The organism is Actinomadura litoris, assembly GCF_009733595.1.
Taxonomy (GTDB): Bacteria; Actinomycetota; Actinomycetes; order Streptosporangiales; family Streptosporangiaceae; genus Spirillospora; species Spirillospora litoris.
Window position 1 is genome coordinate 288,358 of sequence record NZ_WOFH01000008.1, and the last position, 111,315, is coordinate 399,672.

A 111,315-nucleotide genomic window follows, 5' to 3' on the forward strand; every position below is an offset into this window, starting at 1 on the left:
CGTCGCCGCTGCCGGAGTACTGCAACGTCCCGAAGTCGGTCCCGGGGGTGAACGTCTTCGGCGTCGGCGCGGTCTCGGCGAGCGTCGCCGGGGTCTTCTCCTGCCAGAAGTCGAAGGTGAAGTCCTGGACCCGCGGGGTGTAGCCGGCCCGCTTGAGCTGGTCCGCGATGTACTTCACCGTGATCTTGTTCCCGGCGAGCCCGGCGGCCCGGTTCCCGCCGTTCGCGTCCGCGATCTTCTGCAGGTTGAGCTGGTGGTGCCGGACGTCCTTGAGCGTGACCAGCCCCGGGAGCCTGGACGCGGCCTGGCCCGATGGGGCCGGTGCCGCCTGGGCCCCGGCCGCCGCCAGGGTGGTGGCGGCGAGCGTCAGGCCGAGGAGCGACGCTAGCGCGGCTTTGCGCATGACTCGGTCTCCGATGGTGAGGGGGACGAAGCATGCGAAGCCTGGCACGCACGATTTATCGCTACAAGGCGTGGTATCCGCTTCCGGTCGGCCGGTACCGGCCGACACCGCACGCCCGGGACGCACACCGGGCGGGCGCCCGCCGCGTCCGGGGCCGCGGCACCCCAGGCCCTCTGGAACGCCCCACCAGGCAGCTTGATCACAGGACCACCGGGCGACGCGCCGCTGAGTAATGGGAGAACGCTGGTATTCGCTAAATCAAACTAAGTATGCTTCCTCACCGCTTGATGGCGGTTTCGGATGAGCAGGGAGTAAATCAGTGACGCGACCCGAACAGGTCCCCGCCCCACCGCCGTCACGCCCGCGTACCCGATCGATCACACGCCGGATCTGGCTGCTGCTGGCGATCCCGCTCGTCTCGCTCATGATCCAGTGGGGCGTCCCGACCGTCGTCACGCTCTCCCAGGCGCTCCAGCGGTTCCAGTACTCGACGGTGTACGACAACGTCGCCCAGCCCGCGCGGGCCGTCACCGAGGCGATCCAGGAGGAGCGCGGCGCGGCGGTCGGCGTGCTCGCGACCGGCACCGCCGAGAACGACCGGTACTACCAGTCGCTCGCGGCGCGGACCGACGCGGCGGTCGCGGCGTTCCGCAAGAAGGCCCTCGCGTCCGGCACCCGGGACGCGATGGACGCCGCCGCCAAGCAGCGCGTGCGGCAGCTCAGCGAGACCTTCGACGGGCTGGAGGGCGTGCGCACGCAGGTGCGTGGCGCGGTCATCTCGCGGCTCGACGCCATCAACGGCTACAGCCGGATCACCGACACGACGATCCGCGTGATGACGACGCTGGTGAGCGTCGACGACGTCACCGTCTACCAGCACAGCAACGCCATCGTGTACGACTACTGGGCGCGCGAGTTCATGCTGCGGGAGAACGCGCTGCTCACCGGGCTGCGGCCGGGCCGGATGAACGCCGGGGACCGCGCGGCGTTCGCGTCCTGGGCGGGCAGCCGCGCGCAGTACGCCGACCTCGGCCGCGCGAGCGCGGGCGGCGAGATCGGCAAGATCATGACCGATCTCACCGAGACGCCCGCGTTCACCGCCTACGCCGACCTGGAGCGCACCGTCGTGCGCACCGGGTACGCGCCCGACCCGAGGCGCTGGCGCGGCGTGGTCGCGTCGGTGTCGTCGGTGTGGCTGCGCGCCGCCACCCGCGCGGGCGACGTCGTGAACCGCAAGGACGTGGAGCCCGCCGGCGACCGGATCCTGGTCGGCTTCTACACGGTCGGCGGGCTCGGCCTGCTCGGCTTCATCGCCTCGGTCGTGCTGTCGATCCTGTTCGCCCGGCGCCTCACCGAGGAGCTGCGCGCCCTCCAGCGGACCGCGCAGGTGCTCGCGCACGAGCGGCTGCCCCGGGTCGTGGCGCGGCTGCGGCGCGGCGAGAGCGTGGACGCCGAGGCCGAGGCGCCGCCCCCGCAGACGGGGCGGACGCGGGAGGTCGCGGCGGTCAGCGAGGCGTTCCACGCCGTCCAGCGGACGGCCGTCGCCACCGCGGTCGGCGAGGCCGAGCTGCGCGCGAACATCAACCGCGTCTTCATCAACCTGTCGTGGCGCAGCCAGTCGCTGCTGCACCGCCAGCTCCGCCTGCTGGACGCGATGGAGCGCCGCGCGCGCAGCCCCGAGGAGCTCGACGACCTGTTCCGGCTCGACCACCTCACCACCCGCATGCGGCGGCACGCGGAGGGCCTGGTCATCCTGTCGGGGTCGCCGACCATCCGCGCCTGGGACCACCCCGTCGCCGCCGAGGACGTGATCCGCGCCGCGATCGCCGAGGTCGAGGACTACCGGCGGGTCGAGGTGACCGGCGCCTCCAGCGCGGCGGTGACCGGGGCCGTCGTCGCCGACGTCATCCACCTGCTCGCCGAGCTGATCGAGAACGCCGCGTCGTTCTCGCCGCCCGCCACCGAGGTCACGGTGAAGGTCGAGACCGTCGCCAACGGGCTCGCGGTCGAGATCGTCGACCGGGGCGTCGGCCTGCACCCCGAGGAGATGGACGAGCTGAACCGGCGGCTGTCCACCGACCTGGAGTTCGACCTGGTCGACACCGAGCGGCTCGGGCTGTTCGTCGTCGCGCGGCTCGCCGCCCGGCACGGCGTCAAGGTCGCGCTCCAGCCCTCGCCGTACGGCGGGACGACCGCGATCGTCCTCGTCCCGCACTCGCTGGTCGTGCTGGACGAGGAGTTGCAGCTCACCCGCGGCCCCGCCGGGGCGCGGGTGCCCGAGGCCGCCCTCCCCGCGCTGGCCGGACCCGCCTCCTACTCCCCGCCGTCCTACACCCCCCAGGCCGAGCCCCCCGCCGAACCCGCACCCAGCGAGCCGCCGCTCACCGTGCCCCACCCCGCCGAACCGGTGGACGAGGGCGCGGAGGCGGTCGTCGACCCGCCCGCCCCGTCCAATGGCCGGTCCCGGCCGGGCGGCGCCGACCCGGAGCCGAACGGCACCGAGTCGAGCGAGGTCACCGGTCGGCTCCCCCGCAGGGTGCGGCAACGCAATCTCGCTCCGCAGCTGCGCAAGCGCCCCGCGCCGGGGCGCGCCGCGGAGCCGGCGGAGGAGGAGTTCGAGGAGCCCAGCCCTGAGCTCAGCCGCGACCTGATGGCCTCGCTACAGTCGGGATGGCTGCGCGGACGGGATTCAGACGACGACATCCGCGATCCCGGCGCACGCGATGAATGGGGGGAATCATGAAGCAGCAGACCCACGCCACCGGCGAGCTCGACTGGCTGCTCGACGATCTGGTGGAGCGGGTCGGCGAGGTCCGCCAGGCGGTCCTGCTGTCCCGCGACGGCCTGGTCATGGGCGCCTCGGGCGGTGTCACGCGCAAGGACGCCGAGTTCCTCGCGGCGCTGTCGTCGGGCTTCCACAGCCTGGCCAACGGCGCGCGCGAGCACTTCCAGGCCAAGCAGGTGCGGCAGACCGTCGTCGAGCTGGACGGCATGCTGTTCTTCGTCATGCCCGCGGGCGACGGAAGCTGCCTCGCGGTGCTGAGCGACGCGGGCGGCAACGCGGGCCTCGTCGCCTACGAGACGACGATGCTCATCAAGCGGGTGCGGCGGCAGCTCGGCACCGCGCCGCGCTCGGGCGAGCCCGCGGACCCGGCGCCGAGGGCCTGAGCCGGCGGTGGACGCGCCCAAGGAGCGCTGGGTGGGCCGCGACGCAGGGCCGGTCGTGCGGCCGTACGCGATGACCCGCGGCCGCACCCGGCCCCGCGGCGCGGCCATCGACCTCGTCACGATCCTGGTCGCCACCGGGCAGCAGCCCGGCGACCGGGTGTGGCTCTCGCGCGAGCAGCGGCGGCTGCTGGAGCTGTGCCGGCAGCCCTCCACCCCCGCCGACCTGGCGTCCGAGACCGACCTTCCGTTCCAGGTGGTGCAGATCCTCCTGGCCGACCTGCACCAGTACGGCCTCATCGAGGAGATGCGGCAGTCCGAGGAGCCCGACCGTCCCGACCCCCGCATACTGATGAGAGTGCTCGATGAACTCCGCCGCCTCTGACACCTTCGGCCGCGCCCGGTTCGGCGACGCCGACGACATCCCCCAGCACACCCTCAAGATCCTCGTGGCCGGCGGCTTCGGCGTCGGCAAGACGACGTTCGTCGGCGTCGTCAGCGAGGTGCGCCCGCTGCGCACCGAGGAGACGCTGACCGACGCCTCCACCGGCGTCGACGACCTCGACGGCGTCGAGGGCAAGGTGACCACGACCGTCGCCATGGACTTCGGGCGGCTGACGTTCTCCGGCGGCGTCCGCCTGTACCTGTTCGGGACGCCCGGCCAGGAGCGGTTCTGGTTCATGTGGGACCAGATCGCCTACGGCGCGGTGGGCGCGATCGTCCTGGTCGACACCCGGCGGCTGTCGACCAGCTTCGCCTCCATCGACTTCTTCGAGCAGCGCGAGATCCCGTTCGTGGTCGCCGCGAACGTCTTCGACGGCGCGCGCCGCTACACCGTCGAGGAGATCCGCGGCGCGCTGGACGTCGACCCCGAGGTGCCCGTGCTGCTGTGCGACGTGCGCCGTCCGGACGTGGCGCGCGGCGTGCTCGTCACGCTGGTCGAGCACGCCCTGCGGTCATCCGGGCCACGATGAGGGACGCGAGCGCGGCGTAGGCGGAGGAGTCGTCCAGGCCCGTCCGCGCCTTGATCTCGCCCCGGTGGATCGACTCCATCACCTGGCCCGCGACGGCGCCGACGAACGCCGCGTCGTCGGCGACCGCCTCGTCGACGAGCGCCTGCACCCGCCGGACGGCGTGGCCGGTGTTGCGCTGGTAGATCTCGCGGGCCGGGGCGAACGCGTCGAGGTCGGCGAAGAACGCGGGTGACGCCGGGGCCAGCGCGTTCGAGATGGCGCGCAGGTAGACGCCGACGCGCTCGCGCGGGTCGGCGCTCGCGTCGACCGCGGCCTCGACCTCCTCGGTCGCGCGGCGGAAGAACGCGCGGACGGCGGTGACGATGATCTGCTCGCGGCTGGCGGCGACGGTGTAGAGCGTGCTCTTGGAGCAGCGCAGCGCGGCGGCCAGCTCCGCGACGCTCAGCCCGGCGAAGCCGCGGTCCAGGAACAGCGCGATGAGCCGGTCGACAAGATCGGCGCGCCGCCGGTCCGCCCTTGCCGTCCCCGCGGAGGTGACCGTCCCGTTCATCCGATCGACAGTACCAAAAACGGTTCTGTGGTACTCGCTCTGGTACTGTGCGAGGTGCCGAAAGGAGTTGCGCATGCCCGCCAGCCGACACCTGCCGACCCCCGAGTCCGCCGACCTGATCGCGCTCGCCCGCGAGATCGCGGCCAAGGAGCTGGCCCCCCGGGCCGCCGACGCCGAGCGCGCCGGCGCCTTCCCCCGCGAGGCCTTCGCGACCCTCGGACGGGCGGGCCTGCTCACGCTGCCCTACCCGGAGCGGTACGGCGGCGGCGACCAGCCCTACGAGATCTACCTCCAGGCGCTGGAGGAGATCGGCGCGGTGTGGGCGAGCGTCGGCGTCGGCGTGAGCGTGCACGCCCTGTCGTGCTTCCCGCTGTTCGCCTACGGCACCGAGGAGCAGCGCGAGCGGTGGCTGCCCGACCTGCTGTCGGGCGACCGGCTCGGCGCGTACTGCCTGTCGGAGGCGCACGCGGGCTCCGACCCGGCCGCGATGCGCACCAAGGCCGTCCGCGACGGCGACTCCTACGTGCTGAACGGCGCCAAGGCGTGGACGACCCACGGCGGCGAGGCCGACTTCTACACGGTCATGGCCCGCACGTCCGACGAGGGCTCGCGCGGCATCTCCTGCTTCCACGTCCCGGCGGGCACCCCGGGCCTGGAGTTCGACGCCCCCGAGGACAAGATGGGCCTGATGGGCTCGACGACCGCGACCGTCCGCCTGGTGGACGCGCGGGTCCCCGCCGACCACCTCGTCGGCGCCGAGGGCCAGGGCCTGGCCATCGCGCTCGCGGGCCTGGACGCGGGGCGCCTCGGCATCGCGGCGGTCGCCACCGGCCTCTCCCAGGGCGCGCTCGACACCGCCGTCGGCTACGCCAGGGAGCGCGAGGCGTTCGGCAAGGCCATCATCGACCACCAGGGCCTCGCGTTCGTCCTCGCCGACATGGACGCCGCCGTGGAGACCTCCCGCGCCCTGTACCTGTCGGCGGCGCGGCTCAAGGACGCCGGCCGCCCCTACGGCCGCGAGGCGTCGATCGCCAAGCTCGTCGCCACCGACAACGCGATGCGGGTGACGACCGACGCCGTCCAGGTCCTCGGCGGCGCCGGCTACACCCGCGACTTCCCGGTCGAACGCTTCATGCGCGAGGCGAAGGTCATGCAGATCTTCGAGGGCACCAACCAGATCCAGCGCCTGGTCATCTCCCGCCACCTGGCACGGTAGGCGGCCCGTCCACCTGCGGCTTCTGGCCCCTCCACGAAGCCGCCCCCACTACAGGCACGGTCTCGCCCGCGCTCAGTACGCCTTCGTCCGCTTGATCGTCTCCCAAGGCCCCAGTCGGCGCCCCTGGCGGGGTCGACGGTGACCGCCACGAGGTCAAACGTGCCGCGTCGCCCTCGGCTGCGCCGCGCGCCTCGCAGGACAAGGGCGTCCAGCCTGATGCCCATGCCCCGAACACGGATCACCGGGTCCGCCCCGTCCGGGTGCGGGTAGAGCGGCGCCTGTTCGGTCGCCAACACCCCGTCGATATGGCCGAAGGTACTGATGCCGAAAACGGAGACGGTGCGGCCGTTGACCGACCAGGTGGATTTCCGATCGTCGGTCCCCGACCACCACGCCGCCGTGAACCTGGAGTCCTGGACGGCCGAACTGCCAGCCCTGGAGGATGAGGAATACGAGACAGGCCAGATCATCGAGGGGCGCGCGACCCGCTGCGGGCCTATACCACCTCCCCCGCCACTTTCGCCAGTGTGGACGGGAAGAGTGCGCCGGGGGGCGAGGGGCGCTGGTTGCCGGTTCACCCGCCGGGTGCCTGGTCGTGCTCGATCCCGTCGGACTCGCTCGCCGATGTCAGAATCCCCACCGCTGCTGATGCCGACTGACGGATAGGGCGCCAGATTGTTTCAGGACTTTGGCCACCGGCGGCCGCACCGTGCCGTCGCGGTTGACGGTGGCCAGGGTGCGGTCGTCCCGGCTGAACGCCACCGAGTAGACGGTGCCGCTGCGGAGGGGAAGAAGGGTAATGGGTGCTGACCCCCTTGGGCTCATCGGTCCGTAGGAACGACCGCCGATTCCGAACGCGCCACAGTCGACCCGATCACGAACTCCGCCGCCCCGGCCCCCTCACACCGGCCACATCAAATCGATCGTCTCAGCTTGGTCAGCGACCCAACGAGTGACCGCGGCCAACCGAGGATGATCGGCTTTAATGGTCCCCTGCGGGTTCCACCGCGCGCGTATCCATGCGGGTGACGCCCGCTCCGAAGCCATGATTCGCTGGTCGTCGGTCACGCTGATGACCTGGCGCCTGGCCCGGCTTCAAGCCCACCCGCCGACACCGGCGACCGAGCGGGGGGCCGGCCGGCAGCCGATACGCTGAAGAATTATTGAGGGTCGACCAACCTTCGCGGCGCCCTGGCTGCCCCGCTGCCGATCCTGGTCAGTGCGCAGAGTGCCGGGCCTCCAGTTCGGCCAGGTACGCCGCTGCGGACGCCGCTTCGGGGACACCGAGCCGCTCGTAGATCCCCACCGCCTCCCGTAGCGGGCCAATCGCCGCCGCCTCCTCTCCGGCACGGGCGATGGTGCGGGCGGTGCCCTCCAAGGCGTGTGCCTCATCCAACGGGCTCCCGATCTGCCGGGCCAGCCCCAACGCCTGTTCATACACCGCGCGTGCCTGGTCCAACGCGGCCGTTTCCCTCAGCAGCTCTCCCATGCTGCACAGAGTCTCCGTCTCTCCCTGCCGGTCATCTACCTCTTGGAAGACCATCAGCGCCCGCTCGAACAAGCCGGATGCCTGCGGGTGCTCCCCGGTCAGGGTGCGGATGCGGCCCAGTTCGTGGAGGGTGCAGGCTTCGCCGTTCCGGTTGCCGAGGTCGCGGTACAGCGCCAGCGCCTGCTCCTGCAGGCCGGTGGCCTGGGCGTAGTCCCCGGTTGCAGTGCGGATGCGGCCCAGGTCCCAAAGGGCGTTGGCTTCGCCGTTCCGGTCGCCGAGGTCGCGGTACAGCGTCAGCGCCTGCTCTTGAAGGCCGGTGGCCTGGGCGTAGTCCCCGGTTGCAGTGCGGATGCGGCCCAGGTCCCAAAGGGCGTTGGCTTCGCCGAGCCGGTTGCCGAGGTCGCGGTACAGCACTAGCGCCTGCCCCAGCAGGTCGGTGGCCCGGGCGTAGTCCCCGGTCACGAAGCGGATGCGGCCCAGGTCGTTGAGGGTGTTGGCTTCGCCGAGCCGGTTGCCCAGGTCGCGGTACAGCGCCCGCGCCTGCTCCTGCAGGTCGGTGGCCTGGGCGTAGTCCCCAGTCTGGGTGCGGATGCGGCCCAGGTCGTTGAGGGTGTTGGCTTCGCCGCCTCGGTTGCCCAGGTCGCGGTACAGCGCCCGCGCCTGCTCCTGCAGGTCGGTGGCCTGGGCGTAGTCCCCAGTCTGGGTGCGGATGCGGCCCAGGTCGTTGAGGGCGGTGGCTTCGCCGCGCCGGTCACCGAGGTCGCGGCACAGCGCCCGCGCCTGATCGAACAAGGCGGACGCCTGCGCATAGTCGTCGGTCATGTAGCAGATGCGGCCCAGGTCGTTGAGGGCGGTGGCTTCGCCGCGCCGGTCACCGAGGTCGCGGCACAGCGCCCGCGCCTGCTCCTGCAGGTCGGCGGCCTGGGCGTAGTCCCCGACCAGGGTGCGGACGCGGCCCAGTTCGTTGAGGGCGTTGGCAAGGGAGAGATGGTTGTGGGTGTGGCGCGCGGCAGCGATGGCGTTCTGGTGCAGCGCGCTGGCCAGCGACCAGGGGCCGTCTTGGTGAAGAACGCCGGCGAGCGCGGCGGTGAGGGTGATGGTGCGGTCGTGGAGCTGGTGGGTGGTGGCGTGGTCGATGCAGGCGAGCAGGTTGGCGCGTTCGGTGCGCATCCAGACCAGTGCCTCGGCGTGATCGCGCAAGTCCGGCCCTGCCATCGTCGAGGCGGCCGGTGCGGATACCGAGCGAAGTGATCGCGGCAGATGCCGGTCGGCGGTGTGGGCGGAGTGGGTGTAGTAGTCCAGGAGCCGGTCCAGGGCGGTGTCCCGGTCGGTGGCGGAATCGTGAGTGGCCAGGGTGCGGGCATAGTCGCGCAGCAGGTCATGCATCCGGTACCGGCCCGCGCCCAGGGGTTGCAGCAGGTACTCCTCGCGGAGCGCCTCCAACAGGTCGCGGGTGTGGGCGAGGGGGGCGGCGGTGAGGGCGGCGGCGGCGTAGGCGTCGATGTCGGGGCCGGGGTGCAGGCCCAGCAGCCGGAACAGACGCTGCCGGTCGGGGGGCAGGTCTCGGTAGGACATGTCGAAGGAGACCGTGACCGCCCGGTCGCCGGGCCGTCCCCCGGCGGTCAGCTGCGTCAGCCGGTCGGCCTCGGCGAACCGCGCCGCGAGCTCGGCCAGTCCGGGGCCCGGCCGGCGCAGATGGCGGCGGACCTTGCCGGCCAGCAGCGCGATCGCCAACGGCAGCCCCGCGCACCGCCCGACCAGCTCGGCCACCTGGCCGGCCTGTTCGCCGGTGAAGGTGTGGCGGGTCAGCCGGGTGAAAAGAGCGATCGCCTCCTCGTCCGCCAGGACGCCCAGGAGCAGGGGGTCGGCGTCGTCCAGGTCGATCGGGCGGCGGCTGGTGATCAGGACCAGGCAGCCGGGCGCCCCGGGCAGCAGCGGTTCGATCTGCCCATGGCCCGCGGCGTCGTCCAAGACCAGCAGCACGCGCTTGCCCGCCATCCGGTCGCGCCACCACCGGGCCCGCTCGTCCAGTCCGGTCGGAACCTGGCCGGGCTGCATCCCGGTGCCGACCAGCAGCCCGTACAGCACCTCAGCCGGGTCGGCGGCCGCCAGGCCGGGGGTGTGGGCGTGCAGACCGACGAACAACTGCCCATCGGGGAACCGGTCGGCCAGCCGGTGCGCCACATGCGTCACCAGCGCGGTCTTACCGACCCCCGGCATGCCCTCCACCGCGTGGATCGCCACCACCCGCTGCTGCCCGGCAGCGGCCAGCAGCCGCTCCACCTCATCGGCGCGGCCGGTGAAGGCGGCCACGTCCCGCGGCAGCGTGCGCACCGCCACCACGCTCGGCGCCCGCGGCGGTGGGGGGTGTATGTGCTGATCGCCCAGCACCTGGGTGATGCTGGACCCCTCCGAGGCCGTCGCCTTCATCGAAGCCCGACGAGGAGCCGCAGGCTCGGGGGCAGGGCCCGTCATGAGGTCGCGGGCGGAACCGGGGGACGGTCGTCCCCACCGACCTGGCGGATCCGGCTGGAGCGCCGGGCCCGCGCACGCAACCGGGCCTCCCTGGCTGCCCCGGGAGGGTGGCCGGCTTCCTCAACTGAAGGGCCGCGGGCGTTCCCGCCGATCTGCTCGATCTGGCTGTGGTCGTCGGCCCGCGCGCGCAGCCACACCCGCCGCCCCCCGCCCGGAGGCGCGGTGGCCAGCCCGTAGACCGCCACCGCCACACCGACCACCGCGACCAGCGCACCGATCACGCTGGCCAGCTTGTCGGCCTCCTCCAGCCCGACCACCGCGAAGTACCCGCCCAACCCGGCCACGGCCGCCACCGTCACCACCGCGCCGACCCCGACCAGCGCCCCGCGTCCACCCGTCATCCCCCCATCCTGAAACCCCCGCCCCCGCCCGCGCCACCCCACGGCACGACCCGGTCTGGCCACCGTCACCGCAGGTAGATCACCGCTCAGCAGGAGGGCCAGCGCCCACGGAGCGATGCATGCGGCGAAGCCGATGACCAGGCGGGAGGTCGCCCGACCTTCCGCTGGACGCCTGCCCTGGATCACTCGACACGAGATCAATGCTCTGCGGCAAAAAAGAAGACGGAGAGACTGAAGATGAGTTCGCTGTGGTCTCCTCCCCCACCGGTCGAGCAGGTGGCGCAGGCACTGGGCGACCGTCCCCGTCCCCGTCGTGTCTGGATTTGACTGCGAGGATGAACACGACGCTGCGGGTGTTCAGTGGTAGGCGGCCAAGGCGGCGAAGTACAGACCGAGTGCGGTGGCGGCCGTGCCACCGCCGGTGAGGGCCGCGTGGGCGGTGCCGGTGCCGGTGCGGCGGGCGGTGAGGGCTGCGGCGGTGGCCAGGTGCAGGGCGACCGACAGGGCAAGCAGCAGGGACAGGATCTGGACCGGGTTCATGGGGTGCTTCCTCTCGTGCGGTGCCCGACCCATTTCGGGGGGTGGGCCGCTGATGGGGATGAGGTTCGCCGTCCGGTGGGGTGTCCTGCAGCGGTCAGATAGCAGGTTGGACACCTCGCTCGATAGCGGCCGGTGACAGGCTTGGGGCGGCGCTGGACGGCGGGCGCGTCGGAGCGGGTGTCCGCACGGTGAGCGGACAGCGCCGGTGTGTGGACGACCATGCCTGGTCGGAGCCAGCACGGGTAAGAGGGGTGTGGGATGGCGGCTGCGGATCGGGAGTCGGGCCTGAAGGAGCTGCTGGGCGAGCTGGCGGCATTCCGCGCGGTCACCTTGGAAGGGGAGCCGTCGGACCGGGCCCTGGCCAAGGCCGCCGGGGTCAGCCCGACCACGGTCGGGACGTGGCTGCGCGGCGCCGCCTTCCCCCAGCAGATCGACCCGCTGGTCACGATCGTGGAAGCGGTCCGGGCCCAGGCCCACCGGGCCGGGCAGGCCGAAGTCGGCGCGAGGGCCGGGCTGTGGGATCTTCAGCGGTGGCGCGAGGCTCATTTCGCTGAGGCTCAGCGGCGCGCGGGGGCCACCGGCCAGGCTGTGCAAGGGGCGCAGGCGCGGGCGGTGCTGGAGGCGGCGCGGCCGGGCACGCCGCTGGAGCAGGTGCTGGATCCGTTCGCGGTGGAGGTGCACCGGCCGATCACCGTGAACGGCGCCAGCGGCGGGCTGCTGCTTCCTCCCTATGTGCGGCGCGAGCACGATGACCGGCTGGGACGGGCCACCGAGCAGGTCCTGGACGGTGCCAGCGCGATGGCGGTGCTGGTGGCCGGGTCGTCAGCGGGCAAGACCCGCGCCTTGTGGGAGGGTCTGGGAGCGCTGCGGCGGGCGGGCGGGTGGCGGTTGTGGCACCCCTATGACCCGACCCGGCCCGAGGCGGCGCTGCGTGAGCTGGACCGGGTCGGGCCGCGCACCGTGGTGTGGTTGAACGAGACCCAGGACTATTTGGGCGGTGAGGCCGGTGAGCGGGTCGCGGCCAAGCTGCGCGCCCTGCTGACCGATGCCTCCCGGGGGCCGGTGCTGGTGCTGGGCACCCTGTGGCCCGAGCACCACGCCGCGCTCACCGGGCGTCCCGGGTCGCAGGTCCGGCACCTGCTGGACGGCGCGGTCATCGAGGTGTCCGAGACCTTCACGGGTATCGACCTGCCCGCTCTGCGGCAGGCCGCCGACACCGACCTGCGGCTGGCCGAGGCGATCGAGCACGCTGAAGACGGGCATGTAACCCAGTACCTGGCGGGTGGGCCGGAACTGCTGGACCGGCTCGCCACCGCCGACCCGGCGGCCAAGGCGCTGATGTGGGCGGCGATGGACGCCCGCCGCCTGGGCCACCGCACCGCCCTGCCCCTGCCCATGCTGGAACAGGCCGCCCTGGCCTACCTCACCGACCTGCAGCACGACCGGCTGGGCGAGGACTGGCTGGAACAGGCGCTGGCCTACACCTCCCGGTCCTGCAAAGGCGCCCGGGGACCGCTCACCCGGATCCGTGCTTCCTCGTCGCGCGCCGACCCTTCCCGTCGCGGCCGCGGGCCCGGCCGCGGGCGCGGGCGCCCTCCGGCCCCGGCCGGCGACCACGGTGAGGTACCGGTGTACCGGCTGGCCGACTACCTCGACCAGCATGCTCGCGACACCCGCGCCGACCAGATCCCACCCATCGGCTTCTGGGTCGCCGCAGCCGCCCACGCCCACCCCGGCGACCAGCACACGCTCGGGCACGCCGCCTGGGACCGCGGCCTGTACCGCGACGCCGCCCAACTCCTCAAGAACGCCACCACCCACGGCAGCCCATGGCCGGCACGCACACTCATCGACCACCTGAACACCCTGCACCCGGCCGACCACCGCCCAGCCCACCAGGCCGCCACGCACGCCGCCGCGCACGTCACCCTCGACGACCCGGGCGACCTCGCCTTCCTGCTCGGTCACTTGCGGGATATCGGGGCACACGAGCAGGTGGCCGCGCTGCTGGCCCGCGACCCCGCCGCGCATGTCACCCTCGACGAGCCGGGCGACCTCGCCGAGTTGCTGGACCAGTTTCGAGAGGTGGGGGCGGACGAGCAGGTGGCGGCGCTGCTGGCCCGCGACCCCGCCGCCCACATCCCCCTCGACCACCCGGGCGCCCTAGCCCGCCTACTGGCAGCGCTGCGGGAGGTGGGAGCGGACGAGCAGGTGGCCGCGCTGCTGGCCCGCGACCCCGCCGCACACATCGACTTCGACAACCCGAACACCGTCGCCTACTTACTGGACCTGTTGCGGAAGATGGGGGTGGAGGATCAAGTGGCTGTGCTGGCCGACCTGGCCGCCGCGCACGTCGCCTTCGACGCCCCCTACGGCCTCGCTCGCCTGCTGCGCCAGTGGTGGAAACAGGGCGCGGAGGAGCAGGTGGCCGCGCTGCTGGCCCGCGACCCCGCCGCACACATCCCCCTCGACGACCCGAGCAACCTCGCCATCCTGTTGGGCCAGTTGCAGGAGATGGGGATGAAGGACCAGGTGGCTGCGCTGGCCGACCGCGTCGCCGCGCACGTCCCCCTCCACGACCCGGGCGCGATCGCCGAACTGCTGGGCCGACTGCGGGAGGTCGAAGCGGACGAGCAGGTGGACGCCCTGGCCGACCGCGTCGCCGCGCACGTCCCCCTCCACGACCCGGGCGCCGTCGCCAACCTGCTGGGCCGGCTGCGCGAGGTCGGAGCGGACGAGCAGGTGGCCGCGCTGCTGGCGCGCCGTCCTGCCGCGCACGTCACCCTCGACGACCCCTACGCCGTCGCCAACCTGCTGAGCCGGTTGTGGAGAGTAGGGGCGGACGGGCAGGCGGCCGCGTTAGTAGCTCGCGACCCCGCCGCGCACGTCACCCTCGACGACCCCTACGCCGTCGCCAACCTGCTGGGCCGGCTGCGGGAGGTCGGGGCGGACGAGCAGGTGGACGCCCTGGCCGACCGCGTCGCCGCGCACGTCCCCCTCCACGACCCGGGCGCGATCGCCAACCTGCTGGGCCGGCTGCGGGAGGTCGGGGCACACGAGAAGGCGGCCGCGTTAGTTGCCCGTGACCCCGCCGCGCACGTCACTCCCGACGACCAGAACGCTGTCGCCGCGCTGCTGAGCCGGTTGCGAGAAGTCGGGGCACGTGAGCAGGTGGCCACGCTGACCGACCGGGTCGCCGCGCACGTCGCGCACGCCTTCAAAGACCCGTACGCGATCGCCGACCTACTGGGCCGGTGGCGGCTACCTAAGGTGAACCAGAAGGCGGCCGCGCTGCTGGCCAGTGACCCCGCCGCGCACCTCCGGCTCTGCGACCCGGACGCCGTCGCCGCCGTGCTGGACCGGTTGCGGAAGGTGGGGGCACACGAGCAGGTGGCCGCGCTGCTGGCCCGCGACCCCGCCGCGCACGTCACCCTTACCACCCCGGTCGCCGTCGCCGACCTGCTGGACCGGTTGTTAGAGGTCGGGGCGGACGAGCAGGCGGCCGCACTGGCCGCCCGGTTACCTACCGCAGGCATGTTCGCTCAGTTCCAGCGGGTTGCTGATCACCATGTGCGGTACCGGTTCGGGCGGGACCCAGACGGGCGTCCCGCCGAGGAATGGGGTTGGGATGACCTGGAGTGACACGGCCCCGAGCACCGAGCATTCGGCCACCGCGCAGATCAGGTCGGGACCATGCCGCACACCGAGCACAGCCGGGGCGCACAACAGCCGGACGTTGCGGATGCGGCTTGCGACCGGCGGTGATCGTGACCAGGTGGCCCGGATGGCGGGGGCTCGGTGCGCCTGGCTGGAGGAGCGCGGACTGGAGAGCTGGCGGGACGCGGTGGAGGGCTTGGTCGAGGAGTGCGACAACCCGGCCGGGGATGTGTGGGTGCTGGACTGCGAGGAGCAGGGTGTGGTCGGGCGGATGCTCGTGCAGGACGTCGGTCCGCCGTGGGGCTGGACCGACGCCGAGCGCGCCCAACCGGCCGCTCACCGCGCCCCGGCTACTGGGGAAGGGAGCCGGGCACGGTGATGGCCTGGTGGGCGGTCGATCGCGCCGCCCGATTGGGGGTGCCGTGGGTGCGGCGGCACTGCCACTTCGAGGGCGTCGCCCGCTACAACCTCTCTCAGGGGTTCACGCTGGTGCGGACCGAGCAGCGCACCAACGCGCGGACGTTCATGATGGCGCGGCGGGCCGAACGCCTGGACCTGTCGGACTGGCTCGCGGGACAGGTCAGCTCAGGAACGCCCGCGCCGCCTGATCGAGCGTGATCACCTCGACCAGCTTGGAGTGCCGGTCCTCCCGGTAGAGCCCGGCCTCCATTTCGCCGAGTACGGCTCGGAGTCCGTCAGGGTCCAGGAGTTTCTCCTCGATCAGCGGTGAGCCCTGCTCCAGGAGGCGGCGCAGCAGCGGCAGGCCGTGGACGTGCAGGGACTCCTCGACCAACTCGGCGAAGCTTTCGCGGACGGCCGGGTCGCAGGCGTCGTGGGTGAGCCCTGGCTATCGAGTCGGCCCGCGAGCGACACAGCGTCGATCCGGTAGTCGACGCCTGCGTCGCGCGCGCCGGGGGCTTCATTGATGAGCAGCCCGGTCAGCCCGATGCTCGTGCCGACCACGGACATCACGGTCGCGGCAGGGCGGCACCGCCGCTTGCCCTCTTTGACCGCGCACGTCGTCCCCAGCCAGGCGATGACGCCGAACGCTCCGATGGCCGACAACAGGAACAGATAGGTGATGACCGGCCGAGTCGACACGCGTCTGGCTGTACGTGGGATAACCGGCCCGAATGTGATCGGCCAGCAGATGGGCGGTGGCACGGTCGAGGTAGGGGGTGATCGTCGCGATGAGGGTGGGCCAAGGCCCGTGTACATCGCTGTGATGGCCGATCGCTCACCAGGTGTCTTCGTCATCGCAGTGCTTCCTTTCGCCTCATACGGTGAGGGAGGCGCGGAGGAACCCGACGCGCTCATCGGTCACGCGAACCGCCAGGGCGGCCCTTTGGGATTCGCGTGCCCGGGACGGGTCGTGCGAGCCGGGCCGCGAGTTCGCGTACCTGCTCGGGGCGGGGGTTGGCGCCGGTCAGCACCGTCACCGGCCGATCGCCGGGGACCAGGCCCTCGGCGATCGCTGCCAGGCCCGCCGCCCCCGCCGGCTCCAGGAGGATCCCGAGCGTGCGGGCCGCCAGTTCCATGGCGGCGGCGATGGCCTCGTCGGTCACCAGGACGATCTCGTCCACCAAGGCGCGGGCCCGTCGCACCGAAGCATCCAACGGGGTGCGCACCGCGATGCCGTCGGCGAAGGTGCGGGCGCGTTCGACGCGGACCGCGTGGCCGGCCCGCAGGCTGTTCCGCATCGACGGGGCGCCCTCGGCGTTGACCCCCACGATCCGGGTGCTGGGCGCGTGCTCCTTCATCCAGCGCGCCACGCCGTTGATCAGCGCGCCGTCGCCGACCGGGAGCACGACGGCGTCGAAGCCCGGACCACGCGCGCCGCCTGGCGCGCCGCGGGTCAACTCGACTCCGATCGTTCCGGCACCCTCGGCGATCGCCGCCTGGAGACCGTCCCGAAGATGGACGCAGCCCGGATGGCGTTCGGCGTGGAGGGCCGCGGCCTTCCGTGCCGACGTGCCGTCCGGCCCGGCCGCAACGACCCGGGCGCCGAGGGTCTCCATCCGCTGCCGCTTGTCGGGATTGATCGTCTCGGGCACGAACACCTCGACCGGCATCCCGCGGGCCCGTCCCGCGTAGGCGACGGCCTGCCCGAAGTTGCCCGAACTGGCGCACACCACCGGCGTGCCAGCGGCGAGCGTGCTCAGCATCAGATCGGCGCCCCGGCCCTTGAAGCTGCGAACCGGATTGGCCGTCTCCAGCTTCACCGTCACCGTGCGGCCGTCCAGCGCCTGGCACAGTTGCTCATCGAGGTACTGCGGGGTGTTGAGGAACACCGGATCGATCACCTGCACGGCCTTTTCGATCCGCGCCACGTCCAGATCCATGCGCGTCGCCTTTCCTGGGGCTTCGGGACCCGGCCGACGTTAATCGAACACCCAATCGAAGCGATGGCAAATTTTCGCGCCGGAACGCAATAATGTTGCATGCCCGAACCGCCGTCACCACGCCTGGACGAGATCGACGCGCAACTCCTGGACCTCCTCCAGCGCGACGCCGGAGGCACCCTGCGCGACCTCGGCGAACGGGTCGGGCTCTCACCGAGCGCCGTCCAGCGGCGCATCGCCCGCTACCGCAAGGACGGCCTCATCACCAGGCAGATCGCCGTCCTCGACCCACACCGCTTCGGCCCCACCGTCCTGGCCACGGTCCTGGTGACCCTGAAAGAGGAATCATTCGAACACCACCGCGCCTTCGCCGAACGGATGCGCGCGAACCCGCAGGTCCAGCAGTGCTACCAGGTTGCGGGACCGTGGGACTACGTGGTCGTCCTCGCCGCGCGGAGCATGCGCGACTGCAGCCGCCTCGGCAACCGCCTGTTCAAAGCGGACGACAACATCAGGCGCTACGAAACCCTGTTCGTCTTCGACACCATCAAGACCGGCCTGGCCCTCCCGCTGCCCGCGCCACAGCCCCTGCGAGCACAAGACGGGCGCCCATAAGACGGGACTCCCCGGACCACGACCGCTGTTCAGTGGTAGGCGGCCAAGCACAGGCCCAGTGCGGCGGAACGTCGAGATCGCGGTATCGCTGCGGGCATCAATGCCGACAGGGGCGGTTCAGTCCCACCAGAAATGCCAGGCATTGAGGCCGATGAGACGCTCGGCATAGGAGGCGAGTATGGCGGGGCCGTTGTTCTGCTGGATGTTGTCCGGACAGAACGCGAAATGCTCGGCGGCGATGCGGAGCGCTTCTTGGTGTGTCGAGGGTGGAGCCGAGACGCTCAGATACAGGTCGGCGAAGCCGACACCGACGACCCGGACGCCGAAGCGATCCTCCCAGCCACGGACCACCGAGGCGATCTCTGCGGTGTCATTGGTGTGGTTCAGCGGTCCGCTCCACCCCACCGAGACCAGCGCGTCGGATCCCCGCCGCGCGGCGGCAAGTCCAAGCCGTAGGGACGAGAGCCGCCCGGTCAGCTGTTGCGCATACCCGATGGCGAACGAGCCCGGCTCTCCCTGTGAGGTCGTGTTCGGTGCCAGGCCAGGCCACCGCCGACCGTAGGGCGCGGTCACAGCGCCCCGTTCCCCACCAGGCAACTCCTGATCATCCTGGTCGGTCTCGGCGTAGGCCTGCCACCATGCCTCCAGCACATCGTTGGGATCATGATCTTCCGGAGAGGTGAACTGCTCGGGAAAGAGCTCACCCGACGCCCAGGGGCGAAATTCCTTGCCATGGGCGAGCGGTGCCAAGAGCAGCGGCCACAGCCCCGTTCGACCGCGGAGCCGGTAGAGGGCCGTCCACAACTCGACCGCGGGCGCGGTCGAGGACAGCCAAAGACTCACCTCCCCCTCACCCTCATCGGCCTTGATCAAGCGGCCGGGCGGCAAAACGGCCTCAAGATCCACGCCCTCAATGGCCTGGCCTGACAACAGCGCCAACTCCGACCCGACCGAATTCCCGGCATTCACCCGCCACACCATAGATCACCATCGCGCGCAGCTCACTGGTCCACGTGCCCGTCCTGTGGAACGCGAGCCGAGTTCAGCCCCCATGAGCGTTCTTGCCGCCACCAGCAGATCCGGCCCACCCGGTGGCGGGCGGCTGGCGACGAGGGTCACGACAGCGACTGTGACTCCTGCGGCGACCACGACAGCACCCGGGCCAGGCCGGTGAGGGCGTCGCCCGGATCCGACACCGAACAGGCCAGCGCCGTCCACCAATGCGCCACAGGCGGACGGCGCTGGTCCCCCAGCCCAGTCGCGACCACCACACCGCGGCGTGACACTGAGCGCTTTGAGTGTCCACACCCCGCATCCCGCGAGGTTCACCCTGGCCGGACTCCCTCCACCGCAACCGAGCCCATGCTTCGGGGCGGCCAGGACGTCTAGATCTTGCGCGCAGGGGTCCGCTGGCCCTTTCCGGAACCGCTCCCTCCGCGCGATGGCGAGCCGTAAAACGGCCGACATGCCGATCACCACCCCGCCAGGCGACCTCGATGAAGCAACGACCACCTGGGACGGTGCCGAGCCCGGCGCGCCCGCGCCCAGGGTGAGGGTGGTGTCCCTGCGCGACACCGACACCGAACGGCTGGTGCTGACCGACGTGGACCTGAGCCGACGTCGGTTCGCCACCGACCTGCGCGACACCCGGCAGGTACTGGCCGAGGAGCACCACTGGCGGGCGGCGAACACCCGACCGCGGACCCGGCGGACCCGGCGCGCCACCCGGTGGAGGGCCGCACCGGACGGCATGGCCGTGGTGGACGCAGCGCGGCTGGAGGTGCTGTACCGGAAGCTGCGCAAAGCGCTGGAGGACTCCAAGAACGAGCCGGGCGCGGCCGACTTCTACTACGGCGAGATGCAGATGCACCGCCACAGCGGACGCGACGGCCGCGGGTTCGCCGGGCGAGCGCTGGTGTGGACCTACTGGCTGGTGGCGGGCTACGGCCTGCGGGCCTGGCGCGCACTCGCCACCCTGGCCGTACTCGTCGCGCTGGTCGCGGTCGCGGTCGCGGTGAAGTACACCGGGTTCCCCAGCGACCTGGTCCCCTACACCGACGCGCTGCTCTACAGCCTCCGCTCGGCCTTCCTCATCAACGCCAAGACCACCACCGTGCCCGACACCATCACCCGCTGGGGCGAGGTATTCCGCATCATCTTGCGCATCGCCGTCCCGCTCCTGCTCGGCCTGGCGGGCCTGGCCATCCGCAACCGCCTCAAACGCTGACCACCTGCGCCCTTCGCGACCAGGCCAGCAGCACCGCCGGACGGCCTGATCTACACCGTGGCTCCACGGGTGGAGCGCGCCAGAGCCTCAGGCCACGCGTGTCGCAAGCGGACGGTCGGTATGCGTGTTGGCTGCTGTCGTGGGCACAGTGCAAGACCTCGCGGATGCCGCAGGTGACGTGGACCCGGCCATAGGGGCGCGGGACGCATGCCCAGCGTCGCCGGTGACGACTTCTGGTTGCTTCTCGACTCGGTCGAGGTTGCCCCGGGCGGTCTCGGCGAGGTCCTTGTCGACCTCCACCGTGACGACCTTGTCGTCGCCGACCTGCCAGGCCAGCATCGCGGCCATCCCCCCGCTCCCGGTCCCGATCTTCGGCTCCCGCTTCTTCGACGGGTGGGAGGTGCTGGAGCCGGGCGTGGTGTCCTGGTCGGAGTCCGTCGCGGTCAGCGCTTGCGCGCGATGCGCCGCCCGGCCACAATGGCGGCGCCCACGGCCGCCACCACCGGCGCTGCGCGCAGGAACCGCCTCAGCGTAAGGAGCTTCGCGAGCCCGACCGCCCTGCCCGGCAACGCGGCGACCTCGCCGCCGACCTGGGCCACGCCCTTGGCGGCGCCGCTCGCGCCCTTGCTCACGCCCTGACCCGCCGCTTCGCTCGCGTCCGTACCCGTGCGGGCGGCCTTCGTGGTTCCGGTGGCGGCCTTGCGCCCGGCGTTCGCCACGGCGGTCTTGGGGGTCGCGTCCGGCACCTCGGGGGGTTTCATGTCGCTCCTTTCATGGATTCGTGAATTGCGGTTTACCCGGCTCGGCGTGGGCAAACATGCCGCGGCCGCTCGACGGCTACGATCGGAGAGGATGGAACTGAGACCGGCGGTTCTACGAAACCAAGGGTTGGCCGGACCTACAGCGGGTCGATGCCGCACTAAAGGCTGTCCCGTAACGCCAGACCTTCGAGATCGTTGATCTTGGTGTGGAGCGGGTGATCAGGGCCGATCGGGACGAGTGGGTGCCGGTGTTCACCGGCCTGCCGGTGCGGCAGTTCCGCCGCCTGGTACGGATCGTCGCAGGTCGCGGCGGTGAGCAGACCGGCACCGGACGGCGCTGGAGTCTGCCGCCGGCCGACCGGGTGCTGCTGATCGCGGTGTACTACCGCACCAACCTCACGCTGCGGCAGGTCGCACTGCTGTTCGGGGTGTCTGAGTCCGCCGCGCACCGCGTCGTGGATCACCTGGCGCCGCTGCTCGCACTGGCCCCGGTCGCCCGCCGGCACAGTCCGGACACGGTGCTGATCGTGGACGGGACGCTGGTTCCCGTCCACGACCGGACGGTCAGCGCCTCCTCCAAGAACTACCGGTACTCGGTGAACATGCAGGTGGTCATCGACGCAGGCACCCGGCTTGCGGTCGCGGTCGGACGTCCGGTGCCGGGCAATCACAACGACTGCACCGCCTTCCGCGATTCAGGTGCCGATACCGCGTGCCGGGGCACGCACGTGATGGCCGACGGCGGCTACCAGGGAAACCGGCAGGTCATCATGCCCTACCGGCGGCCCCGCGACGGCAGCGAACTGCCCGCCTGGCAGCACGAATTCAACACCGTCCACAAACGGGTGCGCGCCCGCGTCGAGCACGTCTTCGCGCGCATGAAGTGGTGGAACATCCTGCGCAACTGCCGCCGCAAACGCGACGGCGTCCACCACGCCACCCACGGAATCGCCCTCATGCACAACCTGGCGGTAGCCGGCTGACCGGCCCGGAGGACGCCAGCTCACCGGCAGCACGCCTGGCCGCGCCTCTCGACCATTACGGGACAGCCTTTAGGTCCTGGCCGGTGGATCCTTGGTGTTTGGCGGAGGCTGATCTGCGCCCTGGGTTGTGATGGTGGGCGCGTGTTTTGCACGGTCTCCCGTTTTCCCTGTTCTTGGTGGCTACCCGGTCCAACGGACAGTCCCCGTCCCCCGAACCCGCACCGCAGCCTTCCGCCAGCTCGTCCTCCAAGCCCCCGCACCCGTCGTCGCCCATGCCCTCGGTTACAGCCCCGCCACCACCACCGCACCGCCGGCCGCCGCCACGGACGCCAGGTGATCTACACACGGACGGTCAAAGGAAATATCCTCCGCGGGCCACCGGCCATAGAAGGCAGAGCGTCCCAGCAGCCGTCTCCCCGCCACCCCCAGCAGCGGAATGATCACCCCGGCTGACTGCCCCCGGCTCAGATGACGTAGTGGCCGCCGCGATGTCCGGCGAGCTGGCGACGGTCAACGGACGTGGGAGTAAGGCGCGGTGGTTGCAGCGGTGTCGATCACGAAAGCTCAACCTAAAGGTTGACTATCGGCTGGCCTGCGCCCTATGTTCAACCTTATGGTTGAGCATTCCGCTGGGATGGACACGGTCTTCGGCGCGCTCGCGCACCCAGCGCGCCGCGCGATGCTCGACCAGCTCGCCGCCCGGGAGCGCACCGTCAGCGAGCTCGCGGCGCCGCTGTCGATGTCGCTGGCGGCGGCCTCTAAGCACGTCAAGGTCCTCGAACGGGCCGGGCTGGTCCGCCGGACCGTTGTCGGGCGCACCCACTGGTGTCGTCTGGACCCCGGGCCGCTGGCGAGCGCCCTCGCCTGGCTGCGGGTCTACGAGCAGTACTGGAACGAGCGGCTCGATGCCCTAGAGGAGCTGTTCACCCCATCGAATCGCGATCAGGAGGAGACATGACAACCCCCACCGGCACGGCGGTCCGCATCGAGCGCACGATCCCCGCGCCGCCTGCGCAGGTCTACCGCGCGTGGCTCGACCCGGAGGTTCTCCGACGTTGGTTCGCGCCGTCGGGCTGGGAGGCGGTGCGCGTCGAGGTGGACGAGCGCGTCGGCGGGCATCTGCGCGCCTGGCACCTCGACCCGCAAGAACACCTCGACCCGCAAGAACAGGCAGGCGGCCCCGAATGCCGCATCGTCGAGCTGGTGCCCGACGAGCGCATTGTGCTCGACTGGTGGTTCGTCGGCCCGACCCGGGAGATCGAGCGCGACCAGGCCTCCCGGCTGACCGTGACCCTGCGCGCGGTCGGCGACGGCACGCACCTGACGCTGGTGCATGATCGGCTCGACGGACTCGCCGCCGCACTGCCTGAGGTCGCCCGCAACGTCGAGGCCGGCTGGACCGGCACGCTCGGTCGCCTCGCCACGACGATGGCCGCGCGGGCGAGGTTGTCACCCGAGTAGATCGCCGAGGTTTGTGAACCAACCGGCCGACTGACCCGACCCCGATAGCCCCGCCACCGAGACCGGCGTTCGCTCCGCCCTCATGCCCAGGCCGGGCGCCGATCATCAAGATGACCGATATGACCCGCTGGGAGATGACCCTGATGCGCAAGCTCACCGTCTCGACGATCGCGTCCCTTGACGGTTACGTCGAGGGACCGGGCAAAGACGTCACGGCGCTGCCGTTTGACGATGGCTTCAGCGCCTACAACGTGCAGCGGCTGCGGGCGGCGGGCATCTTGCTGTCCGGACGGAGGTCTTTCGAGGATTTCCGCGACTACTGGCCCGCCGTCGCGGACGACGAGACGCAGGGTGCGACCGAGCGCGAGATCTCCCGCCTCAACAACGCGATCGAGAAGGTCGTCATCTCCGACACCTTGACCGCCGCGGAGACCGCTCCCTGGGAGGACACCACGCGCATCGTCCGGCGAGACGACGCCGCCGAGGCGGTTCGTGCGCTGAAAGCGCAAGACGGTGGCGACATCTTCGTCGCCGGCAGCCGCACCACGTGGAACGCGCTGCTGGTCGAGGGCCTGGTCGACGAGCTGCACGTCATGGTCGGGCCTGCCCTGCTCGGCGCGGGTACTCCCCTCATCGGTGACCCTGGCCCGGTCCCGCTGCAGCTACTCGAAGCCCGGCTGCTGCCCAACTCCCAGCTCGTGCTCCTGCGGTACGCACCGCACCTCGACTGAACGACCTTCGGAGCCGGGTTCTGCCGGACCTCGCCGACCACGGGTCCTGCAGCCCGTGGCGGGCCGATCCCCAGTGTCCCTGGACGGGCGTGATCGACGTGGCGCATCGGTGTTCTGCCGGGGTGCTGACCGGTAGCGGTCCGGACAGCTTGCGCCCGCAGAGCTCAGGCGCGGGCCAGCACCCGCTAGAGGACGTCTCAGCCCGTCGCCAGGACGTCACGACACCACCGTGGCCGCCGTCCTCCTCGCCCTCATGCGCGAGCCGGTGAACGGCGGCGAACTGCCGCGCCGCGTCGAGGCCGGCGTGGTCGCCGATGCTGGCTGACAACGGTCAGCGGGGGCGGGAAGGGCATCGGGGAGCGTTTCGGCCGGCGGGGCGGCGGGGTCAGGGAATGATGCACCCGTTGGGGACTTGGTGGTAGAGGCGGCCTTTCAGATCGGTGTGCACGGCCTTGAGGCTGAAGGTCCTGCCCCGGTACCGGCTTGCCGGCAGGCTTGCGTGCGGTGGGTAGGCCTGTGTTTTGCGGTCGACGCGCTGGCCGTCGATGAGGACGTCGACCTCCCAGGGGCCGGCGTCGGCGCTGGGGTCGTTCATGTAGATGCCCCAGGCGATGGTGTGGCTGGGGCTGGTGCGGACGTGGATGCGGCCGTCGGGGCCGCGGAAGGTGACGTCCCTGCAGGAGGGCGCCCGCAGGGTGGCCGCGGCGCGGGCGTTGATCGCGCCGGTCCTGGCCGCGGGCAGGCCGCGGGGGTCCTGGGGCACGGTCCGGGGAGGGGCCGGGCTCGTGGCCGCCGATGCGGCCGATGCGGCGCCGGTGAGCGCGGTCGAGGCGCCCGCGCAGGCCAGGGTGAGCGCGGCGAGGGCACGCCCGGCAATGCGCCCGGGGGTGCGTGCGTGATCGGTCGTCATGAGGTCGGCCACCCTTCATCACTAAGAGTCATAGACTAGTTACATTCTGCTCCTTGTCGCTCGTGTTCACACGGCCGCGAGGCAGACCGGCCCCTCGCCCCGGTCTCGGACCTGGGTTGCTGCTCGCGGGCCGCCGCTTGCGGGCCGGTCCCGGCGGCCCGCAGCCGGACACCCAGGGCCGCCCGGCGGCGGGGCAACAAATGCACATCGTGCACATAAGCGTGTCCCGGCCGAGCGCGGCCAGGACGACACCGCCCAGGTCAGGCGCTGCCGAGGAAGGCGACGACGGCCAACTGCACCAAGCACCCCATCGCCGCAGGCGGAACCTGGAACCACTCCCCCGCCCAACGCTGAAGGGCTGCGCAGCCTCCAGGTCGTTCAACAGCCCACTCAGACGCGCACCAAGGGCGTCCAACTGCCGAGCCCGCCGCGTCCACCCGCGCACGAACCAGCTCATCCCGCTGCCCGTCCGCGACCTTCACCAGCCGGCCACCCTAGGGCCTGCAAAAACCGCCGCATCGCCAGCAGCTCGTCCAGGACCTGCGCGTCATCGGGCGCCCTCCGAGACCTCCGACTACGCCACCGCCGAACCGCATGGATCATTGACGCTATGCCGTTCCTCGTCTGCGCTCGCTGCGCTCAGGGGCTCACCGCCGAGATCCAGCAGACAGCCGCCTCCCCCCAGGACGTCCCAGGTCAGCCCTACCTCCCACGGGGGGCCTACACGCCCATCTGGAACGGTGGTTTCGTGGTCAACTGCAACGATGTCACTGGCGCAGTCCGCCACCCTGACCCTGCCCGCTCGGCCGGCTGCTGCGGCCCCTCCGGACTTCACGGGCCGAACCTCGTCTGCTCGGGATGCGGACGGGAAGTCGGAACCGAAGAGTCAGACTGTTGGAAGCCCCACTTCGTCGTCACACTGCCCGACGCAACCGCCTTGATCCCCCCGTTGCCCGAGACATTGAAGTAGCTCGACCAATACGACACACGGCGCAGGGGGTGCGCCGACGGGTGGGGCAGATTCGCAGAGCTCACACCTCAGGACAAGGTGGGCAGCGGCCACGAGCCCCCCTGAGCCGTCCGGGATGTCGAGATGGACGGTCTGCGTGTGCGGGGTGACGCGCCAGCCCTCACACCGGCCACAAGACGGGACAGGCCGTCATCGAGACGACTTGATCGATCGCGCGCCGACGGAGCGGCCCCGGTGATGTTCGCGCAACCGGCAAAAAGCATGACACAGGGTGTCAGGTTTTTAGGTGAGCATGTTCGCTGGTCGGCGCCGATGGAGGACGCGGACCGAGCCCTACGGATAGACAAGGACCGCACATGCGCGAAACGCAAGAAGATCTCAAGGAGCTCCAGGCCCTGCTGGACGCTTCTCTCTCCCGCTCCACCTCGCATCTCCGCTCGATCATCACAACCGAGAGAACACTGACCGCAGAGGAGCTCACCGGGGTCCTCACCGGGATGTGCACCCTGGCGCTGTCCACCGTGACGGCGAAGGGCGAGCCGCGGATCAGCGGGGTGGACGGGCACTTCCTGCACGGCAAGTGGCACTTCGGCACGGCCCGCAAGGCCGCCAAGGCCCGCCATCTGGCCGCCCGCCCCGCCGCCAGCGCCGCGCACATGCGCGGTGAGGACCTGGGCGTGTTCACGCACGGGACGGTGGAGATCCTCAATCCCCCAGGCGGCGAGCAGGCCGCGGACTGGCCGGACCTGCTCGCCTACCTCAAGGACTTCTACGGCGCCGACTTCTTCGACTGGGACAACGACGTGGTCTATTACCGGCTGCATCCGCACTGGATGAGCGTCTTCGCCCCCGATATCGCCAAGCTCACCGCGGCGTCCCGTTCTTGATCAGAGCACGTACCGCATCGGGAGCGGCTGCGTACTGAAAGACCTGGCGAGGCGGTCGCTCAGCGCCATTGGGTGATGAGCCACCGCCGCGTTGTGGCGTGATCGGTTGGTTCGGCAGGGGGAGCCCGTCCGCTCATGCCCTGCCGCGTTGCGAGAGGGTGGACGAAGGTTGACGGCATTCGTACGAGACGTCGCGGGCATGGGGCGCGAGACCATCGAGGTGGTGGGGGCTCGTACCAACAATTTGCGGGACGTGTCGGTGAGTATCCCCAAGGGGCAGCTCGTCGCTTTCACCGGAGTGAGCGGTAGCGGCAAGACCTCGCTGGCCATCGACACCCTGCACAACGAGGCCCAACTGCGGTATCTGGAGGGGCTGTCGCCGTTCGTACGGCAGTACATCACCCAGCGCAATCGCCCGAAGGTCGACCGCATCCTCGGACTCGGCGCGACGCTCGCGGTCGACCAGCGCCGCCTGAACCGCAACCCCCGTTCCACGGTCGCGACGATCACTGGCATCGATGGCCACCTGGGACTGCTGTACTCGCGCCTTCCGGGAATCGGCGCGGGATCGGTGGCAGAGAGCGGAGACGGGCATCTCACGACCGCTCACTTCGATCGCAATACGCCGGAAGGAAGCTGTGCGGACTGCCACGGGGTGGGCGGACGCTGGCAGGCGCAAGAGGACCTGGTCATCACCCACCCGGAGCTTCCGCTCTTCGAGGGGGCTTCACCCTGGTACGCGAAATGGCGGTCGGGGGAGCACGCGTTCGTACCGGCGCTCGCCGAAAAGCGGAGCGTGGACCTCGCCCGGCCGTGGCAGTCGCTGCCTGAGGAGTTCCGCCACTGCGTGCTGTACGGCACGGGTGACGAGAAGATCGAGGCGACCGTCGACATGACGAACAAGAATGAGACGGCGCTGCTGACCTACACCTCAAGTCAGCCGCTGCGGGGCGCGCTCGCCGAGGTGGAGCGGGTGTTCGTGAACGCCCAGACGTCCAGCGCCAAGCAGCGTTACCTGCCATACATGCGCAAGCAGCCCTGCGCCACCTGCGGGGGCAGCGGGTACGACCAGGTGGCCAGGTCCGTGCGGATCGGCGGGCTGACGTACCCCGACCTGATCGAGGTGGAAGTACGGGAAGTGCGCAGTTGGGCGAAACGTGTGGCGAATGACCTGGGCGCCCGGCAGCGTGAGGTGGGTGAGCCGCTACTCCAGGACCTGGGCCGCAGACTCGGAATCCTTGACCGGCTCGGCCTGGCCCATCTCCAGCTATCCCGAAGCGCGGCGACGCTGTCCGGGGGTGAGTTGCAGCGGACCCGGCTTGCCGCGCAGCTCAGCACCGAGCTGAGCGGCATCATCTTCGTCCTGGACGAGCCCGGGACCGGGCTTCATCCGGCGGACAAGGCGCACTTGCTCGACATCGCCCTGGAAGTGCGTGCGGCCGGCAACACGGTGCTCCTCGTCGAGCACGACCCTGAACTGATTGCCCGGGCCGACTGGGTGATCGATATGGGGCCTGGCGCGGGCCGTCTGGGCGGTGAGGCTCTGGTGTCGGGTCCTCCGGCCGACGTGGTCGCCCATCCGACGTCGCTGACCGGGCGCTATCTTGCCGGTGAGGGCCCGCGGCTGCGCCGGACCCGCCGCCCCGCCGCGGACGACACCGGCTGGGTGGAGCTGCACGGCCTGCGTGCGCACAATGTGGTCGCGGACCTGGTGCGTTTCCCCGCCGGTCGGCTCACCTGCCTGACCGGGGTGAGCGGCAGCGGCAAGAGCAGCCTGCTCGGCGCGCTCGGGGCGAGCGCGGAGGCCGCCCTCAACGGAACGGCGACCGACACGGTGCGAAAGGTGACCGGCCTCGCGGGGTTCGGCTGGGTCGCCGTCGTGGATCAAGAACCGCTCGGGCGGACACCGCGGTCCAACCCGGCTACGTACAGCAAGGCATTCGACATTGTCCGCAGGCTGTTCGCCGAGACCGACATGGCGCGCGGGCACGGGGTCAATGCCTCCTGGTTCAGCTTCAACACCGCAGGTGGCGGCCGCTGCGAGACCTGCGCCGGTTATGGCCGCAAGCTGGTCGACATGCACTTTCTGCCGGATGTCTGGGTGGTCTGCGACGCGTGTGAGGGCAGGCGCTACAAGGCGGAGGCCCTGGAGATCAGGTATCAGGGACTGGCCATCGATCAGGTGCTGGAGCTGACCGTCGCCGAGGCCGTGGAGCAGTTCTCCGAGCCCCGGCAGCTCGCGGAGACCCTGGGAGCCTTGAACCAGGTCGGGCTTGGCTATCTCCAACTCGGCCAGAGTGCCACCGAGCTGTCCGGCGGCGAGGCGCAGCGGCTGAAGCTGGCGTCCGCGATCCAGCGCGGCGCGGCGAGCCGCAAGGCCGGGCTCGTCGTTCTCGACGAGCCCGTCTCGGGCCTGCACCCGTCTGACATCCAGCGTGTGGTGGATGCGCTCGACGTGTTGCTCGACTCGGGTAACACCGTCGTCGTGGCCGAACACGATATCCCCGTCGCCGCGTCCGCGGACTGGGTGATCGACCTGGGGCCGGGGGCCGGTCCGGACGGGGGTGCGGTGGTCGCGGAGGGCACTCCGGACACGATCGCGACGGCGGACACCCTGACGGCCGGTTTCTTCCGGCGGTACGCGGCGGGCCTGCCACTCCTGGAGGTGCGACCGCGGGCAGGGGATGGTGACCGGATGCGGTCCTCATGCGGTCCTGGGAACCATGCCCGTCCCGAGCGACCTGGACCTTAGATTGCTGGGATGGGGCGGTCTCGGGGTGAGCGGGTTGTGGAACTCGCCGCCGAGGGCCGCTTCGAGGAGGCTCTTGCTGAGGCCATCGTGCTGGCCGGGGAGTCTGAGAGTCCGGTGACGCTGGGCCAGGTCGGCTTCCTTCACGAGCAGCTCGGCCAGTGGGCGCAGGCCGAGGAGTGGCTGCGCCGGGCGCTCGCCGGTGATCCGGGCTATGTGACGCGGTATCAGCCGGTGGCCTGGTACTCCCACACTTCGGTGTCGGCGGATCTGCATCACATGCTGGGCCGCGTGCTGCAGCGGCAGGGCGAGGCGCAGGAAGCGCGATTGCACTACCACTTGGCCAAGAGGTCCGATCCGACGGTGGAACTGGACCCGATCTATCGGGACATCATGTCCACGGCCGATCTGGAGAACCATCCCGGCTACGACCGGCCCGACGCGGGGCCTCCCACCGGCGCCGCGGAGTTCGTGGAGTACCTGTTGGGGCTGCGCTCTCCCGAGGAGGTCCGGCGCGCCGCCGCCTCCGCGCCCTTCGATGAGCCGGGGCAGGTGGTCGCAGTCGCCGCCGAGCAGATGCAGCAGCGGGGGCGTTTCCTCATGGCCGCGCAGCTGCGGATCGTCTTGGACGCGATGTTCGCCGACCAGGAAACCGCCCGCCTCAGATGGGAGACGGTCGGGAGCGAGCACGTCCGACGGCTGCTCGATCTCGCGGAGATGCGGCAGGAGGGAACCGTCGGGGCCCAGGAGGCTGACGCGCTCGCCGCCGGGGTCGCCGTCCCGCCCGAGGCCGCCCCGGAGCTGATGGAGCTGGTCTGGCGTTTTGTGAGCAACGACCCCGCGACTGGGCTGGTCATCGCGGGCGTCGCCCGTCCGGCGCTGGCGGCGCTGGGCCGCGACGCCCAGGCCGCCGTGCTGGTCGGACGGGCTCAGTTCGGCGCCGGGCACCTCGGGGCGGCCGCGGCGACGATCGCGGCGGCCGCGGCGGAACTGGCCGACGACGATCCCTGGCTCGGCGAGGCGCTCGCCTCCCTCGCGGCGCTCAACCGACGGCTCGGACGGGACGGGGAGGCAACTCAGGCGGAGCGGCGACTCAAGCGCATCGCCCCCGCGCAGACCGGCGGGAGCGATCCGGACGATCTCCTGGATCACGCCGAGGCCCTGATCGAGGACGGACGCACCGATGAGGCGCTGGCCGTGCTCGGGGAGGTCTCCCTGGCCCCGGGCGGAGCGCCGATGATCCGAAGGTGGGTCCTGACCGGCAATGCGCACGCCGCTCGGGGTGAGCCTGAGCGGGTGGTCGAGGCGTGGCGCACGGCACTGGTCCTGGCCCGGGCCTCCAGCGGGCTCCTCGACCAGTGGCCGATCCTCATGGGGCTGGGCCGGGCGAGCCTGGCGACCGGCGACCGGAGTGCGGCCCGGGACTACTTCGAGGCGGCCCTGGAGCAGTCGCGGGACGATTCGGCGGGCGAGCGGGAGGCGGAGGCGCTCCTCCAGCTCGGCCTCCTGCAGGTCGAGGAGGACCCCGACGCCGCCATCGCCACGGTCGGCCGCAGCCTGGCCATGTGGCCCGAAGATGCGGGCCCCTCCAAGGAGGAGGAGCCTGCTCGACTCCCCCGGCGGCGGCGATGGCGCAGGCCGCGGCGCTCGCGCTCCACTCGGCACGCGGAGGAGGAGTCCGCGGCGGCGCTGGCGGAGATCGCCCGCGTGGGCGGGCTGCTCCCTCTCGACGAACTGGGGCTCCCGCGGACAGGCCCTGATGCTCTGGAAGCCGGGGCGATCAGGGCCGACATCTTCGACCTGCTCGACGGGATCGACGACCTCCTCGAAAAGATCCTCCCCTCGGGGAAGCGCGCCCACGCCGCTCTGGTGGCGGCGGACCTCGCTGCGCACGTCGGAGACCTGCCGCGCGGCATCGGCCTCGCGCAACGGGCCCTTAAGATCGCGACGGTGAAGGGGAGGCCCGACCTCGAAGCCGAGATGCACGCCCGGGGCACCCTCGGCAGGCTCGTCCGCCTCGACGGGGACTTCGAGACCGCCCGAACACACTTCGAGCGCGGCGTGGCCTGCGCCCGGACTCTTCACGACACCAAAGGCGAAGCCGATCTGCGCGGCCGACTGGCGATCACGCTGCGGTTCCTCGATCTGCCCGACCTGGCCGTCGAGCACTACGCGTTCGCCGTCGAGATGGCCGAGCGCCGCGGAGATGCCGCCACCGCCGCCCTCAACCGGCTCAACATGGCGCAGTCACTGATCCTCCTCGCGCGCCCGGACGCCGCCGCCGATGCGTTGCAACGCGCGGTCCGCGGTTTCGGTGAGCGGGGACTGGAGGATCTGGCCGGGTTCGCGCTGCGGGTGCTCGCGGTCCTGCTGCCCGGCCAGCACCTCGCCGAGGACGTCCGCGCCGCCCTGGAGGGCCTCGGCACCGAGGTCACCTCGGAGTTCGCGAGCAGGGAGTGGACCTTCGAACACCTGCACATTGCCCGGACGCTCACAGGACGGGGCGAGCACCAGGCCGCCAAAGACGCGCTGGAGCAGATGGCGCGGGGCCTGGACAGTGCCGGCGGCGCGGAGATCACCATCCTGGGGTATGTCGAGGCCGCCCGCATCCTGGCCGACGCGGATCCCGAGCATGCCTGGGAGCTGGCCGGGCGGGCGCTGTCCGCCGCGATGAGCCTGACCTCCCAGCCCCGGCTCGTCACCGACTGCCACATGGCGCGCCTCGCGCTCGCGCTCACCCAGGGCTGGGACGAGCGGATCGACCCGCTGCTTCCCCTGCTCCTGGCCGACTGGAGGCTTCTGCGCCGCAAGCTGTCCACCGACGCCGCGCGGATCGCCCTGGCCGACCACATGACGGCGCACCTGCGCCCCGCGGTGGCCCGCCTGCTCCAGCGCGGCCAGCCCGCCCGCGCGTTCCAGCTGTGGGAGGCGCTGCAGGCCCCGGCGTTCACCGACCTCCTCCACGCAGTGCGGGAGGTGCCGACCCCGGAGCCGGAGCCGGGCCACGACCTGGAACCAGGACTGCGCGATGCCCTGGCCGACGTCGCCGGTGTCCTGGCCTTGGCCGATATCGGCGACGGGGTCGTGGCCTTCGTGCACCGGCACCCCTACGACGGACCGCCTCTGGCGATGCGGACCGGACTCTCCGCCGAGGACGTGCACGGGCTGGTGAAGGTATTCCGGCGCGAGGTCCACCTCTTCCACGGCCAAGGGGCACGGTCATGGTCGCATCTGGCCCGGCCGCTGCTCGCGGCCGCCGCACCGCACCTGCCCTCCGGCGGCACCCTGATGCTCATGCTGGACGCCGGGTTGCAGGAGCTACCCGTTCATGCCGTCCCGCTCCCGGACGGCGCCACTCTCGTGGACCGCTTCGGCCTGGTGCACGCACCGAACCTGACCGGATTCCCGACCCTGCGCGAACGGGCGGCCGGCGCGGGCGGCCACTGGCCCAGGCTCCTCACGGTCGGCACCGCCTTCCCAGACGAGGCGCGGGCCCTGGCCATCGCCCACGGCGGGATGTGCCTGTCCGGCAACACCCTGCCCAAGGACCAGATCAGCCGGTCGATGGCGAAGGCCGACATCATCCACTTCGCCTGCCACGGCTTCTTCGACCCCGAACGCCCCCTGGATTCCGGGCTCCTGCTGACCACCCGCCCGAGCGCGTCGAGCCGGCACGAGATCCTCTCCCTCAGAGACCTCATCACCTGGCGGTCCACCGCCGCGATGGTCACCTTGAGCGCCTGCGAGACAGGGCTGGGCCGCCCCTCACCCGCCGACCACCTCGGGCTGGCCCGCAGCATCCTGGCGGCAGGCGCGGCGAGCGTCCTGGTCGCCCTCTGGAAGATCGACGACGACGCCACACAGCGCTTCATGCTCGACTTCTACCGGGAACTGTGGCGCACGGCCGGCGATGGACGCCTGGACCCCGCCGGCGCCCTCAGCCGCACCCAGCGCGCCTGGGCCGCGACGCGTCCGGCCCAGCAATGGGCGGCGTTCCGCCTGATCGGCAGCCCCACCCTGCAGAACGGAAGGGCACCATGAGCAACGAGGAGATCGTCGAACTGGAGCCGATCGACCCAGGTTCCCTCCGCTCCGGCGAGGGCACCCGGGTCTGGGAGACCGTGCGGGGCCGACGCAACCGAATCTCCATCGCCCGCCCCACCCTCCTGGACCCCGCCGAACGCCTGGACGCCGAGACCCGGGCTCGACTCGAACGTCTCCACCCGCCGGGCGCGCACGCACTCTCCGCCCTACTCCTCTCCCTCACCCTTCTCCCCGACTCTGGTTGCCGTTTCCTCTCCGCCGACCTCATCCTCACCGCGCAGGAGACCCCCGAGGAGGCGGTCTTCGCCCATCTGGACCCGGCGGAGCGCTCGTCCACGGTCGAGGTGACCAAGGCGAAAGCGGGCCTCGGCGGCTCGCTCAACGACCCGCTGGGCGCGGTCGTCGCCGTCGAGATGACGCCCCGGAAGCAGGAGACGCGGCTGACCAGGACGGAGGTGGCCCTGGAGAGCTTCGGCACCGGCACCCCCCAGGCGGGCTGGCGCCTCGCCGTGACCAGTTCCCGCGAGATCCCCCTGACCACCGACGACCTCATGGCCGTCCTCGCACGCCCGCACGCACATCCCGGGACCGTCGGCGTGAACGTCGTCGCCGAGATCGAGATCCGCACCCCCGGCGACCGCTGGCTCACCTGGGCCTTCAAACGCCGCGACCCACCCTCCGCCGCCCGCACCATCACGCTCCAATAGGCGCGACGGCCCAGCGGCCGGTCAGCCGCTCCCATTGCGGGACGCCGGGCTCCCCCGGACGGGGTGAGGAACGCTCAGCACGCCGTCAGCGCTCCGTCCGACACCTGTCCGCGTGCAGGAACGCGAGCCCGAACCGGCGGCCCATCTCGGCGTCGCCGCCTGGAACGCCGCCGGGCGCCGCATCGCATCGACGTGGGCCCCACCCGCCGGCCCGTCCACATCCCCGTACTGGTCCGCCTCACCTTTGAGGGCCTGGTCGACCACCGTCGCGAACTCCACCGGGGAACGGTCCGGGCACGGCGGTGGGAACGGCAGTTCGACCGTCTGCACGGACCCGTAGGCGCGCTTCCACTCCTCCGCGCCCGCGATAGAACGACCGCTCTGCTCCGCCCCGCGTGACGCACACGCCGTCCAGCTCGAACGACCCGTCCGGACCGATGCTGGAGATCGTCCCCTCGCAGACGATCGGACCGCGCCCCGGTGCCGTCCGCGTCACGCGGACGCGATCACCGTTCTGGATACCGAACATGGGCGCTCCTCTCGCAGGTTCGGTTTCGGAAACCAGAGTGGTGGCGGTGGCCCTCCGAGGCCCGTCCCCCGCTATGCGGGTTCACCCCGGAGGGGCGGCGGCCGCCCGTGTGTACGCGGTACTACGAGGGCCCGGACAGCCTCTCCTGCGGAACTGCGGGGAGAAAGGGAACGGTCCGCCGCGCGCTCCGGACGCAAGCGACGCGGCGGACCGTCATCGCCGCCGGAGGCTCACGGCGGCGTCGGGGTCACCGACTTGTGGGCACGCCCCCTTCGGGGGTCGCGCCTGGTGGCGACTAGTAGGTGAACCGGATCGTGGCTGCGCCGCCGGGGGTCCATCCGCGGACCTTGACGCCCGCGGCGACGTTGCCCCACGGAACGACGCAGGTTCCGCCGCCCGTGCCGCACTTGTGCCAGTACGCCTTGCCCTTCGAGTCGAACCCGCGGACGTTGAACGCGGTGTTCTGGTTCCCGTACACGTTCCAGCGGAAGGTGACCTTCCGCCCCTTGCTTCCGAAGATGGAGCAGCTGCCCACGCCCGGGCTCCACTGGGCCGGGGTGGTCACGATGTTGCCGCCGCACGAGGAAGCCTGGACGGTCTGGACGGGGGCGGTGGCGGCCTCGCCAGGCACGGAAAGACCTCCGACCACTGCCGGTACAGCGAGCGAAAGGGCGGCGACGCGGCCGAGGGAGATTCTCATATGCACACTCCTCTGATCAGAGCGGGAATCGGTCTGGGAACGAGACCGACAGGAAGCCGGCAGGGCGCTCGCCGCACTTCGGCGTGGAACGTTCCTGCCGCGGGCTACGATGCCGCACCCGTCCACCGGCCTCTAGGGCCCTAGGGCCCCATGTGGGGGATGAGCGGAGCCGCCCCCGGCGTCGTCGGGGAGCATAGGAGCGGCCACACATCCGGCACCGGATAGGAGAGCGCTGCCACAGCGCCAACCAGACCCCGAGCCCCGCCCTGATCGGCAAAGCCAGGACGCAGCCCGCATTTCGCAGCAAGTCAGGGACGTAGATGCAAGCTCAATGCCTCAGTCCTGAGCAGCCGACCGCGTCGATGTAGGAAATGATCCGCTCGGCGTCATAGCGCATGGGCGCCGCCATCTGAGAGCCCCCCACAGGGCGAGCGTGAGGGCGATCTCACGAACATCCTCCACCTCGTGGCCGACGCTGAGGTAGCGCAGATACATAGCACCGATCTCGGCCAGGCGCCCGACGTAGGTGCTCTCGGGTGGGCTGGCGGCCAGTTCCGCGGCGAGGAGCGACAGGATCTCCATCGCAGTGGGCCCGACCGGATGGGCGTGCTGCGGCGCTTGGTGCACCTGGTCCCCGAAGCCACGCAGCCAGCCACTCGCCGAGCTGCTGGATGCGGTAGACGAACAGATCGACCGCCGGCCGCTGGGTCAGCAGCAGGCCGTTCTGGGGTGCGTGCCGGCCGTCTGTCACTCCTGCGGGGTGGTCGTCACCTCCTGGTGGAGGTCTCGGTTCGCAGGCTGCGTTCCCTCGGCACCGGAAGCTCGGTGCGCGGCCTTGACGAGCGCGGCCGTCCTCAGCGTAGACATCGCGACCGCCCGCGGCATGGTCTTAACGAACACCTCTACCTCTTTAGGGGGTTGCGCCCCCGATGCCGGGGACGCCGTCGACGAGCTCTGCCCGTTGGGTGAGTAGCGCGCCCTGCGCGCGGGAAGGAGGGGCCGAGGTGGTTGAGCGTCTGCGCGCGGCCCCCGTGACGCACCTGACCGCCCCCTGACCGGGGCCCACACCGCCAGCGAGGCACAGGTCGGCTCCACCTGCTCCGCCGCGGGATGGCCAGGGACCGCTCACCGCCGAAAGCAGCATCGTGACATCACGGTCGCCGACATCGGCGTGCAGCGACGCTAGGGGACCTGCGGCCAGCACCGTCACCGAATCAGGGAAGGCGCCTTGCCGCAGCGACGCCTGATCAGTTGACCAGGCGCCGATATCAGCCCCGGGTTGTGGCCAACGAACACCCTCACGGCCGCTCCGCCGTCATGCGCGCCAGTCCAGGAGAATCACCTCCGCGGAGATCCCGCCGCCGAATGTGATCGACGACCACCCCCAGAACCGCGCCATCTAGCACTTCAGCCCAACACCAGCGCGAACAAGGCATCCCCGTGCGCCAACCCGACGAACTCTACGGCGATCGCCACTCGTGACGCTGCCTCTGCTGAGCCACGACCGACGGCGACCCAAACCGGCCCAACTGCTCCGATCCTGCAACTCCGGTGCGACCGGGCTCATAGCGTTTCCGCGTGAGCACCCCCCTCCCACAGCGGCGGTTGGTGCATCACTCCGAACGGGGGCACTGGCGCCTGCCCCTCCCCGAGGGCGGTCAGGTGAGTGATCCCGGCCGCCGCCTCGCGGCTCATGGCCTGCGGAACTGCTCCACCAGCGCCACGTACCCGCTGGCGCCGTGACCGGCGGTCGCCGCTCGCTCGGCCAATGCCCTGACCAGCCTCGGCACCTCGGCGTTGACGCCGAGCGACTCGCTCTCCTCGACCACGTGCGCCATCGCCGCCAGGTGGGTGTCGACGGTGCCGTCGTCGGCCGGGTAGATGCCGTCGTCGACCTGCGTCGCGTACCCCGGCAACCAGCCGGCCACCCATGCCGATCGCCGTCTGTGCGATGGGGAGGTACGCCGAGGCGGACACGCCGGTCGCGCCGAGGATCGCGGCTCCGTTGAGGAAGCCGTTGAGCATGCCCCACATGAGGACGAGCGTGGCCATCTCGTGCGTCGCCGACAGTCCGGGGTCCTCCCCGAAGTGGAGACCCGTGCCGAGACTGCCCAGCGTGGACGCATGGGCCTCGTACAGGGATCGCGGGCCGCTGTAGGCGAGCACGGCCTCGGCGGTGCCGACCGCCTCCGGGACGGCCATGACCCCGCCGTCGAGGTAGCCGCCGCCGCGGCGCGCCACCTCCTCGGCGAGCGCTCTGGCGCGCGAGGGGGTCCCCGAGGTCAGGTTCACCACGACCCGACCGTCGAGCGGCCCGTCGAGGGCGTCCGCCGCGGCGTCGTAGTCCGACACGCAGACCACCACGAGCGGGGCCGCCGCGATCGCGGCCGCCGGAGACCCGGCGAGCGTCGCGCCCCGGGCCACCAGGTCGTCGGCCTTGGCCGTCGTGCGGTTCCACACGGTGGTCGGGTGTCCCGCGCGCAGGAACGCCCCGGCGAGGGCGCCGCCCATCAGTCCGAGGCCCAGAACCGTGACGGGTGCGTCGGTGTGCATCATGTCCCCCTTTGATGACCAATGGCACAATCGTCAAGGTTCACACCGGTATGAAGGTCAAGGGAGTGCGCGTGCTGATCGGGGAGCTGAGTCGGCGGACCGGGGTCAACCCGCACCAACTGCGGTACTACGAGGCGCAGGGCCTGCTCGTGCCCGACCGCGGCGACAACGGCTACCGCGAGTACGGCGACGACACCGTGCTGACCGTGGCCCAGATCAGAAGACTGCTCGAAGCCGGGCTGTCGACCCAGGAGATCGGGTACCTCCAACCGTGCGTCACCGGCCCGGCCCCCGACCTGAAGCCCTGCCCGGAGACCCTGGACCTGCTACGGGCGCGCATCGCCGGACTGGACGAGCAGATCGACACGCTCGTCCAGTCTCGCCGGACGCTGCGGGAGTACCTCACGGCCACAGAAAGGCGGATGGCCGACTAGCCGACCCGGAGCAGTCAGAAGACAACCGAAAAGACCTCCGACCCCGCCGGTGCATCACCCCAGGCCAGGCCACCGAATCCCGCCCCTGGCGAACGACACGGAACCCCCTACCGAGCGCCCAGCTTCGCGGCTCGGCGTGGCTCCGGAAGGGCTGCACCGTCCAGGACCAGGGCACAGCAAGCGCGACGCCCCACGGAGTGAGCCGACCCGAGAGCGTTCTCCCGGCCGGAGCGATCGAGGGGGAGGCGGTCAGACTGCGAGACCGAGCCAGCAGCCCACGCGGATCGGTGCCATAGAGATCGGCGTTGGACCAGAACAGCGGGGACAGGTGCCGACGCCGGAGGACCCCGAGGACGATCAGTCCGGCCCAGCGCCACCAGCCCGAGAAGGCCCTCCGCGTCGCCATGGATCGCCTGCTGCGCCAGGTCATCCCCCGGGGCGCCTGCGACATCTCGACGCCGGGGATCTCCCGAGCCACACTCTTCCGCAGCTACGCACACCTGAAAGCCAGTGGACTTACGCTCTCACCCCGGAATGGTCACGGACGTGTGTCGTGCAGGCGCCACGGTGCGCGAGGAGCGGTCGAGACGTCCACCGCGACGGCGCACGTGGTAGGCGGCGGTCAGCGCGAGCAGGATCAGGCCCCATGCGGCGATCGGGGTGATGGCGGTCTTGGCCAGCGCCTCCCACCAGATGTTCTCGTAGTGGGCTCCCTCGGGCACTCCGAACCAGGTGAGGCGCATCATCACCGTCACCAAGGTCATCGCCAGCGCCCCGACCGTGGCGGGGACGATCACCAGCATCGGCGGGACGCGCCTGGCGCCAACGATCGGGGCCCAGGAGGGAGAGACCTCGCCCCACCGGCTGACCAGGCCGATCGCCGCCAGCGCGGCGACCTCGGTCAGGATGCTGAGCCCGAAGACGTACGGGATGGAGATCGCCAGACCGGGCATGTGCCTCTCGCCGACCTGCCCCATCTCGAAGTGGAACGCGAACGGCAGCCGCCACAGGCACGACGGCAGCAGCACCAACGGGAGCACGTAGGCCAGCTGCACCGCCCAGCGAGGGGCCGGCCGTTCGGTGTCACTGATGGCCGGAACCTTGATCGTCATGCGCTCAGGTTGTCTCACCTGAGAGGACCGAAGATCGCCCGCGATAGTGAACCGGCTCCGTCACGCTCAATGCCATTCCAGCGGGTTCAGGCGGCGATGCCGAGATCGGATGTGCAGCAGAAGATCGCCGCCGCCGCGCCGTCGCACCGGCCCCGCTCGCGTGGACCAACCGCCCTAACGGACTGGACGGTCAATGGCAGTTGCCTTCCCGATGACACGGGGGCACTCGGAGCTTAGCCGCGTTCACCTGCGTTGTTTGATGGCGCCCACCATGAACGTCCCATCCAGGAGGCTGGGGGTAAAAGGCGATGCTGGTGATCTGTTCGACCAGCGCGGACACACGCGCGATCCTGGTGATGGTTCCAGAGCTCCTGCCACACCGCGTCCTCCAGGCCGTCCAAGCTTTGCGTGCGCATTCCGACCTCTCGCATCGCCTGGTTGATCCGGTCCGGATCGTTGCCCCCAGCGGCGGCCCAGCGAATGTGGCGTGAAGCCGGTGATCGCTTCACCGTCGACCGCGTATACGAAGCCGTCCTCGGCATAGTCGTGACGAGAGACCGCCACCATCTCGCATCCCCTGGAGAGCGAGGGAAAGTATTTGTACAGGACGGCGTCCCGGCCCAGGAGCTCAACGGCCATGCTCCAGGCAGCGATCTGACGCGCTCCCACGTACCCGCTACCGGAGCCGCCCCGGGTCTTCATGGTGAAGTCCCCGACGGCCTCCCCCAATTCCTCGAAGGACATCTCCGCAACAGCCGCCCGCTCCGAGCCGAACCGGCCCAGGAACCTCCGCAGGCGCAGCCGGTATCGGCGAGGTGCGGTGGGTGGCCCCCAGCAGTTCCGGAAAACGTGGAGCGCCTCACGGCCACCATCCTTGTCTTCGAAGCAATCGCGCGATGAGGACAAGGATGGTGGCCGCATCATGAGGAGCGTGGACCTAAGGTCGGTCCCGCTCGCCGTGACCTGTGTGACTCACTGCGCGGGTGCCAGCACCGGGCTGTTGTGGTAGGCGGCGATCAGCCATCGGCCGTCCCGCTTCTCCATGACCCAGGTCGCGTTCACCTTGCGCGCGTCCTCGGGAATTTCGGGGTCGCCGGGGAATCGAATGGCGGCCTGGCTGATGACGATCGCGGCGTCCCTCCCCACGAAGCGGATGCTGAGCTGCTTGTTGTAGGTCGAGCTGCCCTTCAGCGGTCCCGCGAAGCCCAGGGCCATGTTCTGACGGATCACCTCACGGCTGTCGCGGAACGAGCCGGGCATGATGGCGGTCGCGTCCGCGGTGTAGTCGGCGACCATGCCCTCGGCATCGCCGGCGGCCCAGGCCTCATAGGAATCGGCCAGCACGGCCTGGATCGCGGCCTCGTCCTCCACACGACTATTCGACATCGGAATGCTCCTTTGTGATCGGCTCGTCCGGGGGGTTCCAGCGAGCTCGGCAGTACATACCGGCGGCGAGGCCCGAACTCATCGCGCCGGCAGCCAGAGCGTCACGACGCCCAGCGCGAGGCGTTCGTCTGATCTGCGTTAGAGGAGTGTGGAAGGCCGTTGCGGCCTGATCGGGGGGCTGCTGCGGCGCCGCTGAGCGAGGGCCGGGGGCTACGCGTCCGAGCGGGCATGGGCGGCAAAGCAGCGGAACGGCGGCCGGTGCGACTGGTGCCGGTGTGGGGTGGCGCTGGCGGGCACGTTCACCGTCGCCGTGGCGGTGGCCGCATGCGCGTTGTGGCTGGGCCTGGGCCTGCTGGACGTGCACGGGATCAAGCGCGAGCGGCAGCTTGATTCCAAGGTGCGACCGCTTCACCGCCGCCGTCGCCCAACTCGGCGCCCCCTCCCCCGCCGTCCGACTGGGCGGGGTGCACGCCCTGGCCGGGGACGCCCTCTCCCGCCAACTCCGCCAGACATGCATCGACGTGCTGTGCGCCTACCGCCTCCTTCCAAGGGGCCCGGTTCAAGGGCGGCATGATCACTTTCGCGCTTCCCCGGTTCGAGGGCACCGCCATCGACTTCTGACGACCCGGGGGTTTGCCGGACGACATGGCCGATCACCTGTCGTAGAACAATCGGATTTGAGGTTGCCAAGCGGGTCGGGATCGTCTTCGGACGCGAACCGGCCCGGGAGGAGGATCGGCCCGGAATTTGGCGGTGGCGAGGGTGCGGTCGGAGGGCACGGCTTAGAGGCTGCCGGTAGGAGGGACGGCGGGACCGGATGCGGCGCTCGGAGGAGCGTGTTCTGAGCGCCGCATCCGGCTTCTCGGTGCCAGAGCAGCGGCCTTCAGGCCGTCTCGGTCACCGCGCGCCGCCGGCTTGCCATGACTGCGCCGCCGGTCCCTTGGTCATGTCGGTGAAGTAGCTGTCGTGGTGGACGAAGAAGGCGAGCCGTTCCTCGTCGCTCATGCCGGCGAGATGGCCGACTCCTTCGAAGTAGCCTTCCCGCGCCGCGCCGGGGGTGAACAGCATCAGGAAGTCGACCGGCTCGCCGGACTGGTTGCCGAAGGAGTGCAGGCCGCCCGGCGGCACGTGGAAGAAGTCACCCGCTGACGCGTCGAACCATCGTCGGCCGTCGTAGACCCGCAGGGTGCCCGTCACGACGTAGAACGATTCGGTCACCGTTTTGTGGAAGTGGGTGCTCGTGCCGGCGGCCTCCGGGCCCATGCGGACCCGGTAGAGGCCGAATTCTCCGCCGGTCGATGCCTTGGTGGCGAGATAGTCGGTCCGCCCGCCGGAAGGTGTGGTGAGGTCGGCGGGGGTCTCGGCGGAGCGGAAACGTGCGCTGATCTCACCGTGGTCTCGGTTATAGCGAGTGGGCGGGTAGTCGCTGTCCAGCCAGGACAATGTCATCTCCTTGCATTCAGGGTCGATCGTGCGGGGACCTGTTCAGGCCTCGGCGCGGGATGGTCGGCTCGCCGGCGCCGGGAGGGGCGATAGGGGCGTTGCCGGGCACGACGATGTGCTCGTCGGTTTCGGTGAACCGGGCCGGTTCGTAGGTGGCAGCGGCGCGTTCGGCGAGCTTGCCGAACATCCCCCGCACGCCTGGTAAGTGCCGCGCCAGGGCACCGCCGCCGACTGCCGGGAGACGACGTCGGGGGTTGAGTGACTCGATGAACCGGTCGAGGTCGCTGTCAGTGAGTGCCTGGTGGACGGCTCGTACCGCCTCCATGTTGCGGGACATGGGCGCCTTCTCTCATATCTCTTCCTGGTAAGATACCAATAAGAGACTAGCAAGAGGGGCGCGGGATGAGTGACGCGGTGGACGCGGTGATGGACGCTTGGCGCCGGGAGCGCCCCGATGTGGACGTCTGGCCGGTCGGGGTGGTGGGCCGAGTCCAACGGCTGGCCCGGCTGCTGGAGGCGGAGCTCCAGGGCTTCTTCCGCCGGTACGGCCTGGATATCAGCGAGGCCGACGTCCTGACCACGCTCCGGCGTTCGGGCGAACCCTACGACCTGACCCCCGGCCAGCTCGTCAAGGCGTCCATGGTCACCTCGGGCGCCATCACCAAGCGCATCGACCGCATGGTGGCCAAGGACCTCGTCAAGCGGGTCCCCGACGCCGTCGACCGCCGTACGGTGCGGATCCGGCTCACCCCGCACGGCCGCCAGACCATTGATGACCTGTTCGCCCTGCACATCGCCAACGAAACACGCCTGCTCCAGGCCCTCGACCGCGACCAGGCGGACGGCCTGGCCGACGCGCTGCGCATCTTGCTGCGGTCGCTCGGCGACACCTCCCTCACCTGAGAATGCGCAGGTTCGTACTGGGGGGGTGGACAGCAGGGGCCGACTTCGTCGATGTCAATGGGCGAAGTCGCTTGCACGATTGTCGGTGTCGGCGCGCCCCGGATCGATCCGGGGTGGCGGACGCGGTTGGGCGGCATCGGGGATCTGCTGCCACAGGTCGGCTCGGGAAGCAGCGATCATGAGATGGTGGCGTGCCCTCGACAACGATCACGGAGGTTCCCGATGCGCGCATTGATCCACGACCCGGACGCACCCCAGGGCCTTCGGCTCGGCGAGGCCGCCGACCCGCGGCCGGAGCCGGGGCAGGCGGTGGTCGAGGTCCGCGCGGTGTCGTTGAACTTCGGCGAGGTCGCCGACCTGGCCCAGCGCACCGAACCGGGTGGCGTCTCGGGCTGGGACGCGGCGGGCGTCGTCGTCGAGGCGGCGGCGGACGGCTCGGGCCCGGAGGCCGGAAGGCGCGTTGTCACCTGGGGCCCGGCCGGCGCCTGGGCGCGGTTGCGCGCGGTGGACACCGCCAAGCTCGTGGCGGTGCCTGACACCGTCGACCTCGGCGTCGCGAGTGCGCTGCCGGTGGCCGGAGTGTCCGCCCTTCAGGCGTTGCGCGGTCTCGGCCCGGTCATCGGCCGGCGGATTCTGGTCACCGGCGCGTCCGGCGGTGTCGGCCGGTACGCGGTCCAGCTCGGCGCCCTGGCGGGGGCTCACGTCGTCGCCGCCGTGGGCAGCCCGGAGCGCGGAGCCGGGTTGACCGAGCTGGGCGCCGCCGAGGTCGTCGTGGGGCTCGACAACGTGACAGAGCCGGTCTTCGGAGTACTGGAGAACGTCGGCGGCGCCCTGCTGGCCCAGGCGTACGGGCTGCTGGCCGACGGCGGCATCGTCCAGTCCATCGGGCACGCGTCCGGCGGGTCGACCACGATCGACTTCGAGGCCGCCCGGCACCTGGGCAGCGGGCTGCGCATCGAGGCGTACCGGCTCGACTGGGCGTTCGCCCCGGACCTCGCCTATCTCCTCCGGCTGCTGGACCAGGGGCGGCTCGACCCGCAGATCGGCTGGCGCGGCTCCTGGGACCGGGTGGCCGAGGCGGCGGCGGCACTTCTGGAGCGCCGGATCCGCGGCAAGGCCGTGCTCGACGTCACGTGACCGGTTCGATGCCGGTACACCGCAACGCAGGTCTTCAACATCTCCCTCATGACGCACTGAAAGTGAGAGGCCGTCGGCTTCAAGGTCCGGAGGGCACCGGCGTCATCCCGCCGCTGTGCACGCGCTTGCCGTCCGCATAGCGCCAGCGCCGAATTCGGGCTTCGGCACAGCGGACTCCGGGCGGCCTCGGCAGGCCCTCGATGCGGTCCCGGCGGGCTAGGGCCGCTCGACCGGGGGCATGAGGGGCGGGCCGTCGGCCTCGCCCGCCGTGACGACCTTGCGGAGCAGGCCGGCGAGCTGCTCGCGCTCGTCGCCGGTCAGCGGCGCGAGCAGCTCGTGCTCAGCGGCGGCCTGGTCCCCGATGGCGCCCTCCCACGCGGCGTGGCCCTTGTCGGTGAGCGCGACCAGGAGGCGCCGCCGGTCGGACGGGTCGTGCACGCGGGCGAGGTGCCCCAACCCCTCCAGCCGGTCGAGCCTGCTGGTGAGGGTGGCGGGGTGGGTGTTCAGCGCCCGGGCGAGCCAGGTGGGCGTGGCGCGGTAGGGCGGCCCGGTGGAGCGGAGCCGCCACAGGATGTCGTACTCCCAGCCCTTGAGGCGGCGCGCGCCGAGCGCGGCCTCGCGGCGGCGTCGCAGCAGCGCCACCAGCACCTGCATCCGGGTTATCGCGCCCTCGACCTCGGGGTCGAGGTCCGGCAGTTCCCGGGACCAGTGGGCGATGTGCCGGTCGATCGAGTCCTCCACACGAAACATACTATCCTCTCAGATAGTATGTTTTCGTAATAACTGAGAGCGAGGGATGCCCATGCCCCTGTGGCCCTCCGACTTCGCCGGTCGGATCGACGAACGCACCATCGACAGCCGGCTGCTGCGCGGCAACCCCTTGGGCGACCCGCACCGCAGGCCGGTGTGGGTGTACACACCCCCCGGCTACGACGACGAACCCGAGCGCCGCTACCCGTCCGTCTACATGCTGCTCGGATTCACCGGCAGGCTCTCGGCCTGGAGCAACGAGCCCGGCGCCTTCCGGACGTCGGTGCCGGTCGCCACCGACGCGCTGTTCGCCCGCGGCGAGGCGCCGCCGATGATCCTGGTGTTCGTGGACGCGTGGACGACCTACGGCGGCAGCCAGTACGTCGACTCCGCCGGAACCGGCCGCTACCACTCCTACCTGTGCGAGGAGGTCGTCCCCTGGGTCGACGCCCGCTACCGGACGCTCGCCGACCGCGACCACCGGGCGATCGCCGGCAAGTCCAGCGGCGGGCTCGGCGCCATGGTCACCTCGATGCTGCGCCCCGACCTGTTCGGCGCGTTCGCCACCCACTCGGGGGACGCCCTGTCCGAGGCGCAGTACATCCCGCACTTCCTGCGGGCCGCACGCGACCTGCGCGCCTACGGCGGTGACATCTTCTCCTGGTGGCAGGACTTCCGCTCCCGCGTCGCCTTCACCAAGCAGGAGGATCCGCGGCTGCTGGAGATCCTGGCGGTGTCGGCGTGCTTCTCCCCCGACGCCGACGGCACGCCGCTGCTGCCGTTCGACCCCGTCACCGGGGCGCTGCGGCCCGAGGTGTGGGAGCGCTGGCTGCGCTGGGACCCCGTCCGGATGGCGCCCGCGCACGCCGAGGCGCTGCGGTCCATGCGCGCGATCTGGATCGACGCGGGAACCCGCGACGAATGGTTCCTCGACCTCGGCGCGTCGGCCTTCCGCGAAGCGATAGCGCGGGCGGGCGTGCCTGAGGAGACCGTCAGGTTCGAGCTTTTCGAGGCCGGCCACGTCGCCATCGAGTACCGCCACCCCCAGGCCCTCGCCTGGCTGGCCCACCGCCTCACGCCCTGAGAGCGCCACCGGAGCCGGGATGACCAAAGGACGTCGCCTCACGGGGGCCTGGGGGACGGCTCACCCGGCGCGGCTGCCGGTGTCCAGCCACCGCACGGCGGTGTCCACGTCGGGTTGCAGGTGGACGCCTCGATCCAGGCCGGTCACGGTGAACACGCGGCGGACGCGCTCCTGCAGCCCCGCGGCGACCAGGCTGACGCCGCGGCCGTGCGCGCGGTTGTAGGCGCGGGCGAAGGCGTTCAGGCCGCTGGAGTCGCAGAACTCCACGCCGGCCATGTCCACGATCACCGCCAGGCCGGTCGCGGTGCTCGCCTGTTCCAGGCACTCGGCCAGCAGCGTGTGGGTGTGGATGTCGACCGTGCCGGTGGCGGTGACCAGGGCGTAGCCGCCCAGGGCCGACCGGTGCAGGGTCAGGGTGGACCCGCCGTTCACCGGCGGCCGCCCGACGTGTGGCCTTGGGCGGTGGAGCGCATCTGGCCGGGCCGGTCGAAGTACCAGCCTGGGCCGGGGTCGTTCGAGGGAGCCACACGATCACCTCCGGGGACATGACCCACTCGGCCGAATAGTATTTCAGGTAAAGAGCTGCATGTGTAGCAGGGACGGCGCCGATTTCGCCGTCGGTCCCAACGCCTCAGGCGGCCCTCCCCGCGGCTTGCGTCCGGCGCGGCTCGCGGTCGAGATCGGTACCGTCTGGTCCCCGGCCACGGCCTTCTCGGCCGAGTCGCGGAGGAGCGGATTGTTCGTGCTGGTCAGGTGCCATCGGACGAGCCGCCCACGAAGGCGCGGCCACCTCGCGCGGTGGCACCCGCATGCGGAAGGCCCCGCCGGCGGGCATGAGAGTAGGGCCGCGCCCTTCCCCGAGTAAGGACGCGGCCCTGTTCCTCTATGGCCGTGAGCGGGGCCCGCCTCGCGTTAGCGAGGCGCGTTGCAGCGCTTCCAGGCGAAGTGGTACGTCGTCTTCACGCTGCCGTCGGTGGAGTCGAAGGCCATGAAGCTCGTCTTGGCCGCGTCCGAGCTGCCCTTGTTCACGCGCAGCTCGGTGTTGACGTTGAAGTTGCGGTCTTCACCGCAGGGCTTGAAGACCAGTTCGGTGACCGGCGTGCGGTCGGAGAACTGCCAGTCGTCCGAGAACGAGCCCTTGATCGTGTGGCTCACCGGGGTCGACTGCTGCATGCCCTGGTGGTAGTAGTTCGCCCGCTCCAGACCGGACGCGCCGTCCTCCAGGTGCGCGAAGCCGCGGTAGTCGGCGCCCGCGATCGCGTAGGTGAAGCCCTGCGGCACGTGCACCCGCAGGTTGATCTGGCAGTTCTTCCTGAAGTCCGTCGCCCGCGAGTCGCCGCCGGCCTGGGCCAGGTAGTTGCTGTAGGTGACGGTGAACGCGGTGTTGTCGCTCGCCGTGGCGACCGCGGTGGTGCCCGCGGGGCAGCCGGAGCCGTTCACGGTGAGGACGTCGATGACGATCCTGTCCGGGGGCGGCGGGTCGTCGGTGGTGGCGGACGCGGACGGTGCCATACCGCCGGCCAGGGCCAGTGCGGCGGCGCACGCCGCCGAAGCGGTCATTGCCTTGCGCATGGGTGTTCGTCTCCTAACTCGGGTGGAGAGTGTTTCTCGGGGACACGCAGCTGCCGTTCTAGACGCAATTCCCGGCAGTTGCGATGTGAAGGGAAGGCTGGACTAGGGGCACTTCTTCCAAGCGAAGTGGTAGGTCGTCTTGATGCTGGTGTCGGTCGAGTCCATGGCCATCATGCTGACCTTGGTCGGGTCCGATGTTCCCTTGTTGACGCGCAGCTCGGTGTTGATGTTGAAGTTGCGCTCCTCGCCACACGGCTTGTACACGAGCTGCGCGACGTCGTTCACGTCCGTGAACGTCCAGTTGTCGGAGTACTCGCCCTTCAGGGTGTGCTCCGCCCGACCGGTGGTGGGCATGCCCTGGAAGTAGTAGCTGGCCTTCTCCAGACCGCTGGCACCGGGCTCCAACTGGGCGAAGCCGCGGTAGTCGGCCGACAGGATCGCGTAGGTGAAGCCCTGCGGGACGTGCACCTTCATGTTGAGCTGGCAGTTCTTGCGGAAGTCGGTCGAGTTCGAGTTCCCGCCCACCTGCACCAGGTAGTTGCTGTAGGTGACGGTGAACGCCTCCTTGTCGTCGGACACGGCGACGGCCGCGGTTCCGAGGGGGCAGCCCGAGCCGTTCACCGTCGCCAGTTCGATGGTGACGCCGCTCGGACCGCGGGTGAGGTAGGGGGCGGAGGCCGTCGCCGGCGGGGCGGCGACGGCAGCCGTGGCGGTCATCGCCAGGGCTGAGGCGGAAATAGCGATCCCTTTACGCATGCGATTTCCTCTTCGCTGGGGGCGGACGCGGTTTTCTACGGCCGAAGAGTTGGAACGTGATCCAGGATCTGCCCAGGAGAGTAGACGGCGCCGATCAAGCCGGTCAACGTTCTCTTTTTAACTTCCCTTGAATGTCCGGGCCGCCCCACATGCAATCTCATTCCGTAACCGAGCGAAAACCCGTCCAATCTGCGAAAACGGACGGTCCAACAAACAAGAGGGTGGGGACATTGGCCGGGGACCGTTCCAGAAACAGGGTCAATCGAATTTCAGGAACCGTTCAGAGTCGCTAGAAGAGTGGCCCCGCCTGGCGCGGGACGCGGGGGCGCCGGCCGCCCGCGGGGACGCCGGGCGGCCCGGCGGGGCACCGGGGCCGCGCACCCGAAATCGCCGCCCACCGGCGGTCGAACGCCTGGAAAGCGGCACCGGCCGAGGTGTAGGGGGCACGACGCGGGGAAGGGTGCCTGCGCCTGGCCGTCGTGGGAGGTCGTGGGATGGGCAGCCTGATCGGACGCAACCTGCTCGCCGGATCCGAGCCCGGCGTCGCCGCCGACGCCGGGTACGCCGACGCGCCGGAGCGGGTGGGCTTCTTCACCGACACCTCGGTGTGCATCGGCTGCAAGGCGTGCGAGGTCGCCTGCAAGGAGTGGAACGCCGTCCCCGAGGACGGGCTGGAGTTCACGGGGATGTCCTACGACAACACCCAGGGGCTGGGCTCCGACACCTGGCGGCACGTCGCGTTCATCGAGCAGGACAGGCCGGTCGGGACGGACGCCGCCGGGGGCGGCCTGCGCTGGCTGATGTCCTCCGACGTCTGCAAGCACTGCACGCACGCCGCCTGCCTGGACGTCTGCCCCACCGGATCGCTGTTCCGCACGGAGTTCGGCACCGTCGTCGTCCAGCAGGACATCTGCAACGGGTGCGGCTACTGCGTGCCCGCCTGCCCCTACGGGGTGATCGACCAGCGCAAGGAGGACGGCCGCGTCTGGAAGTGCACGCTGTGCTACGACCGGCTCGGGGCCGGGCAGGAGCCCGCGTGCGCGAAGGCGTGCCCCACGGACTCGATCCAGTTCGGTCCCCTGGAGGAGTTGCGGGAGCGGGCCGCCGCGCGCGTGGACCAGCTCCACGACCTGGGGGTGGACGAAGCGCGCCTCTACGGCGCGGACCCGGAGGACGGCGTCGGCGGCGACGGCGCGTTCTTCCTCCTGCTGGACGAGCCCGAGGTGTACGGGCTGCCCCCGGACCCCGTCGTCACGACCCGCGACCTGCCCTCGATGTGGCGGCACGCGGGCGCCGCCGCGCTGACGCTGCTCGGCGGGGCCGTCGCGGTCTTCGCCGCCCACGGGCGCCGGGGAGGACGCCGATGAGCCCCCCCGAGCGTGAGGAGAGGGCGCGCGGACGCCGGAGGCGGCGCGGCGAGCAGGCGATGGTGCCGGAGGCGGAGTTCAGCTCCTACTACGGCAGACCCGTCCTCAAGCCGCCCAGGTGGAAGGCGCCGGACATCGCCGGGTACTTCTTCCTCGGCGGCCTGGCGGGCGCGGGCTCGGTGCTCGCGGCGGGCTCGCAGCTCACCGGGCGCCCCGCCGCCGCGCGCGCGTTGAAGATCTCCTCGCTGGCGGCGATCGGCGGATCGACCGCCGCGCTGATCCACGACCTCGGACGGCCCGCCCGGTTCCACCACATGCTGCGCGTGCTCAAGCCGACCTCGCCGATGAGCCTCGGCTCGTGGCTGCTGATGGCCTACGGCCCGGCGGCGGGCGGCGCCGCCGTCCTGGACGTGGCGCGCCTGTTCCCCCGGCTCGGCGCGGCCGCCACGGCCGGCGCGGCCGTGCTCGGGCCCGCCGTCGCCTCCTACACCGCCGTGCTCGCGGCGGACACGGCCGTCCCCGCCTGGCACGGGGCGTACCGGGAGCTGCCGTTCGTGTTCGCGGGCTCGGCCGCGGCCGCCGCGTCCGGGATGGCGCTGCTCACCGCGCCGCCCGCGGAGACCGGGCCCGCGCGCACCGCGGCGGTGGCGGGCGCGGTGCTGGAGGGCGCCGCGTCCCGGCTGATGCGGCGGCGGCTCGGCATGGTGGCCGAGGTGTACGAGGGGGGCCGGGCGGGCGGCCTGACGCGCGCGGCCGAGATCCTGGCCGTCGCGGGCGCCGCCGGGGCCGCGCTGCTCGCCGGGCGGAACCGCGCGGCGGCCGCCCTCAGCGGGGCGGCGCTGCTCGCCGCGTCCGCCTGCACGCGCTTCGGGGTCTTCTACGCGGGCGTGCGCTCGGCGGAGGACCCGAAGTACACGGTGGTCCCCCAGCGCGAACGCCTGGACGCCCGTGCGGGGGCCGCCTCCTAGCGCGACTCCCCGTCATAACGGCGCACCCGTATCTCCCGTCGGCCCTGCCCGGAGGACAACGGCCGAACCGGTCTTTTACCAGGCCATCGCCGTCGCGGCACACTCCGCTCTGGGAGAGGTGACATAAATCTGACCTGCCATTGACTACTGAGTGTGATTAGCCTGTTGCGAGACGTCATCCCGGAAATGATCTCGACGATGGGAGGCACCCGGTGAACGGAGCCATCCACGGCGGCGGCGAGCTGCACGTGTGCATGACGCGGAACGCCTGCGCGGGGCCGGGCGGTTGCGGCTACCTGCGGGTCGAGGCCGAGCGGTCCGTCCCCGGCGGCGCCGCGTGGCGGCGTGCCCGCAGGGTGTTCGAGCAGCGGATGTTCGAGGCGGACGCGCCGCCCGGCCCGGGTCTGGCGCCTCCGGGCGGGCCCGTCCCGGGCCGTGGCGGTGCCGGGGCCGGCGGAACGACGTCCGGATCATGACGGCGGAGTCGGCGGAGCGGGCGCCCGCGCCCCGGGCCCGGGCGGGCGCGTCCCCGCGCGACCGGCCGGGCGCCCCGCCGGGCGGCGACACCTCCGGGCTGGGGGTGGGGCTGCGCTCCTCGCACCTGGCCCAGATCCTCGCCGAGTGGCCGGACGTCGGCTGGTTCGAGATCATCTCCGAGAACTTCATGGACTCGGGCGGCTACCCGCGCCACGCGCTCGGCCGCATCGCCGAGCGGTACCCGGTCGTCATGCACGGCGTGTCGATGTCGATCGGCAGCACCGACCCGCTCGACTTCGGCTACCTCGCCCGGCTGCGCCGGCTGGCCGACTCCACCGGCGCGCGGTGGGTGTCCGACCACGTGTGCTGGACGGGCGTCGCGGGCGTCAACACCCACGAGCTGCTGCCGCTCCCCTTCACCGAGCGGTCGCTGCGGCACCTCGTCCGCCGCGTCGGGGTCGTGCAGGACGTGCTGGAGCGGCGGCTCGTCCTGGAAAACCCGAGCGCCTACGCCGCGTTCGCGCACTCGACGATGCCCGAGTGGGAGTTCCTCGCACGGCTGTGCGAGGAGTCCGGGTGCGGGCTGCTGCTGGACGTCAACAACGTCCACGTCTCGGCGTTCAACAACGGCTTCGACCCGGAGGAGTACATCCGCGCGATCCCCCACGACCGGGTCGTCCAGATCCACGTGGCCGGGCACGCCGACATGGGCGACCACCTGGTCGACACCCACGACGGCCCGGTCGCCGAGCCGGTCTGGGACCTCTACCGGCTGGCCACGTCCCTGACCGGGCCCGTGCCCACCCTCCTGGAGTGGGACGACCGCCTCCCGCCCCTCCCCGACTTACTGGCGGAGCTGCACAAGGCCCGCGACCACCTCGGCGCGCCCGGTCCCGGGCTGCGTGACGCGGGGGCCTCCGATGGGTAGCGCGACACCGTCCCTGGACGCGGCGCAGCAGTGGCTGCTGCACGCCGTCACGACGCCCTCCGCCTCGGCGGAGCAGGCCGGCGCGATGCTCGCGGGCACGGACGGCCTCGACGCGGCGCGGCGGCTGGAGATCTACCGCGTCGGCTACCGGCGCCGCCTGCTGGGCACGATGCGGCACATGCTTCCCGCGCTGCGCGAGCTGCTCGGCCCCGACCTGTTCGACGTGTTCGCCGCCGGGTACCTCGACGCGCATCCGCCGCGCGCCTACACGCTGGCCCGGCTCGGCGACCGGTTCGCCGCCTACCTGGAGGAGCAGCGGCCCGACCGCGACCTGCCCGCCGGGGAACGGGAGCCCTGGGCCGACCTGATGGTCGACCTCGTCCGCTACGAGCGGCTGTTCGCCGAGGTCTACGACGGGCCGGGCACCGAGGAGGAGCCGCCCGCGCCCTGGCCCACCGGGCTGCCCGACCGGGTGCGCGGCGCGCCCGGCGTCCGGCTGCTGCGGGCGTGCGCACCGGTCCACGAGTACCACTCGGCCGTCCGGCGCGGCGCCCGCCCGGCGCCGCCCGCGTTCGTCCCGTCCCGCATCGTGGTGTTCCGCCGCAACTACCGGGTGGTGACCGCCTCGCCGCCCGCGGACGCGTTCACGCTGCTGGAGGCGCTGATGGGCGGGGCGCCGCCGGAGCAGGCGTCGGTGCGCGCCGGACTCGCCCCCGCCGACGCCCGCCGCCACCTGCGCCGCTGGCTCGCGCAGCGCTGGATCACCGCGCTGCCGGCCTCCCCCGCGCGCGAGTCGCCGTGACCCGCGCGGCTACTCGGCGGCCAGGCGCCAGTAGCCGTGCGGGTTGAAGAAGAAGTCGTCGGCCTCGTACCGGTCGCAGGGGTGGTGCCGCAGGATCCAGCGGGGGGCGTCCGGCGCGAGCCGGAAGCCCTCGCCGTCCTCGATCTCCTCGGCGCGGCGCTCGGTGAGCAGGTAGAGGGCGAGCCCGTCGATGAGGGCGGCGGCCTCGTCCGGGGACGGGGAGGCCGCCGGGTCCTCGGGCGGCGCGAGTTCGATGTCGGGCGCGCCGAGCAGGTGCATGCCGCAGCTGTGCAGCAGCGGGCCGTCGGCGATCGGGCGCTTCACCCACGCCCGGTACAGCGGCACCGCCGACTCCTCGGCGCCCCCCGCGTAGACGCCCGCGGCGAGGTCGAGCCACCGGTCCCGGCCGTGGGTGAGGCCGCTGCTCTCGTTCTTCACGGCGGTCGCGCCCGAGCGCAGCAGGTCGGCGGTCAGCACGAGGGTCCGCCGCGCGACCGTGAACGCGACGCCCGGCAGGACGGGCGGCGACAGCACGTAGGCGACCGTGTCGTGGGCCTCGACGGCGTCCCAGTCCGCGCGGGTGAAGGACGCCCGCGCCACGCACGCCTCGAACGCCTCCGGCATCCGCGGGTCGGCGCCGGTCCCGGAGTACTCCCAGTCGAGTTCGAAGCCCTCCCGCGCCGCCGCGGCCTCCACCGCGTCGAGGTCGAGCCCGGTCCCGAGGACGCACAGCACATGACGGGAGCTCATCAGGGTCTGGTCGTCGATCACGCGGCGCAGGTTACGCGAGGACGGGGTCGCGGGCAGGGTTTCGGCCGAACCAGACCGTTCCGGTGAGATCCGTATCACCGCTGGTGATCCGCCCCACATGTCACATTTAGGGCGTCCCGTCCATCTCCTGGGGAGAGACCCGGTGTGCCGGGTGTGCCGAGGGGGCGGGGTGCGAGGGATGAGTACCGGTGTGGACGACAGCGCGCGGCGGCGCTTCGATCTGACGATGCTGCACGCCGCGTACGGGGCGTTCCGGCGCGACATGGCGGCGATGGCCGTCGCGGGCCGGGTCGCGTCCTGGGGACCGTTCACGGCCGAGATGGGACCGTTCCCGGTCGACGCGAACGCCTGGAGCCTGTTCAGGTTCCACTGGCTCGCCCAGCAGGCGGCCGAGCGGCGCGCGCTGTGGACGGTGATACGCGGCCGGGTCACCGGCGGCAGGTCGGCGGCGCTCGACGCGATGGACGTAGAGGCCGTCCGGCTCGTCGCGCTGATGGACAGGGTGGACGCCGCGCTGGAGCACGAGGACGACGACATCCTCCTCCCGCTGACCCGGGACCTCCCGGCGGCGGTGGAAGCGTACCTGGACTTCAAGGAGGCGAACGTCCTGCCGCTGATCCACGAGAACCTCACCCCGTACGAGTGGGGCACCTACGACGTGGAGTTCCGCCAGGAGATCGGGGTGCGGGGGCTGCGGGTGTTCCTGCCGTGGCTGCTGGACGGCGCGTCCGAGGCGACGTGCGGCGCGGTGCTGCGGCTGCTGCCGCCGCCGGTCAGGCTCGCCTACCGGACGCGCTGGCTCCCCCGCTACCGGCGCGCCCTCCGCCGCTGAGCGGCCGCGCACCGCGCCGGACGCGCCACTGGCGCGGGCGACGGCGCCCGTGTGACAGCGCCCGTGTGACGAGTGGCACAAGCCGTCCATGTCACGTTCGCCGGTCGAGATCTGTCTTAGGGCCAGAGGCTCGACGAAAGGACTGTGACGATGGCGGGGAATCGGGCGCCCGGAGGCCGGGCGGCGGACGGGCGCGCGGGCGGGCGCGGCTCGGGCGGGGCCGTGGGCTCGGTGTCCCGGGCGCTGGACGAGCGCTTCGGCACCGCCGGTTTCGCCCGCAAGGCGCTGCGCAAGGCGTTCCCGGACCAGTGGAGCTTCCTGGTCGGAGAGATCGCGATGTACTCGTTCGTGATCATCCTGCTGACCGGGGTGTACCTCACGCTGTTCTTCAAGCCGAGCATGCACGAGGTCATCTACAACGGCTCGTACACCAAGCTGCGCGGCGTGAAGATGAGCGAGGCCTACGCCTCGTCCCTGAAGATCAGCTTCGACGTGCGGGGCGGGCTGCTGGTCCGGCAGATCCACCACTGGGCGACGCTGATCTTCATGGGGTCGATCCTCGTCCACCTGCTGCGCAACTTCTTCAGCGGCGCGTTCCGCAAGCCCCGCGAGCTGAACTGGATCATCGGCGTCACCATGCTGGTGCTCGTCATGGTGAACGGGCTGTTCGGCTACTCGCTGCCCGACGACCTGCTGTCGGGCACCGGCATCCGGATCCTCGAAGGCGTGATCGCGGGGATCCCGCTCGTCGGCTCCTACCTGGTGATGTTCGTGTTCGGCGGCGAGTTCCCCGGGTCGGACATCATCCCGCGCCTGTACGTCGTCCACGTCCTGCTGATCCCGGGGCTGCTGGCGGCGCTGATCCCGCTGCACGCGGTCGTGCTGACCTGGCGGCAGACGCACACGCAGTTCCCCGGCAAGGGCAGCACGAACACGACCGTCCGGGGCTACCCGTTCTTCCCGGTGTTCATGGCCAAGACCTCGGCGCTGTTCCTGTGGGTCCTCGGCGTGACGACGCTGCTGGCCGCGTTCGTCCAGATCAACCCGATCTGGCTGTTCGGCCCCTACGACCCGGGCGCGATCAGCGCCGGATCGCAGCCCGACTGGTACATGGGCTGGCTGGAGGGCTCGCTGCGGATCATGCCGGCGTGGGAGATCACGGCGTGGGGCCACACGGTGTCGATGAGCGTCCTCGTCCCGGCGCTGGTCGTGCCCGGGGTCCTGTTCACCGGCCTGGCCGTCTACCCGTTCGTCGAACGCTGGGTGACCGGCGACCACCAGATCCACCACCTTCTCGACCGGCCGCGCGACGTCCCCGCGCGCACGGGCATCGGCGTCGGCGGCATCGTCTTCTACGGGCTGCTGTGGCTCGCGGGCGGCAACGACGTCCTCGCGAACAAGTTCGACGTCTCGCTGTACGCGACGACGTGGTTCTTCCGCGTCGCGGTCATCCTCGGGCCGGTGCTGGGCTACATCGTCGCCTACCGGATCTGCCTCGGGCTCCAGCGCCGCGACCTCGGCCTCGTCGAGCACGGGCTGGAGACGGGGATCATCCGGCAGTCGCCGGACGGACGGTTCAGCGAGGTGGAGCGGCACCTGCCCGAGGAGCGGATCGCCGCGATCACCGACCCGCGCCCGGCGCCCGCCGTCGACCTGACCCTCCCGCCGCCGGTGGACGGCGTCGACGACCCGCGCGGCCGCCACCTCAAGGGCCGGGTGCGGGCCGCGCTCAACCGCCGTTTCCGCGCGGACCTCGCCACCGCGCCCGAGCGGCCCGAGCCCTCCGAGCAGCGGGAGCTGGCGGAGTCCGAGCACGGTCCCCGCTGAGCGGGCCGGGCTGAGCGGGCCGGGCGGCGCGCTCAGCGGGCGAACAGGCGCCGGATCACCGGGCTGGCGGCGGCCACGGGATCCTCGCCGAGGTCGCCGCTGAACGCGCCGCTCAGCCACAACTCGGCGAAGCCGTGCACGATGCACCAGGCGGCGAGCGCGGCCGTCCGGTCGCCGTCCAAGCCGGTCTCGCCGTCCAAGCCGGTCTCGCCGTCCAAGCCGGTCTCGCCGTCCAAGCCGGTCTCGTCGGTCTCGTCGGGCCGATGGGTCTCGCGGGGCGCCCCGGCCGGTGCGACGGTGCGGACGCCGTGCCGGAGGATCTCGTCCGCGCGCCGCCGGGCGGCGTTCACCTCGGGGTCGTCGGCCCGGTACAGCTCGGGCCGGAACATCACCTCGAAGTGCGCACGGTGGTCGACGGCGAAGCGGACGTAGGCGAGGCCGACGTCGTAGAGGTCCTCGCCCGCCCGCTCCAGCGCGTCCGCGAACAGCGTGTACCCCTCGGCGGCGACGGCGGTGAGCAGCCCGGTCTTGTCGCCGAAGTGGTGGGCGGGCGCGGCGTGCGAGACGCCCGCCCGGCGCGCCAGCTCGCGCAGGCTCCAGGTGGCGGGGCCCGACTCGGCGATGGCCCCCACCGCGGCGTGCATGATGGCCCGCCGCAGGTCGCCGTGGTGATAGCTCGGCTGCTCGATCCGGCTCGCCCCCTCGCGGTCGCGACGTCCCGACGTTCGCCCGCCAGCCTATCTTGTCATTGACAAGTTCGGGGTCGATGACGCAATCTAGACAGTGACAAGATTTTATCGACCGACAGGACACACCGCCATGCCCACCCTTCCGTGGATCCCGCTGGAGAAGGCCGAACCGGACGCCGAGGTGCTGGTCATGGCCTCGCGGCTGGAGGTGCGCTCACTCCGCCACGTTCCCGGGTTCTTCCTCGCCTCCCTGCGGCTCCTGCGCCAGGCGCGCGGCTCGGACGGCGCCCACGGCGTCACGCTGAAGGCCGACCTCCTGAAGCGCACCTTCTGGACGCTCTCGGCCTGGCGCGACCGCAAGGCCGTCCACGCCTACGCGGCCGCCGAGCCGCACGCGTCCACGATGCGCGGCAAGCGCGCGGTCATGCGCGACTCGACGTTCGTCTTCTGGGCCGTGAAGGGGTCGGAGCTGCCGCTCGACTGGCCCGAGGCGCAGCGCCGCATCGCCGAGCACCCCGGCGGCTCCTGAGCGCCGTCAGTCGTGGTCGTCGGCGACGGCGCGCAGGCCGGGCGGGTCGACGACCGTGATGCGCCGCCACCCGGTGCGGATCAGGCCGTCCCGCCGCAGGCCGTTCAGGGCGCGCGCGACGGTCTCGCGGGAGGCGTCCATCCAGCTTCCGAGTTCTTCCTGCGACAGCGGCGGGCCGATCTCGATGCTGCCGTCCGGCGCGGGCGGTGTGTGCTGGGCCGACAGCTCGGCGAGGTCGGAGAGCAATTGCGCCAGCCGCCGGGTGCCCTTGCTGGTGACGTGCGCCTTCAACCGCCGGTCGGAGTCGTCCAGGCGCTGGACGAACGTGCCGGTGACGAGCATCCACACCTGCGGGTGGGCGTCCAGGAACCCGGTGAAGCGGGCGGCCGGGACGACCAGCGCCCGGATCGGCGACAGCGCGGTCACCGTGGCCGAGCGCGTGCGGCCGCCGAGCACCGCGCTCTCGGCCAGCAGGTCGCCCGGGCCCCGGACGGCGAGCACGACGTCGTGCCCGTCCACGGTGGCCGAGGTGACCTTCGCCCAGCCGCGCTCGATGATGATCACGTGGTCGGACTCGTCGCCCTGGTAGACCAGCGGCGCCTTCACCGCGAAGTGGCGGGGGCGCGCGGCGGCCCGGAGCGCCGCCTGCTGGACGTGGTCGAGCGCGGCCCAGAATCCCGGACGCGGCGGGGACGGCGCGTACGGCGGCAACGGCCTCCTCCTCGCGGTCGGTTACCCGAACCGTAAACCGCTCGTGCGGGCAAGGGAAGGAGGTCGCGGGGTGGTCCCCGCCACGCACCGTGTCGCGCACGCGACGCCCGTGATGTCCTGCCGCGTCGCCCTCGCGGCACGTCGACCGCGTGCCGCGGCGCCGTCGGCCGGTCGCCCGCCACGGCGTCGTTGGGGAGCCCGCGCCAGGCGACCGTTCAGTCGGCTTCAGACGATCAAGTCACGTCGAACGTTTTGAGCCGGTTCGATTCCACATCCGGCCTACCGATCCGCATCCATACGCACCGCCTCACATCGACCCACGTCAACCGCCCGTCGAGGACGGTTCGACCCGATTCGATCCCGCTCCGGCACGGGTCAGTCCACACGGTCGATGCCGGTCGCGGCGGCGCGGTAGGCGCTGGGCGTGACGCCGTAGGCAGCCCGGAACGCGCGGCTGAACGCGGCCGCGTCGGGCAGCCCCCACCGGCACGCGATCGCGCCGATCCGCTGGGTGGCGAGGAACGGGTCGCGCAGCTCCCGCCGGCAGTGGTCGAGCCGGCGGGCCCGGATGTAGCGGGCGACCGTCGTGCCCTTCGGCTGGAAGACCCGGTAGAGCTGCCGGACGGAGATGTGGTGCGCCGCCGCGATCGCGGCCGGGGTGAGCCCCGGGTCGTGCAGCCGGGTCTCGATCCAGTCGACGATGGCGCGCAGCATCTCGGCGGCCTCCGGGGACGGGGTCGGCTCGGCGCCGAGCCACTCGGTCGCGGCGCCCGTCACCAGCTCGACGATCGCGCCGCCGAGGTGGTGGGCGTAGGGCTCGTCCGCCGCGCCGCCGTCCTCGGCCAGCGCGGCGAGCAGCGAGGCGACCATGCGGCCGGTCCCGGCCTGGTCGCTGAGCAGCGTGCCGCCGAGTTCGGCCATGCGGTCGGCCGACAGCGGCACCGCCCGGTGCGGGATCACGACGGTGAAGATGTGGTGGGCGTCGAAGGCGATCTCGACGGGACGGGTGAGGTCGTAGAACACCACGTCCCCCGGCCCGACCCTGACCTGCCGGTCGTTCTGCCGCAGGACGCAGGAGCCGCGCAGCACGAGGCCGAGCTTGTAGCACTCGCGGCTGTCGTGGTGGATCTGCCGGACGCTGCGCCGGACGGCGTGCGCCGGCGCGCGTACCTCGCTGGCCTCGATCTGGCCGAGCGCGCGGGCGACCAGCCGCGCCGCGAACGGGCCGCGGCCCGCCGGCTGCAGGTGGAAGGGCCCGAAGGCCGAGGTGATGAGGTGGCGCCAGTAGTCCGCCTGATCGGCGGCAGGTTGGTCCGAGGTGCTGACGAGCGTGGGCATTGCGCTCCCTCGCGCTGGATGGACTGTTCCCGGACGCCACATGCCAGGCTTCTACGCCCGGTCAAGAAGGTCAATAAGCGAGTCGGCACGACGATGGCGTCGGTCTTTGGCACACGCCGCCAAAGATGCGGCAGGCAAGGCCAAGACCCTCGACTCCGGCGCGGCCTATACATAACCGACGAACGTCCTGGGTGCGCGCCCCAACCACCTCGAAGACCCGCCGAGAGGAACCCGCCATGCCAGAGGACGAGCAGGAAACCAGCGGCATCAGCCGCAAGCACTTCATCGTCGCCGCGGGCGTCGGTGCGCTGGCCGTCCCGGCCGCGCTCTCCGCCGCCGGACCGGCCTCGGCCCGCGTGCGGCCCGAGGCCGGTCAGCGCCTGCTGACGCCCACCCCGAAGTGCACCGACGGGGACAGCACCGCCACCCCGTCGCAGATGGAGGGCCCGTACTTCAAGCCCAACTCGCCTGAGCGCGCCGACCTGACCACGCCCGGCCTGCCCGGCACCAAGCTGACCGTGAGCGGCATCGTCTACTCGCAGTCGTGCAAGCCGATCAACCGGGCGCTGCTGGACTTCTGGCAGGCCGACAACTACGGGAACTACGACAACAGCGGATTCACGCTGCGCGGTCACCAGTACACCGACGCGCAGGGACGGTTCACCCTGACGACGATCGTGCCCGGCCTCTACCCCGGCCGCACCCGGCACATCCACGTCAAGCTCCAGGCCCCGGGCCGCTCGATCCTGACGACGCAGACGTACTTCCCGAACGAGCCGCGCAACCAGACGGACTCGCTGTACGACCCGCGCCTGCTCATGAAGGTCACGAACGGCCCCAACGGCCGCGACGCCGTGATCGACTTCGTCCTTCGCGTGCCGTAACGCTCCAGGTGCCGTAACGCTCCCATTACGGAACCCCGTCCCCGCCAGGCCACCGCTGGGCCTGGTGGGGACGGTCTATTTCCGCACCGCGACCGAGACGTGACGCGTTTCCACCACGCAACGCCGGGCGAATGGATAGTCTCCCAAGGATCACTCTTGTTTGGGTAAGGAAATCTGGAGCACACCCCGCATGAGCGCTGCCAACAGGGCACAGGCCATCACACGCTGGGGGGCCATCGCTTTCATGGCCGCGGCGGTGATGACCGCCACCGTGGGCGGCTTCGCCCAGTCCTATGCCGGTCTCTACCACTGGGCGCTGGAACACGGCCTTCGCGGCTGGAAGGCCGACTCGTTCCCGCTGCTGGTCGACCTGTTCATCATCGTCGGCGAACTCGGCCTGTTCCTGCTGGCCGTGGACGCCTTCGTGCTGCACCGCCGGCAGCTGCTGAGCTGGCTGGACTTCTTCCTCCCGCTGAGCATCGCGCTCGCGGGCTGGACGGCGAGCCTCATCTTCAACGTCGGCCACGTCGGGCACCGGACGTTCTCCTACCAGGCGACGGCCGCCGTCCCGCCGATCGTGTCGATGCTCGGCCTGTTCGTCCTGCTGCGGACGCTGCACCGGTACGTCTCGCGCGAGGAGGAGCAGGAGCCCAAGCAGCCCGAGCCCCAGCACCGCGCGATCGCCGGGCCCGTCACCCTCCAGCAGATCACGCTGATGCCGCTGCGCAACACCGGCCCGTTCCCGCAGATCCAGGTCCCCGGCCACTCGGGCAAGGCGCTGGAGTCGGGCGACGCGGCCGAGGTGAACGGAACCGGCGTGAACGGGAGCGCGGCGTCCGCGAACGGCGCCCGTGAGCCCGAGCCCGAGCCCGCCGCGTCCGGCGCCGCGTCCGGCGCCGCGTCCGGCGCCGCGTCCGGCGCCGCCGCCGGTGACGGCACGGCGTCCGCCGCCCGCGCCGCGGCGCCGCGTCCCGCGCCGGAGCCCGAGCCGGAACTCGCGGTCGCCAGCGCGGCGGCGCGCAGCGGCCTCAACGGGCACGGCGCCCTCGGCTCCGTCGCCGAGGAGCCCGCTCCCGCGCCCCCGCAGAACGCCGAGACCCTGCGCGCGCTGGTCATCGACGTCCTGGAGCGGCGGCACGGCGACGTCGCCGCGACGCTCGCCGAGGTCCGGGCCGAGGGCTACACCTGCGACGAGGCGGAGATCCAGCGGATCAGCGACAACCACTGGTTCCCGTACGCGGTGTACCGGCTGCTGGCCAAGCACCACGGCGACGGCGACCTGGTCGCCCAGGAGCTGATCTCGCAGGGCATCCTCTACGACCAGTCCGCGCTGGACGAGCTCGTCCGCTCCTGGCGCGTCTGACCCGGCACCGGGTGCGCCGCGGCCGCGGCGCACCCGGACCCTGAAGTGAGAGAGGGGTCCCGCTTCTGGGATCCTGCTGGGCATGCAGGGGACAACACGACACGCGCTCGCGGCCGACGACGAGCGGCTGCTGGCGTTCTGGCGGGAACGGCACCTGTGCACGCTCGCCACCGTCCGCCCGGACGGGACGCCGCACGCGGTCCCGGTCGGGGCCACGCTGGACGCCGCCGCCGGGGTCGTCCGGGTGATCACCTCGGGGACCTCGGCGAAGGCGCGGCTGGTCGCGGCGGCGGGCCCGGACGGGGCCGCGGCGGCCGTGACCCAGGTGGACGGGGCGCGCTGGGCGACGATCGAGGGGCGGGCCGTCCTGCGGACCGACGCGGAGTCGGTGGCCGACGCCGAGCGCCGCTACACCGAGCGCTACCGGGCACCGCGCGCGAACCCGCGCCGGGTCGTCATCGAGATCGCGATCGGCCGGATCCTCGGGCATGTCTGAGGCCCCCGGCGTCACCGTCGTCGGGATCGGCGCGGACGGCTGGGACGGCCTGTCCGGGGCCGCGCGCGAGGCGTTCCGCGCCGCCGAGGTGGTCATGGGGGGCGTGCGCCAGCTCGGTCTCCTGCCGGCGGACCTCGCCGCCGAACGCGTCCCGTGGCCGTCGCCGATGATGCCCGCGCTGCCCGGCCTGTTCGCCGCGCACCGGAACCGCCGGGTCGCGGTCGCGGCGAGCGGCGACCCCATGCTCTACGGCGTCGGGTCGGCGCTGGTGCGGCTGCTGGGGCCGGTGCGGGTGCTGCCGCATCCCTCGTCGGTGTCGCTGGCGTGCGCGCGGCTCGGCTGGCCGGTCGAGGACACCGAGGTCGTCAGCGCGGTGGGGCGCCCGCTCGCCGTACTGGGCGCGGTGCTGGCGGAGGGGCGACGCGTCCTGGTGCTGTCGGCGGGCGCGGCGACGCCCGGCGAGGTCGCGGCGCTGCTGCGCGAGCGCGGGTTCGGCGGCAGCGAGCTGACGCTGCTGGAGCGGCTCGGCGCCCCGGACGAGCGCGTCGGCCCCCTCCACGACGCCCCGGACCCGCTCAACATCGTCGCCGTCCGCTGCCGAGGCGCGGGCACGTCCGCCGTGCCGGGCCTGCCCGACGACGCCTACGAGCACGACGGGCAGCTGACGAAGCGGGAGGTCCGCGCGATCACGCTCGCCCGGCTCGGTCCCGTGCCCGGCGAGCTGCTCTGGGACGTCGGGGCGGGCGCGGGCAGCATCGCCGTCGAATGGGCCCGCGCGCACCGGTCGTGCCGCGCCGTCGCGATCGAGCGGGACGCGGACCGCGCGGAGCGGATCGGGGTGAACGCCGCGTCCCTGGGCGTCCCGGGCGTCCGGGTGGTGACCGGCGCGGCGCCGGGCGCGCTGGCCGGCCTGGACGCCCCGGACGCGGTCTTCGTCGGCGGCGGCGTCACCGCGCCCGGCGTGCTCGACGCGTGCTGGGCCGCGCTCCGTCCGGGCGGGCGCCTGGTGGTGAACGCCGTCACGCTGGAGTCGGAGCAGGTGGTCGCCGAGGCGCGCGGGCGCCTGGGCGGCGAGCTGACCAGGATCGCGATCAGCAGGGCCGCGCCGGTCGGCGGGTTCACGGGATGGAGGCCGATGATGCCGGTGACGCAGTGGACGGTGACCAGGGCGGTGGCGCGGTGACGGTGCACTTCATCGGCGCCGGTCCGGGCGCCGCCGACCTGATGACGGTGCGCGGGCGCGACCTGGTCGCCGCGTCCCCCGTCTGCCTCTACGCGGGGAGCCTCGTCCCGGTGGAGGTGCTGGAGTGGTGCCCGCCGGACGCGCGCCGCGTCGACACCGCCCGCATGGTGCTGGACGACATCGTCGCCGAGCTGGTCGCCGCGCACGCGCGCGGCCAGGACGTGGCGCGGCTGCACTCGGGCGACCCGTCGGTGTTCAGCGCGATGGCCGAGCAGATGCGGCGGCTCGACGCGGCGGGCGTCCCCTACGACGTGACACCGGGCGTCCCCGCGTTCGCCGCCGCGGCCGCCGCGCTGGGCCGGGAGCTGACGGTCCCGGAGGTCGCGCAGACCGTCGTGCTCACCCGCACCTCCGCCCGCGCGACGCCGATGCCGCCGGGCGAGGACCTCGCCGTGCTGGGCCGCGCCCGCGCCACGATCGTGCTGCACCTGGCCGTCCAGCGGATCGAGGCGGTGGTGGCGGAGCTGCTGCCGAACTACGGCGCCGCGTGCCCGGCCGCCGTCGTCGCCTACGCGTCCCGCCCGGACGAGGTGATCCTGCGCGGCACCCTCGGCGACATCGCCGCGCAGGTGCGCGAGGCGGGCGTCGAGCGCACGGCCGTCATCATCGTCGGCGCCGTCCTGGCGGCCGAGAACTTCCCCGGCAGCCACCTGTACTCGGCGGCCCGCCCCCGCTGAGGGTCAGGGGCCGGCGCGGCCGACGATCGTGCCCGCGCGGTCGATGACGATGACGTCGACCGCGACGGGGGCTCCGCGCAGGACGTCCAGGGCGGTGGCGCGGGCGCGGGCCGCCACGAGGTCGCCCAGTGGAACGCCCGCGCGCTGGCAGATCTGGAGCGCGTCGAGGGCGGTGTTGGCGTGCCGGACGCGTTCGGCGGTGCCGGGGTCGGCGACCATCGAGGCGAGGACCGCGAAGTCGACCTGCGAGCGCTTGGAATGCAGGTCGAGGTGCCCGGCGGCGAGCTTGGCGAGCTTGCCGACGCCGCCCGCGACCGTCAGCATCGGCACCGGGTGGCGGCGCAGGTACTTCAGCACGGCGCCCGCGAAGTCGCCCATGTCGAGCAGCGCGTCCTCGGGCAGGCCGTGCAGTTCGGCGGCGGCCTTCTCCGACGTGCTGCCCGTCGCCGCCGCCACGTGGAGGCGCCCGGCGGCGCGCGCGACGTCCACGCCGCGCCGGATGCTGTCGATCCACGCCGAGCACGAGTACGGGACGACGATGCCCGTCGTGCCGAGGATCGACAGCCCCCCGAGGATGCCGAGGCGCGGGTTCCAGGTCTGGCGGGCCAGTTCGGCACCGTCGTCCACGGAGATCTCCACGATCGCGTCGGCGCCGCCGAGGACCTCGCGCATCATCGCCCGGGGCACCGGGTTGATCGCGGGCTCCCCCACCTCCAGCGGCAGGCCGGGACGGGTGACGGTGCCGACGCCGGGGCCCGCGCGGAACACCACGCCGGTGCCGGGCGCGCCGGGGCGGACGGTCGAGCGGACCAGCGCGCCGTGCGTGACGTCCGGGTCGTCTCCGGCGTCCTTGACGATGCCTGCGGTCGCGTACCCGTCGCCGAGCTCCTCCACGGCGAGGGCGAACGCGGGGCGCTGCCCGCGCGGCAGCGTGATCTCGACCGGGTCGGGGAACTCGCCGGTGAGCAGCGCGGCGTGCGCGGCCTTGGTCGCGGCCGTCGCGCAGGCGCCGGTCGTCCACCCGTGCCGCAACCCTCCCGCTCCCGGGCCGCTCACGCCTCTACCATGCCCTCGTGACCATGCGTGTACTGCTGCTGGGCGGCACCGGCGAGGCCCGCGCGCTGGCCGGGCGGCTGGCGGCCGACCCGTCCCGCGAGGTGATCAGCTCCCTGGCGGGGCGCACCGCCGCGCCCGAGCCGCCGCCGGGACGCGTCCGCGTCGGCGGCTTCGGCGGGCCGGACGGCCTCACGGCCTGGCTGCGCGCCGAGCGCGTCGACGCGGTCATCGACGCGACGCACCCGTTCGCGGCGCTGATGACCGCGTCCGCCGTGGTGGCGGCCGGGCGCACGGGCGTCCCGCTGCTGGTGCTGCGCCGCCCCGGCTGGACGCCGCGGGAGGGCGACGACTGGCGGCGCGTCCCCTCGCTGCGGGCCGCCGCCGCGAACCTGCCCGGCGAGCGGGTGTTCCTGACGACCGGCCGCAAGAACCTCGCCGCGTTCGCCGGGGACGCGCGCCGCTGGTTCCTCGTGCGCTCGGTCGACCCGCCCGAACCGCCGGTGCCGCCGCGGATGGAGACCGTCCTCGCCCGGGGGCCGTTCACCGTGGAGGACGAACTGGAGCTGATGCGCGGCCACGCCGTCGACACGCTCGTCACCAAGGACAGCGGCGGCGCGATGACGGCGGCCAAGCTCACCGCCGCGCGGACGCTCGGGCTGCCGGTCGTGATGGTCGACCGCCCGCCCGCGCCCGAGGGCGTCCCCGTCGCCGGGTCGGTCGAGGAGGCGGTCGACTGGCTGGCCGGTCACGGGTAGCGGCGCGGGGTGTAGACGGCCGGGCCGTCCCCGCGCTCGGCCCACCGCGTCTTGGACGAGCCGACGAGCAGCAGGCAGCGCATGTCGACGCCGTCCGCGCCGAGGTCGTCGAGCCGGATCACCCGGACGCTCTCCTCGGGGCCGCCGACGTCGCGTCCGATGACGACCGGGGTGTCCGGGGAGCGGTGCGCGAGCAGGACGTCGCGGGCCTTGGCGACCTGCGCGGTCCGGGTCCGCGACGCCGGGTTGTAGATCGCGATGACGAGGTCGGCCGCGGCGGCGGCCGACAGCCGCGCCTCGATGACGTCCCACGGCTTGAGCCGGTCCGACAGCGACAGCACGCAGTAGTCGTGCCCGAGCGGCGCGCCGACCCGGGACGCGACCGCGTTCGCGGCGGTCAGGCCGGGCAGCACCCGCACCGGGACGTCCCGCCACCGCTCCCCCGCCGCCACCTCCAGCACGGCGGCGGCCATCGCGAACACGCCCGGGTCGCCGGAGGAGACGACCGCGACCCGCCGCCCGCGCTCGGCCAGCGCCAGCGCGAACTCCGCGCGCTCCTCCTCCACCCGGTTGTCGGAGGCGTGCCGGGCCTGCCGGGGGTTGGCGGGCACGCGCGCCAGGTAGGGGGCGTAGCCGACCAGGTCGTCGGCGGCGGCGAGGACGTCCTGCGCCTCGGGCGTCAGCCACCCGCGCCCGGCCGGGCCGAGGCCGACGACCGCGACCTCCCCGGTGCGGGGCGCGGCGCGCTCGGGCAGGCTGCGGCGCGTCTGCTCGTGGACGCGGCTCGGCAGCACCGCGACGGAGAAGTAGGGGACGGTGGCCGGGTCCACGTCCGCGAGCGGCAGCGCGCGCTGCTCCTCGGTCGTGGCGCGCTCGACGTACCAGGCGTCGTTCAGGCGCCCCGCCCGGTCGAGGGCCTGCCGGACGTTGCCGAACGTCCGCCCGAGCTTGAGGATCGCGGCGGAGTCGGTCGCGGCGAGGCGTTCGGCCAGCACGTCCGGCGGCAGCGTCCCCGGCAGGACGGTCAGCACCTCGTCGCGCTCCACCAGCGGCCGCCCCAGCTCGGCGGACGCGCCGCTCACCGACGTCACGCCCGGCACCACCGTCGTCGGATAGCGCCCGTCGAGCCGCTTGTGCAGGTGCATGTAGGAGCCGTAGAAGAACGGGTCGCCCTCGCAGAGCACCACGACGTCGCGTCCGGCGTCCAGGTGCTCGGCCAGCCGCTCCGCGCACCGCGCGTAGAACTCCTCCAGCACCCCCCGGTAGTCGCCGGTCGCCTCGGTCGTGACCGGGTAGACCAGCGCCTCCTCGATCTGCCCCTCCCGCAGGTGCTCGCGCGCGATGGACCGGGCGATGCTGCGCCCGTGCCGTGCCGAGTGGTAGGCGACCACGTCCGCGGCGCCGATGAGCCGGGCCGCCTTCAGCGTGATCAGCTCGGGGTCGCCGGGGCCGAGCCCGACCCCGTACAGGTGTCCGGTCATCACTCTTCCTCGCTGGCGATGGCGTTGACCGCGGCGGCGGTCATGGCGCTGCCGCCCCGCCTCCCGCGCACGACCAGGTAGGGCAGACCCGACGCGGCCAGCGCCTCCTTCGACTCCGCCGCGCCGATGAACCCGACCGGGATCCCGAGCACCGCCGCCGGGACGCCCGCCCCGTCCCGGACCATCTCCAGCAGCCGGAACAGCGCCGTCGGCGCGTTGCCGACCGCCACCACCGACCCGGCGAGGCGGTCGCGCCACAGCTCCAGCGCGGCGGCGCTGCGGGTGGTGCCCAGCTCGCGCGCCAGTCCGGGGACACGCGGGTCGCCGAGCGTGCAGACGACGTCATTGTCCTTCGGCAGCCGCCTGCGCGTCACCCCCGCGGCCACCATCATCGCGTCGCACAGGACGGGCCGCCCGTCCAGCAGCGCGGCGCGCGCCGCCGCGACGACGCCGGGCGCGTGGTCCAGGTCGTCCACCAGGTCCGTCATCCCGCACGCGTGGATCATCCGGACGGCGACCCGGGCGACGTCGGCGGGCAGCCCCGCGAGGTCCGCCTCCGCCCTGATGGTCGCGAACGACCGCCGGTAGATCTCCGCTCCGTCGCGGACGTAGTCGATCACTCGCTCCTCCGTGTCGCGGCGACGGCCGCCGCCGTCGCCGCCAGATCCTCCGGCCGTGCCCGCACCGCGTCGCCCAGCCGCACCTCGTACCCGCCCGGCCCCGCCACGACCGCCACATGCCGGTCGGCCGGTCGCCCGCACTGCCGCTCGCAGCCCGACCAGTGGACGGGCAGGCCGCCCTGTGCACGGCGGGCGCGGGCCGCGTCGGCGCGGACGTCGGTCAGCGACCTGGCGCAGCCCGGCCGCCCGGCGCAGGAGGTCAGCCCCTCCCACTCCGGCGCGGTGACCAGGCCAGGGAAGTCTGGCATGTCCGGAAGGTCCGGAAGCACGACCCCCCGCCACGGCGTGACAATGATCTCCTCGACGCCCCGGAGCGGCGCGGGGTCGAGCCGTCCGAGCGGGACGAGGCCGGAGAACGCCCTCCGCCCGTCCCGCTGGGGGATCTCGCCGAGCGGCGTCCGTCGCGGCACCGCCGGAACCGGCACGGGCTCCTCGCGCCCGCCGGGCAGCGGCAGGCCGCCGGGCAGCTCGGCCACCCGCCACTCCTGCGTCCGGACGCGCAGGAACGCGCGCGCCGCGTCCAGCACGAGCCCGACCGCGTCCTCGGGGCGGACCCGGAGACCGCTGTCGGCACCGGCCAGGACGAGCGCCAGCCGGTCCGGGCCGAGCGCGTAGAGGCCGACGTCGCCGCGCATCGCGACCACGTCGCCGCGGCCGTCGTCGAGCGTGAACAGGAACCGCCCGGACAGCTCCGCCAGCGCGGGATCGGCGCACAGCCCGGCGTCCAGCTCCGCGACGAGGGGGCGGACGTCGAGCAGCCCGGCGCCGTCCCGTCCGGTGAGCACGCTCGCGGCGATGTTGCGGACCCGCTCGTGCGTCGCGGACGGCAGCAGCCCCGCCGCGCGCAGCCGCGCCGCGAGGTCGCGTTCCGCCCCGTCCGCGAGCCCTCTGATCTGCACGTTCGCCCGCGAGGTCAGCTCAAGGAACCCGTCCCCGAGATCGGCGGCGGCGTCCGCGAGCACGGCGAGCCGCGCCCCGCTCACCGCCCCGCCGGGCAACCGGACCCGCGCGAGCCCTCCGTCGGCGGCGGCATGTACCCGCAGAGCCCCCGGACACCCGTCCGCCCCTGACCGCATGCCCGGATCCTAACCCCGCATCACCGCCGCCCCCCTCAGTGCTGGGCGGACGACGCGGAGGCGCACGACAGGGGAGCGCCCCAGTCCGCCAAGTAGAGCCCGTCGACCACCCGGCCGAACGGGTCGACGCCGCCGAGACAGGCGTGCGGGGGCGGGTCGCGGAGGGCGGAGCGGAAGGTCAAAGTGAAACCCCTCTCCGGCGACTCCGTCCAGGTGACGCGCATGCCCCTGCCCTCGGCGAAGGTGAAGTGGGCGGTCGCGGGCGGCGCGCCCCGCCTCATCGTGCCGTCGCCGGTCCGCCCGTCCGGCCGCATGACGGCGCCGGTCAGCCTCGACCCGTCCGGCGCGCGGAACAGGACGCGCCCTGCCCGCAGGTCGGCCCCGCCGGCGCCGGTGTCGAGCGCCCGGACGGTGGCGTGCTCGATGACGGTCCCGACCTGCCCGTAGCGCGCTTCCTCCCGCTTCCCGCCCACGTCACCGAGGGTGTACCCGACGGTACGGCTGTCGGCCGCCCAGATGATCTCACCGAGCACCGTCCCGCCGGACGCGCCCCACGTGCGGCGCCGCCCCGAACCGAGGTCGAGCACGGTGAGCGCCGATCGCGGCGGATCCGCCGGCCGCGGCCTCGCGCCGCACGCGGCGGAGGCGAAGGCGAGACGGCGCCCGTCGGGACTCATCGCGAGACCCGCCACCAGGCCCGGAACCGCGCCGCCCCGCACCGGTTCGAGCCCGGTCACGTGCCCGGCGCGGGTCAACCGGAAGCGGTGCAGGCGCGTCTCGCACCCCGATGACGAGGCCGCGACGAACGCTCCTCCCGGCCCCGCGATGATCTCCCTCGCCGCACCGGTGGACGGAGGCGGCCGCTCGACGTCGGCCACCCGCGTGCGGTGATCGGCCGTGAACGCGTCCACCCGGACCCACGGACCGGAGCCGCGAACCGCCGACTCCACGTTGACCCGGCCCACGGTCACCATGAACAACGGCGCCCGCTCACCGCCGTACGAGCCACGCTCCACCCGAAGCGCCACCCCGCCGACAGACGCGGCGACCAGCACGGCCAGCACGACCGGCGCCGCCCACCGCCGCACCCACCAGAACCCCGGCTCCACGTCCATGATCAGTAGACTAGGGCGGCCCGGCAGAGGCCGAGCCTGTCCTGCGCCGAGTACACCCCTTCAGGCGCCCGGCCGAAGGCGTCGATGCCGTTCAGACAGGCGTAGCGCGCCGTGTCGTCCCCCGTAACGGCGACCCCGATCCCCACGTTCGGCTTGGACTGCCACGTCTCGGTGACGCGCATCGGCTCACCCTCGGTGAAGCCGAAGAGGATGGTGGTCTGGGTCGTCCGGTCGGCCTTGTGGGCGAGGCCGTAGCCGGTGCGCCCGTCCGGGGCCATCATGACGAAGCTGATCCGCCCCGCGTCGGCGGGCGGACGGAACAGGACGCGGCCGCCCCGCAGATCGGTTCCCGCGTCGCCGGTGTCGAGCGCGCGGACGACGAGGTTCCGGATCGTCCCCGCCGGGACATCGCCCAGCGTGTAGCCGACCGTCCGGCTGTCGCGGGCCCACACGATCTCGCCGATGATCGACCCCTCGGGCGCGTCCCAGCCGCGCCGCCGCCCACTGCCGAGATCCACGACGGTCAACACGGCGCGCGGCCGGGACGCCGGTCTCAACCCGCCTTCGCAAGGCGCCGTGGCGAAGGCGGCGCGGCGTCCGTCCGGGCTTATCGCCAGGCCGGCGAGGAGCCCCGGGACGGCGTCTCCCGCCACCGGCGCGAGACCGGTCACATGCCCGTCGCCGGTGAGCCGGAACCGGTGAAGCCGCGACTCGCACGGCTCGGCGCGGGACGAGGCGACGAGGAACGTCCCACCCGGCCCAGCTCGGATCTCCCGCGCCTCGCCCACAGCAGGGGGCGGCTCGACCGCGTCGACGAACCCCGGCCAGTAGCGCCCAGGCCGATGCACCTGGAACCACACCCCGGGCTCACCCCCGGCGTCATGCCCGACCGTGACCTCGAAACGAGGCGTGCGGTACGCCGTCGAATCCGACTTCTGGGCGGGTGTGTCATCCACCAGCAGCCCCGTCACGGCGATGGACGCGGCGACCAGCACGGCCAGCACGACCGGGGCCGCCCAGCGGCGTAACCGCCAGGACGCCGGTTCCCTTTCCTGGATCTCCATCATCCGATGATCATGCCGTTTCCGGGCGGTGCGCCGTGCTCGTTCGCCGTACTCGTCCCGCGACGGGTTAAGGTGAGCCTGGCGACGTGTGGAGGAAGCCGGTGCGAATCCGGCGCGGTCCCGCCACTGTCACCGGGGAGCGGACCCCAGCGAAGGCCACCGTGCGAGCGGGAAGGCCGGGGCGAGCGCCGATCCGGGAGCCAGGAGACTCCGGTCGCCGCCGTTTCAGCCTGCGATTCGGGGCGAGGACCCCGGGTGAGGACGCGATCCGCCGTGATCTTGCTGCTGTCCACCTCGGACACCGACCTGCTCAGTGCGCGTGCCAGTGGCGCGGACTTCCGGCTCGCCAACCCGGCGCGCACCGGGGTGGACGACCTCCCGGGCCTCGTCGAGGGCGTCGACCTCGTCGTCGTGCGGCTCCTCGGGGGGCGGCGCGCCTGGGAGGAGGGGCTCGACGCGCTGCTCGCCGGGCCGCGCCCGGTGGTGGTGCTGAGCGGGGAGCAGTCCCCCGACGCCGAGCTGATGGGGCTGTCGACCGTCCCGGCGGGCGTCAGCGCGGAGGCGCACGCCTACCTCGCCTACGGCGGGCCCGGGAACCTCGCGGAGCTGTTCCGGTTCCTCTCCGACACCGTCCTGCTGACGGGGTTCGGTTTCGGCCCGCCCACCGCGACGCCCACCTGGGGTGTGCTGGAACGCGAAAGCGCCGGGCGGGACGGTGCCCCCGTCGTCGGCGTCCTGTACTACCGCGCCCACCATCTCGCGGGGAACACCGCGTTCGTCGAGGCGCTGTGCGAGGCGATCGAGGACGCGGGCGGGCGGGCCCTCCCGGTGTTCTGCGCGTCGCTGCGGACGGCCGAGGCCGACCTGCTGGAGACCCTCGGACGCGCCGACGCGCTCGTCGTCACCGTCCTCGCGGCGGGCGGGACGCGGCCGGCCACGGCGGGCGCGGGCGGCGACGACGAGGCGTGGGACGTGGGGGCGCTCGCCGGTCTGGACGTGCCGATCCTGCAAGGGCTGTGCCTCACCGGGGAGCGGACCGCGTGGCAGGAGAGCGACGACGGGCTGTCCCCGCTGGACACGGCCACGCAGGTCGCCGTGCCCGAGTTCGACGGGCGGATCATCACGGTCCCGTTCTCGTTCAAGGAGACCGACGAGGACGGGCTCAGCGTCTACGTCGCCGACCCCGAGCGCGCGGCGCGGGTCGCGGGGATCGCCGTCCGGCACGCGGCGCTGCGGCACGTCCCGGCCGGGGAGAAGCGGGTCGCGCTGATGCTGTCGGCCTACCCGACCAAGCACGCGCGCATCGGCAACGCGGTCGGGCTGGACACGCCCGCCAGCGTCGTCGCGCTGCTCGACGCGATGCGCGGGCGCGGCTACGACGTCGGCGACGACCTGCCCGGCGAGGGCGACGCGCTCATGCACGCGCTGATCGCGGCGGGCGGGCAGGACCCCGACTGGCTGACCGAGGCGCAGCTCACCGGCAACCCCGTCCGCATCCCGGCGGGCAGGTACACGGCCTGGTACGCGACGCTCCCGGAGGATCTGCGCGCGGGTGTCGAACGGCAGTGGGGCCCGCCGCCCGGCGAGCTGTTCGTCGACGACTCGGGCGGCGAACCGGAGATCGTGCTCGCGGCGCTGCGGTCGGGGAACGTGGTGCTGATCGTCCAGCCGCCGCGCGGGTTCGGCGAGAACCCGGTCGCGATCTACCACGACCCGGACCTGCCGCCCAGCCACCACTACCTGGCCGCCTACCGGTGGATCGCCGACGAGTTCGGCGCGCACGCGGTCGTCCACGTCGGCAAGCACGGCAACCTGGAGTGGCTGCCCGGCAAGTCCGCCGGGATGTCGGCCTCGTGCGGCCCGGACGCGGCGATCGGCGACCTGCCACTGATCTACCCGTTCCTCGTGAACGACCCCGGCGAGGGGACGCAGGCCAAGCGGCGCGCGCACGCGACGCTGGTCGACCATTTGATCCCGCCGATGGCGCGCGCGGAGAGCTACGGCGACATCGCCCGGCTCGAACAGCTCCTGGACGAGCACGCCAACATCGCCGCGCTGGACCCGGCGAAGCTCCCGGCGATCCGCGCGCAGATCTGGACGCTGATCCAGGCGGCGCGGCTCGACCACGACCTCGGCCTGGACGACCGCCCGCACGACGCGGAGTTCGACGACTTCCTCCTGCACGTGGACGGCTGGCTGTGCGAGGTGAAGGACGTCCAGATCCGCGACGGGCTGCACGTGCTCGGCGCCGCGCCCGAGGGCGACACGCGCGTCGACCTGGTGCTGGCGATGCTGCGGGCCCGGCAGATGTGGGGCGGGTCGGTGTCGCTGCCCGGCCTGCGCGAGGCCCTCGGGCTGGACGTGGACAGCACGGTCCGGCAGGACGTCGACGCCATCGAGGAGCGGGCGCGGGCGCTGGTCGCCGCGATGGAGGAACGCGGCTGGGACCCGTCGGCGGCCGGGGAGCTCGCGGACGGGCAGGTCGCGGAGATCCTGCGGTTCGCCGCGTCCGAGATCGTGCCCCGGCTCGCCCGCACGGCCGACGAGATCGGGAACGTGCTGCACGCGCTGGAGGGCGGCTACGTCCCGGCCGGGCCGAGCGGCTCGCCGCTGCGCGGGCTCGTCAACGTCCTGCCGACGGGGCGGAACTTCTACTCGGTCGACCCGAAGGCCGTCCCGAGCCGCCTCGCCTACGAGACCGGCCGCGCGATGGCCGACTCGCTGCTCGCCCGCTACCGCGAGGACACCGGCGAGTGGCCGCGCTCGGTCGGCCTGTCGGTGTGGGGCACCAGCGCGATGCGCACCTCCGGCGACGACATCGCCGAGGTGCTCGCGCTGCTCGGCGTCCGGCCGGTGTGGGACGAGGCGTCCCGCCGCGTGACCGGCCTGGAGCCCGTCCCGCTGGAGGAGCTGGGCCGCCCGCGCGTCGATGTCACGATCCGGATCAGCGGGTTCTTCCGCGACGCGTTCCCGCACGCGGTGACCATGCTCGATGATGCCGTCCGGCTCGCGGCGGGCCTGGACGAGCCCGACGAGGACAACCACGTCCGCGCCCACGTCCGCGCCGACCGGGAGGCGCACGGCGACGAGCGGCGCGCGACCCTGCGGGTGTTCGGGTCGCGGCCCGGCGCGTACGGGGCGGGGATCCTCCCGCTGATCGACAGCCGCAACTGGCGCGACGACTCCGACCTCGCGGAGGTGTACGCGGTGTGGGGCGGCTACGCCTACGGCCGCGGCCTCGACGGCGTGCCCGCGCGCGGCGACATGGAGAACGCCTACCGGCGGATCAGCGTGGCGGCCAAGAACACCGACACGCGCGAGCACGACATCGCCGACTCCGACGACTACTTCCAGTACCACGGCGGCATGATCGCGACCGTGCGGGCGCTCACCGGCAAGGCGCCGAGGGCCTACATCGGCGACAGCACCCGACCCGACGCCGTCCGCACCCGCACGCTGGACGAGGAGACGTCCCGGGTGTTCCGCGCCCGCGTCGTCAACCCGCGCTGGCTGGCGGCGATGCGCCGGCACGGCTACAAGGGCGCGTTCGAGCTGGCCGCGACCGTCGACTACCTGTTCGGCTACGACGCGACCGCCGGGGTCGTCGCCGACTGGATGTATGAGAAGCTCGCGCACACCTACGCGCTGGACGAGGAGAACCAGAGGTTCTTCAACGAGTCCAACCCGTGGGCCCTGCACGGCATCACCGAGCGCCTGCTGGAGGCGGCCGACCGGGGCATGTGGGAGCACCCCGACCAGGACACCCTGGACGCCCTCAAGCGCCTCTACCTCGAAGTCGAGGGCGACCTCGAAGAGGACTGACCGCCCGCGTCAGCCCATGTAGGCGGCGATCGTGCGCTCCGCGCAGGCGCGGGCGAGCGCGGCGTCGCCGTCGGCGGCCGCGTGGGCCTCGCCCCACGCGGCCCCGCTGAGCCGCATGAACTCCTTGCCCTCGGCGGTTCCGGGCCAGTCCGTCCCGATCGGGAGCGGGGCCCCGCCCGACGCCAGGTGCAGCGCCAGGCCGAGGACGCTGAGGTCCCAGCCGATGCCGACGGCGCCGGGGCCGAACTCCTCCCAGCGGTCGTCGACGTGGGCGATGTGCTCCAGCTCGAACCGCGTCCGGCCGCCCGGCTCGGGCGCCAGCCGCACCTCGATCCAGCTCACCTGGCCGCCGAACTCCCAGGTCGCGGCGAACCCCTTGGGCGGGTCGCAGCGCTCGATCGTCCCGCCCGCGTTGCCGTCGAGCTGGTAGTGGCCGCCGAGCCGCAGCTCGCCCGAGACGGGCAGGAACCAGCGCGGGATGCGCTCGGCGTTGGTGCAGGCGTCCCACACCTCCTCGACCGCGGCGTCGTAGCTCTGGCTGATCGTGGCGGTGCGGGCGGTGCCCGCCTCCAGCACCCGGTCGCCGACCCGGCGCCGAACGGCGTTGATCTGCTCGGTCACTTCGATCATCATTCGCTCCCTGGTGGTCGTCGCGCGCGCCTGCCCCGGGCCAGTTCGGTCCCGAGCGCGTCCAGGCGCGGGGCCCAGTACCGGCGGAAGCGGTCGAGCCAGGCGTCGACCTCCCGCAGCGGCGCCGCGTCGACCGCGTAGAGGCGGCGCGTGCCCTCGGCGCGCACCACCGCGAACCCCGCCTCGCGCAGCACCCGCAGGTGCTGCGACACGGCGGGCTGCGAGATCCCGAACTCCTCCTGGATGACCGCCGACACCTCGCCCGAGGAGCGCTCGCCGTCCGCGAGCACCTCCAGGATCCGGCGCCTGACCGGGTCGCCCAGCACATCGAAGGCGTGCACGGCGACCAAGGTACAGCGTCTGCTTATATAAGTCACGTCTGAAATTAGGAGGCCCCGGACGGCCATCGCGTAGGCGTGGAACCTCAGGCCGGGGATCTTCTCGATCCGGCGGGAGGTGCGGCCCCGCCGGCAGCCGCGCGAGCTCGCGGAACCGGTCGACGCCGCGCAGGCCGGGGACGAACGGAAAGGTGCCGCTCCGCTCCCCCGCCGCGGCCGCCACCGGGCACGCGGGCCCTGGACGTCGCGGCGGCCTCGGTCGTCCATCGCGAGGCCCGGCACGCGGCCTGGGCCTCACCGTGGACCTCTAGCCCCCGCCCGCCAGCAGTTCCGCGAAGGGGACCGGGTCCTCGTAGGGGTCGCTCTTGGCGGCGGCGGGACGCGCCTCGATCAGGGCGGCCAGCTCCGCGCCCGCGCGGGCGATCCGGTCGGCGAGGTCGCTCTGGGCGGCGCCCGCGCCCCAGTCCTCGGGCGCCGCGTACACGGCGGTCGGGACGGGCGCGGCCCGCAGGTAGGCGAACAGCGGGCGCATCGCGTGGTCGATCGCGAGCGAGTGCCGCGCGGTGCCGCCGGTCGCGCCGAGCAGCACCGGCCTCCCCTCCAGCGCGCCCGGTTCGAGGACGTCGAAGAACGTCTTGAACAGGCCGCTGTAGGTGGCGTTGAAGACGGGCGTGACGGCGATCAGGCCGTCCGCGCCGGTCACGGCCTCGACGGCGGCGCGGAACGGCCCCGACGGGAAGCCGGTGAGCGCCGCGTCGACGATCGCGTGCGCGTGGTCGCGCAGCTCGACGTGCTCGACGGGGAGGTCGCGGCCGAGCGCGGCGGTGGTCGCGGCGGCGAGCCGGTCGGCGAGCAGGCGGGTGGACGAGGGCTGCCCGAGCCCGGCGGAGACGACGGCGAGCCCGCTCATCGGACGACCTCCTCACCGGTCCGCTTCGCGGCGGCCAGGGACGCGTGCGTCGGCGCGGTCGCCGGGACGTGCGCCGGACGCAGCGCCTCGAACTCCTTGCGCAGCACCGGAACGACCTCCTCGCCCAGCATGTCGACCTGCTCCAGGACGGTCTTCAGCGGCAGGCCCGCGTGGTCGATCAGGAAGAGCTGCCGCTGGTAGTCGCCGAAGTAGTCGCGGAACGTCAGCGTCTTCTCGATCACCTGCTCCGGGCTGCCCACCGTCAGCGGCGTCTCGGCGGTGAACTCCTCCAGCGAGGGCCCGTGCCCGTACACCGGCGCGTTGTCGAAGTAGGGGCGGAACTCCCGGACGGCGTCCTGCGAGTTGCGCCGCATGAACACCTGCCCGCCCAGGCCCACGATCGCCTGGTCGGCGGCGCCGTGCCCGTAGTGCTCGTAGCGGCGCCGGTAGAGCGCGATGAGGCGCTGGAAGTGCTCCTTCGGCCAGAAGATGTGGTTGGCGAAGAAGCCGTCGCCGTAGTAGGCGGCCTGCTCGGCGATCTCGGGGCTGCGGATCGAGCCGTGCCAGACGAAGGGCGGCACGCCGTCCAGCGGGCGCGGCGTCGAGGTGAACGCCTGGAGCGGGGTGCGGTGCTCGCCCTGCCAGTCGACGACGTCCTCGCGCCAGAGCCGGTGGAGGAGGTTGTAGTTCTCGATGGCGAGCGCGATGCCGTCCCGGATGTCCTTGCCGAACCACGGATAGACGGGGCCGGTGTTGCCGCGTCCCATCATCAGGTCGACCCGGCCGTCGGCCAGGTGCTGGAGCATCGCGAAGTCCTCGGCGATCTTCACCGGGTCGTTGGTGGTGATCAGCGTGGTCGCGGTGGACAGGATCAGCCGCTCGGTCCGGGCCGCGATGTAGCCGAGCATGGTCGTCGGCGAGGACGGCACGAACGGCGGGTTGTGGTGTTCGCCGGTGGCGAACACGTCCAGCCCGGCCTGCTCGGCCCGCTCCGCGATCGCGACCATGGCCTTGATCCGCTCCGCCTCGGACGGCGCGCGCCCGGTCGTCGGGTCCGGGGTGACGTCGCCGACCGAGAAGATCCCGAACTGCATGCCGGCCTCCAAGGTAGTAGAAACTTCAATCGACCTACCGGAACCGCATCATCACCCACGCTATTCCACCCGGTCAGACCCCTGTGCCCCCGGCGGTCAGGCGACCGCGCGGGCGAGGGAGTCGACCAGCCAGATGTGCGCGCCGCCGCCGTTGACGCGCTCGCCCGTGACCGCGCCGTAGAGCGTCCAGTACCGGCGCATGCGGGGATCGGCGTCCACGGAGGTGCCGGCGAACAGCGCGCGACGGAACTCCGGGGTGTCGCGCTCGCCGCGCGCGAACGCGTGCGCGTCCACGTAGACGTCCAGTTCGGGGCCGGGGCGCGGCTCCTCCCCGGCGGCGACCTTCGGCAGCGCCAACCGGACCGCCGCCGACATGCCGCTCAGCAGCGTCCGCTCGTCCCGGACCTCCGCGGCGTTGGCGCGCCCGCGCGCGAGCATCCGGCGGAGCAGCGAGCGGTCCCCGACCAGCGCGACCATCTCGGCGTAGGCGAGCACCTGCCCCGGCGTCGGGACCTCGGGCGGCGGCGGGACGCTCATGTCCACGAACGAGAACTCGATCTCGGGCGAGACCGGCGCCAGCACGAGCCGCCGCCAGAACCCCGCGAGGACGTCCCGGGCGGCGGGGCCGTCCTCGACGGCGGCCAGCAGTTCCAGCCGCGCGGCCCGCTCGGCCGGGCCCGCCTCCTCGACCGCGCGCAGCGCCGCGCGGCGCCAGGCGAGCGCGGCCAGCTCGACGTCCATCGCGGCCCGCTCGGCGGCGGCCGCGTCGCCGACCGACCGCTCCCCGCGCAGCACGGACGCGATCGCGGGCAGCCCCAGGCCGAGGCCCCGCAGCCGCCGGACGAGCCGGAGCCGCTCCACGGCGGCGGGCCCGAACCGCCGGTGCCCGCCCGCGCTGCGCGCCGGTTCGAGGAGGCCCTCGTCGCAGTAGAACCGGATCGTCCGGACGGGCACGCCGGTCACGGCCGCCAGGTCGCCGATCCCCAGCGCCTCCGCTGTGGCGTGCGTCACATCCACTTGAACCTCCACCCGGGTGGAACTCCTACGTTACGGGCGCGCCCGGAGGACGGGGCACCCGGATGAGAGGACACCGACATGAGGACACCGGAACCCGCACGGCTCGCCGAGGGGCTGCGCGCGCACACCGCCGCGCTGGCCGAGGCCGTCACGGGGGCCGACCCGGCGGCGCCCGTGCCGACCTGCCCCGAGTGGCGCCTGCGCGACCTCGTCGGGCACGTCGGCCAGGCGCACCGCTGGACGACGGCCCTGGTGCGGACGGGCGCGGCCGACGCCGTGCCCGACCCGGCCGACGCCGACCCCGGCCCGCCCGACGTCTGGCGCGGCTGGCTGAACGAGGGCGCCGAGGATCTGGCCAAGGCCGCCGAGGACGTGGGCCCCGAGACGGTCGTGCGCGCCTTCGTCGGCCCGCTGCCGGTGGCGTTCTGGCTGCGGCGGATGGCGCACGAGACGGCCGTCCACCACGCGGACGCGGCGCTCGCCACCGGCGCGGCGTTCACGATCGCGCCCGACCTCGCCTCCGACGCGATCCGCGAGGCACTGGAGTTCATGGCCTCGCCCGTCGCGGAGGACCTCAGGCCGGGGCTGGCCGCCCTGCGCGGGCAGGACCAGAGCATCCACCTGGACCCCGAGGACATGGACAACCCGGGGTGGCTGATCACCCGGACGCCGGAGGGCCCGCGCTGGGACCACGCGGACGGCGAGACCGCGGACGTCTCGCTGGGCGCGCCCGTCCGGGACCTGCTGCTGGTGTTCACCCGGCGGCTCCCCCTGGAGGACGCCGACGCGGTGGTCACCGGGGAGCGGGCCCTGCTCGACCACTGGCTGGCCTGCACCGCGTTCTGACGCGCCGGGGCGCCTCGGGCTAGGGTCGGCCCATGGTGACGCCCGTGCAACCGCCGCCCGAACCGTCCAACAAGCTGACCGACCCGCGCGAGCTGCTCGCCGGCTACCTCGACTTCTACCGGGACGCGCTGCTGCGCAAGCTGGACGGGATGCCCGAGGCGGCGCTGCGCGCGAGCGCGCTGCCGTCCGGGTGGACGCCGCTGGAGCTGCTCAAGCACCTGACCTACGTCGAGGTCCGGTGGCTGCGCTGGGGCTTCGCGGCGGAGGAGATCGCCGTGCCCTACGGCGAGTTCGGGCCGGACGACCGCTGGCACGTGGGCGAGGAGGAGACCCTCGACGAGCTGAGGGCCGCCTTCCTCGACACGTGCGAGCGGTCCCGCCGGATCGTCGGCGCGGCCCGGCTGGAGGACTTCGCGGCGGAGGGCGGGCGGTTCGACGAGCCGGGTCAGGAGCCATCGCTGATCTGGATCCTGTTCCACGTCCTGCAGGAGTACGCGCGCCATCTCGGCCACCTGGACGTCGTGCGCGAACTGGCGGATGGGACGATCGGCGAGTAGCGCCGCCCCCCGCACAGCTCAGGAGGAGACATTTTGAGCCGATCCCCGAACGCCCCCGGTTCACTGCGCGACGACGCCGCCGCGCTCCACGACGACCTCGCCCGGCTGCGCCTCGACCTGCACCGGGAGCCCGAACTCGGTCTCGACCTGCCGCGCACGCAGGAGAAGGTGCTCGCGGCGCTGGACGGCCTGCCGCTGGAGATCACCACCGGGAAGCGGCTGTCCTCGGTGACGGCGGTGCTGCGCGGCGCCCGGCCGGGGCCGACCGTGCTGCTGCGCGGCGACATGGACGCGCTGCCGGTCGCCGAGCGCGGCGACGCCGACACGATCTCGCGGGTCGACGGGCGGATGCACGCCTGCGGCCACGACCTGCACACCTCGATGCTGGCGGGCGCGGCGAAGCTGCTGTCGGCGCACCGCGACGACCTCGCGGGCGACGTCGTGTTCATGTTCCAGCCCGGTGAGGAGGGCCTCGGCGGCGCCCGCATCATGATCGAGGAGGGGGTGCTGGAGGCGTCCGGGGAGCGGCCGGTCGCCGCGTACGCGCTGCACGTGTTCTCCTCCGGGCTGCCGAACGGCGCCTTCTCCAGCCGGGGCGGGCCGATCATGGCCGCCGCCGACCGGCTGCGGGTGACGGTCCGCGGCGCGGGCGGCCACGGCTCCACGCCGCACCGTGCCAAGGACCCGCTGCCCGTCGCGGCCGAGATGGTCACCGCGCTCCAGACGATGGTGACCCGCGCGTTCGACGCGTTCGACCCCGTGGTCATCACGATCGGATCGTTCCACTCCGGGACGGTGGACAACGTCATCCCGGACGAGGCGTCCTTCTCCGGCACGGTCCGCTCGTTCTCGGCCGCCGCGCACGAGCGGCTGAAGGAGCGCACGGTCGCGCTGCTGGAGGGCCTGGCGCGGGCGCACGGCCTGGAGGCCGACGTCACCTACTTCGCCGACTACCCCGTCACGGTCAACGACGGCGGCGAGGCCGCGTTCGTCGCCGACACCGTCCGCGACGCCTACGGGGAGGACCGGTACGTCGCCGCGCCGCGTCCGATGCCCGCCTCCGAGGACTTCTCGTTCATCTGCAACGAGGTGCCGTCGGCGTTCATCGCGCTCGGCGCCTGCCCGCCCGGCCTCGACCCGGCCAGGGCCGCCTTCAACCACTCCCCCGAGGCCCGCTACGACGACGGGGTGCTGGCCGACGGCGCGGCCCTGTACGCCGAACTCGCCGCCCGCCGCCTGGCGGCCTCCCCGCCCCGCCCTTTCTGAGCAGCCCCTTCTGAGCAGCCCCTTCTGAGCAGCCCCTTCTGAGCAGCCCCTTCTGAGCAGCCTCTGCTGAGCCGCGCGGCCCGCGTCTAGGTCGGCTCCTGGACGAACCAGGTGCTGATCTGGGCGCGGGACGCGAAGCCCAGCTTGGACAGGATGTGCTCCAGGTGGGAGTCGACGGTGCGCTTGGCGATGACGAGGCGCTCGGCGATCTGCCGGTTGGTGAGGCCCTCGGCGACCAGCGCGGCGATCTCCCGCTCGCGCCGGGTCAGCGCCGCCGCCGTGGCGGACGCGGCGTCCGGCGCGGGCGGGAGCTCGCCCAGCGCCTCGGCCATCGCCGCGGGCATGGCGAGGCCCGCGCCGTCCCGCCGGGCGGCCTCGAAGGCGGCGTCGCCGAGCGCCTCGCGCGCCTGCCGCTGGTACAGCTCGCGCAGGACGGCGTGCTGCGGGCCGAACATCGAGGTGCCGGTGTAGTCGCGGGCCCAGTCGGCGGCGGCGAGCAGCCGGACGCCCGCCACCGCGTCCCCGAGGGAGACCAGGCAGCCGCCGACCATGTCCAGCGCGAGCGCGACGCCGAGCCGGTCGTCCATGTCGCGTTTCATGCGGAGCCCGGCGCGCAGGTCGGGCAGCGCGGCGCCGGCGTCGCCGCCGACGAGCGCGGCGAGGCCGCGCACGCACAGTCCGTAGGAGCGGCACCACTGCTCCCCCGCCGCCTCCATCGCGCGGACCACCTCGTCGGCGTGCGCGACGCCGGCGGCGCCGTCGCCCGCCATCGTCCGCGTCACGGCGAGGAACACGCCGGTGATCGGGACGAGCACGTCGGTGTTGCCGACCCGGCGGTGCAGGTCGCGTGCCTCCTCCAGCCGGGCGGTGGCCTCCTCCAGCTCGCCGCCGCACAGCGCCGCCACGCCCTCGGCGAGCCGGACGTAGCCGAGCCCGCGCGGGTCGTCGCCCGCGAGCGCGCGCGCCTCGGCGCGGCGCAGCAGGTCGCGGGCGGGCGGCAGGTCGGCCTGGAGCGCGGCGAGCACCCCGCCGAGCGCGAGCACCTCCGTCCACTCCGGGCCCGGGACCTGCTCGCGGCTCTCGATGACCCGCAGCGACCAGTGCCGCGCCTCGCCGGTCATGCCCTGCAGCGCGAACAGCCGGCCGAGCCCGAGCGTGACCCCGCAGAGCACGTCGCCCGGCGCCCGCCGCAGCCCGTAGTCGATCATGTCGCGGACGTTGGCCTGCTCGCGCCGGAACCAGGCCAGCCAGCCCGCCTGCGCGGCGCCGCCCAGCCCGCCCGCCGCCTCGCGGATCGCTCCGGCGAACCGGTCGAACGCGCGGGCGCGCATCGCCTCGGCGTCCCCCGCCTCCTCCAGCCGGTGCGCGCCGTACTCGCGCATGATGTCGAGCATGCGGTAGCGGACGGCGCCGTCCCGGTCGACGCGCAGCACGACCGACTTGTCGACCAGCCCGGCGACCACCTCGAAGACCCGGTCGGCGGGCAGCGCCTCGTCCGCGCAGACCTGCTCGGCGGTGTCGAGGTCGACGTCGGCGGCGAACACCGACAGCCGCGCCCACAGCAGCCGCTCGTCGGCCGAGCACAGCTCGTGGCTCCAGTCGATCGCGGCGCGCAGCGTCTGGTGCCGGGGCAGCCCGGAGCGGCGGCCGCGCACCTGGAGCAGGCGGCGGTCGAGCCGGTCGACGATCTGCTCCACCGACAGCGCCCGGAGCTGGACCGCGGCCAGCTCGATGGCCAGCGGGATGCCGTCCAGCCGGTGGCACAGCAGCGCCACGGCCGACCGGTTGCCGGGGGTGAGCGTCCAGCCGGGGACGACGGCGGCGGCCCGCTCGGCGAACAGCGTGACCGCGTCGCCGGGCAGGTCGGGGTCGTAGCGGCCGGGCTCGGGACGGGCGAGCGGCGCGACCACCAGCGTGTGCTCGCCGGGGATGTCGAGCGGCTGGCGGCTGGTCGCGATGATCCGCAGGCCGGCGGCGTTCTGCAGCAGCACCTCCGAGAGCATCGCGCACGCGTTCACGAGGTGCTCGCAGGTGTCGAGGACGAGCAGGAGCTCGCGGTCCTCCAGGTGGTGGACGAGGGCGTCCAGCGCGGCGGCCGGGCTGTGGTCGGGCAGCCCGAGCGTCTCGCCGACGGTCTGGGTGAGCAGGCCGGGCTCGTGCAGCGCCGACAGGTCGACGAAGGCCACGCCGTCGCGGAAGGACCCCGCGAGCGAGGCCGCGGCGCGCAGCGACAGCCGCGTCTTGCCGACCCCGCCCGGCCCCATCAGCGTGACGAGCCGGCACCGGTCGAGGAGCCGTGCGATCTCCGACAGCTCCTCGCGGCGGCCGACGAAGCTGGTCAGCTCCGCGGGTGGCCGTCCCGAACGCAGTTCCAACCTCTTGATCGGTAACACCGCCGCCTCTGTTCGGTTCTCGCCGGCCCGTGGCCGGTACGCGTGGGACGACAGCCTGATCGTACCCGTACATGAACTGATCGCAACCGCTCCATTACACGGCGCGTCAGAACCGGTGGCCTACTCCGGCCCGCGCCGTCCGCGGCGGCGACGCGGGGACGGGAAGCGCGGGCAGGAACAACCGGCCGCTCACCGCCCCCCGGAGCGTCCGGTACCCGGCGACGACCCAGGCGGTGACGAGCAGCAGGTAGAGCAGCACGCCGACGCCGGCCAGCGCGTCCAGGCCGGTGGTCCGCGCCAGCCCGGACGCGCCGGTCACGCAGGTGCCGACCGGGAACGTGAACGCCCACCACGTCATCGCGAACGGCATGCCGCCGCGCAGGGCCCGCGCGTTCGCGGCCCCGGCCAGCGCCAGCCAGAGCAGCGCGAACCCCAGCACGGGCGCTCCGTAGAGGACGGCGAACGCCCGCGTCGCCTCCGCGTACTCCGGGATGGCGCGTCCCGCCGCCCCGGCGATCTGGACGACCGCCGTCGTGGACTGCCCCAGCGGCCCGAGGACGAGGAACAGCGTCGGCGTCATGACCGGCGCCGTGCGGCCGGAGGCGAGCGCGCTCCAGATGCCGGGAAGCAGGACGAGCGTGCCCAGCAGGCTCGCGCCGAACATCCCGTAGCAGCCGTAGAGCAGCGTCGCGGCGCCCTGGCCGGGCGGCAGGTGCGGGACGAGCGCGGGCCCGAGCGCCGCCGCCACCATCGGCGCGACGACCGGGAGCAGCCAGGTCGGGTCCGCGCCGCCCGGCTCCAGCCGCGTGATCATGAGGTAGGGGATGCCCGCCGCGACGGCGACCGCGTAGACCGTGCCGAGCGTCCAGAGGACGGCGTCCACCGCGACCGCCGCCGGGAGGCCGAGCACGCCGGGGCCGAGCGCCAGCGTCCCGTAGCCGACCGCGAGCATCGCCATCGGCGGGCAGCCGTAGAAGACGGCCGTGGCCGGGTTCCCCAGGAGCTGCGACCGCGCCACGTCCCGATGCCGGACGAGGTGGACGCCCCGCGCCGCCATCAGCACCAGCAGCATCAGCAGCGACACGGCCCACACCGCGACGGCGAACGCGTGCAGGCCGGGGAGGCCCACCGGCAGGGCGTTCGCGCCGTTCGCCACGATCGCGGTGCCCATCACCGCCGCGTACCAGTTGGGACCGAGGTGCCGGAAGAGGTCGGCGGGACGGTCGAGCTCCCCCAGCGGCACGCGGGCCGTGGGCGCGGTGGCGATACCCATGCGTCCACCGTGGCCCCGCCGCGAGCGCGTCGGTAGAGGTCACCGCCCTATGGACCCATAAGGCGGCCTTATGCTCGCGGGCATGGCACTCTCGCGCCGCGTCCCCGATCTGGGCGCCCTGGAACTGCTGCTCGCGGTCGTCCGGCTGGGCAGCCTCGGCCGCGCGGCGGCGGAGCTGGGCGTCACGCAGCCCGCCGCCAGCGCCCGCGTGCGCTCGATGGAGCGGCAGGTCGGCGTGGCCCTGCTGGACCGGTCCCCGCGCGGGTCGCGGCCCACCGAGGCGGGCGTGCTGGTCGCCGGGTGGGCGCGCCAGGTCGTCGACGCCGCCGAGGCGCTGGACGCGGGGCTGTCCGCGCTGCGCGAGCGGCGCGATGCCCGGCTGCGCGTGGTCGCGAGCCTGACCGTCGCCGAGTACCTGATGCCGGGGTGGCTGGTGGCGCTGAAGTCCGTCCACCCGGACCTCGCGGTGACGCTGCGCACGGCGAACTCCACGCAGGTGGCCGAGCAGGTCCGCGGCGGTGAGGCCGATCTCGGGTTCGTGGAGGGCCGCCGGACGCCGGCCGGGCTGAACGGCGCCGCCGTCGCCGCCGACAGCCTCGTCGTCGTGGTGTCCCCGGCGCACCCCTGGGCGCGGCGGCGCTCCGGCGTGAGCGCGGCCGAGCTGGCGCGGACGCCGCTCGTCCTGCGCGAGGAGGGCTCGGGCACCCGCGAGATCCTCGACCTGGCGCTGGCCGTCCACGGCGGGACGGCTCCGCCGCTGCTCCAGCTCGCCTCCACGACGGCGCTGAAGGCGGCGGCCGTCTCGGGCGCGGGGCCGGTGGTGGTGAGCGACCTCGCCGTCGCCGACGAGCTGGCGGGCGGGCGGCTGATCCGCGTGCCCGTCCCGGAGCTGGACCTGTCCCGTCCGCTGCGCGCGGTCTGGCCCGCCGGCCGGCGTCCCGCCGGACCGGCCCGCGACCTGCTGGCGCTGTCGCGCGGGGCGTCCTGACCAGGGGTCAGCCGGCGGGCGCGTGGACGGCCTGGATCTCCAGCGCGATGCCGATGGTGTCGCCGAGCATGACCTTGTCGCCCTGGAGCGGGACGTTGAACTCGATGCCGAAGTCGCGGCGGCTGATCGAGGCGGTCGCGGTGAACCCGGCCCGGACGCCGCCCCACGGGTCGGCCTCGACGCCGTGGAACTCCGCCAGCAGCCGGACCGGGCGGGTGACCTTCTTGATCGTCAGCTCGCCGTCCAGGTGGTAGCGGGGGGCGCGGGCACGGCGGCCCACGTTGGCCTGCTCCACCCCGGTCCCGACGAAGGTCATGACCGGGTGGTTCTCCACGTCGAGGAAGTCGGCGGAGCGGACGTGCTCGTCGCGCTCGGCGCTGCGGGTGTCGATCGAGGCCATCTTGATCTCGGCGCGCGCGCTGGAGTCCAGCGGGTCGGCGCCGATGACCACCTCCCCGCCGAACTCGGGGAACGAGCCGCGCACCGTCGTCATCAGGTGCCGGATCGTGAAGGTGATCTCCGAGTGGACCGGATCGATCGTCCAGCGGCCGGCGTCGAGATCGGGCGCCTCGCGCTCCATTGAATCCCCCCAAATAGTGACAATCCCCTGCAATCTAGGAAAGTTACCCCAGAGCACGGCGAGGCCGTGCCGGGGCGGCGCACGTCTGACCCGGCGCGCGGAGGGAATGCTCCGTACATGATCGGTGAACACGTCCTGGCCGGATACGCCCACGACGCGGGCGGCCGGGAGGCCCTCGGGCTGGCCCGCGCCATCGTCGGGCTGACCGGCGGACGGCTGAGCGTCGCGATCGTCCACCCGCCCGACGTCCCCGCCGCGGCGGGCGAGGCCCGCGCCCTGCTGGAGCAGGCCGCCTCCTTTCTGGACGACATGCCCGTCGACCTCCTCGTCCAGGAGGGGCGCGGCGTCGGGCGCGGGCTCACGCTGCTGGCCAGCCGCACCGGCGCCGACCTCATCGTCGTCGGCTCCCCCGAGGGCGGCGCCCGGGGCCGGATCGGCGTCGGCGCCGCCGCCGACCACCTGCTGCACTCGGCGACCGAGGCCGTGATGCTCACCCCGTCCGGCTACACGCCGCCGGAGGACCTGGACCGCATCACGGTCATGTACGTCCGGCGGCCCCAGTGCGACGACGCCGTCATCCGCGCCGCGCAGGCCGCCGAGCGGCTGGACGTCCCGCTCCGCCTGGTCACGCTCGCGCTCGGCGACGTCCACCCCGAGCGGCTCCGCGACGACCTCGCGCTGGCCATCCGCCTCGCCACCGACTCCGCCGAACTCCCGCCCGAGGACGTCTCCGCCGACCTCGCCGAGGGCGACGACGTCGCCGAGGCGATGGGCGACCTCGACTGGGCCGAGGGCGAGATCCTCGTGTGCGCGTCCAGCGAGGACGCGTCCGTCCACCGCGTCTTCATCGGCGAGGTGGCGCTGAAGGTCCTGCGCGCGGCCCCGTGCCCGGTGACCGTCCTCCCGCGGGGCTACTTCTGAGTAGTCCGTTTTGCCCGTTCCCTTGGAACGACTTGCCGCCACCTCTTTACCTGCACTACATTCCGTCGAGATCGGAACGTGACCAAACACGTTCGGTCACCCCGGTCGGGCGGTCCCTGCCCGAACGCAGTCAGGCAGCAGGTGTCAGGCGGCAGGGAGCGTGATGGACCCGATCGGCAAGAAGCTGCTCGACGTGGCCAAGAGCCAGCTCGGCTACACCGAGAAGGGCGACGGCTACACGAAGTTCGGCGACTGGTACGCCGCCAACATCGACGGCGACCACGACTCCTACTTCAAGACGGCGCCCTGGTGCGACATGTTCCTCGCCTGGGCCGCCGACAAGGCGGGCGTCACCGAGCAGGCCGGGCAGTTCGCCTCCACGATCGAGCACGCCGAGTGGTTCCGCAAGCACGACGCCTGGGGCACCTCCCCAGAGCCCGGCGCCCTCGTCTTCTTCGACTGGAACGGCTCCGACGACCCCGACCAGATCGACCACGTCGGCATCGTCGAGCGCGTCGACGGCAAGACCCTGCACACGATCGAGGCCAACGCCGACGGCTACAAGCTCATGCGCAAGACCCGCGACATGGACTCCGTCGTCGGCTTCGGCTACCCCGGCAAGATCAAGGTCGAGGCCGCACCCCCCGCGAAGTACACCCCCCGGCACGCCGCCCCGGCGCCGACCGTCGACAAGGTGGGGGCGCCCGCCGCGTCCACCAACACCCAGGAGCGCGAGCACAGCGCCCCCGACGCCTCCCTCCCCGCCCAGGAGGTCGTGCTCGGCGGCATCCTCGCCTTCATCCTCTGCGGCACCGTCGCCCTGGCCGCCGGACGCGCCGCCGCCGCGAAGGCCCCCACGGCGGCGCCCATCCGCGTCCGCAAGCGCGGCAAGCACCACCGCCCCGCGACGCCCGTCGCCCTCCCGGTCGACGTCACCCCGGCCGACCTCGACGCCGCCGACGCGGGCACCACGGTCATGCCCGCCCTCTCCCTCGCCGCCGCGCACGAGGCCGAGGACCGCGAGTTCTGGGGCCGCATCGCCCACCTCGAAGAGGACAGCGAGCTGGCGTTCTGGAACTCCCTGCACGCCGAGGCCACCGACGCCGAGTACGCACCAGCCCCCGGGGTCCGCTAGAGTTGGGCATGCGCGCCGGGAGGAACCCCGGAGCCGGCACGCGGACGTGGCTCAGTTGGTAGAGCATCACCTTGCCAAGGTGAGGGTCGCGGGTTCGAATCCCGTCGTCCGCTCTGGGAGGCCGATGGCCTCGCTCTGGTGGAGTGGCCGAGAGGCGAGGCAACGGCCTGCAAAGCCGTGTACACGGGTTCAAATCCCGTCTCCACCTCGCAGTGCACGCAAGGGCGATTAGCTCAGTGGGAGAGCGCTACCTTGACACGGTAGAGGCCACTGGTTCAATCCCAGTATCGCCCACCACAAAAGCCCAGGTCAGCCGGTAGATGGCGGCCTGGGCTCTTCCGTCGCCGGCGCTCGACTGCCGGGGCGGGCTCAAGGCCGGTCAGCGGCGCGGGACGCGCGAGGTCGTCCGAGGATCCGGACGGTGAAGCCGTCGGAGAACCCCGTCATCGGCCCCATCAGTGATCCCCTGTGCCAAGGCAGGCCCCTGGCGGCGCGTGGTGGCCTTGGTTCAGCTCTGGTGAACCAGTGACTTCTGTGGTTTCCGTGGCAAGGACGTCCTCGTGAGCGCTGATGCGCAGGGGGCAGCACCAGCGGAGCAGCGCACATCGGGGTGCGAGCGTGGCGGGCGTCGCCGGTGAGGACGGCGCCGGCGCCGATGGCGCCATGCACCTGGACGTGGTCGCGATCGGCGCGGGCCAGGTCGGCCCGGCGTGCTGCGGTGAAGAGGTCGAGCACGGTGCCGCCGGGGCGGCGGCACGCGTAGCGGCGCCTCGATCGGAAGTTTCTCGTACTCTTCTCCGTAGGCCGTTCGCAACCGGGCCCGTCCTCCATTCTAAGTGATCTTCGGTCAGTTTTCGCAGATGGAAAGCGCGCCAAAGAGGCGGCCGCCGCCTTCGTGCAGGGGCGAGACCTTTAATGGCGCGCCCTTTAAGCTGCAGAAGTACACCGACACGGGCAGCGACCCCCGGTTCCGGCCGCGCCGTTCAGATGGCGTCCAGTGCCCATCCAGTGCCTGTCCAGTGCGGCTGAATAGCTTGTACCGCGACGGATCACATCACCACCGGAAATGAAGGAAGGGACATGCAGAATCGTTTGTGGAAAGCTTGTGCCCGGATCACAGTGGCGATTACCGCCAGTGTCGTGGCCGCCACCGCGGGCGGAACTCTGACCACCGTCAGCCCGGCCAGCGCCGCCAGTTCGTCGAGAACGCCGGTGATCGACGTCACCCACAGCGGGTTCGACGTCATCCTTTCGAGCCCCGGGGGCGCGAGGTTGGCGCCGGCCGAGGGCAGCGTTACGGCGTTCCATGGTTTCAGCTCCTTCCAGAAAATCACGATCGAGTCGCAAGGCTTCGATCTCAAGGGACGTATCCACGGCAGGATTCGGACCTACAACTACGAGAGCCTGTGGACGGTCTACAAGCTTCCGAAGTCGTCCGGCTGGAAGGTGTGGGCCCTCAGCTTCAAGAAGGACAGCAGTCAGAGCGTCCTGAAGGAGACCTTCCGCGACGAGAAGCTGATCGACGCCGAGCTCGACGTCAACTTCACGGTCTCGGCCGCCGCGCTGAAGGGGGTATCCACCCTGCGCATCGGCTTCGAGACGCTGAGGCTGCAGCTCGACGGAACGACCAAGGACTTCACGGTCATCAACAAGGAGTCGGGCGGCGCGAAGGACCAGGACGGCAAGGAAATCCCGATCGACTTCGAGCAGCTCTGACCGAGACCTCCCGGTGGGTTCTGGGCTGACCTACCCGATGATGCGTTGACGGCGGCGGCGATTGGTTCCGGGAAGGCACCGGAACCGGTCGCCGCCGAACCTCGTTCGGGCCGGCCCGTGGCGCGCTGAACGCGGACCGCCTTCCTTGCACACCTACATTGGCCGAGAGGGCTGACATGCCATCCACCACGAACACTTCGATATCGATCACCAGTCGGCGGCCTGGTGTCCCTCGGATATCACCGGGTGCGGCACGGCGCGTTCTGACGGGATTCGCCACGGCCACCATTTCAACCGCAGCGGCCGCCGCAATGATCCTGATCGGCGGCTCCAGCGCCGCATTCGCAGAGGGCGCGCATTTCGTGCCGGAGGCTACCGATGTCAGTTGGGACGGTACCGTCGCCACCGTTACGTTCCGTGAAGTGGATGTGGCGCTGGAGACGGACGTAACCACGATATCCGTCAAGGTGACCGCCGACGTGGACGCCGTCTGCAGGCGAGGTGCCTCGGTACTTCGCATTCACCGGTCGGCGACGGCCCTGGATGCGAAGGACCATCCGATCAGCGAGGGCGGCACCGTCGAAGGCACCGCCAGTGTGCCGCTTGAGGTGACGGGGTTGAAGCTTTCCGGCTTCAGGTGTGTGATAACGCAGATATCGCTCACGGCCGTCCTTGAGGATTTCTGGACCGGCGCGACCCTGACCCACAAAACCGACATCGATAGGCCCGAAGAGCACCACTAGTGTTCTGCGTCAGGAACTCGTAGGAGTGCGGGGCAGGGCCTCCAAGGATTTCGTCTGCGGTCTGGTCCAGGTGTGGTGCTCGCCCGCCTCGTCGTACCGGCCGAGGGCGGACTCGACATGGCCGAGGCACACCGGCGCCTAGGCCTCGCCCACGGCGTCGCCGATGTCCCGGCAGATGGCGACCGACGCGCGGAGGTCCTCCGCCGCGTCGGCGTACCGGCCCTGGCGCAACCGCACACGGCCGAGGTTGCCGAGGCCGCGCGCCTCGGTGCCCCTGGCGTCGGTGTGGCGGGCCAGGGCGATCGCCCCGGCGAGCATCCGCGCGGCCTCGGGGTGCCGGCCCTGCCACTGGTAGACGTGCCCGAGCTTGCCGAGCGCGCGCACCCCGGCGGAGTCGTCCCCGACTTCGTTCGCGAGTTCCAGCGCCCGCTGCAGCTCGGCACTGGCCTCGGCGTACCGGCCCTGCTGGATGGCGACGACCCCGAGGTTGATCCGCAGATGTACCGCGCTGCGGTGATCGGGCACGCTCTCGGCGGCCCGCAACGCGTGCTCGTGCAGGGTGACGGCATCGGCGTAGTGGCCGCCGCTTTCCAGGTAGCGCAGAAGCACCAGCGCGAGCTGCACCGGGTACCAGGCCTGCCCGTGCTCCGCCGCGTGCACCGCGGTGGCCACCAGGTTGGCGCGCTCGGCGTCCAGCCAGGCCAGCGCCGTGCTGTCGTCCAGCGCGGGCAACGCCCCCGCGGGACGCGGCACCCGGGGCCGCCGGTCCCGTTCGGCGGGGTACAGCACGTCCATCGCCGTGGACGCGGTGTACAGATAGAACTTCAGGACGCGGCACGGCAGGTCGACCTCGCCGTTCCGGACGGCCAGATCCTTGGCGTACGCCCGGAGCAGGTCGTGCATGCCGTACCGATCCCCGTTGCGCTGCACCTGGTGCCTGTCGGCGAGCAGCTCCAGGCATTCACGTGCCGTCGCCTCCTCGCCGCCGAGGAGGGCGGACGCACCGAAGCCGTCCACATCGGTACCGGGATGCAGCCCCAGCAGCCGGAACATGCGGGCCGCGTCGGGCGGCAGGTCCCGGTACGACCAGGAGAACACGACGCCGATGTCGGACCGCGGATCCCCGGTGCACAGCAGGTCCAGCCGCCTCCGGTGATCGGCGAGCTCGCCCACCACCTCGGCCAGGGCCACCGGTGCCCTCAGGTGCACCAGCTCCGCCGCGATCCGCACCGCGAGCGGCAGCCTGGCGCACTGCGCCGCCAGCGCCTCGGCCGCGCCGGTCTCCGCGGTCACCCACTCGCCCACCAGCCGCCGCAGCAGCGCCAGCGCGTCCTCCCGGCGCAGGACGTCGAGCTCCAGTCGGCGGGCGCCGTGCCGCACGACCAGGCCGTGCAGCCTGTCGCGGCTGGTCACCAGCACGACGCTGTCGGACGACCCGGGCAGCAGCGGCCGGATCTGGTCGACCGAGGCGGCGTTGTCGAGCAGGATCAGCATGCGACGCCCGGCGAGCAGGCTGCGGTACCGGGCGGCGCGCTCCTCGACGTCGCCCGGCACCTGCTCGCCCGGCAGGCCGAGCGAGCGCAGGAACCTGGCCAGGGCGGCGCTGGGGGCCACCGGCTGCTCCTGGTCGTAGCCGCGCAGGTCGATGTAGAGCCGGCCGTCCGGGAAGCGGTCGCGGGCGCGGTGCGCCCACCGGGTGGCGAGAGCGGTCTTGCCGACGCCCGCGGTGCCGGACACGACGACGATCGCGCTCGTGTCCGGTTCCGGCGCGATGGTCAGCCGGTCGAGCTCGCCGAGTTCGTACGCCCGCCCGGTGAAAAGCGGAACATCGGCCATCAACTCGGCGGGCACCGTGCGGTCGACCGCGATGGGCGGTCCGGTCAGCACGTGTGCCCGCGAATCCTCGTCCAGGATCTCCTGGTACGCGGCGGTCAGCTCCTGCCCCGGGGCGACGCCGAGCTCGTCGGCCAGCCGGCGCCGCACCGCGTGATAGGTGGTGAACGCCTGGGCCCTGAGGCCGGCGGCGGCGTACGCGCGGAGGAGCCGAGCCTGCCCTCTCTCGTCCAGCGGCTCGGCCGCCGCGGCTTCCTCGAACGCGCTGATCGCCCGGTCCACCGCCCCGGCTGCCAGCATGGCGGCGCCGTACCGGCCCAGCGCCGCCCGATGCTCCACCACGATCGACAGCACCCGCGGGTGCTCGGCCAGCAGGGGGAGGTCGGCGAAGGGCTGGCCCTGCCACAGCGCCAGCGCCTCGGTCAGGGCCGCCACCTCCCCGCCGTCGGCGGGGTGGCGGACGAGGCGGCGGAAGCGCATGATGTCGATCTGGTCCGCGGGGACGCCGAGGCGGTAGCTGTCGCCCAGGTATGGCAGCACCTCGCTGCGGGAGTGCGGCGCCCGCCCGGGTTCCAGCAGCCGTCGGAGCCGCTTCACGTGCGTCTGGAGGATGTTGACGGCGCTGGCCGGTGGCTGATCGCCCCATAAGGCGTCGATCAGGCCGGCCAGGCCGACCGGCTGCCCGCCGGCCAGCACGAGCAGGCCCAGCACGGCGCGTTGGGCGGGCGGGCCCAGCAGGAGCGGCTCGTCGTGGAGCCACGCGCGCATCGGCCCGAGCACCTGGATCCGTAGTGTCATCCTCGTGTCCACTTCCGGTCCAATCGGTTGTCAAGAATCGCTCGGCGACAGCTTATCGATCAGATCCGGTCCAAGCGCTAGAGATGAGCCGCACATGGCACAAATCGGACGGACGGTACCGGGAGTGACGGTGGCGGGCATCACCGGGCGGAGTCGCAGGCCCTGTCGGCACGGACTTCGACCGGCCGGCGACGGCTCCGTCCGCGCCGTGACCTGATCGCCGGTCGCGCCATCGGCAGCGGCTCGAACGCCCGGCCGTCGTGCGCGTCGGCGGCCGGCCCCGGGACCACCGAAGGCAGCCCGGCGGCATCGGACAGGACGTGAAGGCTGCCGCCCTTCCTGCCGCGATCGGCCGGATCGGGGCCGGTCAGCGCGCCCCCGGACGGCGGCGGCGTCCACGATCGCCGAGGCCCGGTCCACCCGCGCGCGCCCCGAGCCCGTCCAGCACGGCATGGTGCAATCGCGGCCACAGCCCGCGGCGGTCCACGCTGTCAGTCCCACTCTCGGACGGTGCGTCCGGTTCGGTCGCCCCTGCCTGGTCGCGATCACTACGCCGACACCCGGCGCCCTCCGCGGCCTCGTCCGCACTCTTCGCACCTACACTCGACCAGCCTGAAACGGCGGCCTTTCCCTAAAGGCCAGCGAATTGGGCTCCGGCACCGATACGGCCATTTCACCGGCCGTTCTCCGCACATAGACCGACGAGCTTTTCACCCGCGTCCGGCACATAAATCTTCGGCCTCACAGACCCAGGTTTCCGAGGCGGGACGCCGCGTTCGCCCAAGGCCGGTCGACGGCTTCCCCTTCGTCGGCCGGCGCCGCCCCGGCCCCTACGTCGCGTTCACCCACAGCGGTAGCGCCCTCGCTCCGCACCTCGCCGGCCGGTCGCCAATAACCTAGTCAACCGATCGGTTTTGTCCTATATTCTTGCTGATCCGATCCGGCAAGGAGCTTGGACCCATGCGCCGCATCATCGCCGTACTCGCTGGACTCTTCCTGCTGCTCGGATCGGGGGCGCTCACCGCGTGCGGGGGTGAACGGGAGGCCGGCGCGTCCGGCGGCGGGCTGCGCGTCGGCTACCAGCGGTTCGGCGGGCTCAGCCTGCTCAAGGCGCGGAACGCGGCGCCGCCGGGCACGAGATGGTCGCTGTTCGAGAGCGGCCCGGCGCTCACCGAGGCGCTCAAGGCCGGGTCGGTCGACATCGGCCAGGTCGGCGAGGCGCCGCCGATCTTCGCGGCGGCCGGACGCGTCGACTTCAAGATCATCGGCACCTCGGCGCCCGTTCCCAGGGGTGAGGCCGTGCTGGTGAAGGAGAGCAGGGGGTTCCGGTCGTTCAAGGACCTCAGGGGCAGGACGATCGGGCTCAACAAGGGCTCCAACGTGCACTGGCTGCTGCTCCGGCTGCTGGAGGCCAACGGGATGGCGGCCAAGGACGTCCAGGTCAGGTATCTCAAGCCGGCCGAAGGACGGCCCGCGTTCGACAACGATCGGATCGACGCCTGGGTCATCTGGGATCCGTACTTCGCGTTGGCCGAGCGGCCCGGGGTGAAGATCCTCGCGGACGCGAGCGGCCTCGCCAACAACCGCGAGTACGTCCTGGTCTCGCCCAAGGCGCTGAAGGACAAGCCCGATCAGCTCACGGGGTTCCTGCGGCAGTACCGGCAGGTCACCGACTGGGGGCTCGCCAACCCGGCGGAACGCGCGAGGATCCTGGCACCGGAGCTGAAGATCCCCGAGGACCCCACCCGGCGGGCGCTGGCCCGCAGCGCGCAGCCGCTCGCCCCCGTGGACGCCGCGGTCGGCGCCGAGTTGCAGAGGATCGCGGACGGGTTCACCGCGCTGGAGCTGATCCCCGGCAAGGTCGACATGAGGGCCCGGCTGGACGAGCGGTACTCGGGGATCTTCAGGTGAGCCTCCGGGTCCGGCGGCTGACCACGCCGATCGTGCTGCTGGCGGTCTGGGAGGGGACGGCGCGCGCGGGCGTCCTGGCCCCGGACAAGCTGCCCCCGCCGAGCGCGGTGCTGGAGGCGGCGTGGCGGCTGTCCCGGGACGGCACGCTCGGCGCCTCCCTGCTCGACTCGCTGCAACGGGCGGTGCTCGGGCTGCTGATCGGCGGCACGATCGCGCTGGTGCTCGGCGCGGTCGCGGGGCTGGTGCGCGCCGGCGACGACCTGGTCGACCCGACCGTCCAGGCGGCCCGGATGCTGCCCCACCTCGGCCTGGTCCCGCTGCTCATCATCTGGCTGGGCATCGGGGAGTCGCTGAAGGTCACGCTGGTGGCACTGGGCGCGTTCTTCCCGATCTACCTCAACACCTACGCCGGCATCCGCGACATCGACGAGGGCCTGGTCGAGGCCGCCCGCACCTGCGGGCTGACCTGGTCGGAACGCGTCAGGCACGTGGTGCTGCCCGGGGCGATGCCCTCGCTGTTCCTCGGGCTGCGGCTGGCGTTCTCGGCCGGGTGGCTGAGCCTGGTCGTCGGCGAGCAGGTCAACGGGCAGAGCGGGCTCGGGTTCATGATGATGGAGGCGCGCGAGTTCTCCCAGACCGAGGTCGTGGTGCTGGGCCTGCTGGTGTACGCGCTGCTCGGCCTGCTGTCGGACCTCGCCCTGCGAACGGGAGAGAGGAGGCTGCTGGCATGGCGACGCGGACTGCGAGCCGCCTAGTCGAGGCCGCCGGCGTGCGCCGCTCGTTCGGCGGCACGGTCGTCCTGGACGGCGTCGACCTGGCCGTCGACCGCGGCGAGGTGGTCGCGCTGCTCGGCGCCAGCGGCTCGGGCAAGAGCACGCTGCTGCGGATCCTGGCCGGGCTCGACGGCGAGGCGTCCGGGACCGTGTCGGTGCCCGCCTCGCGCGCCGTGGTGTTCCAGGAGCACCGCCTCCTTCCGTGGAAACGGGTCGCGGCGAACGTGGCCCTGGGCGTCCGCACCAGGGACGCCGCGTCCCGCACCGCCGCCGCGCTCGCCGAGGTCGGCCTGGCCGACCGCGGCGACGCCTGGCCCGCCGAGCTGTCCGGCGGCCAGTCCCAGCGGGTCGCGATCGCCCGCGCCCTGATCCGCCGGCCCGAACTGCTCCTGCTGGACGAGCCGTTCGGCGCCCTGGACGCCCTCAACCGGCTGAAGATGCAGGCCCTCTTCACCCGCCTCCGCGCCGTCCACGGGTTCGCGGCGCTGCTGGTGACGCATGACGTGGACGAGGCGATCCTGCTGTCCGACCGCCTCCTGGTCCTGGACGGCGGCCGCGTCATCGAGGCGATCGGCGTCGACCTGGACCACCCCCGGGCCGTGGACTCCCCCGGTTTCGCCGCCCTGCGCCGCCGCCTCCTGGCCCTCCTGCGCGTCCCGGCCACCCCGGACGACGCTCCCTCCTAGGGCGGCGCCTGTCCTTGAGGAGGCACCCGGGTCGGGCGGGAGGGCCGGATCGGCGTCCACCCGGACGCCCTTCGACGGGCGCGGCCCAGGTCGCGTTCGTCCCCGTCTGGGACAGCGGTTACGTCGCGGGAACGATCGGCGTGCGCAGCAGCCAGTCGCTCGCCCTGGTGGCCTGCCCTTCCTGGTCGCCGTCCTCGTCCTGGGCTCGTTCGCGCGACGAGCCTGCTCTACCTGGTCCCCCGGCGACCGCGCTGCTCGCCGTCCCGCTGCTCGGGCAGGGCCTCACCGCAAGCGCGATCGCGGGCATGGCGGTCGCCGGGGGCAGGGTGCTCCTGGTCGTGCGTCCCGCGTCCGCTAGTCGCGGGCGACCAGCTCGGCCAGGTCCGGGAGGACGGCGTCGGCGACGGTGATCTTCCGGTCGATCAGGCCGTTGGCGTGCAGCAGGTCGGCGGCCCGCTGCTGCTCGGCGACGAACTCGTCGCTGACCGGGAGCAGCCCGAACGGGCGGCCGCGCAGCGCGTGCTCCCACGCGTCGAGGTCGTCGTCGCCGTCGGCGAACAGCGCGGCCGCCTCGCGGGGGTTGGCGCGGATCCAGGCGTCCGACTCCTGCAGCGCGCCCACGATCTCGGCGAGGACGTCGCGGTGCTCGACGGCGAAGTCGCGCCGCGTGAACCACAGCGAGCGGTGGCTGAACAGGCCGTCGGTCTCGATCAGCGTCCGCGGTTCCGTCTCGCTCTCCAGCGCGGCGAGCGCGGGGTAGCTGCCGGTCCAGGCGTCGACCTTGCCGTCCAGGAGCAGTTGCGCGCCCTCGTTCCCGGCGTCGACCGGTTCGATGTCGCGCCAGGTCAGCCCGGCCTGGTCGAGCGCGAACAGCAGCAGCGTCGTCTGCCAGGAGCCGTGGCCGAGGGCGACCCGCTTCCCGGCCAGGTCGGCCGGGGAGTCGATGCCGGAGCCGGGCAGGGAGACCAGCCGCCCGTTGTCCACCCGCGGTCCGGAGATCGCCACGTAGACGATGTCGTGGCCGCGGGCCTGCGCGGTGACCGGCGGCGTGGAGCCGGTGCCGATGAAGTCGTAGCCGCCGTCGAACAGGTGGTCGCCGTGCACGGACGGCAGGCCCTCCGTGGGCGCGGGACGGGCCCCCGCGGGGAGCGACCGCAGGTCCACCCACTCCACGTCCGGCAGCGATCGCTCAAGGATCCCCCGGTGGCGCAGCACCCAGAGCGAGTTGTTGTGGGGGAAGAAACCGACGCGGGTCATCGGGTGGATCCTTTCGCTTCAAGGGTTTCGAGAGAGGGGACGGAGGTGCCGGGGCGGCCGCCGCGCAGCAGGGGGAGGACGTTCTCGCCGATGCGGCGCGCCTCCTCCAGGTGCGGCACCCCGGCGAGGATGAACGCGTCCACGCCGAGCGCGATCAGCTCGTCGAGCCGGGCGGCGACCTGCGCGTAGCTGCCGACCAGCCCGAACGCGGGGCCGCCGCGCAGCAGGTGGAACCCGCCCCACACGTTGGGGCTCGCCTCCAGCTCGCGGGGCTCGCGCACCGGCCAGTCGATGAACTGCGAGCTGCGCAGCCAGCCGACCGAGTCGCCGGTGGACTCGGGGCCCCGCAGCTGCTCGGGGTCGACGTGCCGCCAGCCGCGGCGGATCTCCGCCCACGCCTCCTCCTCGGTCTCGCGGGCCAGCACGTCGATGCGCACCGCGAACCGGGGCGACCGGCCGATCGCGGCGCTGTGCTCGCGGACCTGGTCGAACTTGGCGGCCAGCGCGGGGAACGGCTCCAGCCACGACAGGTAGTAGTCGGCGTGCCGCCCGGCGGCCTCGATCGCCGCCTTGGACGATCCGGAGAAGTAGATCTCGGGGAAGGGCTGCCCGGCCAGGCGCTCGGGGAGCCCCGCGCCCTCGACCCGGTAGAAGCGGCCGCGGTGGGTGACCGGGCCGCCGTCCCACACGGCCTTCAGGACGTCGAGGAACTCCGAGGTCCGGGCGTACCGGCCGTCGTGGCCGACCTTGTCGCCCCACCACAGCTGGGCCGGGCCGCCGCCGCCGGAGATGATGTTGTAGACGACGCGTCCGCCGGTGGCGCGCTGCAGGCTCGCCGACATCCGCGCCGCCTGCACCGGGTGCAGGAAGCCGGGCTGGAAGGCGATCATGAACCGGTAGGTGGTGGTCTCGCGCGCCAGGCTCGCGGCCGCCGCCCAGGGGTCGTCGGTGAAGGGGAACGAGGGCAGCAGCCCGCCGACGAACCCCGACAGCTCGGTGGAGCGCGCGACGTCGGCCATGTGGTCCAGGTGGCTGTAGCCGTCCGGACGGCCCTCGCGCAGGCCGGGGGTGATGCTGCCCGGCACGACCGGCGACCAGTCGCCGCGGGTCACCAGGCGGCGGCGCAGCGACGGCTGGTCGCCGTGCGTCCCGATGCGCCAGTAGATGTCAATCGACATGTGCGTGCTCCCGAACGAAGAGGGGCAGCAGCTGCTCCCCGAGCCGGTAGATCTCTGCGACGTCCGGCGGCGGCTCCAGGACGAACGTGCTCACGCCCCGGTCGGCGTAGCCCCGCAGCTCCGCCGCGACCTGCTCGAACGAACCGGTGAGGGCATGCTCGGGCACGTTCTGGACGGCGCGCGCCTCGTCCTCGTCCTCGCGCGCCGCCACGGTCAGCCGCAGGGCGGGGGCCACGGTCCGGCCGCGCTCGGCGGCGCGGCCGCCCAGGTCGGCGATGAGCGCGTCGAGGTCGTCGGTCACGTCGAAGACGTGGACGTCGGCGTGCTTCGCGGACAGCTCCAGCGCGTCGGCCGAGACGCCGGACAGATGGACGGCCGGGAAGCGCCGTCCGGCCAGCGGGCCCTGGAAGCCTCCGGCGAGGACCTGGAAGAACATGCCCTCGTAGGTGAAGTCCTCGTGCTCCCACACGCCCTTGGCGATGGTGAGGAACTCATCGGCGCGGGCGTAGCGGTCCGGGCCCTCCAGGAAGTCGCCGTGCGCCCGCGCCGTCGCCGGGGGGAGGTCGACGACCGGCCACCAGCCGAACCGGTCCCCGGTGAACCGCTGCAGCGACGCCGACAGCTTGGCCGCGTACACCGGTGTCCCGATGCCCGGGTGGAGGCCCGCGACGCCGTGTATCCAGCGGTTGCGGCGCAGCAGCCCCGCGACCACCACCAGCGGTTCCTCCGCGTCGGGCGCGAAGGGGGCGACGACCCCGTCGAAGCCGACGACCTCGGCGGCGCGTCCCACCTCGCCGATCGCGTCGAAGGCCCCGTACCGGCCCTGTCGGGTGTCGGTGACGAACTCCGGCAGCGGCGCCGGATCCGTGTCCGGCCCGGTCGTCGGCAGCGTGAGCAGGAACCTCGGGGGCGCGCTCATGCCGCCGCCTTCGCGGAGACCTCGCGCAGCGGCTCGTGCGCCACCCACGACGCGACGTCCACGTCGGCGGCGAGGAAGCCGTGGATCAGCAGGAAGTCCTTCTGCTTCACGAGCAGGTCGAGGCGCTCCGGCGAGAGGTCGGGACGCAGCGTCCGGTGGAACCCGTCGCGGTAGGCGGTGCGCACGCCCGACGCGCCCGACCGGGTCTCCCCGGCGAGGATCCCCCGCACGCCGTCCAGGTCGGCGGCGGCCCAGTCGGCCGCGCGCAGTGTGGCGGCGAGGAACGCGGTCACCAGCTCGGGCCGCTCGTCCAGCAGCCGCTCGTGCACGGTGATCGGCCGCGGCGTGCCGTTGTTGACGCGGGTCGCCGGGTCGGGATGGGCGTCCAGGTCGACGCCGACGGCGAGGCCGAGGTCGGCGGCCTGCTCGGCGGCGCGGGCGCCCTTGACGTAGACGGCGTCCACTTCTCCTCGGGCGAGTTCCTCCAGGCCGGGCCACGCGATGCGTCCGCCGCGCGCGTCCCGTCCCACCGACGGCGACAGGTCGGCGGCGACCTCGACGAACGTGACGTCGTCCAGGCTGAGGCCGCCCTGGGTGAGCGCGCCCTTGATCCCGTGCAGCGCCATCGCGCGCGGGAAGCTCTGCGCCCTGGTCCGGGCCCAGCCGGGCAGCGCCACGCGGGCGCCGCGCAGGTCCTGCGGACCTTCGATGCCCGAGCCGGGACGGACGAGGACCGACTGCCACTCCTCGATCCACGTCAGCCCGATCAGCCTGGTCGGCGCGCCCTCGCTGCGGGCGGCCAGCGCGGGCACGTTGCCGCCCTCGCGGAACAGGCCCGGCAGGTCGTGGTCGAAATGGTGGCGGGCCAGCTCGGGTTCGGCGTCCTGCAGGACGCCCACCTCCAGCCCGAACGGCGCGAACGCCTCGGCCAGCCCGCCGCGCCGGTGGGCGAGGCCGCTGGCGGTCGGAACCGGGCAGCGGGTGAACCAGATCTTGTCGACGCCACCGCTCTGCGGACTGCTCACGCGATCACTCCTCGGTCGGACGTCAGGCCGCTTCGGCCGGACGGCGGGGTCACCCGGTCGGACGCCGGGAGGACGCCCAGCCGGGTCAGCAGCTCCCGGCGGTGCTCCAGCACCGCCGGGTCGGACGCGGTCGACGCCGCGCCGCGGGGACGGGGCAGGTCGATGGCACGGTCCACGACGAAGGCGCCGTCGTCCAGCACCGCGACCCGGTCGGCCAGGCGCACCGCCTCGTCCACGTCGTGGGTGACGAGCACGACCGCGGGACGGTGCCGCGCGCACAGCTCGGCCACCAGGTCCTGGGCCTGCAGGCGGGTCAGGGCGTCCAGGGCGGCGAACGGCTCGTCCAGCAGCAGCACCTGCGGGTCGCGCACCAGCGCGCGGGCCAGCGCCACCCGCTGCGCCTCCCCGCCCGACAGGGTGGCCGGCCAGGCGCGCTCGCGTCCGCCCAGACCGACCTCGGCGAGCATGCGGCTGCCCTTGTCGCGCTCCGACCGCGGCAGCCCGAGCGTGACGTTGGCCAGCACCCGCCTGGCCACCACCAGCCGGGGCTCCTGGTAGACCGTGGTGACGCGCGGCGCGGTCAGCACCGTCCCCGCGTCGGGCCGCTCCAGGCCCGCCAGCACGCGCAGCAGCGTCGTCTTGCCGGTGCCGCTCGGGCCGAGCAGCGCGAAGAACTCGCCGCGCCTGACCTCCAGGTCGATCCCGTCCAGGACGGTCTTGGCGCCGAACGCCTTGCGCAGGCCCCGGACCCGCACCGCCACCTCGTGGCCGTCGCGGCTCATCGGGCCGTCACCTGCCCGCGCCACGGCGTGGCGAGCCGTTCCAGGCCCCTGATCGCCAGGTCGATGAGCAGCCCGAGCAGCGCGTAGATGAGGATGCACAGCACCATGTAGTCGTTGCGGTAGTACTGCTGGGCGAGCGTCACCAGGTAGCCGATGCCCTCGGTCGCGCCGAGCTGCTCGGCGGCGATCAGCCCGGTCAGCGACACCGACAGGCTGATCCGCAGGGCCATCAGCACGCTGGGCAGCGCGGACGGGAGCACCACCGACAGCGCCAGCCGGGGGCCGCGGAGCCCGAACCCGCGCGCGGCCTCCACCACCTTGCGGTCGACGCCGCGCACGCCCAGGTAGACGTAGGCGTACATGGGCGCGAACGCGGCGACCGCGATGAGCGCGATCTTGAACGTCTCGCCGACGCCGAACCAGGAGATGAACAGCGGCACCAGCGCCAGGAACGGCACCGCCCGCTTCATCTGCAGGGTCAGGTCGACCAGCTCCTCGCCGAGCGCGGACAGCCCGGCGACCGCGCCGAGCACCAGCCCCGCGCCGCAGCCGACCAGGACGCCGAGGGCCACGCGGCGCGCCGAGGCGAGCACGTAGTCGGCGAGCTGCCCGGTGGAGGCCAGCTCCCGCAGGGCGGACAGCACCGCGCCCGGCCCGGCCAGGACGTCCGGCGAGATGCGGCCGCTGCTCGCCCCCCACCACCAGGCGACCAGCAGCGCCAGCGGCACCGACGCGCGCAGGGCCAGTGAGATCGCCGGACGCCGTCGCCGCCGCCCCAGCCACGGCGGCGTCCGCAGCCCGTCGGCGGTTCCCTCCGCCGGGCGCCGCCGCACGGTCCCGGCGTCGGGCACGATCTCGGCGGTCATCGGGCGGGACCCAGCTTGAACAGGACGTCCTCGGGCCGGATCGCGTTCGGCAGCACGCCCTGCTGCTGGAACAGCCCGGCGACCGCGGTGACGTGCCCGCCGTCGGCGTCGGTGACGGCACGCGGCACGCTCTGGTAGCGGGCCTTGGCGATCGCGTCGTCCAGCCGCGCGCCGGACAGTGCGGTCGGGCCCTTGTCGAGGAACACGTTCTGGAACTTGCGCGGGTCGCGCTTCTCCTGCTCGGTCAGCTCGCGGACCACGTCCAGGAAGACCTGGACGGCGCGCGGATTGGCCTGGAGCACCTCGGTGCGGGCGGCGAAGATGGTGAGGTCCCGGTCGGGCAGGTCGCGGCCGTGCAGCAGGACCCGCGCGCCCTTGGCGACGACCTCGGGGTAGGCGTCGACGATCGCCCACCAGGCGTCCACCTTGCCGGTCGCGAACGCCGACGCGCCCTGCGCCGGGTTCAGGTGGACGCGCTGGACCTGCGACGCCGGGATCCCGGCCTCCTTGAGCGCGAGCAGCAGCAGGTACTCACCACGTCCGGCCTTGTTGACGGCGACGCGCTTGCCGACCAGGTCGCGCACCGACCTGACCGGGCTGTCGGCCTTGACGACCAGGCCGTCCTCGTAGGGGGCGGCCTTGTCGGTGACCCGGTCGGCGGCGGCGAAGATGCGCAGGTCGCGGCCGTTGGCCAGGTAGCCCACGGCGGGTGAGATCGCGCCTTCCAGCACGTTCACCGACCGGGACCGCACCGCGTCGATCGTCGCCGTGAACGAGGCGTACGAGCCGCCCCACTGCACCCGCGCGCCGGCGGCCTCCAGCCGCTTCTCCAGGATCTTCTCGCGCTTGGCGTAGGCGAGCACACCCGCGTTGCCCGGGTCGCTCAGCCTGATCACCGAGCCGGGCCCGGAGCCGCCGCCGGCCTTGGCCGACCCTCCGCAGGCGGTGGCCAGGCCCAGCAGCAGGGCGACGACGGCGCAGACCAGCGGTGGACGGCGACGCGGGGCTCTCGCCCGGGAGGCGTGCGGAACAGAACTCGACATGGCTCACTTGGCCCTTCGCGAACGAGCAAGACGACGGCCGCCACGTCCGGAGGACACGGCGGTGCTTCTCACAGGAGGAGAACGAGAGAGGAGGAGGGGAGGGCAGATCCGGATCAGCGACAGAGAGTGCTGTCCAGCCGCATGTGGTCAACCACACGCCGGACGGTCAGTGCGTGCGCCATATTCCTATATTTGAGGTAGGAAAAGTTTATGTCAAGCCCGTATTGTCCAGGTCAGCCCGACCGCCGGCCCGGCGCGCCGGGCGGTCACTGGTCGATTCCCCCGCGCTTCTGCATCATCGGGACCATGACGAGGGATGCCCTGACGGCGCTGGAGTCGATGACCGAGCGTCAGGTCGGCCGCTGGCGCGACGTCCTGGACGCGGTGGCCGGGATGCTGCCGGGCGGCGCGGCGTGCGTGCTGGTCGAGGGCTGCGGGCACGCCGACGCGGTCGCCGCGCGGCTGGCCGACCACCTGACCGCCGCCGGGCGCCGCCGCGTCCGGCCACGCGACGGCGGCCGCGGAGGCGAGCGGGAGCCGGACGCGATCACGATCGGCGCGGGCACCGGGGAGCGCGCCCGGACGGCGGGCGGATGGGACGTGGTGATCTGGCTGCGCACCCGCCGCGCGCCGGACGCGGACGCCGAGAACGGCGCGGACATCGTGATCGACCTGAACGACACCCGCTGGCCGGTGATCCGCCGCGTCGGCCCGCGGCTGGCCGGACACGACGGCTGGTACGTCGCCGAGAGCCGGGCGTTCTTCGCGCCCCGCGCCGCCACCTGGGACGCCAGGTTCGGTGACGACATGCCCGCCTACGCCGCCGCGGTCGGCGAGGCCGCCGTCCGGCCCGGCGCGACCGTCCTGGACGCCGGCTGCGGCACCGGCCGCGCGCTGCCCGCGCTGCGCGCCGCCGCCGGCCCGACCGGACGGGTGTTCGCCGTGGACCTCACACCGGAGATGCTCGCCGTCGCCAGGACGACCGGCCGCGCGCACCACGCCGCCCTGCTGGTGGCCGACGCCCGCCGCCTCCCGTTCGCCGCCGCGCGGTTCGACGCGGTCTTCGCCGCCGGCCTGGTGCAGCACCTGCCCGACCCCGCCACCGGGCTGGCCGAACTGGCGCGCGTCACCCGCCCCGGCGGCGAACTGATCATCTTCCACCCCTCGGGACGGGCCGCGCTGGCCGCCCGCCACGGCCGCGCCCTGCGCCCCGACGAACCCCTCGCCAGGACCCGGCTGGAGCACCTGCTGACCGGCGCGGGCTGGCGCCTGGAGCACTACGACGACGCCGCCCACCGCTTCCTCGCCCTGGCCACCCGCCACTGACCCCGCTGGCCACCCGGAACCGTTCAGGCCCGGCGACCTGGCGGCCTTGACTCGGGTCGGGCCGTGCGGGCGGCGGCGCGCATCCGGAGTTCGCGGGGGCGCAGTGTGGCGGCCAAGGCGACACGCGCGTCGTCCTGGCCGGGCAGCGGTTCCAGCCGCCAGCGGGCGGCGATGGTGGCGAGGGCGAGTGTCGCCTCCGTGAGGCCGAACCGGTCGCCGATGCATTTGCGGGCGCCCGCGCCGAAGGGCAGGAAGCCGCCGCGCGGCAGGGCGGTGCGGCGTTCGGGGCTCCACCGGTCGGGGTCGAAGCGCTCCGGGTGGGGGTAGAGGTCGGCGCGGTGGTGGATGACGTAGGGGCTGCACAGCATGGTGGTCCCCTTCGGGATGCCGGCGAGGCCGAGCCGGGTGTCGGCGGTGGCGGTGCGGGTGAACAGCCACGCCGGAGGCAGCAGCCGCAGGGTCTCGCTGATGATCTGGCCCGTCATGCCCAGCTCCGGCAGGACGGCGTGGGTGGCCGGCCGGTCGCCCAGGACGTCGTCCACCTCGGCGTGCAGGCGGTCCTCGATGTCGGGGTGGCCGGCCATCAGGTGCATCGTCCAGGCCAGCACGGCGGCCGTGGTCTCGGTGCCGGCGATCAGGAACGTCATGGCCTGGTCGACGATCTCCTCGTCGGTGAGGCCCCGTCCGCCGCCGGGGTCGCGGGAGGCCAGCAGCGCCGACAGCAGGTCGCCGCGGTCGGCGTCGTCGCCCCGCCGGTCGTCGACCACGCCGCCCAGGGTGGCGCGCAGGTCGGCGATGGCGCGGTGGTAGCGGCGGTTGGCCGGGGTGGGCAGCCGGTCCAGCGGGGGCGGTGTGAGCATCCGGCGGAAGGCGCCGGCGAGCACGGTGCCGATGTCCTCCAGCGTCGCGCGCCGGACCGGGCCCGGCAGCGCGTCGGAGTAGATCATGGCGGTGGTGGTCTCCACCGAGATCGTCATCATCTCCGGGAGCACGTCCAGGATCTGGCCGTCCCGCCACGACCCGGTGACGGCGTCGATCCTGCCCGTCATCACCTCCGCGTAGCCGGGGAGGCGGCCTGGATGGAAGGCGGGCTGCACCAGGCGCCGCTGCCGGCGGTGCCGGCTGTGCGGGCAGGTGGCCAGGCCGTCGCCCACCGCCTCCCCGAGCCGGGCGAAGACCGGCCCGCCCTTGTCGAAGGTCCGGTCATCGCGCAGGACCTGGAGGATGAGGTCCGGGTCGCAGACCAGGACGGCGTCGACCGGGCCCAGCCGCAGCCGGACGAGGTCGCCGTGGGCCGGCAGCGTGCGCAGGAAGCCCAGCGGGTCGCGCAGCAGCGCGGCCATGTGCCCGATCAGAGGGAGTGATCCGGGGACGGTCGGGATGGACCTCGGAGCGGCCATCGCGGTCACCGATCGGCGCGAACCGCGGACAGCAGCACGTAGCCCAGCGGGTCGACGTCGCTGAGACGTTCCAGGGCGGAGGCACCCGCGACGAGCCGGTCGCCCGCTTCGCCGTACCGGGGCGCCGCCCGGCGCAGGCCCGCGCCGAGGGCGGCGTAGGTGCGCCGCGCGTTCCGGCGGATGTCGGTGAACTCGACGATCTCCAGCCCGGCGCGGCGCAGGTGCTCGCGGTAGCCGTCGGCGGTCAGGAGGGTGGCGACCTGGAAGAGGGCGTAGATCTGCGCGAGGACGTCCGCGTCGGGGCCGGAGACGGGCCCGTCGAGGTAGAGATCGGCGATGACCAGACGCGCTCCGGGACGCAGGACGCGGGCGATGTGGCCGAGCGCGGCGTCCTTGTCCCGGATGTGCGTCATCGACTCGATGGCATAGGCCCCGTCGAAGGACGCCGGGGCGAACGGCAGCTCCATGGCGTCCGCGAGCTGGAACGACGCCTGCCCCGGAGCGTCGCCGCGTTCCGGGCGGGCCTGGGCCAGCCGAAGCTGGTGGGCGCTGACGGTCACCCCCGCCACGTGGACGCCGCGGCCGGCGGCGATCTGGGCCGCGGGCCTGCCGCTGCCGCATCCGACGTCCAGCACGCGCAGGCCGGGGGCGAGGTCCAGCCGGTCCGCCACCAGTTCGGTCAGCCGGGCCGATGCCTCCTCCGTGGTGCTCTCGTCCTCGTCGGACTCCCAGTAGCCGACATGGATGCTGCCGCCCAGAACGGCGGTGAACAGATCGGTGAGCTGGTCGTACAGGGCACCGACATCGGCGGCGCCGGGTTCTCCGGTCATGGGGTCCGATCCCTTTCCGCTGAGCGGCACAGCGTGCCTATTCCGTTGGCGATGCGTCCGTAGGGGCTGAAGCCGGAGTGGTCCACCGCGCTGGAGGTGACGCCGAAGAAGGCGCGGCGTACGCGCCGGCCCGCGTCGTCCGGGAGGCCGAAGGTGGCGCGGACGGCGATATCGGTCTCGATGAAGAGGCGGGCGTCGTCGGCGGCCCCGGCGAGGACGACCGACCCCCACAGGCGGCCGATCGCCCGGCGCAGCGGCGCGGCCTGGGGAGTGTTCGTCAGGCCGCCCGCGGCCAACGCGGCGTCGAAGACGTCCTGCCAGTCCTGGGTGAGCCGGCGGCACGCGTCGTCGTCATCGGCGCGGTCGCATCGGGCGAGGGCGCTCTCCGCGGCCGCCACGAGCCGGGCCGGGGCGGCCGCGCCGGACAGGCACCGGCGGGCGACGCGCCGGGCGAGGGCTTCCACCGTGGATGCGGCCGGGCGCCATCGTGGTCGCCAGTCCTCGGTGTGCAGGGTCCACCCGGACGCGAGGCGGCCGCCGGCCGACCGCAGCCGGGTTCCGGCGGCGGGCGGGGCGAACGCCTCCGCGACGTCGCCGCCGGCCCGGTGCAGCGCCGCGAGCTGCCGCCGGAACACGTAGCGGGGCACCAGCAGGTAGAACAGGTTGAACCCCATCGCGTACTCGGCGGCCTCCTCGTGCCCCGGCCTGCCGCAGGCGCAGGCGAGCGTCGCGTCGAGAGCCTGGGCGAGGGCGTCGCCGTAGCCGTGGACGGCCCCCGGGCCCGCGTGGGCGAGCGCCGTGAGCAGCTCGTTGCAGGTTTCGTGGTTGCCCCAGTCGGCGATCGCGTCGACGACGTCGTCGTAGCGCAGCGCGTTGCCGAACACGCGGGCGATGTCCGGGCAGGCCAGCGCCGGCAGGTACGTACCGCTGCCGTCGGTGAGATGCCGGTAGGGGCGGGAACCGAAGGCCAGCCGCAGTAGCGGGGTGTGAAAGCCATCCCATTGGCGGATGGTGAAAAGCTCGTCGGGCGTGAGCGAGAGTTCCGGGTTCCGGTCGGCGGCCCGGTCGCCCCGCGCCATCGCGTCCTTCACATAGCTGATCGCGCCGCCCAGCGTCATCTCGCGCGCCATTCGGTTGGGAGCCGCTCCGGCGAGCGCGGCGAACCCCTCACTGGCCGCGACGAGATAAGGATCCTCCCCGTCCAGGCCCGCTCCGTCTGCGGCATCGACGAAATCCACGGCCAGGCTGAAAGTGAGCAGCGAGCCGAACAGGTTGGGCAGCCGCTCGTCGACGCTGCGTTGGAACTGCCAGTAGTACAGGCAGCCGAGGTAATCCCGCACGGTCATCTCCGGGCTGCGCGCGCCCGGATTGCGCCGCCGGTACTCCCGCCACAGCACCGCCGCCTCGTTCCCCTTCCGGGGCGCCGCCGCGTTCAGCAGCGCCAGGGGGCGGGCGATCGGCGCGGTGTCCGCGTCCCAGAGCGCGGCCGCCTGCCGGGCCGTCAGGCGGCGCAACGCGTCCCCGACCCAACCGTCCAGCAGGCTCTGCTGTAGTCCGGGCGAGCGGGACACCCGGAGCGCCCGCGCGGCCATCCGGTATCCGCCGCCGTCGCGCGGCATCGTCGTGGAGACGTACGGCCGGTAGGCGGACGGCGCGACGAGATAGGTGGCCGCGTCGCCGTCGGCCGGATGGGCCTCGCCCGCCGCGGTGTGCACCGTCCGCAGCAGAGTCTCGGTCTCCGGCGTGGTCAGGCCCGCACGGTCGGCATCCCATAACGCATACGCAATGTTCATCAGTTCGAACCTTCAGACGATTTTCGAGCCGCTTGCTGTCAGCCGGTCAGCTGTGGCGCCACAGGGCCGCATCGGTGAGCGCGGTGAGGGCCTGCCCGGCGTCTTCGGTGAGGGGGGCCGCCCGCAGGGCCGTCAGGGCGTGCCGTCCGCGAACCTCGATCATGTCCTCCACCGCGGCGTGCGCGCCGGTCTCGTCGAGGACCTTACGGAGGTCGCGTGCCGCGGACTCGTCCAGGTCCGCGGCGCCGTGCAGCCGGTTGATGAGGGCGCGCTGTGCGAGCGTGGCGTGCTCGACCGCGTAGGCCATCAGCACGGTCGGCTTGCCTTCCCGCAGGTCGTCCAGATTGGACTTGCCGGTGACGCCCGGGTCGCCGAACACCCCCAGCAGGTCGTCGCGGAGCTGGAACGCCTCACCGAGCGGGCGGCCGAAGGCGGAGTAGGCGGCGAGCAGGCGTCCGCCTCCGCCGGCCATGACGCCACCGAGGACCAGCGGATGCTCCACGGTGTACCTGGCCGCCTTGTAGCGGACGACGCGCATCGACCGCGCCACCGACGGGACGCCCTTCGCGGTCTCGGCGACATCCAGATACTGGCCGCAAATCGCCTCCGCGCGCATCCGGTCATAGACGGGCCGGGCGGCGCGGAGCCGGGCCGGATCGACACCGCTGGTGTAGAGCAGTTCGTCCGCCCATACCAGGAGCAGGTCGCCGAACAGCATCGCGGCGGACACCCCGAAGGCGTCCGGGTCGCCGTTCCACCCGGATTCTTCGTGCAACGCGGCCAGCCGGCGATGCATCGCCGGTCGGCCGCGCCGGATATCGCTCCCATCCATGATGTCGTCGTGGATCAGCGCGAACGAGTGGAACAGCTCAAGTGCCGCGGCCGCCCGGACGGCCTCGTCGCGGTCGGCACCGCCCGCGC

Annotated in this window: 103 protein-coding genes, 3 tRNA genes, 1 pseudogene and 1 riboswitch (2 of these 108 cut by a window edge); of the genes and pseudogenes, 52 read left to right on the forward strand and 55 right to left on the reverse strand. The window is 72.7% G+C overall.

Translation table 11 applies throughout. The features are described from left to right. Window positions 1-403 carry the start of a M20/M25/M40 family metallo-hydrolase gene (locus tag GNZ18_RS23460; protein WP_156218680.1) on the reverse strand. Its footprint begins 1,121 nt before the window's first position, so only the first 403 of its 1,524 coding nucleotides appear in the window; the start codon lies at window positions 401-403; the stop codon falls past the left edge of the window. A 319-nt stretch (window positions 404-722) separates the two neighbouring features. On the opposite strand from GNZ18_RS23460, the gene GNZ18_RS23465 reads away from it, so the two are divergent. From GNZ18_RS23465 to GNZ18_RS23480, 4 genes are read left to right on the forward strand one after another with little or no spacing between them, the layout of a single operon-like run. After that, window positions 723-3,146 carry a sensor histidine kinase gene (locus GNZ18_RS23465; protein ID WP_156218681.1) on the forward strand — a complete coding sequence of 808 codons (2,424 nt, stop codon included), beginning with the start codon at window positions 723-725 and terminating at the stop codon, window positions 3,144-3,146. After that, complete coding sequence (locus tag GNZ18_RS23470; protein WP_173390865.1) at window positions 3,143-3,571, forward strand: roadblock/LC7 domain-containing protein; 429 nt, start codon at window positions 3,143-3,145, stop codon at window positions 3,569-3,571. The genes GNZ18_RS23465 and GNZ18_RS23470 overlap by 4 nt, the downstream gene beginning before the upstream one ends. A gap of 31 nt (window positions 3,572-3,602) precedes the next feature. Beyond that, window positions 3,603-3,953, forward strand: coding sequence for a DUF742 domain-containing protein (locus GNZ18_RS23475; RefSeq protein WP_242889708.1), 351 nt, complete (start codon window positions 3,603-3,605; stop codon window positions 3,951-3,953). Continuing rightward, complete coding sequence (locus GNZ18_RS23480) at window positions 3,934-4,542, forward strand: GTP-binding protein (protein WP_156218683.1); 609 nt, start codon at window positions 3,934-3,936, stop codon at window positions 4,540-4,542. Before GNZ18_RS23475 ends, GNZ18_RS23480 begins: the two co-directional genes overlap by 20 nt. On the opposite strand, the gene GNZ18_RS23485 is transcribed toward GNZ18_RS23480, so the two are convergent. Then, on the reverse strand, window positions 4,499-5,092 hold the full coding sequence (locus GNZ18_RS23485; protein WP_156218684.1) for a TetR/AcrR family transcriptional regulator: 594 nt from the start codon (window positions 5,090-5,092) through the stop codon (window positions 4,499-4,501). The two genes, GNZ18_RS23480 and GNZ18_RS23485, sit on opposite strands and share 44 nt — an antisense overlap. A gap of 73 nt (window positions 5,093-5,165) precedes the next feature. Between GNZ18_RS23485 and GNZ18_RS23490 the strand changes: the two genes are divergently transcribed. Continuing rightward, window positions 5,166-6,308 (forward strand): acyl-CoA dehydrogenase family protein, encoded by a 1,143-nt coding sequence (locus GNZ18_RS23490; RefSeq protein WP_156218685.1) that lies wholly within the window; start codon window positions 5,166-5,168, stop codon window positions 6,306-6,308. A 1,216-nt stretch (window positions 6,309-7,524) separates the two neighbouring features. Here the strand turns inward: GNZ18_RS23490 and GNZ18_RS43260 are convergent. The 3 genes from GNZ18_RS43260 to GNZ18_RS23505 all read right to left on the reverse strand — a co-directional run bounded on the left by GNZ18_RS43260 (window position 7,525) and on the right by GNZ18_RS23505 (window position 11,213). Further along, on the reverse strand, window positions 7,525-10,131 hold the full coding sequence (locus GNZ18_RS43260; RefSeq protein ID WP_173390866.1) for an ATP-binding protein: 2,607 nt from the start codon (window positions 10,129-10,131) through the stop codon (window positions 7,525-7,527). A gap of 137 nt (window positions 10,132-10,268) precedes the next feature. Continuing rightward, window positions 10,269-10,673, reverse strand: coding sequence for a hypothetical protein (locus GNZ18_RS23500; protein ID WP_156218687.1), 405 nt, complete (start codon window positions 10,671-10,673; stop codon window positions 10,269-10,271). Between the two features lie 357 nt (window positions 10,674-11,030). Further along, window positions 11,031-11,213 (reverse strand): hypothetical protein, encoded by a 183-nt coding sequence (locus tag GNZ18_RS23505; RefSeq protein ID WP_156218688.1) that lies wholly within the window; start codon window positions 11,211-11,213, stop codon window positions 11,031-11,033. Window positions 11,214-11,471: 258 nt separating this feature from the next. Here GNZ18_RS23505 and GNZ18_RS23510 point away from each other — a divergent pair, with 258 nt between their 5' ends. The 3 genes from GNZ18_RS23510 to GNZ18_RS42440 all read left to right on the forward strand — a co-directional run bounded on the left by GNZ18_RS23510 (window position 11,472) and on the right by GNZ18_RS42440 (window position 15,488). Then, window positions 11,472-14,855 carry a hypothetical protein gene (locus GNZ18_RS23510; protein WP_156218689.1) on the forward strand — a complete coding sequence of 1,128 codons (3,384 nt, stop codon included), beginning with the start codon at window positions 11,472-11,474 and terminating at the stop codon, window positions 14,853-14,855. Window positions 14,856-14,997: 142 nt separating this feature from the next. Further along, window positions 14,998-15,249 carry a hypothetical protein gene (locus GNZ18_RS42435; RefSeq protein WP_246250217.1) on the forward strand — a complete coding sequence of 84 codons (252 nt, stop codon included), beginning with the start codon at window positions 14,998-15,000 and terminating at the stop codon, window positions 15,247-15,249. After that, on the forward strand, window positions 15,246-15,488 hold the full coding sequence (locus GNZ18_RS42440; RefSeq protein WP_246250218.1) for a hypothetical protein: 243 nt from the start codon (window positions 15,246-15,248) through the stop codon (window positions 15,486-15,488). Before GNZ18_RS42435 ends, GNZ18_RS42440 begins: the two co-directional genes overlap by 4 nt. Here GNZ18_RS42440 and GNZ18_RS23520 read toward each other — a convergent pair. Together GNZ18_RS23520 and GNZ18_RS23525 are read right to left on the reverse strand one after the other, a co-directional pair. Beyond that, window positions 15,451-15,663: a hypothetical protein gene (locus GNZ18_RS23520; protein WP_156218690.1), complete on the reverse strand. Its 213-nt coding sequence runs from the start codon at window positions 15,661-15,663 to the stop codon at window positions 15,451-15,453. The two genes, GNZ18_RS42440 and GNZ18_RS23520, sit on opposite strands and share 38 nt — an antisense overlap. Before the next feature lie 520 nt (window positions 15,664-16,183). Beyond that, a complete protein-coding gene (locus GNZ18_RS23525; RefSeq protein ID WP_156218691.1) occupies window positions 16,184-17,212 on the reverse strand; it encodes a threonine ammonia-lyase in 1,029 nt (342 codons plus the stop codon). Between the two features lie 99 nt (window positions 17,213-17,311). Between GNZ18_RS23525 and GNZ18_RS23530 the strand changes: the two genes are divergently transcribed. After that, a complete protein-coding gene (locus GNZ18_RS23530; protein WP_156218692.1) occupies window positions 17,312-17,827 on the forward strand; it encodes an Lrp/AsnC family transcriptional regulator in 516 nt (171 codons plus the stop codon). A 117-nt stretch (window positions 17,828-17,944) separates the two neighbouring features. On the opposite strand, the gene GNZ18_RS23535 is transcribed toward GNZ18_RS23530, so the two are convergent. Next, on the reverse strand, window positions 17,945-18,808 hold the full coding sequence (locus GNZ18_RS23535) for a DUF4253 domain-containing protein (RefSeq protein ID WP_156218693.1): 864 nt from the start codon (window positions 18,806-18,808) through the stop codon (window positions 17,945-17,947). A gap of 134 nt (window positions 18,809-18,942) precedes the next feature. Next, a complete protein-coding gene (locus GNZ18_RS40880; RefSeq protein WP_173390867.1) occupies window positions 18,943-19,098 on the reverse strand; it encodes a hypothetical protein in 156 nt (51 codons plus the stop codon). Window positions 19,099-19,292: 194 nt separating this feature from the next. Here GNZ18_RS40880 and GNZ18_RS23540 point away from each other — a divergent pair, with 194 nt between their 5' ends. Continuing rightward, window positions 19,293-20,054: a hypothetical protein gene (locus GNZ18_RS23540; RefSeq protein WP_156218694.1), complete on the forward strand. Its 762-nt coding sequence runs from the start codon at window positions 19,293-19,295 to the stop codon at window positions 20,052-20,054. An 87-nt stretch (window positions 20,055-20,141) separates the two neighbouring features. On the opposite strand, the gene GNZ18_RS23545 is transcribed toward GNZ18_RS23540, so the two are convergent. Further along, the gene (locus GNZ18_RS23545) at window positions 20,142-20,501 is read right to left on the reverse strand and encodes a hypothetical protein (RefSeq protein ID WP_281378085.1); all 360 of its coding nucleotides are present in this window, start codon (window positions 20,499-20,501) and stop codon (window positions 20,142-20,144) included. Further along, on the reverse strand, window positions 20,498-20,815 hold the full coding sequence (locus GNZ18_RS23550; protein ID WP_156218696.1) for a hypothetical protein: 318 nt from the start codon (window positions 20,813-20,815) through the stop codon (window positions 20,498-20,500). Before GNZ18_RS23550 ends, GNZ18_RS23545 begins: the two co-directional genes overlap by 4 nt. A 206-nt stretch (window positions 20,816-21,021) precedes the next feature. Here GNZ18_RS23550 and GNZ18_RS23555 point away from each other — a divergent pair, with 206 nt between their 5' ends. From GNZ18_RS23555 to GNZ18_RS23570, 4 genes are all read left to right on the forward strand, one after another. Next, complete coding sequence (locus GNZ18_RS23555) at window positions 21,022-21,798, forward strand: transposase (RefSeq protein ID WP_312874690.1); 777 nt, start codon at window positions 21,022-21,024, stop codon at window positions 21,796-21,798. A gap of 613 nt (window positions 21,799-22,411) precedes the next feature. Continuing rightward, a complete protein-coding gene (locus tag GNZ18_RS23560) occupies window positions 22,412-22,756 on the forward strand; it encodes an ArsR/SmtB family transcription factor (protein WP_173390868.1) in 345 nt (114 codons plus the stop codon). Beyond that, window positions 22,753-23,259, forward strand: coding sequence for an SRPBCC family protein (locus GNZ18_RS23565; protein ID WP_156218698.1), 507 nt, complete (start codon window positions 22,753-22,755; stop codon window positions 23,257-23,259). Before GNZ18_RS23560 ends, GNZ18_RS23565 begins: the two co-directional genes overlap by 4 nt. 119 nt (window positions 23,260-23,378) lie before the next feature. After that, window positions 23,379-23,990, forward strand: coding sequence for a dihydrofolate reductase family protein (locus GNZ18_RS23570; protein ID WP_246250220.1), 612 nt, complete (start codon window positions 23,379-23,381; stop codon window positions 23,988-23,990). 385 nt (window positions 23,991-24,375) lie between these two features. Here the strand turns inward: GNZ18_RS23570 and GNZ18_RS23575 are convergent, their stop codons facing one another. Then, window positions 24,376-24,912 (reverse strand): hypothetical protein, encoded by a 537-nt coding sequence (locus GNZ18_RS23575; RefSeq protein ID WP_156218699.1) that lies wholly within the window; start codon window positions 24,910-24,912, stop codon window positions 24,376-24,378. Between the two features lie 1,314 nt (window positions 24,913-26,226). Between GNZ18_RS23575 and GNZ18_RS23580 the strand changes: the two genes are divergently transcribed. The 4 genes from GNZ18_RS23580 to GNZ18_RS23595 all read left to right on the forward strand — a co-directional run bounded on the left by GNZ18_RS23580 (window position 26,227) and on the right by GNZ18_RS23595 (window position 34,257). Next, window positions 26,227-26,757, forward strand: coding sequence for a pyridoxamine 5'-phosphate oxidase family protein (locus GNZ18_RS23580; protein WP_156218700.1), 531 nt, complete (start codon window positions 26,227-26,229; stop codon window positions 26,755-26,757). A gap of 169 nt (window positions 26,758-26,926) precedes the next feature. Then, complete coding sequence (locus tag GNZ18_RS23585) at window positions 26,927-29,509, forward strand: excinuclease ABC subunit UvrA (RefSeq protein WP_246250222.1); 2,583 nt, start codon at window positions 26,927-26,929, stop codon at window positions 29,507-29,509. 9 nt (window positions 29,510-29,518) lie between these two features. After that, on the forward strand, window positions 29,519-33,547 hold the full coding sequence (locus GNZ18_RS43265; RefSeq protein ID WP_156218701.1) for a CHAT domain-containing protein: 4,029 nt from the start codon (window positions 29,519-29,521) through the stop codon (window positions 33,545-33,547). Continuing rightward, window positions 33,544-34,257, forward strand: coding sequence for a hypothetical protein (locus tag GNZ18_RS23595; RefSeq protein WP_156218702.1), 714 nt, complete (start codon window positions 33,544-33,546; stop codon window positions 34,255-34,257). The genes GNZ18_RS43265 and GNZ18_RS23595 overlap by 4 nt, the downstream gene beginning before the upstream one ends. Before the next feature lie 824 nt (window positions 34,258-35,081). On the opposite strand, the gene GNZ18_RS23600 is transcribed toward GNZ18_RS23595, so the two are convergent. The 3 genes and pseudogenes from GNZ18_RS23600 to GNZ18_RS44075 all read right to left on the reverse strand — a co-directional run. Continuing rightward, on the reverse strand, window positions 35,082-35,417 hold the full coding sequence (locus tag GNZ18_RS23600; RefSeq protein WP_156218703.1) for a hypothetical protein: 336 nt from the start codon (window positions 35,415-35,417) through the stop codon (window positions 35,082-35,084). A 1,760-nt stretch (window positions 35,418-37,177) separates the two neighbouring features. Beyond that, complete coding sequence (locus tag GNZ18_RS44070) at window positions 37,178-37,324, reverse strand: imine reductase family protein (RefSeq protein ID WP_376766283.1); 147 nt, start codon at window positions 37,322-37,324, stop codon at window positions 37,178-37,180. A 121-nt stretch (window positions 37,325-37,445) separates the two neighbouring features. Next, window positions 37,446-38,042 (reverse strand): annotated as a pseudogene (locus tag GNZ18_RS44075) (NAD(P)-binding domain-containing protein); the annotation flags it as partial. Window positions 38,043-38,053: 11 nt separating this feature from the next. Between GNZ18_RS44075 and GNZ18_RS23610 the strand changes: the two are divergent. After that, the gene (locus GNZ18_RS23610) at window positions 38,054-38,473 is read left to right on the forward strand and encodes a MerR family transcriptional regulator (RefSeq protein ID WP_246250225.1); all 420 of its coding nucleotides are present in this window, start codon (window positions 38,054-38,056) and stop codon (window positions 38,471-38,473) included. A gap of 524 nt (window positions 38,474-38,997) precedes the next feature. Here the strand turns inward: GNZ18_RS23610 and GNZ18_RS23615 are convergent. The 5 genes from GNZ18_RS23615 to GNZ18_RS23630 all read right to left on the reverse strand — a co-directional run bounded on the left by GNZ18_RS23615 (window position 38,998) and on the right by GNZ18_RS23630 (window position 42,751). Next, entirely contained in the window at window positions 38,998-39,585 is a 588-nt protein-coding gene (locus GNZ18_RS23615; RefSeq protein WP_216651426.1) for a hypothetical protein, read from the reverse strand. 243 nt (window positions 39,586-39,828) lie between these two features. Continuing rightward, the gene (locus GNZ18_RS44080) at window positions 39,829-40,509 is read right to left on the reverse strand and encodes a DUF6461 domain-containing protein (protein WP_376766282.1); all 681 of its coding nucleotides are present in this window, start codon (window positions 40,507-40,509) and stop codon (window positions 39,829-39,831) included. Between the two features lie 48 nt (window positions 40,510-40,557). After that, entirely contained in the window at window positions 40,558-40,956 is a 399-nt protein-coding gene (locus GNZ18_RS23620; RefSeq protein ID WP_216651427.1) for an SgcJ/EcaC family oxidoreductase, read from the reverse strand. Between the two features lie 912 nt (window positions 40,957-41,868). Further along, a complete protein-coding gene (locus tag GNZ18_RS23625) occupies window positions 41,869-42,414 on the reverse strand; it encodes a cupin domain-containing protein (RefSeq protein WP_214619925.1) in 546 nt (181 codons plus the stop codon). A gap of 16 nt (window positions 42,415-42,430) precedes the next feature. After that, window positions 42,431-42,751: a hypothetical protein gene (locus tag GNZ18_RS23630; RefSeq protein WP_156218706.1), complete on the reverse strand. Its 321-nt coding sequence runs from the start codon at window positions 42,749-42,751 to the stop codon at window positions 42,431-42,433. A gap of 65 nt (window positions 42,752-42,816) precedes the next feature. On the opposite strand from GNZ18_RS23630, the gene GNZ18_RS23635 reads away from it, so the two are divergent. Beyond that, window positions 42,817-43,317: a MarR family winged helix-turn-helix transcriptional regulator gene (locus GNZ18_RS23635; protein ID WP_156218707.1), complete on the forward strand. Its 501-nt coding sequence runs from the start codon at window positions 42,817-42,819 to the stop codon at window positions 43,315-43,317. 222 nt (window positions 43,318-43,539) lie between these two features. Continuing rightward, window positions 43,540-44,454: a zinc-binding dehydrogenase gene (locus tag GNZ18_RS23640; protein ID WP_156218708.1), complete on the forward strand. Its 915-nt coding sequence runs from the start codon at window positions 43,540-43,542 to the stop codon at window positions 44,452-44,454. Window positions 44,455-44,670: 216 nt separating this feature from the next. Here the strand turns inward: GNZ18_RS23640 and GNZ18_RS23645 are convergent, their stop codons facing one another. Continuing rightward, window positions 44,671-45,195, reverse strand: coding sequence for a MarR family winged helix-turn-helix transcriptional regulator (locus GNZ18_RS23645; protein ID WP_216651428.1), 525 nt, complete (start codon window positions 45,193-45,195; stop codon window positions 44,671-44,673). Window positions 45,196-45,256: 61 nt separating this feature from the next. Between GNZ18_RS23645 and GNZ18_RS23650 the strand changes: the two genes are divergently transcribed. Further along, a complete protein-coding gene (locus GNZ18_RS23650) occupies window positions 45,257-46,288 on the forward strand; it encodes an alpha/beta hydrolase (RefSeq protein ID WP_156218709.1) in 1,032 nt (343 codons plus the stop codon). A gap of 60 nt (window positions 46,289-46,348) precedes the next feature. On the opposite strand, the gene GNZ18_RS23655 is transcribed toward GNZ18_RS23650, so the two are convergent. From GNZ18_RS23655 to GNZ18_RS23665, 3 genes are all read right to left on the reverse strand, one after another. Next, window positions 46,349-46,720 (reverse strand): STAS domain-containing protein, encoded by a 372-nt coding sequence (locus tag GNZ18_RS23655; protein ID WP_173390869.1) that lies wholly within the window; start codon window positions 46,718-46,720, stop codon window positions 46,349-46,351. A 480-nt stretch (window positions 46,721-47,200) separates the two neighbouring features. After that, window positions 47,201-47,860, reverse strand: coding sequence for a DUF4360 domain-containing protein (locus GNZ18_RS23660; RefSeq protein ID WP_214619930.1), 660 nt, complete (start codon window positions 47,858-47,860; stop codon window positions 47,201-47,203). Window positions 47,861-47,962: 102 nt separating this feature from the next. Beyond that, window positions 47,963-48,616, reverse strand: a complete 654-nt coding sequence (locus GNZ18_RS23665; protein WP_156218711.1) for a DUF4360 domain-containing protein — start codon at window positions 48,614-48,616, stop codon at window positions 47,963-47,965. Between the two features lie 494 nt (window positions 48,617-49,110). On the opposite strand from GNZ18_RS23665, the gene GNZ18_RS23670 reads away from it, so the two are divergent. The 5 genes from GNZ18_RS23670 to GNZ18_RS23690 all read left to right on the forward strand — a co-directional run bounded on the left by GNZ18_RS23670 (window position 49,111) and on the right by GNZ18_RS23690 (window position 53,158). Next, complete coding sequence (locus tag GNZ18_RS23670) at window positions 49,111-49,983, forward strand: 4Fe-4S dicluster domain-containing protein (protein WP_156218712.1); 873 nt, start codon at window positions 49,111-49,113, stop codon at window positions 49,981-49,983. After that, complete coding sequence (gene nrfD, locus GNZ18_RS23675) at window positions 49,980-50,951, forward strand: NrfD/PsrC family molybdoenzyme membrane anchor subunit (RefSeq protein ID WP_156218713.1); 972 nt, start codon at window positions 49,980-49,982, stop codon at window positions 50,949-50,951. Before GNZ18_RS23670 ends, nrfD begins: the two co-directional genes overlap by 4 nt. Window positions 50,952-51,163: 212 nt before the next feature. Then, window positions 51,164-51,427: a hypothetical protein gene (locus GNZ18_RS43270; RefSeq protein ID WP_156218714.1), complete on the forward strand. Its 264-nt coding sequence runs from the start codon at window positions 51,164-51,166 to the stop codon at window positions 51,425-51,427. Continuing rightward, window positions 51,424-52,356, forward strand: coding sequence for an MNIO family bufferin maturase (gene bufB, locus GNZ18_RS23685; protein ID WP_156218715.1), 933 nt, complete (start codon window positions 51,424-51,426; stop codon window positions 52,354-52,356). The genes GNZ18_RS43270 and bufB overlap by 4 nt, the downstream gene beginning before the upstream one ends. Continuing rightward, window positions 52,349-53,158 (forward strand): HvfC/BufC N-terminal domain-containing protein, encoded by an 810-nt coding sequence (locus tag GNZ18_RS23690; RefSeq protein ID WP_156218716.1) that lies wholly within the window; start codon window positions 52,349-52,351, stop codon window positions 53,156-53,158. The genes bufB and GNZ18_RS23690 overlap by 8 nt, the downstream gene beginning before the upstream one ends. Before the next feature lie 9 nt (window positions 53,159-53,167). On the opposite strand, the gene GNZ18_RS23695 is transcribed toward GNZ18_RS23690, so the two are convergent. After that, entirely contained in the window at window positions 53,168-53,929 is a 762-nt protein-coding gene (locus tag GNZ18_RS23695) for a hypothetical protein (RefSeq protein WP_156218717.1), read from the reverse strand. Window positions 53,930-54,107: 178 nt separating this feature from the next. Between GNZ18_RS23695 and GNZ18_RS23700 the strand changes: the two genes are divergently transcribed. Together GNZ18_RS23700 and qcrB are read left to right on the forward strand one after the other, a co-directional pair. Next, window positions 54,108-54,761: a hypothetical protein gene (locus GNZ18_RS23700; protein ID WP_156218718.1), complete on the forward strand. Its 654-nt coding sequence runs from the start codon at window positions 54,108-54,110 to the stop codon at window positions 54,759-54,761. 150 nt (window positions 54,762-54,911) lie between these two features. Next, on the forward strand, window positions 54,912-56,588 hold the full coding sequence (gene qcrB / locus GNZ18_RS23705; RefSeq protein WP_156218719.1) for a cytochrome bc1 complex cytochrome b subunit: 1,677 nt from the start codon (window positions 54,912-54,914) through the stop codon (window positions 56,586-56,588). Between the two features lie 32 nt (window positions 56,589-56,620). Here the strand turns inward: qcrB and GNZ18_RS23710 are convergent, their stop codons facing one another. Continuing rightward, the gene (locus GNZ18_RS23710) at window positions 56,621-57,232 is read right to left on the reverse strand and encodes a TetR/AcrR family transcriptional regulator (RefSeq protein WP_156218720.1); all 612 of its coding nucleotides are present in this window, start codon (window positions 57,230-57,232) and stop codon (window positions 56,621-56,623) included. Window positions 57,233-57,407: 175 nt separating this feature from the next. Between GNZ18_RS23710 and GNZ18_RS23715 the strand changes: the two genes are divergently transcribed. Beyond that, complete coding sequence (locus GNZ18_RS23715) at window positions 57,408-57,806, forward strand: DUF3291 domain-containing protein (RefSeq protein WP_156218721.1); 399 nt, start codon at window positions 57,408-57,410, stop codon at window positions 57,804-57,806. A 6-nt stretch (window positions 57,807-57,812) separates the two neighbouring features. Here the strand turns inward: GNZ18_RS23715 and GNZ18_RS23720 are convergent, their stop codons facing one another. After that, complete coding sequence (locus GNZ18_RS23720; RefSeq protein ID WP_156218722.1) at window positions 57,813-58,517, reverse strand: Crp/Fnr family transcriptional regulator; 705 nt, start codon at window positions 58,515-58,517, stop codon at window positions 57,813-57,815. Between the two features lie 375 nt (window positions 58,518-58,892). Beyond that, complete coding sequence (locus GNZ18_RS23725; protein WP_173390870.1) at window positions 58,893-59,855, reverse strand: AraC-like ligand-binding domain-containing protein; 963 nt, start codon at window positions 59,853-59,855, stop codon at window positions 58,893-58,895. Between the two features lie 236 nt (window positions 59,856-60,091). Between GNZ18_RS23725 and GNZ18_RS23730 the strand changes: the two genes are divergently transcribed. The 5 genes from GNZ18_RS23730 to cobM all read left to right on the forward strand — a co-directional run bounded on the left by GNZ18_RS23730 (window position 60,092) and on the right by cobM (window position 64,518). Next, window positions 60,092-60,739 (forward strand): dioxygenase family protein, encoded by a 648-nt coding sequence (locus GNZ18_RS23730; RefSeq protein WP_156218724.1) that lies wholly within the window; start codon window positions 60,092-60,094, stop codon window positions 60,737-60,739. Window positions 60,740-60,998: 259 nt separating this feature from the next. Then, a complete protein-coding gene (locus GNZ18_RS23735) occupies window positions 60,999-62,102 on the forward strand; it encodes a DUF2637 domain-containing protein (protein ID WP_173390871.1) in 1,104 nt (367 codons plus the stop codon). 82 nt (window positions 62,103-62,184) lie between these two features. Next, a complete protein-coding gene (locus tag GNZ18_RS23740; protein ID WP_156218726.1) occupies window positions 62,185-62,598 on the forward strand; it encodes a pyridoxamine 5'-phosphate oxidase family protein in 414 nt (137 codons plus the stop codon). Next, window positions 62,591-63,781, forward strand: a complete 1,191-nt coding sequence (gene cbiE / locus GNZ18_RS23745; RefSeq protein ID WP_156218727.1) for a precorrin-6y C5,15-methyltransferase (decarboxylating) subunit CbiE — start codon at window positions 62,591-62,593, stop codon at window positions 63,779-63,781. The genes GNZ18_RS23740 and cbiE overlap by 8 nt, the downstream gene beginning before the upstream one ends. After that, entirely contained in the window at window positions 63,778-64,518 is a 741-nt protein-coding gene (cobM, locus tag GNZ18_RS23750) for a precorrin-4 C(11)-methyltransferase (RefSeq protein ID WP_312874696.1), read from the forward strand. Before cbiE ends, cobM begins: the two co-directional genes overlap by 4 nt. 3 nt (window positions 64,519-64,521) lie before the next feature. On the opposite strand, the gene GNZ18_RS23755 is transcribed toward cobM, so the two are convergent. Then, window positions 64,522-65,574, reverse strand: a complete 1,053-nt coding sequence (locus GNZ18_RS23755) for a cobalt-precorrin-5B (C(1))-methyltransferase (protein ID WP_312874691.1) — start codon at window positions 65,572-65,574, stop codon at window positions 64,522-64,524. A gap of 23 nt (window positions 65,575-65,597) precedes the next feature. On the opposite strand from GNZ18_RS23755, the gene GNZ18_RS23760 reads away from it, so the two are divergent. Continuing rightward, window positions 65,598-66,329 (forward strand): cobalt-precorrin-6A reductase, encoded by a 732-nt coding sequence (locus GNZ18_RS23760; RefSeq protein ID WP_156218854.1) that lies wholly within the window; start codon window positions 65,598-65,600, stop codon window positions 66,327-66,329. On the opposite strand, the gene GNZ18_RS23765 is transcribed toward GNZ18_RS23760, so the two are convergent. From GNZ18_RS23765 to GNZ18_RS23785, 5 genes are read right to left on the reverse strand one after another with little or no spacing between them, the layout of a single operon-like run. Further along, window positions 66,320-67,810 (reverse strand): precorrin-2 C(20)-methyltransferase, encoded by a 1,491-nt coding sequence (locus GNZ18_RS23765; protein ID WP_156218729.1) that lies wholly within the window; start codon window positions 67,808-67,810, stop codon window positions 66,320-66,322. The genes GNZ18_RS23760 and GNZ18_RS23765 overlap by 10 nt on opposite strands. Beyond that, window positions 67,810-68,430, reverse strand: a complete 621-nt coding sequence (locus tag GNZ18_RS23770; protein WP_216651438.1) for a precorrin-8X methylmutase — start codon at window positions 68,428-68,430, stop codon at window positions 67,810-67,812. The genes GNZ18_RS23765 and GNZ18_RS23770 overlap by 1 nt, the downstream gene beginning before the upstream one ends. After that, window positions 68,427-69,566, reverse strand: a complete 1,140-nt coding sequence (locus GNZ18_RS23775) for a ferredoxin-like domain-containing protein (protein ID WP_216651429.1) — start codon at window positions 69,564-69,566, stop codon at window positions 68,427-68,429. Before GNZ18_RS23775 ends, GNZ18_RS23770 begins: the two co-directional genes overlap by 4 nt. Before the next feature lie 35 nt (window positions 69,567-69,601). Beyond that, window positions 69,602-70,681, reverse strand: coding sequence for a hypothetical protein (locus tag GNZ18_RS23780; protein WP_156218730.1), 1,080 nt, complete (start codon window positions 70,679-70,681; stop codon window positions 69,602-69,604). A 2-nt stretch (window positions 70,682-70,683) separates the two neighbouring features. Continuing rightward, entirely contained in the window at window positions 70,684-71,748 is a 1,065-nt protein-coding gene (locus tag GNZ18_RS23785; protein ID WP_156218731.1) for a hypothetical protein, read from the reverse strand. 89 nt (window positions 71,749-71,837) lie between these two features. Further along, a riboswitch (cobalamin riboswitch) is annotated at window positions 71,838-71,955 on the forward strand. Between the two features lie 45 nt (window positions 71,956-72,000). On the opposite strand from GNZ18_RS23785, the gene cobN reads away from it, so the two are divergent. Beyond that, window positions 72,001-75,567, forward strand: coding sequence for a cobaltochelatase subunit CobN (gene cobN / locus GNZ18_RS23790; protein ID WP_312874692.1), 3,567 nt, complete (start codon window positions 72,001-72,003; stop codon window positions 75,565-75,567). 9 nt (window positions 75,568-75,576) lie between these two features. Here cobN and GNZ18_RS23795 read toward each other — a convergent pair whose 3' ends face one another. From GNZ18_RS23795 to GNZ18_RS23815, 5 genes are all read right to left on the reverse strand, one after another. Next, the gene (locus GNZ18_RS23795; RefSeq protein WP_156218732.1) at window positions 75,577-76,197 is read right to left on the reverse strand and encodes an SRPBCC family protein; all 621 of its coding nucleotides are present in this window, start codon (window positions 76,195-76,197) and stop codon (window positions 75,577-75,579) included. After that, window positions 76,197-76,538: an ArsR/SmtB family transcription factor gene (locus tag GNZ18_RS23800; RefSeq protein ID WP_214619944.1), complete on the reverse strand. Its 342-nt coding sequence runs from the start codon at window positions 76,536-76,538 to the stop codon at window positions 76,197-76,199. Before GNZ18_RS23800 ends, GNZ18_RS23795 begins: the two co-directional genes overlap by 1 nt. Window positions 76,539-76,842: 304 nt before the next feature. After that, a complete protein-coding gene (locus GNZ18_RS23805; protein ID WP_156218734.1) occupies window positions 76,843-77,445 on the reverse strand; it encodes an FMN reductase in 603 nt (200 codons plus the stop codon). Beyond that, window positions 77,442-78,539: an LLM class flavin-dependent oxidoreductase gene (locus GNZ18_RS23810; protein WP_156218735.1), complete on the reverse strand. Its 1,098-nt coding sequence runs from the start codon at window positions 78,537-78,539 to the stop codon at window positions 77,442-77,444. The genes GNZ18_RS23805 and GNZ18_RS23810 overlap by 4 nt, the downstream gene beginning before the upstream one ends. Window positions 78,540-78,635: 96 nt before the next feature. Continuing rightward, window positions 78,636-79,550 (reverse strand): MerR family transcriptional regulator, encoded by a 915-nt coding sequence (locus tag GNZ18_RS23815; protein ID WP_214619947.1) that lies wholly within the window; start codon window positions 79,548-79,550, stop codon window positions 78,636-78,638. 84 nt (window positions 79,551-79,634) lie between these two features. Between GNZ18_RS23815 and GNZ18_RS23820 the strand changes: the two genes are divergently transcribed. The 3 genes from GNZ18_RS23820 to GNZ18_RS23830 are packed head-to-tail and all read left to right on the forward strand — an operon-like array spanning window position 79,635 to window position 82,225. Beyond that, window positions 79,635-80,402 (forward strand): maleylpyruvate isomerase family mycothiol-dependent enzyme, encoded by a 768-nt coding sequence (locus tag GNZ18_RS23820; protein WP_156218736.1) that lies wholly within the window; start codon window positions 79,635-79,637, stop codon window positions 80,400-80,402. A 32-nt stretch (window positions 80,403-80,434) separates the two neighbouring features. After that, window positions 80,435-80,959, forward strand: a complete 525-nt coding sequence (locus tag GNZ18_RS23825) for a DinB family protein (protein ID WP_156218737.1) — start codon at window positions 80,435-80,437, stop codon at window positions 80,957-80,959. Window positions 80,960-80,992: 33 nt separating this feature from the next. Next, entirely contained in the window at window positions 80,993-82,225 is a 1,233-nt protein-coding gene (locus tag GNZ18_RS23830) for a M20 metallopeptidase family protein (protein WP_156218738.1), read from the forward strand. An 86-nt stretch (window positions 82,226-82,311) separates the two neighbouring features. On the opposite strand, the gene GNZ18_RS23835 is transcribed toward GNZ18_RS23830, so the two are convergent. Then, on the reverse strand, window positions 82,312-84,600 hold the full coding sequence (locus GNZ18_RS23835) for an ATP-binding protein (protein WP_156218739.1): 2,289 nt from the start codon (window positions 84,598-84,600) through the stop codon (window positions 82,312-82,314). A gap of 124 nt (window positions 84,601-84,724) precedes the next feature. Next, window positions 84,725-85,891, reverse strand: coding sequence for a TDT family transporter (locus GNZ18_RS23840; RefSeq protein WP_156218740.1), 1,167 nt, complete (start codon window positions 85,889-85,891; stop codon window positions 84,725-84,727). A gap of 82 nt (window positions 85,892-85,973) precedes the next feature. Here GNZ18_RS23840 and GNZ18_RS23845 point away from each other — a divergent pair, with 82 nt between their 5' ends. Continuing rightward, window positions 85,974-86,879 (forward strand): LysR family transcriptional regulator, encoded by a 906-nt coding sequence (locus GNZ18_RS23845; RefSeq protein WP_156218741.1) that lies wholly within the window; start codon window positions 85,974-85,976, stop codon window positions 86,877-86,879. A 7-nt stretch (window positions 86,880-86,886) separates the two neighbouring features. Here the strand turns inward: GNZ18_RS23845 and GNZ18_RS23850 are convergent, their stop codons facing one another. Continuing rightward, entirely contained in the window at window positions 86,887-87,459 is a 573-nt protein-coding gene (locus GNZ18_RS23850; protein WP_156218742.1) for a YceI family protein, read from the reverse strand. A 117-nt stretch (window positions 87,460-87,576) separates the two neighbouring features. Here GNZ18_RS23850 and GNZ18_RS23855 point away from each other — a divergent pair, with 117 nt between their 5' ends. The 7 genes from GNZ18_RS23855 to GNZ18_RS23885 all read left to right on the forward strand — a co-directional run bounded on the left by GNZ18_RS23855 (window position 87,577) and on the right by GNZ18_RS23885 (window position 91,974). After that, window positions 87,577-88,380 (forward strand): universal stress protein, encoded by an 804-nt coding sequence (locus GNZ18_RS23855; protein ID WP_156218743.1) that lies wholly within the window; start codon window positions 87,577-87,579, stop codon window positions 88,378-88,380. A 163-nt stretch (window positions 88,381-88,543) separates the two neighbouring features. Continuing rightward, window positions 88,544-89,515 carry a CHAP domain-containing protein gene (locus GNZ18_RS23860; protein ID WP_156218744.1) on the forward strand — a complete coding sequence of 324 codons (972 nt, stop codon included), beginning with the start codon at window positions 88,544-88,546 and terminating at the stop codon, window positions 89,513-89,515. 40 nt (window positions 89,516-89,555) lie between these two features. Further along, window positions 89,556-89,628, forward strand: a tRNA-Gly gene (locus GNZ18_RS23865). Between the two features lie 24 nt (window positions 89,629-89,652). Continuing rightward, window positions 89,653-89,723, forward strand: a tRNA-Cys gene (locus GNZ18_RS23870). A gap of 14 nt (window positions 89,724-89,737) precedes the next feature. Then, window positions 89,738-89,812: transfer RNA gene (locus tag GNZ18_RS23875), tRNA-Val, on the forward strand. 783 nt (window positions 89,813-90,595) lie between these two features. After that, complete coding sequence (locus tag GNZ18_RS23880; protein ID WP_156218745.1) at window positions 90,596-91,231, forward strand: hypothetical protein; 636 nt, start codon at window positions 90,596-90,598, stop codon at window positions 91,229-91,231. 311 nt (window positions 91,232-91,542) lie between these two features. Further along, window positions 91,543-91,974 (forward strand): hypothetical protein, encoded by a 432-nt coding sequence (locus GNZ18_RS23885; RefSeq protein WP_156218746.1) that lies wholly within the window; start codon window positions 91,543-91,545, stop codon window positions 91,972-91,974. A gap of 138 nt (window positions 91,975-92,112) precedes the next feature. On the opposite strand, the gene GNZ18_RS23890 is transcribed toward GNZ18_RS23885, so the two are convergent. Beyond that, entirely contained in the window at window positions 92,113-94,605 is a 2,493-nt protein-coding gene (locus GNZ18_RS23890; RefSeq protein WP_156218747.1) for an AfsR/SARP family transcriptional regulator, read from the reverse strand. A gap of 960 nt (window positions 94,606-95,565) precedes the next feature. Here GNZ18_RS23890 and GNZ18_RS23895 point away from each other — a divergent pair. The 3 genes from GNZ18_RS23895 to GNZ18_RS23905 are packed head-to-tail and all read left to right on the forward strand — an operon-like array spanning window position 95,566 to window position 97,975. Next, window positions 95,566-96,516: an aliphatic sulfonate ABC transporter substrate-binding protein gene (locus GNZ18_RS23895; RefSeq protein WP_156218748.1), complete on the forward strand. Its 951-nt coding sequence runs from the start codon at window positions 95,566-95,568 to the stop codon at window positions 96,514-96,516. Beyond that, window positions 96,513-97,271, forward strand: a complete 759-nt coding sequence (locus GNZ18_RS23900; protein ID WP_214619957.1) for an ABC transporter permease — start codon at window positions 96,513-96,515, stop codon at window positions 97,269-97,271. Before GNZ18_RS23895 ends, GNZ18_RS23900 begins: the two co-directional genes overlap by 4 nt. Beyond that, window positions 97,244-97,975, forward strand: coding sequence for an ABC transporter ATP-binding protein (locus tag GNZ18_RS23905; RefSeq protein WP_156218749.1), 732 nt, complete (start codon window positions 97,244-97,246; stop codon window positions 97,973-97,975). Before GNZ18_RS23900 ends, GNZ18_RS23905 begins: the two co-directional genes overlap by 28 nt. A 118-nt stretch (window positions 97,976-98,093) precedes the next feature. Here the strand turns inward: GNZ18_RS23905 and GNZ18_RS40885 are convergent, their stop codons facing one another. The 8 genes from GNZ18_RS40885 to GNZ18_RS23940 are packed head-to-tail and all read right to left on the reverse strand — an operon-like array spanning window position 98,094 to window position 105,045. Beyond that, window positions 98,094-98,282, reverse strand: coding sequence for a hypothetical protein (locus GNZ18_RS40885; RefSeq protein ID WP_173390873.1), 189 nt, complete (start codon window positions 98,280-98,282; stop codon window positions 98,094-98,096). A 47-nt stretch (window positions 98,283-98,329) separates the two neighbouring features. Beyond that, on the reverse strand, window positions 98,330-99,232 hold the full coding sequence (locus GNZ18_RS23910) for an ABC transporter substrate-binding protein (RefSeq protein ID WP_156218750.1): 903 nt from the start codon (window positions 99,230-99,232) through the stop codon (window positions 98,330-98,332). Continuing rightward, complete coding sequence (locus GNZ18_RS23915; protein ID WP_156218751.1) at window positions 99,229-100,410, reverse strand: LLM class flavin-dependent oxidoreductase; 1,182 nt, start codon at window positions 100,408-100,410, stop codon at window positions 99,229-99,231. Before GNZ18_RS23915 ends, GNZ18_RS23910 begins: the two co-directional genes overlap by 4 nt. Then, complete coding sequence (locus tag GNZ18_RS23920) at window positions 100,400-101,329, reverse strand: LLM class flavin-dependent oxidoreductase (protein WP_156218752.1); 930 nt, start codon at window positions 101,327-101,329, stop codon at window positions 100,400-100,402. Before GNZ18_RS23920 ends, GNZ18_RS23915 begins: the two co-directional genes overlap by 11 nt. Then, on the reverse strand, window positions 101,326-102,354 hold the full coding sequence (locus GNZ18_RS23925; protein WP_214619963.1) for an ABC transporter substrate-binding protein: 1,029 nt from the start codon (window positions 102,352-102,354) through the stop codon (window positions 101,326-101,328). Before GNZ18_RS23925 ends, GNZ18_RS23920 begins: the two co-directional genes overlap by 4 nt. Next, window positions 102,351-103,136 carry an ABC transporter ATP-binding protein gene (locus GNZ18_RS23930; protein ID WP_156218753.1) on the reverse strand — a complete coding sequence of 262 codons (786 nt, stop codon included), beginning with the start codon at window positions 103,134-103,136 and terminating at the stop codon, window positions 102,351-102,353. Before GNZ18_RS23930 ends, GNZ18_RS23925 begins: the two co-directional genes overlap by 4 nt. Continuing rightward, window positions 103,133-104,002 (reverse strand): ABC transporter permease, encoded by an 870-nt coding sequence (locus GNZ18_RS23935; RefSeq protein ID WP_156218754.1) that lies wholly within the window; start codon window positions 104,000-104,002, stop codon window positions 103,133-103,135. Before GNZ18_RS23935 ends, GNZ18_RS23930 begins: the two co-directional genes overlap by 4 nt. Further along, window positions 103,999-105,045, reverse strand: coding sequence for an NrtA/SsuA/CpmA family ABC transporter substrate-binding protein (locus GNZ18_RS23940; RefSeq protein WP_156218755.1), 1,047 nt, complete (start codon window positions 105,043-105,045; stop codon window positions 103,999-104,001). Before GNZ18_RS23940 ends, GNZ18_RS23935 begins: the two co-directional genes overlap by 4 nt. Before the next feature lie 306 nt (window positions 105,046-105,351). Between GNZ18_RS23940 and GNZ18_RS23945 the strand changes: the two genes are divergently transcribed. Beyond that, the gene (locus GNZ18_RS23945) at window positions 105,352-106,371 is read left to right on the forward strand and encodes a class I SAM-dependent methyltransferase (protein WP_216651430.1); all 1,020 of its coding nucleotides are present in this window, start codon (window positions 105,352-105,354) and stop codon (window positions 106,369-106,371) included. Between the two features lie 23 nt (window positions 106,372-106,394). Here GNZ18_RS23945 and GNZ18_RS23950 read toward each other — a convergent pair whose 3' ends face one another. The 4 genes in view from GNZ18_RS23950 to GNZ18_RS23965 are tightly spaced (at most 46 nt apart) and all read right to left on the reverse strand, a layout consistent with a single transcriptional unit that may run on beyond the window. Then, the gene (locus GNZ18_RS23950; protein ID WP_156218756.1) at window positions 106,395-107,771 is read right to left on the reverse strand and encodes a cytochrome P450; all 1,377 of its coding nucleotides are present in this window, start codon (window positions 107,769-107,771) and stop codon (window positions 106,395-106,397) included. A 5-nt stretch (window positions 107,772-107,776) separates the two neighbouring features. Continuing rightward, window positions 107,777-108,601, reverse strand: a complete 825-nt coding sequence (locus GNZ18_RS23955; RefSeq protein WP_156218757.1) for an SAM-dependent methyltransferase — start codon at window positions 108,599-108,601, stop codon at window positions 107,777-107,779. Further along, on the reverse strand, window positions 108,598-110,394 hold the full coding sequence (locus GNZ18_RS23960; RefSeq protein ID WP_156218758.1) for a hypothetical protein: 1,797 nt from the start codon (window positions 110,392-110,394) through the stop codon (window positions 108,598-108,600). The genes GNZ18_RS23955 and GNZ18_RS23960 overlap by 4 nt, the downstream gene beginning before the upstream one ends. Window positions 110,395-110,440: 46 nt before the next feature. After that, window positions 110,441-111,315 carry the 3' portion of a polyprenyl synthetase family protein gene (locus tag GNZ18_RS23965; protein WP_156218759.1) on the reverse strand. 205 nt of this gene lie beyond the right edge of the window, so only the last 875 of its 1,080 coding nucleotides appear in the window; its start codon lies off the right edge, out of view; its stop codon occupies window positions 110,441-110,443.

What these genes read in the sequence shown, in the direction of transcription:
- GNZ18_RS23940 (WP_156218755.1), bottom strand. Translation starts at nt 105,045, where the DNA reads ATGTCGAGTTCTGTTCCGCACGCCTCCCGGGCGAGAGCCCCGCGTCGC.
- GNZ18_RS23710 (WP_156218720.1), bottom strand. Translation starts at nt 57,232, where the DNA reads ATGCACGCCGCGGTGGGGGCCATCGCCGAGTCGGGCCCCGCCACCTGG.
- GNZ18_RS23840 (WP_156218740.1), bottom strand. Translation starts at nt 85,891, where the DNA reads ATGGGTATCGCCACCGCGCCCACGGCCCGCGTGCCGCTGGGGGAGCTC.
- GNZ18_RS23910 (WP_156218750.1), bottom strand. Translation starts at nt 99,232, where the DNA reads ATGACCCGCGTCGGTTTCTTCCCCCACAACAACTCGCTCTGGGTGCTG.
- nrfD (WP_156218713.1), top strand. Translation starts at nt 49,980, where the DNA reads ATGAGCCCCCCCGAGCGTGAGGAGAGGGCGCGCGGACGCCGGAGGCGG.
- GNZ18_RS23850 (WP_156218742.1), bottom strand. Translation starts at nt 87,459, where the DNA reads ATGGAGCGCGAGGCGCCCGATCTCGACGCCGGCCGCTGGACGATCGAT.
- GNZ18_RS23640 (WP_156218708.1), top strand. Translation starts at nt 43,540, where the DNA reads ATGCGCGCATTGATCCACGACCCGGACGCACCCCAGGGCCTTCGGCTC.
- GNZ18_RS23660 (WP_214619930.1), bottom strand. Translation starts at nt 47,860, where the DNA reads ATGCGCAAGGCAATGACCGCTTCGGCGGCGTGCGCCGCCGCACTGGCC.
- GNZ18_RS23670 (WP_156218712.1), top strand. Translation starts at nt 49,111, where the DNA reads ATGGGCAGCCTGATCGGACGCAACCTGCTCGCCGGATCCGAGCCCGGC.
- GNZ18_RS23535 (WP_156218693.1), bottom strand. Translation starts at nt 18,808, where the DNA reads ATGGTGTGGCGGGTGAATGCCGGGAATTCGGTCGGGTCGGAGTTGGCG.
- GNZ18_RS23855 (WP_156218743.1), top strand. Translation starts at nt 87,577, where the DNA reads ATGATCGGTGAACACGTCCTGGCCGGATACGCCCACGACGCGGGCGGC.
- GNZ18_RS23565 (WP_156218698.1), top strand. Translation starts at nt 22,753, where the DNA reads ATGACAACCCCCACCGGCACGGCGGTCCGCATCGAGCGCACGATCCCC.
- GNZ18_RS23610 (WP_246250225.1), top strand. Translation starts at nt 38,054, where the DNA reads ATGACCAATGGCACAATCGTCAAGGTTCACACCGGTATGAAGGTCAAG.
- GNZ18_RS40885 (WP_173390873.1), bottom strand. Translation starts at nt 98,282, where the DNA reads ATGCCCGCGATCGCGCTTGCGGTGAGGCCCTGCCCGAGCAGCGGGACG.
- GNZ18_RS23935 (WP_156218754.1), bottom strand. Translation starts at nt 104,002, where the DNA reads ATGACCGCCGAGATCGTGCCCGACGCCGGGACCGTGCGGCGGCGCCCG.
- qcrB (WP_156218719.1), top strand. Translation starts at nt 54,912, where the DNA reads ATGGCGGGGAATCGGGCGCCCGGAGGCCGGGCGGCGGACGGGCGCGCG.
- GNZ18_RS23690 (WP_156218716.1), top strand. Translation starts at nt 52,349, where the DNA reads ATGGGTAGCGCGACACCGTCCCTGGACGCGGCGCAGCAGTGGCTGCTG.
- GNZ18_RS23580 (WP_156218700.1), top strand. Translation starts at nt 26,227, where the DNA reads ATGCGCGAAACGCAAGAAGATCTCAAGGAGCTCCAGGCCCTGCTGGAC.
- GNZ18_RS23760 (WP_156218854.1), top strand. Translation starts at nt 65,598, where the DNA reads ATGCGTGTACTGCTGCTGGGCGGCACCGGCGAGGCCCGCGCGCTGGCC.
- GNZ18_RS42435 (WP_246250217.1), top strand. Translation starts at nt 14,998, where the DNA reads ATGGCGGGGGCTCGGTGCGCCTGGCTGGAGGAGCGCGGACTGGAGAGC.
- cbiE (WP_156218727.1), top strand. Translation starts at nt 62,591, where the DNA reads ATGTCTGAGGCCCCCGGCGTCACCGTCGTCGGGATCGGCGCGGACGGC.
- GNZ18_RS23785 (WP_156218731.1), bottom strand. Translation starts at nt 71,748, where the DNA reads ATGATGGAGATCCAGGAAAGGGAACCGGCGTCCTGGCGGTTACGCCGC.
- GNZ18_RS23550 (WP_156218696.1), bottom strand. Translation starts at nt 20,815, where the DNA reads ATGAAACCCCCCGAGGTGCCGGACGCGACCCCCAAGACCGCCGTGGCG.
- GNZ18_RS23960 (WP_156218758.1), bottom strand. Translation starts at nt 110,394, where the DNA reads ATGAACATTGCGTATGCGTTATGGGATGCCGACCGTGCGGGCCTGACC.
- bufB (WP_156218715.1), top strand. Translation starts at nt 51,424, where the DNA reads ATGACGGCGGAGTCGGCGGAGCGGGCGCCCGCGCCCCGGGCCCGGGCG.
- GNZ18_RS23795 (WP_156218732.1), bottom strand. Translation starts at nt 76,197, where the DNA reads ATGATCGAAGTGACCGAGCAGATCAACGCCGTTCGGCGCCGGGTCGGC.
- GNZ18_RS23490 (WP_156218685.1), top strand. Translation starts at nt 5,166, where the DNA reads ATGCCCGCCAGCCGACACCTGCCGACCCCCGAGTCCGCCGACCTGATC.
- GNZ18_RS23765 (WP_156218729.1), bottom strand. Translation starts at nt 67,810, where the DNA reads ATGACCGGACACCTGTACGGGGTCGGGCTCGGCCCCGGCGACCCCGAG.
- GNZ18_RS23805 (WP_156218734.1), bottom strand. Translation starts at nt 77,445, where the DNA reads ATGAGCGGGCTCGCCGTCGTCTCCGCCGGGCTCGGGCAGCCCTCGTCC.
- GNZ18_RS23525 (WP_156218691.1), bottom strand. Translation starts at nt 17,212, where the DNA reads ATGGATCTGGACGTGGCGCGGATCGAAAAGGCCGTGCAGGTGATCGAT.
- GNZ18_RS23470 (WP_173390865.1), top strand. Translation starts at nt 3,143, where the DNA reads ATGAAGCAGCAGACCCACGCCACCGGCGAGCTCGACTGGCTGCTCGAC.
- GNZ18_RS23505 (WP_156218688.1), bottom strand. Translation starts at nt 11,213, where the DNA reads ATGAACCCGGTCCAGATCCTGTCCCTGCTGCTTGCCCTGTCGGTCGCC.
- GNZ18_RS23775 (WP_216651429.1), bottom strand. Translation starts at nt 69,566, where the DNA reads ATGCGGTCAGGGGCGGACGGGTGTCCGGGGGCTCTGCGGGTACATGCC.
- GNZ18_RS23630 (WP_156218706.1), bottom strand. Translation starts at nt 42,751, where the DNA reads ATGTCCCGCAACATGGAGGCGGTACGAGCCGTCCACCAGGCACTCACT.
- GNZ18_RS23500 (WP_156218687.1), bottom strand. Translation starts at nt 10,673, where the DNA reads ATGACGGGTGGACGCGGGGCGCTGGTCGGGGTCGGCGCGGTGGTGACG.
- GNZ18_RS23895 (WP_156218748.1), top strand. Translation starts at nt 95,566, where the DNA reads ATGCGCCGCATCATCGCCGTACTCGCTGGACTCTTCCTGCTGCTCGGA.
- GNZ18_RS23635 (WP_156218707.1), top strand. Translation starts at nt 42,817, where the DNA reads ATGAGTGACGCGGTGGACGCGGTGATGGACGCTTGGCGCCGGGAGCGC.
- GNZ18_RS23920 (WP_156218752.1), bottom strand. Translation starts at nt 101,329, where the DNA reads ATGAGCGCGCCCCCGAGGTTCCTGCTCACGCTGCCGACGACCGGGCCG.
- GNZ18_RS23595 (WP_156218702.1), top strand. Translation starts at nt 33,544, where the DNA reads ATGAGCAACGAGGAGATCGTCGAACTGGAGCCGATCGACCCAGGTTCC.
- GNZ18_RS23820 (WP_156218736.1), top strand. Translation starts at nt 79,635, where the DNA reads ATGAGGACACCGGAACCCGCACGGCTCGCCGAGGGGCTGCGCGCGCAC.
- GNZ18_RS23905 (WP_156218749.1), top strand. Translation starts at nt 97,244, where the DNA reads ATGGCGACGCGGACTGCGAGCCGCCTAGTCGAGGCCGCCGGCGTGCGC.
- GNZ18_RS43265 (WP_156218701.1), top strand. Translation starts at nt 29,519, where the DNA reads ATGGGGCGGTCTCGGGGTGAGCGGGTTGTGGAACTCGCCGCCGAGGGC.
- GNZ18_RS23700 (WP_156218718.1), top strand. Translation starts at nt 54,108, where the DNA reads ATGAGTACCGGTGTGGACGACAGCGCGCGGCGGCGCTTCGATCTGACG.
- GNZ18_RS23915 (WP_156218751.1), bottom strand. Translation starts at nt 100,410, where the DNA reads ATGTCGATTGACATCTACTGGCGCATCGGGACGCACGGCGACCAGCCG.
- GNZ18_RS23715 (WP_156218721.1), top strand. Translation starts at nt 57,408, where the DNA reads ATGCCCACCCTTCCGTGGATCCCGCTGGAGAAGGCCGAACCGGACGCC.
- GNZ18_RS23950 (WP_156218756.1), bottom strand. Translation starts at nt 107,771, where the DNA reads ATGGCCGCTCCGAGGTCCATCCCGACCGTCCCCGGATCACTCCCTCTG.
- GNZ18_RS23730 (WP_156218724.1), top strand. Translation starts at nt 60,092, where the DNA reads ATGCCAGAGGACGAGCAGGAAACCAGCGGCATCAGCCGCAAGCACTTC.
- GNZ18_RS23885 (WP_156218746.1), top strand. Translation starts at nt 91,543, where the DNA reads ATGATCCTGATCGGCGGCTCCAGCGCCGCATTCGCAGAGGGCGCGCAT.
- GNZ18_RS23530 (WP_156218692.1), top strand. Translation starts at nt 17,312, where the DNA reads ATGCCCGAACCGCCGTCACCACGCCTGGACGAGATCGACGCGCAACTC.
- GNZ18_RS23540 (WP_156218694.1), top strand. Translation starts at nt 19,293, where the DNA reads ATGCCGATCACCACCCCGCCAGGCGACCTCGATGAAGCAACGACCACC.
- GNZ18_RS23890 (WP_156218747.1), bottom strand. Translation starts at nt 94,605, where the DNA reads ATGACACTACGGATCCAGGTGCTCGGGCCGATGCGCGCGTGGCTCCAC.
- GNZ18_RS23930 (WP_156218753.1), bottom strand. Translation starts at nt 103,136, where the DNA reads ATGAGCCGCGACGGCCACGAGGTGGCGGTGCGGGTCCGGGGCCTGCGC.
- GNZ18_RS23955 (WP_156218757.1), bottom strand. Translation starts at nt 108,601, where the DNA reads ATGACCGGAGAACCCGGCGCCGCCGATGTCGGTGCCCTGTACGACCAG.
- GNZ18_RS23880 (WP_156218745.1), top strand. Translation starts at nt 90,596, where the DNA reads ATGCAGAATCGTTTGTGGAAAGCTTGTGCCCGGATCACAGTGGCGATT.
- GNZ18_RS23860 (WP_156218744.1), top strand. Translation starts at nt 88,544, where the DNA reads ATGGACCCGATCGGCAAGAAGCTGCTCGACGTGGCCAAGAGCCAGCTC.
- GNZ18_RS23570 (WP_246250220.1), top strand. Translation starts at nt 23,379, where the DNA reads ATGACCCGCTGGGAGATGACCCTGATGCGCAAGCTCACCGTCTCGACG.
- GNZ18_RS23735 (WP_173390871.1), top strand. Translation starts at nt 60,999, where the DNA reads ATGACCGCCACCGTGGGCGGCTTCGCCCAGTCCTATGCCGGTCTCTAC.
- GNZ18_RS23615 (WP_216651426.1), bottom strand. Translation starts at nt 39,585, where the DNA reads ATGACGATCAAGGTTCCGGCCATCAGTGACACCGAACGGCCGGCCCCT.
- GNZ18_RS23510 (WP_156218689.1), top strand. Translation starts at nt 11,472, where the DNA reads ATGGCGGCTGCGGATCGGGAGTCGGGCCTGAAGGAGCTGCTGGGCGAG.
- GNZ18_RS23480 (WP_156218683.1), top strand. Translation starts at nt 3,934, where the DNA reads ATGAACTCCGCCGCCTCTGACACCTTCGGCCGCGCCCGGTTCGGCGAC.
- GNZ18_RS23780 (WP_156218730.1), bottom strand. Translation starts at nt 70,681, where the DNA reads ATGGACGTGGAGCCGGGGTTCTGGTGGGTGCGGCGGTGGGCGGCGCCG.
- GNZ18_RS44070 (WP_376766283.1), bottom strand. Translation starts at nt 37,324, where the DNA reads ATGGCGCACGTGGTCGAGGAGAGCGAGTCGCTCGGCGTCAACGCCGAG.
- GNZ18_RS23665 (WP_156218711.1), bottom strand. Translation starts at nt 48,616, where the DNA reads ATGCGTAAAGGGATCGCTATTTCCGCCTCAGCCCTGGCGATGACCGCC.
- GNZ18_RS23485 (WP_156218684.1), bottom strand. Translation starts at nt 5,092, where the DNA reads ATGAACGGGACGGTCACCTCCGCGGGGACGGCAAGGGCGGACCGGCGG.
- GNZ18_RS23560 (WP_173390868.1), top strand. Translation starts at nt 22,412, where the DNA reads ATGGTTGAGCATTCCGCTGGGATGGACACGGTCTTCGGCGCGCTCGCG.
- GNZ18_RS23725 (WP_173390870.1), bottom strand. Translation starts at nt 59,855, where the DNA reads ATGCCCACGCTCGTCAGCACCTCGGACCAACCTGCCGCCGATCAGGCG.
- GNZ18_RS23825 (WP_156218737.1), top strand. Translation starts at nt 80,435, where the DNA reads ATGGTGACGCCCGTGCAACCGCCGCCCGAACCGTCCAACAAGCTGACC.
- GNZ18_RS23810 (WP_156218735.1), bottom strand. Translation starts at nt 78,539, where the DNA reads ATGCAGTTCGGGATCTTCTCGGTCGGCGACGTCACCCCGGACCCGACG.
- GNZ18_RS23740 (WP_156218726.1), top strand. Translation starts at nt 62,185, where the DNA reads ATGCAGGGGACAACACGACACGCGCTCGCGGCCGACGACGAGCGGCTG.
- GNZ18_RS23845 (WP_156218741.1), top strand. Translation starts at nt 85,974, where the DNA reads ATGGCACTCTCGCGCCGCGTCCCCGATCTGGGCGCCCTGGAACTGCTG.
- GNZ18_RS44080 (WP_376766282.1), bottom strand. Translation starts at nt 40,509, where the DNA reads ATGATGCGGCCACCATCCTTGTCCTCATCGCGCGATTGCTTCGAAGAC.
- GNZ18_RS23650 (WP_156218709.1), top strand. Translation starts at nt 45,257, where the DNA reads ATGCCCCTGTGGCCCTCCGACTTCGCCGGTCGGATCGACGAACGCACC.
- GNZ18_RS23945 (WP_216651430.1), top strand. Translation starts at nt 105,352, where the DNA reads ATGACGAGGGATGCCCTGACGGCGCTGGAGTCGATGACCGAGCGTCAG.